This window comes from Methanobrevibacter sp. V14, assembly GCF_963082475.1.
Taxonomy (GTDB): domain Archaea; phylum Methanobacteriota; class Methanobacteria; order Methanobacteriales; family Methanobacteriaceae; genus Methanocatella.
Genome location: NZ_CAUJAM010000009.1, coordinates 115,344 through 230,686 on the forward strand (window position 1 = coordinate 115,344; position 115,343 = coordinate 230,686).

Consider the following 115,343-nt stretch of genomic DNA (forward strand, 5'->3'; position numbering starts at 1 on the left):
ATTTGCATAATATGTTTAGATAAAATAAAAAATGTAATGTGTGCAATTTGAATAAAAAATATTTCAAAAAAGCGTTTTAAAACTGAAAGCGTGCTAAAAACACGACTGCAGGACTGTCAAATAAGGAACAAGTGAAATTAAAAAATATGATAACCTTCTCTCAGCCATAGCAACAGCTTTAGCTTGAGCATCATATTCTTGTCGGCAAAAATCAGGACCATAATCCTGATTCACTTCTACCTTCTCAGATACAACTTCCGCATATCCTAATTCAATTGCTATCAAACTAGGGGAACAAAATATAGGCCAAGATTTTTTTAAAAAAAAAATATGGGAAAATTATCAAAATCCGGCCAAAAAACAAAAACTTTAAATGTAATGATTAAAATATATATAGTTGTTAGATGCCGGGGTGGCTCAGCCGGTTAGAGCGCACGGCTCATAGGGTAATAAAGCAGTGCTCTAGCTTATTCCTGGGATACCGTGAGATCGCGGGTTCGAATCCCGCCCCCGGCATCCTAAATCCCAGGAATATATCCATCTTAACTTCTTTTTATAACGATTTTCCCAAAAACATAACAATTTTATATTTATTTTAACAGAATAGCATTTAAGGGATTGAAATGTTATACAACACACTTGGAAAAACAAACCTTGAAGTATCCAGACTCGGTTTTGGAACGATGAGACTTCCGACTAAAGCGAATAATGGAGACATTTATAAAGAAGAATCGGCGAAAATGCTTTCATACGCTATTGAAAATGGCGTTAATTTAATTGATACAGCTTATTCTTATCACAGCAAAAACTTAGGAGATAATGGGGAAAGTGAAAACTTTGTTGGTGAATTTTTAAGTGAAAATTCCCTAAGAGAAGAAGTGTTGCTTCAGACAAAATCCCCCTCCTGGTTAATGGAAGATTTCAGGGATTTCGACAGATATCTGGATGAACAGCTTGAAAAGCTCCAAACTGACTATATCGATATTTACCTGCTTCACTCCCTAACAGTTCCAGAATGGTATAAAGTTAAAGATTTAAATGTTTTAGACTTCCTAGATGATTGTTTAAGTTCAGGCAAAGTCAAACATGTTGGATTTTCCTCACATATTGAAGTGGATTACCTGATTGAAATTCTTGATGAATATCCCAAATGGGAAGTATGCCTAACCCAAATGAACTATTTAGATGAATATTACCAGTCAGGAGCAATGGGGCTTAACTATTTAAGGCAAATCAATGTTGGAAGTGAGATTATGGAGCCTTTAAGAGGAGGCAGACTGGTTCAAAATATTCCAAGCGAGGTAAATGCTTTGTGGAATCAGGCCGAAATTGAAAGAACCCCTATCCAATGGGCTTTCCAATACCTCTGGAACCGCAATGATGTTGATTGTGTTTTAAGCGGCATGACAAGTTTTGAACAAGTTAAAGAAAATATCGAAATAGCTTCAAAACTAGATGAAATATCAGACAACGACCTGGAATTGATACGTGAAGTTGCAAGAACTTACAGGACTTTTATTGGGAATGACTGCAGTCGTTGCGGCTATTGCATGCCTTGTCCACATGGTGTGGACATTATAAACTGTTTTGCCGAATATAACATCGCACACATGATGGGAAATCCTAAAGCAAGTGCAATGCAGTATTTTTATTTAATTGATGATGATTCAAGAGCAGACAGTTGTATTGGTTGTGAAGAATGCCTGCCATTCTGTACACAGATGCTGGATATTCCAGAAGAACTTAGAAAAGTACATGATTACTTTGGCGAAGAATTTAATCATTATTAGGTAGATAATATGTCACAATATTGGGAAATGTTAACCCGTCAGATGACCCTTATAGATAAAAGAGATCAAGAAAAATTTAAAAACTCGACAATTGCCGTTATTGGATGCGGAGGCATTGGTGGAATGACCATTGAAATGCTTGCAAGATTGGGTGTCGGCAAACTCATTTTAGTTGATGAGGATGTTTTTGATGTATCTAACCTGAATAGGCAAGTCCTGTCCACACAAGAAACATTAAATGAAAAAAAAAGCAAAGCCGCAGCCAAAAGAGTTAAATCCATTAACCCCGAAATCGATGTTGAATATTATACAGAGCATGTAAACCATGCAAACATCGATGAACTCATTGAAAACTCAAGTATTGTTATGGATGCACTTGATAATGTCCTAACAAGAGTTATTGTATCTAGAAAAGCCCGTGAACATAAGATTCCATTTGTTCATGGTGCTGTTGAAGCTACACAAGGCCAAGTTACAACATTTCTTCCAAATACTAAAAGTTATGAGAAAATGTTCAATCTTCCATCATGTGGCAAGGACTTAACAGAGGAGGTTATGGAAAGTTTGAAAAATGTGACATCACATACTCCTCCAGTATTTGGCCCAACTCCAAATTTAGTTTCATGCATGCAAGCCATGGAAGCTTATAAAATTATAACCGGCCTTGGAAAAGTTACTGTCAGTCCGAAGCTACTAACCTTTGACCTTTTAGATTTGAATTCATTTAATTTAATAGAAATTTAACATTAAGTTAAATTTTTATATATTTTATGAATGAATTTGAACAGAAAAATATTATTTTTTAAAATTTGATGAATTATTTTGAAAAAAATAAAACTTATACATTAATATACTAAAAATCCCAATATACAAATATATATAAAAGTTTATATACTACAAAAGGAAAATATACTTCTAATAGGAAGATGTTTTCCGACTATTGAACATTGGAGCTATAATAATGAGTGACATTTCAGAAGAAAAAATTAAAAAGATAGCCGAAAAAATGAGAGAGGATAACATTAAGTTTATCCGTTTACAATTTGTTGACATTAATGGAAGAGTAAAGACTATAGTTATTCCATTTAATGGCGAAGACATGAATGGATTATTCAACGAAGGAATGCTATTTGACGGATCTTCTATCGAAGGATTTGTTGGAATTAATGATAGTGACCTAATTTTAAAACCAGACATCAACACTTATTCAAGACTTTCCTGGAGGCCGGAAGAATCTGCAACCTGCAGATTTATTTGTGATGTATGGACAGCTGATGGAGATCCGTTTATAGGAGATCCAAGAGGATTGCTTAAAAAATCCCTTAAACATATTGCCGATATGGGTCTGCAATACAATATCGGTCCTGAACCAGAGTTTTTTATTGTAGATATTGATGAAAATGGATACCCGACTCCATACGATGAGGCAAGTTACTTTGATGTTGAACCTCTAGATAAGGGAACTGATTTCAGAAGAGAGCTAACTTTAAACCTAGAGGACTTAGACTTTGAAGTTGAAGCGTCCCACCACGAAGTAGCACCGGGGCAAAACGAAATTGCATTTAAATTTAAAGATGCGCTTAAAACTGCTGATGCAGTAATCACCTTTAAACAAGCTATTAAAGCTATTGTAGACAATATGGCTACTTTTGACCAGATGGATTATAGAGTAACCTTCATGCCCAAACCATTCTTCGGCGTAAGCGGTAGTGGAATGCATTGCCACCAATCCGTATTTAAAGGAGATAAAAACTTATTCTTTAATCCTGACTCGGAAAACGGTCTTTCAAAAGATGCGCTCCACTTCATAGGAGGATTATTCAAACATGCTCCAGCAATTACCGCAATTACAAACCCTATTGTTAACTCATATAAACGTTTAGTGCCAGGTTATGAAGCTCCAGTATACATGGCTTATGGTTTAAGAAATCGTTCTGCTTTGATTAGAGTTCCTGCAGCACGTGGAAAAGCAACACGTATTGAATACAGGTCACCAGACCCTGCATGTAATCCCTACCTTGCATTTACAGTGATGCTTGAAGCAGGAATTGACGGCATTGTAAACAAAATCGACCCTGGAAGTCCTGTAGAAGAGGACATTTACAGCATGAGCGAAGAGGAAATTGCAGAAAGGGGAATCAAAATATTGCCAACCAGCTTATGGGAAGCTTACCATGCCCTTGAAGAAGACCCGCTTATATTAAATGCACTTGGACCACACATAAGTGAAAAGTTCTTAGAGTTGAAATATAAAGAATGGGACGAATACCGTGTTCAGGTATTTGGATATGAACAGAAAAAATATTTAGACATCTAATCCACATATTAATTTTTTTGTGAGGCTTTTCATGTCAGAATCAGAACATCGAATGATAGAAATCTTAAGAATTCTTGCAAAACAAGAAAAACCTACAGGATCTAAGTTAATTGCTGATGAGTTAAAAGAGAAAGGTTTTGATTTAGGTGAACGTGCTGTCAGATATCACATGCAAATTTTGGATGAAAAAGGATATACTGAAAAGAAAGGTTATTCTGGAAGAATAATAACTGATTTAGGTCGTGCCAAGCTTGAAAAAGGATTAATTTATGATCAAGTTGACTTCATTTACTCAAGATTTGAGGAAATGATATATTTGACTGACTTCTCCTATAACACACAAAAGGGAAATGTGGTTGTCAATACCTCGACTCTTTATAATGAAGAATCGTTTAATATAATGAAAGAAATTTTCAGAAGTGGTCTTTCTGTTAGTCCTTACGTTCATTTAAATGAAGACAAAAAAACTGGGAAAATTGATGTCACTACAATTTGCGGAACAACGATTGACGGAGTGCTTCTAAACCATGGCATTGTATCACAACCACAATATGGAGGGCTTCTAAAAATTGAAGACAATCGCCCTATAAATTTCACAGAAATCATATCTTACAAAAAAACATCTATAAGTCCTCTGGATGCATTTTCAAATGCTAATTTGACCTCTGTAACTGATTTAGTCCATGAAGGTAGCGGAATAATACCTGCAAACTTCAGATTAATTCCAGGAATTGCAAAAGAAAAAACAATAGACGTGATTAAACAATTGGATAGAATTGGAATAGGAGGCGTAATTGGAATATCTGATGAAGGAAAAGATTTGTTAGGCCTGCCCGTTCCCGAAGGAATGGTTGGAATAACAATAACTGGAGGCATAACTCCATTTTGTGCAATCAAAGAATCAGGTGAAGACATCCATATAAATATAGCTGAAGATATCGCGCCATTCAATTCACTAAAACCAATAACCCCAGATATCAAAAAACAGTTAGCAACACCTTCTGTTGAAAAACATCCTAAAATATCATTTTTACTTTCAAAGTCATGGAATTTAATCCAGCAAGTTAATTTTGACATGGAAAAACAAAAGGGAAAGATTATAGCTAATGTATCATTTGTTAATAAGGATGACATTGATGAAGCATTAAGGATTATGGAGGATACATACAATAACAATCCAAAATACATAAATCCTTATTTTAGACTTGTAAATCATCCGAATGATGTTAATAAAGTGGGCATAGCTACAATCTGTAGTTTAAGTATTGATGGAATTTTAATAAACAACGGAATAATGAGCAATCCAAAATATAGCGGATTGCTTGAGTTAACCGAACCGCCATTATTCATTGAGTTAATATCATATAACGGAACGACCTTAGATCCCCATAAGATATTTTTATCAAAAAATATGACAGACATCTCAGGAAGCACAGGTCCGAATAAAATATTAGCTAGTGTAAAAGAAATTCCATATATTACAAGAGAATACACCGTGGAATTATTAAATATTTTAAATAATATCGGATTTTCAGTTTATAAAATCGGAAAGCCAAGAGAGTTAGTTTATAATTCAAAAGTTGATAATTATAATTTTGGAGTTATAACTGGTGGGGGACTTAACTCTATTGGTGCTGTAAAAGAAAAAGGTATTGATATTGAAGTTAAAGCTATGGAAAAATTACTTCCATTTGAAAAAATGGAAAGACTGTAATTAAATTACAGTTACATCCACCTCTTCACCATTTTTAGGATAGTGAACAAATTCAATTATATCCTCTTCAACCTCATACACATCTATTTCGACAGTGGCTCCAAGATCGCTTTCTTCAAGAAGCACCAATATCCTGAAACCTGGTTCTCCAAAATATTCGGAAAAATCAACATTTAAAATTTCTCCTTCTGCAAAAATTCTATTGTATGAAATTTCTATTTTATCATGAATCTTTACATTTTCCTTTAAGTATTTAACTGCCTCTTCTGTTGTAAGTTCTAATTCTTTCATGATAATCAACTCCGATATATTAAGATATGTTTTTCAGCATATAAATGTTTGTATTTATACGAACAAAAAAATTTTAAATAAAAAAAGAACAATCTAAAGAACCTCAATAATGAGTTCTTTATCGTCATGGATATGTCTCATTTCAATTAGATCTTCACCGATCTCATTAAAATCAACTTCAATAGATTGATTTAAGATTTCACCAGTTAACTGTAGGCCTACCCTAAGACCTTCTCCAGTCATTTCATCCTCTTCCGTGATCCCTAAAACTTCACCTGGAGCAAAAATACGACTATAAGAAATCTCCAAAATATCTCTCACCTTAACATTATTCCTAACATATTCAATTGATTCTTCTAAAGTCATTTGAATTTCTTCTACCATAAATACCACTATCTTAAAAAAAAAAAGAAAAGAAAAGGAATTATAAATTCCTGTATTCTCTGATTGAAGTATATTCGTCGTCTAATTCACCGTAGCTAGCTAATTTTTCTTTGTTAGCTTCGGCATCTAAGTAAAGGTTGCCTTTACCATTAAGACCAATATCTCCAGTATATTTAATATATTTGCCCGGGAATGCGATTCCTTCTATTTCAGGATCAACTACAACACCGTCAAGAACAAAACCTTCAAGTAATCTTCCAAGGAATCCGTGAATAATGATGTTACCGTTTTTCATTTGTCCACCAGGCCAACGGTTTACATCACCGTCAATTTCGATAATACCTTTGGTCATGTGGATACCGGCTAAGATATCACAGTTACCTTTAACGTGAATCCTTCCACCAGTTAAACATTCACCACATTGTTTTCCAGCATTACCTCCAACAACGATTTGTCCACCAGTCATACCTCTCCATTCACCAATGTAAGAAGCGCCAGTAAATTCTTTGGTATTTCCTTCGATTTCAAGATAACCGCCGGACATTTCTCTTCCAGCGTGAGCTGCTGCATTACCTTTAACAAGAATAGATCCACCGGACATTTCTGCACCAACGTGTAAATCCACACTACTGTTACATACGATATTACCACCGCTCATTTTACAACCGATGTATTTTACTCTGTTTAAATCTCCATTTAAAATCATTTCTACATCATCAGCACCCATTGCATCCCCTTCAACGGTTATTTTGAAGAAGTCAGTAATTGGGAATCTGGAGTTTCCGATAGGTACTTGATATTTTGCGAAATCGGCTTCAGTCCATGAATAAATTTCATCAGGAATTAATTCATCAAATTCTAAAGCGATTGAAGAAGTTTTAATTTGATCAAATGTAATTGTTTTCACAATAAACACCCCTATTTACCTTCAACGTCTATTCTAATTGGGTTGGATACGTAGTGATCGTGTACAGGATAGTTTTCCCATTTAACTGAGTAGTATTGAGTAAAGAACGGCATAATACTGTCAATGACTTTTTGTTCTTTTTGTTCCCATCCTTTTACGTTAACCCAAATGTTTTGACTTTCTTTAACTTTAACAATTTCTTTGTCTTTTACTAAGATTTGACCATCTTTAATAGTGTATTGAGCAACATCGAAACCTTTTTCGATATCAGCAGCTTGTCTAGATGGATCAATTTCATTAGGATTTATGTCATATACTGCAATGTCTGCTCTGTATCCTGGAGTAAGTGCTCCTCTGTCAGTGAATCCATAGATTTGAGCTGGAGCCGCTCTTGTAATAGTTGCAATATCATAGAAATCGTATTCTCTGTCGAGAGTTGCAAGGGTAGTTCTTTTTTCTGCCCATTTGTGAACTTCTCTGTTTTCAATCATTTCCATCCTTCTTTGATTACTCATTAACCAAGAGATAATTCTAGGATATCTAGTAAATGGTCCCGCATTAGGGTGGTCAGTAGTTAAACATACTTTCCATGGGTCATCAATATGTAAGAATAATTCTAAACCAATAGCCCATTGTAAAGTGTTAACTGGGTTTTTACCTGAGTAAATACATGGAATGATACCAGCTGCAGTTTCACATTCAATATCCTTGTTAGTCCATTTAAGACCAGATAATTTGAATAAGTCATATTCCATAGGAGCATCTGCAGTCATAGTAGTAGTTTCATCTAAAGTTACTTGACCTACGTCACAAGTAACATGATCATTTTTGTTAACATATTTAGCTATTTCTTCAGCACCAGATGCTGCATCTTTCCAACTGTTACCTGTGTAAGAGTGGAATTGTAAGTGACATACATGCATAGTTTGGTTTCTGATTTCAGCTGCTCCTGATCCTTTTTTAATGTTTTTTACAGCATCCATAGTTTCAAGAGTAGTTGGTACGTTACCAGGGTGTCCTAAGTCGTTAGGGTGAATGTGTATAGAGTGAGGTAAGTTTAACATTTCGTTTGCTTTTGCAAGTGCAATAACAACTTCTTTAGAAGTTACATCAAAGTATGGTGCTTTATCGTTGAAACCATGTACGTTCATACCCCAACCCCATGCTTCACTTCCACATGGATTTACGATTTTAATTCCGTAACCTTTGGATATTTTTAACCATGCTGAAATAAATGCAGATAAGTCTTCAATATTATTGTCTTTAGCATATTCCAGTACAAACCAGTTGTTACCGAATAACGGCATGGCTGGGATGTCCAATTGTGGAATAGTTGCAATTTCTTCGTGAGTGTGTTTTGCTTCAAGAGGAGGCATAGCTGCTTCTACAACAGTACCGTAACCTAATCTTGAATATCTATAACCAGTTGCAGGACAACTTGGGATGGAGAAACCAGATTCTGATCTTAATACTTTAGTTTTTTGAGTAACACCTCTTCTAGAATCTTCAGGTCTGTATAATCTTCCTACTACTAATTTAGGACCTGCAACATGTGAGTGAGGGTCAATACCTGCCGGCATGACAATTTTATCAGTAACATCTAAGACTTTAGCATCAGCGGAAATGTCATCTACAATAATTCCATCTTTAAACATGACATCTTTTTTTTCTCCGTTGATTTGATTAACAGGGTCGTAGACAATACCGTTTTTAAGAATATATTCCATTATATCACCTTTAGAGTGCGTTTGGATTTGGCACATATTTTGGAGCTACATTTGGCTCTTCTCTGAGTTTCATTACTCTTTCTTTTAATTCACGGACAATCCATTCGTCGTCACGACAGGTTTCTGGTTTGTCGATTGCTTTTTTCATGTAGATAGGAACTCCATCCATACGATAACTGGTACCGGCACATTCTACAGCGATGAATGAACCTGGCAATACTACATCAGCTAATTCAGTTGATGGTCCCCAGTGAATATCAATTTGAATAACTGGAATGTTAGCTAAGTGTTGGTTTGCACCATTAGGGAAATGAGCACCTGGGTCAGCTGCAATAACCATGAAACAATCTGGTTCTTCCCTTACTAATAAATCGATAGTGTTAGTTTCTCCTAACATGTATCTTGGGTAACCTCTACAGTAGTCAACACCGAAAGCAAAACCACATTCGAATGCCATGAAAATGTTGAATCCGTTTACGTTAAAGTGACCTCTCATTGGAGTAAGACCCCATTTACTGTATTTGTTTAAGTCCTGAACCATTTTAATAGCAATATCGATGTTTCTTTGTTTTGATAAAGTGTGGGTTAAACCTAAACCGAAGAAGAGAACACCGAATTCCGCATTTTTCATTTCTTCTGCTAATTCGTAAATATCTTCTTTAGGAATTCCAGAAATTACATCTTGGTATAATTCTTTTCCTCTGAGAACTGCTCTAATAGCATTGTAGAAACCGTAATCTCCGTTTTGTTCAAATCCTATCCATTTGTCAGAACATTTTGCAGTATCTGAGAATTTAGGATCCATGGTAACAACGGTTCTGTCGAATCTTCCTCTTTGTCTGAAATATCCTCTGCAGAACACAGCATATCTTGCCATGTGCCTTGGGTGAGAGTTCATAGCGTTACTTCCAGAGTAAGCAACAACATCTGCTCTGTTTTGAACTTCCCCTAAGGTTTGAATAGGGTAACCTGCATTTTGTACAGCTTGGAGAGAAGGTCCGTGACAAATAGTAGCTTGGTTATCTAATACTGCACCAATATATTCGCCTAATGCTACTCCTTCTTTCATACATTCAGTAGATGTTTCAGACCAACCGTAAAATACAGGCCTGATGGAATTAGCAATATATTCAGCAGCTTTATCTAAAGCAGTATCCCAGTCAACTTCTTTAAGTTCTCCATTTTCATCCCTAATCATTGGAACAAGCAATCTTTGGTCCATATCTTCCATAATTTTACTTGCTCCTAATCTGCATGCGTGTCTTACAGCAACTACGTGATTATCTTTAATCAAATAATCTAAATCATCACAGTTACAACCACAGAATGCACAAGTACAATTTTCAACAATGTAATCATAATCAGTTATAGGCGGTTCATAAGTCATGGTCACTCAACTCCTTCCATTTACGTCCATGATAAACAGGTAATTCACCTAAAGATTCCATGTTTTCAACAACATCGTCATCTTCTTCGTCAACATATTTTTTGTATACCCATCTCATTAAATCAGCCATGAGTAATACTTTTCTGTCTGTTTTTTCAACAGTACATTTGATTCCTTTATAAGTAGGGTCAGAACAACAGTAAGTATCGTGACTTACAATAGTGTTAGCCCATGGTCCTTTACAAATGAATACAGTTCCTTCGTGAGGTGCATCTCTTGATACTGCACAGTTTACTACTACTTCCCCAAAATCAGTTTTTACAAGTACAGTATCCCAGTTGTTTACACCTAATTTTGCCATATCTCTAGGATCCATATAACAAGTACCAGAAGCATTTTTGTATTCCTCTTTTAAAGTAGAACCTCTTTTTTTACAAGCGCCTTGGTAAATGTCAGAACCGGTGTTTAACATACATTTTAAAACATCGGTAGTTCCTTCACCAGTAATTTTTACATCAGGCACTACAGGTTTTTCTAAATAAGTATTAGCATAATACATAAATTAATCCCCCTATTCTAACCATATGGCATTTACTGGGCAAAACATTTGACATGTTCCACACAATTCACATTTATCTTTACTGAAAAGTTTAATAAATCCGTTTTCTACCATCATAATAACTTCTTCAGTCTTAGCACCATTACCACCAGCATTTTCCGGACTGATAGCAGCGTTAACAGGACATGAAATTACACAAATTCCACATCCTAAACAATTATCTTGATTAACTTTAAGTTCCATCGAATCACCTAGTCCTTAATTGCATCTAAAGCTTCTTTCCAAGTAGTTGAGCCAATAGGTGTGTGGTCAATTTCAGTTCTTTTTACAGTAATCGCTCCGTTAGGACATGCATTTGCACATGCTTTACATCTTACACAATATTCATCATATGCAATGATATGATCTAATCTAGAACCAGGACCAGAAGATGTAGGGAATGCTAATGCATTACAAGAACAAATATCGACACAAGCTCCACAAGCTTGACATTTTTCTTGATCAACTTCAATAGAACCTTGGAATGGTTTTTTATGTTTTGCTGCATCGGTAGGACATACTCCTTCACACCAACCACAGAATACACAAAGTTCTGAGTCAATGACAGAGTTTCCTTTAACAACAGCTTTAGAAGGATCTAAATCATATTCTCCATAACTACAGGATCTGCAAACAGCTTTAATAGCGTTAGTAGGACAAGATTTTTTACATACTAAACAGTATACACATTTATCTTTGTCTATAACAATGGACTCTTTACCAGTTTCTTTATCAACGACAATTGCTTCTGCAGGACATAATTCTTCACATACCCCACAATAAATACATTCATCATCATCAACTTCGATTTCACCTGTCACTAAATCTGCACGGCTTGGTAAAACTCTATCAATGACAATAGCATCACGAGGACATGCAATTTCACATCTTTTACAGTAAATACATTCGTCATCATCAATTTTTGAGAAAGCGTTGTAATGAGGATATGCATCAATTTCTTTAATTGGTACGCCATCAATAGTTAATACTAAAGCGTCAACAGGACATAAACCACTACACATACCACATAATACACATTTACTTTCGTCAATGCTTATTCTTTGAACATCGAAATCCTCACGGAAGTTTTGAGCAATCTTGTCGTGACCACTGAAATAGATGTCGTTGGAAATTCTGTTACGTGCGTCGATAGCAATTGGATTTAATGTAATTGCTTCAACAGGACAAGTAAATTCACAAATTCCACATCCTAAACAAACATGATCATTGAAAGATAAGTTTCTAACTTCTTCTGCTGATCTTGTGATGTCAAAGTTGTTGTCTTTAACCTCTTTTAAATTTCTAATCATACTCAATCTCCAAAATTTTTATAGAATCAGTTGGGCATTCGTCGCTACATAGCGTACAACCACAACATTGTATGGAGTCTGCATGTGCTTTCAATGATTCTAATTGAATAGCTTTCATTGAACATGCATTTACACATAAACCGCAACCAATACAAGAATCATCTATAATTACTTCGAAATTTCTTTCTCTGCAAATATTCACAATTTTTCGACTCTGTTCTGGTTCGTCAAATATTGCCTCGGTCATATTCAAGAAATCACGTGGACATAATTCGGTTATTGTTCTTGCAACATCAATAGAGTTCCAAGATAAGTTCCTACCATTCAAGTAATGTGATATGGTAGATCTATCAACACCTAACTCATCAGCAATCGCTTGATGACTTTCACCAGCATCCTTCAACTTGACCGCAGCCAAATATTTAAGACCAGATGCAATATGTTTGGGCATTTGAAAACCACCAATGTGTAATGATAACACATATGTTTTCTTATATAAATATAGTTGCCTACTAGATTTAAGCCGAAATAATTAAATATTACTGTGGGAAAACTACACATTTAAAATTTTTAAAATTAATTTAATTAAATTATTTCATAAAATAAAAGTTAATTATACGTAAATCCTACTAAATAAGATAATTTAAAGTTTATAGCTATCTTAAACAAATTATAATCTTTAAATTTTTAAAAAACTAGTGAAATTACACAAAATAATTAATACAAAATTAACGAAAAAGTATTACAAATTCAAGGAAAATCGCCACTAATTTTTAGTTTTACCTAAATGTGTAGTAACTACACATAAATGACATTAGAAATTTTTAATTAATACAAACAACATAATAATGGATTAAGGGGAGTTGAATATGAAAATAGTATCTATAGTTGGTAAAAAAAATACCGGTAAAACTTCATTAACTGTAAAAGTTATAGAAGAAATGACAAAAAGAGGATACAATGTATGCTCTATCAAACATTCACACCATTCAATAGAAATGGATAAAGAAAATACCGATACATGGAAACATAAACAAGCCGGAGCCAATTTAGTAGTCGGTGTTGGATCAACAACTTTTTTTAACTCAAAAAAAGAGCATGACTTAAATAGAATATTATACCTGCTAAAACATTTTGATGACTTTGACTTTGTAATCATTGAAGGATTTAAAGATTACAACTATCCAAAAATAATAACCTCCCCAGATGTCAGAGACGAATATACCATAAAAGAAATAGATTCATTTACAATTGATGCAGATGGCGTGAGTGAATTATGCAATATTATTGAAGAAAGAAGTCATGATATAATTGATACATTATTTCTAAATAACTGTGGATTTAATAATGGAAAAGCAATTGCAAATGAAATTCGTCAAGGAAATTTAAGTGTTGATGATTTAGATAAAATCCACAGCTACTTATCAATAGATGGTCATGTAATTGGCCTTAATAGATTTGTAAGTGATTATCTAAAACAAGAAGTTATCGGAGTCATAAATACATTAAATCTCAAGGACTTTGGAGTAAGGGATGTTGGAAAAATAGAAATACTTATTCCAAATGACAATACTCCGCAAAATCCAATTGAAGCTAAATGCGCCATTTACATAAATGATGAAATACTTGAAATCAATGGATTTAGTGAAAATATTGTTGCAAATTCCATAAAAGGAATGATAAAATCAATTAAAACCAAAGAGGAAGCTAAACTTATCGATATTGAAATATCCAACATTACAGAAGATTTGATTGATGCCAATATAATTCTTAAAACCAATAACCATGATGTTAAAATAAATGATTTTACTCAAGGCATTCTAAAGGAAACCATTTATGCAATTGTTAATAGTCTAAAAATAGATTCAAAAATCAATAAAATAAAAATCAAAGTGGAAGAGATTTAAAATGCTTGAAAATGTAGTTTTAGACAAATATGAAAGACCCATTATTTCACTAAGAATCACAATAACAAACAGGTGCAATGTGAATTGTTTATATTGCCATCATGATGGAATGGTTCGCTCAAGAGATGAAATGACTGCTGATGAGTTATACACAATTTGCAAAGTCGCTAAAAAAATCGGTGTTCGCAAAATCAGACTTTCAGGCGGTGAACCATTACTTAAAAAAGATATTGTGAGAATCGTTGAAAAAATAGCTAGCCTTGACTTTGAAGACATATCAATGACAACAAACGGCATACTTTTAGAGAGATATGCTGAAGATTTAAAAGAGGCAGGTCTTGATCGTGTTAATGTCAGCCTTGATACACTAGACAAAGATACATACGAGTTTATTACTAAAAAAGATTACCTTGAAGATGCTAAAAAAGGAATTTTAAAAGCCGTTGAAGTTGGATTGTATCCTGTTAAAATCAATATGGTTATTATGAAAGACATTAACCAAAATGAAATCAAAGAAATGTTTAAATTCTGTAAAAAAAACAATATTGTTCTTCAACTTATTGAATTGATTGAAAGTGAAAACTGTGATGAAGACAAATTCAGCAAAGAATATCACTATAATTTGGACAGCATTGAAAATGAGATAGCGGATATAGCTGATGATATGTATGAACGTAAATTTATGCAAGGACGTAAAAAGTATTACATTAACGGGGGCGAAATTGAGGTAGTTAAACCTGTTGATAATGCCAAATTCTGTTCAAAATGCTCTAGATTAAGAATAACTCCAGACGGTAAAATCAAACCATGCTTGCTTAGAAATGATAATCTTGTTGAGCTTATTTCACATGTTAGAAATGGTGAAAGTGAAGAACAAATAGAAGAAATTTTCATTAAAGGAATTAATCAACGTGAACCGTCTATTACTATATAATTAAAAAGTTTCATCAGGAAAACCTTAGGTTTCTATGAATGGTACCTTTCGTGGAACAAAATTTCATCTAATTGGTAATGTTCCCATTCGCGTTTGTTTAACACAATTTCTAATTCTTGCGGGGTTATTAATGGTTTTTTATACATTTGCGAATCATCAATAGCTATTCTTGGACATGCGCTAACAACAAAAGCATCCAAATCAAGATACGGCAGTAGTGCATCAGGTGAGACATTATCGAGAAGTATGATGTATGCTTCCATTTCAGCATCTTCAATTGTTTTTTTAATTTCTCTAGCAAGCATCATTCTATATTGTCCTTCTTTAGAAGACACTATTACGCCCCATTTTTTTGCACTTCGTGCTTTCGTAATTCTTGCAAAACGTATTCTTAAGATTCTATCTGCAAACTCATCCATGCTTCTAATTTCTGAGTTATATGGGTCAAGTGCTATTACTGGAACATTTGAGAATAACTTAATCCCGAGAGGGTGGAAATTTCCGCTGCCAATAAATAAAATAGCATCAACTTCAAGGTATTTAATCGATGAGAAGTTACAACCAAGCACCTGTCCTTTTCTTGTTGAGGGAGATGAGCCTAAAATCACTTCTTTGCCATTGTCTTCTAAAAAATCCTTAGTTTCATTTAAGAGATGCAGGTGTTGGGTCGTTGTCACCAAACCTATTCTTGATACATTTTTCAGGTTTTCTAAACATTTTTTAAGATCTTTTTTAATATCGATTTTAGAATATGCTTCAATAAATAATGTCGGGACTTCATATTTCAATGGCAAAGGAGTATGGCCGTAGTGTACAATTAAATCTACCGAACCCTTCATTTTCCAGTCGCTAACATCACAAGCTCCAAAGCAGGGGTCTCCTGAGATAATGACAATAGTATCCGTTTCATTTTCAATCGCTTTAGCTATTTTTGTTGATTGTACTTTCAAACCTTCTGGAAATTGAAGTCCTACAGTTTTGGCATCAAGGGATTTGATTTTACGGATTGCCCGGTCTAAATCCATATCGTACATTGACATATTAATCATCAATCGTTTTTTCAATAACTACTTTCCCATCAGTAATGTCTAGTTTTATAATTGATAATACATCGACCCCTGTTGCGGCTTCAACAATTTCCTTACCCTTTCCTTTTTCAATAACCGCCACGGTTGATTTAATGTCCAAACCTAAGTCTTTTAGGGTTTTAATTAACGCAATTAAAGTTCCGCCAGTACTTACCACATCGTCAATAAGCAAAATTTTTTCTCCAGCATGCAAATCGTTTATGTAAAGGTTTGATGAACCATAACCTGTTTTCTGATATACCTGTGTTTCTCCTTCAAGACCATATTGTCTTTTACGGATTACAACAAATGGAACATCAGTTGCAAGGGACAAGGCAGCTGCAAGATGTATTCCCATCGCTTCAACAGCAACAATTTTATCAACATCCAAATCTGCATATTTGTGCACTGCTAATGATAACTCTCTTAACATTTTAGGGTTCATTGCAGGAACTCCGTCACTTATAGGATTTACAAAGTAATTATATTCGCCTTTTTTCACAATTGGCGAATTCTCTAAAGATTTTTTTACTTCTTCTAACATAATACTCACACGAAAATTATTAAAACTTATAATAAATATAAATATATCTTAATATAATAATTAAGTTTTCTTATAAGAAGTGATTAATATGCTTGGAAATTTAAGTGAAAATCTTACTAATACTATGAAAAAATTAGTAGGAATGTCTGTCATTGATAAAAAGACAATTAAAGAAATTGTAAAGGACATACAACGTGCTTTAATTCAATCTGACGTTAATATTAAATTAGTTTTAGATTTATCAAAAAAAATAGAATCAAGAGCTCTTGAAGAAGAACCTCCAAAAGGCATAACTCCAAGGGAATATGTCATAACAATTATTTATGAAGAGATGGTGAACCTTTTAGGCAGCGAAGCGGCAGACCTTGACATCAACGATAGGCCGTATAAAATACTATTTTTAGGTTTGCAAGGTTCAGGTAAAACCACTACAATAGGTAAGCTATGTAGGTATTTGCAAAAGAAGGGTTTCAACCCTGCGGTTGTATGTACCGACACATGGAGACCAGCCGCTTATGTTCAGTTAAAGCAATTAACTGAAGAGATGGATGTGCCATTGTACGGAGACCCTGACAATAAAGATGCCCTTGATTTGGCTCAAAAGGGTTTAAAAGAATTTAAGAATAGAAAAGTAATTATTTTTGATACTGCAGGAAGGCATAAGGAAGAATCAGATTTGATTGCTGAAATGGATAAATTGGACAAAATTATCAGTCCTAACGAAGCTATTCTTGTCATTGATGGAACAATCGGCCAACAAGCCGGCGAACAAGCAAGAGCATTCTCACAAGCAACTGATATCGGATCAATCATTATTACAAAATTAGACGGTTCTGCAAAAGGGGGAGGAGCAATGTCTGCTGTAGCTGAAACCGGCGCTCCAATTAAATTCATTGGAACTGGGGAGAGAATCGATGACTTTGAGCAATTTGATCCTGAAAGATTTATTTCTAGACTGCTCGGTATGGGAGATATTCGCTCTCTTATAGAAAAGGCAGAAGAAAATATAAATGAGGATGTTGCGGAAAAAACCATGAATAACATATTGACAGGCAAATTCACATTGATGGATATGAAAAACCAGTTTGACATGATGAACAGCATGGGTCCAATGCAGCAGGTATTAAACATGATTCCAGGTATGGGTAATAAAATATCTAAGGAAACTTCTAAAATGACTGAAGATAAAATTGAAGGTTATAAGGTCATGATGTCATCAATGACTGAAGAAGAAATGCTAAATCCAAAATTAATTAAGCAGTCACGTATTCAAAGAATCGCACGTGGCGCGGGTGTCGATGAAGATGAAGTTAAAGAACTGCTTAAATATTTTAACAATACCAAAAAGACAATGAAAGGACTCGGAAAACGTGGCGGCCGTATTAGAGGCGGAAATATGAACCGTATGTTGGGACATTTCATGAATAGATAATATGAAATTGGCTGAAGATATTTTAAAGGAAACTGATGGAAAAATCTGCAAACATTGTCTTGGGCGTAAATTATCTAAAACGATTGAAGGCACTAACAATATCGAAAGGGCAGATAAGGCATGCAGTGAATTAGGTATTAATTTGGATAATGTTGATTGTGTTGTCTGCGATAACTTATTTGATAAACTGGATGATGATTTATACAAAAAGATCGATGATAAAGTCAATCAGCTAAAAATTGAATTCGATACATTTCTTGTGGGATGTCAAATCGATAAGGACATTCAAAAACGTGATGAAGAATTGTCTGAAAAGTTCAACTTAGGTGTTGAAACTGTTAAAAAAGAAGTTAACAGATTAATAGGTCTTGGGATTTGGCAGAGATATGACAGGGAAGCAGAATTCGAAAGACAGGATATTGTTTTCAATGTTGATTTAAAAAACGAACCTAAGGTAAGAATTCAGATCAATCCATTATATATTGAAGGAAAATACAATAAATATAAACGCGGAATACCTCAAACTAAATGGCCATGCACCAAATGCAAAGGCAGAGGTTGTGAGGAGTGTTATGGCACTGGCAAACAATATTCCGAATCAGTTGAAGAGTTAATTTCCGAGCACTTTTTAAAATTAACCAAAGGAAGGGAAGCCAAGTTCCACGGAGCTGGAAGGGAAGACATTGATGTATTGATGTTAGGTTCTGGAAGACCTTTTGTACTTGAAATAAAGGAACCGAAAATTAGAAATCTTGATTTAAGTAAACTGGAAACTGAAATCAACAGGATTAATGAGAATAAAACCGCCTATCATAATTTAAAATTATGTGAAAGGCCAAGAAAAGCTGAAATAAAACAATCTTCTCCGGATACTTATAAAGTTTATCAGGCCATTGTTGAATGTGACGAGGCATTTGATGCGGATAAATTAGATGATTTGACAAAACTGAATGAAATTCACCAACAAACACCAATAAGGGTACTTAGAAGACGCACGGATATGGTGAGAGTAAAACACGTGCTTGGCCTGTCATATGAAATAATCAATGACAAGACATTTAACATGAGGATAAAAACTGAAGGTGGACTATACATTAAAGAATTAATTTCTGGAGATGGGGGAAGAAGCAACCCCAATGTCTCTGAAATTTTAGGCGTTAATGCAGCATGTGCACAATTGGATGTAATTGAAGTAAGCGAGAAATGATATTATGGGAGATGAATTTACACATTTAACGGAAAACGGAATACACATGGTTGAAGTTGGAGCTAAACCAGATCAAAAAAGACGAGCAGTAGCTAGTGGAAGCATATTATTAAATAAAAATACTGTTGATTTGATTCAAAATGAGGAAATTAAAAAAGGAAACGTTTTGACCACTGCTCAAGTTGCCGGAATTCAGGCCGTTAAGAATACCTCTTCAATGATACCTCTCTGCCATCCTTTGGCATTGACCGGAATTGAACTTGATTTTGAAGTTAAGGAAGATGAAATCGTTGCAATATGTGCTGTTAATACTTTAGGCAAAACCGGTGTTGAAATGGAAGCAATCACCGGCGTTAGTGTTGCACTTTTAACTGTATGGGACATGGTTAAAGCTGTTGAAAAAGATGAGTTCGGCCAATATCCCGATACAAGAATTAGCGATATTAGAGTTATCAAAAAAGAGAAAATTTAAACTTTATATATGATGAAGAAAATAAGTATACTACAGTTATTTTTATAAATTAATTTGATGGGAGATTACTATGGGTAAAAAAGATAATAAAATTTCTATGCCTCAAACCGGTGCAGGTTTAGTTAGATATTTTGATGAAGAAAGTTTGGGTCCAAAACTTTCACCTGAACACATTGTTGTCGCTACTATTATCGTAGCAATATTATGTTTTGTTTTAAGGTATTCTGCTTAAGAATATTTTACAAACAACCTTTTACTACTTTTTTTTGCATGTTGATACTATGTTGACCAAAAGAATCATTCCTTGTTTAGACTGTGATTTGCAGGTTCCGGAAGGTCGTGTTGTTAAGGGAGTTGAGTTTAAAGAAATTAAATATGCCGGAAATCCCGTTGACCTTGCAACTCGTTATTATGAAGAAGGAGCAGATGAAGTTGTGGTTTTAGATATTACAGCATCTCACGAACGCCGAGCAACAATGGCTGATGTTATTGATAGACTAACAGAAAATGTATTCATGCCGATTTGTGTAGGTGGAGGAATAAGAAAAGTCGACGATTACATTAACATGCTTAAAGCAGGGGCAGACAAATGCTCAACAAACACTGCAGCCATTAAAAATCCTGAATTATTGACCGAAGCTTCTAAAGTTGTTGGCTCACAAGCTGTTGTCATTGGAATTGATGCGAAAAGAAGATATGTGAATCATCCTGATGAGGCTAAGGATAAAACAGTTATTGAAACTGACAAAGGATATTGTTGGTTTGATACAAGTATCTATGGTGGACGTGAGTTTACAGGCATTGATGCAATCCAATGGGCAATTGAATGTCAGGAACATGGAGCTGGAGAAATATTGTTAACCAGTATGGATGGAGACGGAACTCAAAACGGTTATGATATTGAGTTGAATAAAAGCATTAATGATGCAGTTGACATTCCGGTAATAGCTAGTGGCGGTGTTGGAGAACCAAAACATATTTTGGAAGTTTTTGAAAAAACTGATGTTTCAGCAGCTCTTGCAGCAAGCATTTTCCATTTTAACCAATATTCAATTGGGGAAGTTAAAGATTACCTGCAAAAAAATAATGTTCCGGTCCGTTTATGATAATTAAAGCTCCAATTGACTTGGATTTAACAATCAATTCAGGCCAAACCTCACAACCTCCTTGGATGAAAGTCGATGGCGAATATGGAAATGTGGTTTTAATTGATGGTGAACCGGCCATTTTCAAAGTTAAACAATCTGGAGATTATCTGGATTTTAATTTAGAGGATAAAAAAGCCGTTTCTAAATTGAATTATATTTTTGACTTAGATTTTAATTTAAATAAATTCTACAAGTATCTAAACAGTCATGAAGAACTTAAAGGAATGTCTGAGTTCTGCCGAGGTTTAAGACTATTTTTAGCACCTGATCCTTTCGAATGCATTATATCCTCAATTTGTTCAGCTAATAATTCTATTAAAAGATGGACCAAATCGGTTTCTCAAATAAAAGAAAATTGGGGAAATAAGCACGGCAATTACTATACATTTCCTCAAAGCAATGTCCTTTCAAATGCATATTTGGATGAAGGTGAAGAATTTAATCTGTCATGTATTTCAGATATTTCAAAGTGCTGCACCAATCTTAAGAATTGTGGCGTGGGATATAGAGCAGCATACATGAGAAAGGCAAGCGAGTTATTTGCACTTGAAATGGACCTTTCGCAAATATTTACAATGAGTTATGATGAAGCATTTCAGACAATGCTTGAAGTTCCGGGAGTCGGTCCAAAAGTGGCGGATTGCATATTGCTTTATGGGTTTAATTTTAAAGAAGCTTTTCCAAGTGATGTATGGATAAAACGTATTGTGTCTTACTTGTATTTCGATGGTAAAGACATAAGTGTTTCAAAAGTTCGCGAATTTGGAATGGAAGAGTTTGGTAAAAATGCAGGTTATGTCCAATTGTACATGTTTCACTATGCAAGAAGGTCGGGTTTAATTGGCAAATTAAAATAAAGTGTTTATATTGCATTATGGCATTAAGCTATATTTGACGGAAAATAAAAATTTACTTCTTATTGGTATCAGCTTTTGAAGCCTGGAGAGGGGAAAGTCATTAGGAATTTACATTGCCGTGATATATTGTATCTCGGGCAACAGATTCAGAGGGATGATTAAATCAAGGTTTGTTTTAATCGATTCTGCACCTGTCCTGTAATCAAATTTATGATATTAAAATAAGTGGTTAATGGGTAGTAGTTTCGTTTAAAAAGAAGTGGGGGAAAGATAATAATTATCTTTCTTCGATGGTTACTTTGTTCATTACATCTCCTTGGCGGATTGCATTAACAACATCTTGACCTTTAATAACTTGACCGAATACGGTGTGAACGCCGTCTAAATGTGGCTGTGGGCTGTGAGTAATGAAAAATTGGCTTCCACCTGTGTCTTTACCTGCATGCGCCATAGACAATGCACCAGTTCCGTGTCTGTGTGGGTTTCCTTCAGTTTCACATTTGATGGTGTATCCAGGTCCGCCAGTACCGTTGCCGTTAGGACAACCTCCTTGAATTACAAAGTCGGGAATAACTCTGTGGAAGGTTAAACCATCGTAAAATCCTTTATTGATTAATTTTTCAAAGTTGTCTACAGTTCCAGGCGCTTCATTTGGGAACAATTCGAGAACGATGTCTCCTTTATCAGTTTTAATAGTTGCGACTTTCATTTTATCACCTACTTTTTATATGGTAGACTCTATTAATTAAAGTTAATGGGTAATCTGCCCAGATGATGTAATATTATTTTTACATATTAATCGGGATTATACTGATTATATATTTGATGTATTAGATTTGGTCGTTAGTCTTCGTTCTTATTTAAAATTCTCATTTCAATTTTTTATTTTGATTTTAATTATTTCTTTAATTTTTAATGATTAAATATTACTAATTTTTTTATTCGTTGTTTTTTAAAAGAATTGTGAAGTTCAATATATATTTAAGCTATTTTCAGTTTTATTTTAGTAATAATTAAGTATATTTAAATCATTGTAATATCTATCTGTTTTATCTAAAATAACTTAATAATTGTTATTTTTTAATATAAATTATCCTAAAACAATATATTTATATATAATTAATTTTAAAAAGTTTAATTGGTCTAAGATATAATATCGGTTAATTGTTATAATTATTTGTTTTCTTTTTCAAATATTTTTAGCACATATCCTAGATCGAAATAAAACTAAAGAGGTAATTTAAAATGTTCAAATTTGATAAAGAACAGACAGTTTTTGACTTTGCAGGTGTAAAGATGGGCGGTCAACCAGGAGAATATCCTACTGTTCTATGTGGCACAATCTTTTATGGCGGACACAACATAATCAATAATGAATTAACTGGAGATTTCGATCATGAAAGAGCTGAAAAGTTAATAAATGACATGGTTAACATGTCAGATGTAACTGGAAATCCATGTATTGCACAAGTTTTTGGTCAGACTGAAGAAGCTATTGTAAAATACTTGGAATTTATTGGAGAAATAGGCGATATGCCTTTTTTAATAGACTCAACATCTGGGGATGCTAGAGTAGCAGGAGCCCAATATGCTGACGAAGTGGGCCTGACTGATAGGGCAATATACAATTCTATTAACATGTCCGCTGATAAATCTGAAATGGAAGCACTTAAAAATACAGATATAGACGCTTCAATTATTTTAGGATTCAATCCAATGAATTCCACCGTACAAGGTAAAATTGCCATGTGGGAAGATGGTGATGACGGAGCTTATGAAAAAGGTTTGCTTGAAGTTGCTGAAGAGTGTGGAATTACAAAATTCATGATGGATACTGCGGTTACTCCATTAGGTCAAGGAGCAGGTGTTGCAGGAAGGGCTTCATTTGCGGAAAAAGCTAAATGGGGATATCCGGTGGGTTCAGGTATTCATAATATTCCATCAGCATGGGATTGGTTAAGGGATTATAAAAATGAATCAGGCAACAAAACAGCATTTACTGTATGTGATATTGGAGCAAATATTTTGCAAGTCATGTGCTGTGGCGACTTTGTATTGTTTGGACCGATAGATAATTCAACAATCTGCTTCCCGGCTATTGCCCAAACAGACATGTTCATCGCTGAAGCTGCTAAAGATTTAGGAACCGAATCAATCGAAACACATGCTATAAATAACTTATTGTAAACTTTGATTCAATAATTAACTTTTCGAGTTGAATTTAATTCCTCTTTTGAAAATTAAAATTTAAACATTGAAAACCTAAATAAAGCACTAAATTTTTATTTAGTGCTTTTAATGTTATTTTTGAAATTATTTCATGATAAATCTAATATATTATGGAAAATATAATAGATTGTAGGAGGATATAATGAACACTCAAGATTTAATAAAAATTGAAGACGATTATTTTATTAACACTTTCACAAGACAACCAATCGTATTGGATCACGGGGAAGGTGTTAAAGTAACGGATATTGATGGAAAAGAGTATTTGGACATGTTTGCAGGTATTGCAGTTAACACTTTAGGCCACAATCATCCGGCATTAGTGGAAGCAATACAAGCTCAGGCAGAAAAACTCATACATATATCAAGTATCTATTATAATGAACCTGCACTAATTTACGCTAAAAAACTGATTGACAGAACAAACTTCGACAGAATATTTTACGCAAACAGCGGTGCTGAAGCAAATGAAGGAGCTATTAAATTAGCCGTAAAATACACAGGCAAAAGCGAAATAATCTCAACTGTTGACTCTTTCCATGGAAGAACAATAATGACCCTTGCAGCAACCGGGCATGAAGAGTATCATGAGCCATTTAAGGCAGTAATGCCACAGGGTTTCATCAACGTGGAATACAATAATCTCGATGCCATTGAAGAAGCAATAACTGAAAATACTGCAGCTATCATTGTTGAACCTGTACAGGGTGAGGGTGGAGTAAATGTTCCGGATATAGGATATTTAAAAGGAATTGAGAAAATCTGTAAAGAAAATGATATTGTATTCATTGTCGATGAAGTACAAACCGGATTTGGAAGATGCGGAACATTATTTGCCCATGAATTATTTGGGGTCAGACCGGATATAATGACAATGGCTAAAGGAATAGGTGGAGGAGTTCCGATGGGCGGAATCCTTGCAACCGAAAAAGTAGCTGGAGGATTTGCACCGGGCGATCACGGAACTACTTTTGGAGGCGGTCCACTTGTATGTGCGGCGGCAAATGCTATTCTGGATACTTTTGATGAGGAAAATATTCTTGATAATGTTAATGAAGTTGGGGAATACTTCTTATCTGAACTGAAAAAATTGGATAAGGAAATCATTGCCGATGTGCGTGGTTTGGGATTGATGGCAGGTGTAGAATTAACCAAACCTGGAGCTGAATATGTCGATAAACTCCGTGAAGCAGGATTTTTAATTAACTGCACTGCTGGAAATGTTTTAAGATTTTTACCGCCATTGATAATTACAAAAGAAGAAATAGATGCATTTGTTAAGGCTTTAGATGAAATACTCTAAAGTTCACTTTTTAAATTATTTTCCAGTATTAAATTTCACTATATTCAAAGCGTTCTGTTTTTAATCCAATAAACTTATGATTTAATTTAGAGAACATATTGTCTTGTACTAGATCAATTAGACTTATCATTAATTAAAAATGAATATGGTATGCTATTTTTACCGCTGACCACATTTTCATTGATGATTGATTTATATCATCCAATTCATTTTTTCCAATACTTCTCTAAAACAGTCTGACAATTCCAAAGTCTTAATCTCATCAATTGAAGCGTATTTTGCATCAGTATGCTCTTCACTTATTTTTAGCTCACCTTCAACATCATCCAAATACATTATCATCTGCACGGTTCTTTTGTATGGATAGTCATGCTGTATGGCTATTGCAAGATCACCTACCTTGCAATCTAGGTTTGTTTCTTCTTTAATCTCACGAATAAGTGCATCATCAAAAAATTCGCCATTTTCCACTTTACCTCCAGGCAATTCCCAAGTATCCGGAGCGGTTTTACTATTCGGATGTCTTTTTACAACTAAAATTTCACCATCACCATTTTTTATTATTCCCCGCATTGTTAGGCCATAATCTCTTTTCATATTAATTAATTTAAATGTGTTTTTTATACATTTTTTCATTTCATTGGCAAATCCTGGGACTGTCAATTTGTTAGGACTTTTGATAACATCTTGTGTTTATTTTTTCAAAGTCTTTTTTCCAGCCTTCTTTTAATTTTTTACTTCTTAATTTTTCGTTAAATTTATATATTGGTTATGGTTTAGTTTTTTTTTAGTTTTTATATTTTTTTTATTTTTCATGAAATTATTTCGTTATATTATCGTTTAATTTTGATATATATTAACAATAATTTTTAAAATTAATTATTTATGATTATAAACTTTTTATAGTTTATTTTAAGTGTAATTAACTATTTATAGTATGGAAAACAAATAATTATATATGTACAGCAAAATTAAATGCCTTCCATATCTTAAATTGGTTGGCGAAGCTTGTATATTTATCGGTGCATTTAAGGATCCAGTTCGAAATGGATTTTTGGTTGAAAAAGATTTTGATGAAAAAATTTATCCTCAATTAATTTTGCCTATTGGTGCTATTCTCGACGATGATTACTTTGTTAATAGTCAGGGTATTGTTGAAGAACGTGAACCTTATTGTAAACATTTTGGTGCTAAAAAATTTTCTAGAAAAGGATATAATTGGAGATTACTTTATTTGGATGATGGAACTCCTGTTAGAATTAAAGTTAAGCGATATAAATGTAAAAAATGTAAAAAGAAGTTCCAAGTTGAATTCACTGAATACTGGGGAAAATTCTGCAATTATTCCAATAAAATGAAAAACAAAGCAAAAAAACTCCTACAACACGGATGGAAATCACTAAGAAACATTGGAAATGATTTTAAAACGTTATTGAACTTTAGTATTTCACATGAGTCAGTTAAAAAAGCTTTAAAAACTGATGACGGACTGTACTGGTTAAACGAAGAACTAAAACTCTCAGGATATTATGGATATGATGCCCAATGGGTCAGAAATGAAGGAAAATGAATATACAGACTAGATATATTTGATATAATCAATAATATACCCTAGCATACCTAATATCCAAAAAAGAAACATCAAAAATAATTCACGATTTCATTGACATATCAATCCCTTTAAAACACCGCAAAGCAATAATAACTGACTTAAAAGAAGACTATGAACAAATAATGATAAAATTAGGCTTTGCACACCAACAATGCACATTCCACCTAATAAAAAAACATGACAACCAACTTAAAACCAAAAATAAACGAAGAACTCGATAAATACGAAACAGAATTACGAAAAAAACAACACAAAAATCTCAGAAAACAAAATCAAAAAAATGAGAAAAAAGAAAAAAGAAGAAATATCTGATAAAATAAAAATATATGTTGGATTATTTTACGAATTATTCCACCAACAATCACTCGAAAAAGCAATAAGTTACATAAAACTATTAAAATATGAATTAAAGAATTTTCCAAAGATGATGCAAGACTACTTAAATAAAAATTTCTTCCCAGTTTACAGAAAATATCTAATAATCCTTGAAAAAGACCATATTGGAAAATTAGATAGTACAAACAACAAAATAGAAAATTACTTCGGAAATACATTAGATAAACACACAAAAAGAATCTATAGAACTCCTGAAGGAATATTTGACTATATCATGACAAGAAAAGATGGGTGGATAGAAAATCAAAAAAAAGTCCTAACCAATTGACAGTCCCCAAATCCTATTCCTTCACTACTTTTAAATAGATTAAGGCAAATAAGTAATGTCATAATGTAACTTTTTTAAGGAGTTTAGATCATGAATTTAAATATTAAAACAAACGATAAAAACCACTTGGATATTGGTGGTGCAGATGCAGTAGATATTGCAGAAGAATTCGGAACTCCAACTTTTGTAATTGATGAGAGCAGAATAAGGGACAATTATAATAGGTTTTATTCTGCTTTTTCAAAATATTATCCTGATTTTAAAGTATTTTATGCATGTAAAGCTAATACCAACCTTGCAGTAATGAAAATATTGGAAAGTGAAGGCTGCTGTATCGATGCTGTTTCACCTGGAGAAGTTCACATCTCAAAAATGCTCGGATTTTCAGGGGAAAGAATCTTGTTTACAGGCAACAACATTACCAATGATGAATTAAAATTCGTACATGATGAAGGTGCAGTTTTAAACATCGACTCAGTATCCGCACTTAAGAGATTGGCTGGTGTGGTGGATCCTGAAGGATTAAAGATATCCTTTAGGGTAAATCCTATGGTTGGTGCAGGACATCATGACCACTGCATTACAGGAGGGGTAATGAGTAAATTCGGCATCATGGATTCAGAAGCTGTTGAAGTATATGAAATGGCAAAGGAATTAGGTTTCAACCCAATAGGTATGCACTCCCACATCGGGTCAGGTATTTTAGATCCGGAGCCATTTAAATTAGCTATCGAATCTACAATGGATATTGCAGGAAAAGTGCACCAGGAAGCCGGAATTGACTTTGAATTTGTTGATTTTGGTGGGGGTGTAGGGGTTCCATACAGTCCCGAAGAGAATGTCGTAGATTTAGGCAGGTTTGCGGAAGTTAACATTGCCCTGTTTAAGGAAAAGTTAGAACAATATGATATGGGTTCTCCTACAATGTACCTTGAGCCTGGAAGATTCCTGGTAGCTGATGCTGGTGTATTGCTTGTAACTGTTAACAGTATAAAACAAAGCTATCGTAAATTTATCGGAGTGGATGCAGGTTTCCATACCCTTTTAAGGCCGGCAATGTATGAGTCATATCATCATATTGTTGATGCAAGCCGTATGGATGCAGAAAACACTCAGGAAGTAGATATTGCAGGTAACGTATGTGAATCCGGAGACTTATTCGCACGTGACAGACCAATGCCTGATGTATGTGAAGGAGACGTTTTAGGTATCTTAAACGCTGGAGCATATGGATTTACAATGTCATCCAATTATAATTCACGCCCACTTGCTTCTGAAATTTTAGTGACAGATGGAAAATGCAGGGTTGTACGTGAAAGACAAGAATTTGAAGATTTATATGCTAAACAAAGTATTCCGCCACACTTAAAATAGGCTGATAATATGGTAGAATTAAAAGGATTAAAATTTTCAAAGATGCATGGAATAGGCAATGACTTTCCAATCATAAATGAATTTGATGGGGAAGTTATTCCTGAAGCTGATAAGCCAGAAGCATGCAGAATCTTATGCCACAGAAACTTTGGAGTAGGTGGGGATGGAGTATTGTTTGTAGAACCGTCTGAAGTTGCTGATATTGGATATAGAATGTTCAATCCTGACGGAAGCGAAGCTGAAATGTGTGGAAACGGTATAAGATGCTTTGGGGATTTTGTATATCGGAAAGGTATTTTAAAACAAGAAAAAATGACTGTTGAGACAAGAGCGGGAATTAAAACTATTGAAATAACCTTAGAAAATGATGAGCCGGTATTATTTAAAGTGGATATGGGGTTATCCACATTTAAAACTTCAGAAATTCCGATGAATGCTGATGAGGATGAGTTTTTAAATGGGGAATTGGGGGTATTGGATACGAAATTCAACTTAACTGCCGTTAGTGTTGGAAATCCTCATGCAATCATCTTTGTTGATGATGTGGATGAAATTGACATTAAAAAGTATGGTCCTGCCATTGAAGCACATGAAGCATTTCCTGAAAAGATCAATGTGCACTTTGTGGAAGTTATCTCTGGAAACGAAGCTAAGATGAGTACTTGGGAACGTGGTGCTGGTGTTACGCTTGCCTGCGGTACTGGTGCAACTTCAACTGCAATTTCTGGTTTTAAACTGGGATTATTCGGCGATGAAATATTGCTCCATTTACCTGGAGGGGACTTAAAATTTAATATTTATGAAAAAGAAGGTGCTCTTGGAGCTTTCATGGAAGGTCCGGCAGAGCTTGTTTTCGAGGGAGAATTATAAAATTCCCTCATGATTTTTTAAAATTATTTTTCAGGATAAAAAGTATAAGAATTGCTTTATTTAAACTTTATAGGCATTAATCAATGTGATGTCTTCAAAAAAGAAATGTTCAGAGGCTTTTATTTCTGCCATGAATCCTAATTCATCTAGTTTGGCTAATGTTTCTTCATTGTCTGAAAGTGAAGACTGTATCATCTGGACAATTCCACCATCATTTAAATGACTTTTCAATTCATTTAAGAATAAATCAATAACTTTCCTACCATTTAATCCACCATCGAATGCATAATTTAATGTGTCATCTATAACTTCCCCTTCTTCAGTTGGAAGATATGGAGTATTAAATAAAATTACATCAAACTTTCTATTTTCAAGAGGTTCAAACAGATTTCCAAATAAAATTTCTATATTTTCAATATTATTTGCCTGGAAGTTTTTCCTTGCAAGTTCACAAGCATCAAAATTAATATCGGTAACTGTAATGTTGTCAGTCAATCTTGAAGCATACATTGCAACAATACCAGAACCTGTTCCAATTTCCAAAACGCTCATTCCATGTTCAATTTCTAAATTATCAGCTAATAAATAACTGTCTTCAGCTGGAACATATACATTATCATCGGTATTGATAATAAACTCTGGCATAATATCTACTCATTAAAAACTGGGTTTAATTTCTTTGAAACATACAAAATCTCTTCGGGAGTTAACACAATAACCCTTTTTGAGAGATATTCATTTATTTCATCATCTTCAATTGCATTTAATCTTTTTTTGAGAACTTTTTTATCAATATTACCAATAATGTGCCTTGAATCAATTAAAGCATTTCTAATTTTTTTATTTCTGTGCTGGAATAAAGCTTTTGTAAATTTAGAATAAATCTCAAAGTCTTCTTTAGATATCCTATTTTCTTTAGGCTTTAGCCTAACAACCATTGAGTCAATTTTCGGTTTTGGAATAAAACTCTCTGAACTTACATCTGTCAGTTTTTCAACATCACATTTAAAATAAAGCATAGCTGAAAGCCTTGAATAATTTTTAGTTCCAACATCACCTGCCATTCGCTGCCCAAATTCTTTTTGATACATTAAAATAGCTAAATCAAAATCGTAATCCAGAAATTTAAAAGTAATCGGTGATGAAATTTGATAAGGTAGGTTAGAGACGATTTTATTAAAATAGTGAAAATCTATATTTAATGCATCATCGTTAATTAATTCTACATTATCTATTTTTTCTTTTTTAAGCCTTTGAGTTAGTATTCCACAAATTCTAGGGTCTTGTTCAATGGCCATTACTTTTCCAGCTTTTTTGGCAAGGTCAATGGTTAGTGTTCCAATTCCTGACCCTATTTCTAATATAACATCATCTTTTGTTATATTTCCAAAGTTAACAATTTGATCTCTTTTATTCTTGTCGATTAAATAATTTTGACCAAGACTTTTATTTAACTTTATCCCATTCTGATTTAAGATATCTTTAGTTGTTTTAGATAATGATTGGGAATTTTCACTAATCAATTTATCACTTATTTTGTTCTTGAAAATCTAGGACATTGTGTAAATATGCAATATTTGTTTTTTCCTCTTTTTGGTATTGTTGTATCTAATTCTTGTTTAACTCTATTGACAATCATTCCTGCAGGATCGGCCAATGTCGGAAGTCTTTCAGCGATGTCTTTAAAACTTTCAAAAGGTTTTTCTTCTCTGGCTTTAATAATGTCCCACATGTATTTTTCACCAATTCCCGGAATTAATTCAAGTGAATGAAGTCTTGTACTTACGGAATCTGCCGTGTTAAAGAACTCAACATATTTCTCTTCATTAGCTTCAACAATGTCACGAATAGCATAATCCAATTCGATTCTGCTTGTTGCAGTTAAATTTTCGAAATCTAATTTTCCAAGAACCTTGTATATTTTCTCTCTTTTATCTCTTCCAATATACACGGTTTCTTGCATTTCTAAATCAACACCATTTTTAGGAGATAATTCAAGTAAAGTGAATCTTTCTGTACCAATAGCTTGAGCAATAGGCTTTCCACCAAATTTGGACATATCGGATTTAATATATCCTCGACTTAGGTAATCAAGCACAACAGCATTTTCTTCTTTTTTAACTGTTGGAGTCTTTCCATTTTTATTTTTATTATTCATATTATCACTCACTATTGTTTTTATTATATAACTAAATTAGCTATAACATTAACTTATTCTATAAGTTTAATCTTTAACTATAATAAAGATATCTAAAAAAAGTTGCTTTTTAAGTTAAAATTTAAAAATAAATAAAAAGAGGGAATAGTAAAAATACTATTCGACATATTCATATTGTTCAAGCATCTCAAGGATTTTTTCCATGTCCTCTTTGCTTGTTTTGGTTGCTTCTTTAGCAAAGATTAATCTCATATCTGCTAAATCTTCTGGAACCATATCAACAATATGAGCAGCGACTTTATCTCTTAATCCAAATTCCTCTTGGAGTTTTTTTAAGATTTCATCTGCATCATCAGCAGAATATCTTTTAAACCTTGAAAGATGGTTTAATGTAAGATTTTGTTCGTAATTTAATTCATTATCTTCAGCAAAATCTTCAAGTACTTTTTTAACTTTGGAACTTGGTATGGGTTCGCTTTTGATAATTTCTTTTCCAATCATAGAAATCAGTTTTGTAATTTTAAGTGGTCAGGTCGTACTATTAACTCTTTTGCTTTATTTCCATCTTTTAAAGCGACGAGGTATGCTTTTCCTTTTTGACCCACGATTGCACCGGTTTTACCATGGAATCTAGGAGCAGGCTGTCCTTTTTGGATGGATGGGTTAATAGTAATGTGAACTATATCTCCTTCTTTAAATCTTTGGAGTCTGTTAGTAATTGGGTTAGTTCTACCAGGTCTTTGTACTTTGGTCATTTTTTTTCTTGATCTACTTTTTAATCCTCTTGATCTTTGCATTATATTACCTCGAATCTGTTAAGTCTGGGTATGAATCTATGTTATCAGCGATCTAGTATTAAATTAGCCCATAAATACTAGTAACATAGAATGTGAAAATAACTATTACCATCAGTGATATGATAATATTATAATTTTAGTTTAATGTTATTAATATACTTTTAGTTTTGATGGTTGTGGGCTCTTTCAAAAACTTAGGTGATTGCACTTTAAAGAAATTCTTACATTATAGTTGGAAGTATTTTTAAAAACAGATTAATATGGTGTTGTTAAGATGGTGTGAAAAGAAGATAACTTCAGTTATCTTCAAATCTTCTTCTATCCATTAGTTCCTGCTGTTTACCTGGGTTCCATCCTCCGGATGCAGATTTTGCACGTCCGACTTGTTGCACGTAACCGGTAATTCTGTCATACCATTCTACATCTTCTTTTTCACCACAGGTAGGACAAGCATTGTTAAGTCCTTTCATTAAAGTTTTACAATTTAAACAGAAGCTCAATGCTGAACTGTAAGCCCAGAATCCGATATCTGATTTTCTTGCGATTTTATTAGTTAAACTCATTAATGAATCTGGATCGGAGTAAGATTCTCCCATGAATGCATGGAATATGTGTCCACCAGGAGTTAATCTGTGGTATTGTTCTTCAATTTTGATTTTTTCAACTAATGACAATCCAGTATCTACAGGTACATGTGAGGAGTTTGTGTAGTAGTTAGCGTTTCCATCACCTTGCACGATAGCCTGATCGGCATATTGTTTTTTATCAAGTGTTGCAAATCTGTAAGCGGTAGATTCGGCAGGGGTTTGTAAAACAGACCATCTGAGTCCGGTTTCTTCCTGTAATTTTTTAGCTCTGTCATTAACATATTCGAGACATTTTACACCGAATTTATTAGAGTCAGGGTTTTCAATTCCTTCACCGAACAAGCTCAATAACATTTCGTTAAGTCCAACAAAACCGAAGGATAAGGTTGAGTTTTGGATTCTGTAGTATGAATCTTCACCTACTTGTTGTTTTAAAAACGGTAAAATGTGGAAATCATTTAAACATTTTAATCCTTGTTCTCTTCTAAGCATTAAAGTTTCAACTGCTAAATCCATGTATTCGTCTAAATATTCAAATACCTGAGATTCATCTTTGGATTGGTATCCGATTCTTGGGAAGTTTAAGGTTACGTATGCGAGGTTACCGGTTCTTAAACAATCTTGATCCCAGTCACCAGTCCAGGTATCTTGTAAACATGTTCTGCATCCCATGTAGTTTGCCATTTTTCCTCTGTATTCGGGGAACATGTTTACAAAGTAAGATGAACCGAATTTTGCAGATAATTCATGCACTAGTCTTAAATCATCTTCGTATTCACCGGTCATTGTTTCAGGCCTTAAGGTATAAATAGTATTTGGGAATAAATGAGGTTTACCTTCGTTATCTCCTTCAAGTAATGTTTCAGTGAATGCTCTCTGGATTAATCTAGTTTCATCTTCAAAGTCAGCGTAAGTTCCAACAACCTGGCCTTTTGGCCCGTATGCGGTTTCTTCTTTTAAGAAATCAGGAACACCAAATTCCAATGCCATACTGGTAAATGGAACTTGTGATCCACGAGCTGCGTATGCCATGTTTAAGTTGTAGATAAGCATTTGCACAGACTGTTTGATTTCTTCATAGCTTCTGCCTCTTGCAAATGGTGCAACAAACACGTTCCATAAGGACATTCCTTGTCCACCAGACATGTTTTGCTGTGCTGCAAGCATAATTTCACCAGTGTGGTTCATTAAAGTTTCCATATGGTTTGGTGCACCTGCAATGGAGGTGTGGTCACCTGTACCATCTACTTTAAGCCCGTATTTGATGAAAGTTCTGATATCATGTTGCATACAGTTCATAGGTCTTCCTGCGAAGAATTCCAAATCGTGTATGTGGATGTCACCGGACATGTGTGCATCTGCTAAGTGTGCCGGCAGCATTTTTAAGAGTGCATATTGTTTCAGTGCTTCGTCCGCTACATGCTTGTGGATACTTTCTGGGTTGTGAATCATGTTTGCATTATCTCTGTTACCATTTTCGATTAAAGAGGTAATGTTGTATACGGGAATACCTAAACGAGTGTAACGGCTTCTTAAATCTTCTAATCCGTATTCTACTAATTTGGTGTTAACTATTTCCCTAATCATAGGTGCAGTTAAGTATTCCACATTTAATTTTTTGAGTTCCTTCCATGTTTCAGTGGCAATTTCGAAAGCGGTTTCTTGGCTAGCTCCGGTTTCTTCAATTAATGTGTTAGCAATTTTTGATAAATCAAATGCTTCGATAGTATCTCTGGAAGTGCGTACTTTTAATTGAGTACTTGCTAAATATTTATTTGCAATTTCAGGATCAATGTCTTCTAAGCATTCGTGCACGATTTTTTTGATTTCTTTGGTTTTAATTCCATCATATAGTTGAGACACTACGGTTGCAATTATTTTGTCTGACTCAAAAAATGGAGTTTCGACCATAATTAATGATTTCATTAATTTTTCGTAACTAAATCTTTCTTTAATTCCGTTGTTTTTTTCTACATTGATTTTAATGGATTCTTGTAAATTATTTCCTAATTCTGATATTTTTTCCATTTTCACACCATTTTTCCATTAATAAAAATTTATATGTCAAATTCTGAGAGGGGTGCCTCTCACTTACTATAGTATTAATACTCCCTTGTATAATTATTGTTCGCAATTACACGAACTTCTATTTAATACATTGGATTTAATCATATATAAAATGTTCGTCTTGAGCCGAACAAAGTTTATATGCTCTGAACTATCTTATATTGCTGATATAAAAAATCAATAATCCAAGAGAGCATTTGGGAAGTATCTAGAAGAATACATCCAGCGAGCTCTGTTTGGATTTATCACTTTCAAACAACGAGTTAATACCGTATTCTTGGATTTCAAGACGTTGCTCGAGATAATGTGATACGGGATATCTGTTAACCAGATCTCTTGAAATTTCAAGATACTTGGTAACCGATCCTTTTGATACAGATAAAATTAAATTACCTCCACATCTGCATTTTCCGTTAAGGGGCATTCTGCGATATTTGGCTCCACACTTTGTACATCTGACTTTTTGTTTGGAAAATGCACGGGAATTGCCCATAATATCTGGCAGGAAATGTGAAGATAAAACCTTTTCAACAACACCCCGTTGATCAACAGCTCTAATAGTCTCAGCAAGGGAAATTTGTGCTTCTACTTTTTCTTTCATGGAAGGTAGCCTCTTATAAAGGCAAACTGTAGGTCCTGCATGGATGCTTGAAGTATGATGAGAAAACATTAATCCTTCATACTGCTGGGGAGTTCCTAAATGCATTTCAACATTGTCAATATATTCAAGTACATCAGCAGGTTTATGTGGAGTATATGTTTCTTCATAAAACTCAACAGGGAATCTTTCAAAAATATCCAAGTTGTGGGACTCGTCATCTATCTCTTCAGGGTCAATTCTTGAGGACAAAACCAAAGGAGCATCCATACTGCCTCCTCTAGTGTTTGGCAAGTAAGTCTTTGAAAAGTTAATTAAAGCATCTAAAAGTAACATTACAGCATCTTCGTCACTGTCACAGTTTCTACGTTTAGCAGAGTGGAAGTAAGGATGAGCATAACAACCTAATGCTTTTGTAAATCCAACAATTCTTCCCAATACTCCGGCGGATGTATGGGGTGCAAGACCTGCCACTAAATGTCCAATCAAATCACTTCTTTCTTTAACATTATAAAACGGATCCATATCATAATACCTTGTAAGCTCATCATCAATAAATTGAGCAGTTCTAAGCAGATATTCCCCACAATTTTCAGATATTACAATATCCTGCACTCTTAACTCAATAATTTGGTCAATATTTTCAATCGGATTTCCATAGCAGTCCTTTTCATAACCCATTTCATGTAATTTTTCAACACTAACTCCAATTTCTCTTGGAATGAAATGAGTCAGCGGCAGATCAGTTGAATCGTGACGTATTGTTCCATCTTTAAAAGTAAATACTTCATGTTTAGCTCTCAGTATTCCTTTTTCAATAGGTTCAGGCAGTTTTGATTCTGAAATCATACCGACAACACCTTTAACCTCATCAACACGTCTTACTTTAACATTATCAGATGCTTTTTTAAGCATGCTTCCAAGAGGAATATTCTTCTTAGAAGGATTGCCCATTTCAGTTGGATGGCCACATTTGGGACAAAGTGCACCAAATGAGCTAATTCCACATTCGGGGTTAGTACATTTCCTTCTTGAAATGTCTATTTTAATATTGCCTTTTTTAGCAGCTGTTGCAACTAATCTTCTAGCTCCACCATTATTGCCAATAGGGATTAATCCATGAGGTGCAGGTTTCATCAACCTTTCTTTTGATTTTTCAGGTCTGCCTACACGGGTGCCAATGTAGGCCGGAGCTTTGTTTTTAATTTCAACAGGCGAAACACTATTGACAGCTTCAATAGTAGTTTTCATTTCAGGCAATTTCCTGGATAGTGTTACTAAAAGGGCATAAGAGTGATCTTTATCAATAATTATTTTTCCATCTCTTACAATATGGGGAACGCCTATAATTTCCAAAACTCTTTTTGGATAGGATAACTCCAGTTCAATTCCTTTTCCCTGACTGTAAGTTGATTTGGATTTTTCAAGCAAATCAATTAAAGCATTCAAATCCTCAATGCTCACGTCATTGTAGCAATAAGTGTATTTTGGATGGAGAGGTATACCATAATCCTTAGATAATTGAAAAGCTTCAACAGAGGAGATATAATCATATTCAAGCCTGTGCAAATCCAGGTCATCATTGAAGTTTTCACTTCTCATTAATAGTCGAATCCACCATTCTTCAACCCATCCTGATGGGCATAACGGTTGGTTGTTTCTTAAAAACTCACCAAATGCAACAAGCATATCTCCTAGGAACAATATTTCGACAACATCTTTTTTAAGTTCACGTGCCTGTTTAACACTATCAATAATTATTACATCGCCGTTTTTAAGTTTAACAGTTGGCCCTTCAATAGAATCCACCGGAACGACACAATTTCCTTTTCCAGGATATTCAATTTTAAGCTGTGTTCCTACTGCTAAAAATTCAAGCAATGCCATAGTAGCTGGATGAACTCCCATAGTGGCAAGGCCTGTGTTTCTAGATCTTCCATATCTTAATCTAAATGCGCCCTTTTCGGAAGGATATCCAAGAATGGGCCTTCCTCCAATAATGTCCTGAATATATTTTGGTTCGCTGGCAACGTCTGAATTTCCACTATCGTCTGAAGAGTCATTTGTTTTAGGTTTTGAATACTCTTCAAGCCAATCCCAGTCAAGACCTAATTTATTAGCGATTTTTTTAATCTTTTTAGATTTCTGGATAACTCCTTCAACCATAGCTAAAAGCGCTCCGCCACGAATATTATTAGTTTCCACACGTTCTAAATCTCTATGGGACACTTCTACTTTATCAGTTTGCTCTCCTGAAACTTCTACGGGTATATGGTTGGCGGCAAATCTCACTTCTTCTGGCGTTGGCGAGTATTGTAAATTTGTAACTTCGGACTCGTAAAGCTCAACTTCTTCTACATATCTTTCGATTTCATCATCGATTGGTTTAAATTCATCAATATTAATTGCTCTTCTGATTTTATCTCCTAAAAGCACAGCCAATGCAGCCGCTGTACCTCCAGCACTTCTAATTGGTCCTGCAAAGTAAACTCCAATATACTTTGTCCCATCAAAGTTTTCTTTAATTTTCACTTGAGAAATTCCTTCCAAAGGAGCTGCTACCACCCCTTCTGTTAAAATAGCAAGAGCAGTTCTTAAGCCTTGGTCACATCTTTGCTCTTCATTCCATTTTGCTTTTTCACCACTTAATTCGAACTTTCCAGATGCAATTTCGGCGGCAATTTCAAAAGCAACAGACTCCCTGTCCAAATCTGTTTCCAATTCTTTAATTCTTTGCGCTACACCTTCAGGACCTACAAGCCCTTCTACTCTTTCAGCCAAATCCTTTGCAAGTGGTACTTCAGTTTTTGTTTCAACGTCTAAACCTCGTGACCTTGCCATATTAGCAATTTCGTATAGGTGATTGGTTTCTTGTTCTAATCTATCAAAATAATCCATTGTATCGCCACAAGTTACAAAATTAATTTAGTATGTTACTATTAGTTTTCATGATTATTAAATTTTTTAATAATACTTAAATATCTCAAGATATTAATCTATTAGTGTATATCGTAGTTGAATTTATATTAAGTAGTATTGTTATTATGGTGATTTTAATGTCTGATGATAAACCATTAAATGCTATGTATGGGCAAAAAGTAAAATTAGATTTAGATAAATTAAAAAACAAACGTGTAGTTAAAACAGATGAAAAAGTTTTTAAGGAACCAGTTGCTGAAAATAAAGTTCCTAATCCTGTAGTTGAAGAAACTATTGATGAAAAACCAGCGGCTATTGGAGAAGAAAAGCCATTAGTTGAAGAATCTGTTGAAGAGGAAGTTCCTGAACCGGTAGTTGATGGGGAAGTGGCTGATGAGGATATTGGTGAAGAGCCTGTTGTGGAAGTTGATGAGGAAGTTCCTGAACCGGTAGTTGAAGAAACAGTTGAAGAATCTGGTGAAGAGGATGTTGAAGAACCTAAAAAACAACCAAAACCAAAACCTTCTAAATTAGATGAATTTAAAGATAAGTTAAATGAAAAAGATAAAAAATTATCTAATCAATCAGATGAACTTAACTACTTAACTAACAAACTAATTCCCGATCTTAAAAAGGAAAATGCCGAGCTTAAAAATCTTAAAAATGAATTAACTCGAGCGCTTGAAAAATCCACTAGAAAATATTTTGACCAATTAGATATTAATGCGGATTTAAGTAATAATATTGTTAAATTAGGTGCTGAAAGAGCAGTCTATAAAGTAAAATCTGATAAATTCGAATCCAAACTCGCTAACCTTAAAAAAGATTTGGAATCCAAAATATCTGATCTTAAAGCTAAACTTGATGAAACCGATATTGAAAAACTTTTAAAGGATAATTCTAAGTTATCTAACGAAGTTAACGAGTTAAAAAGAAAATTGTCTAGTGCAAGAAAAGAAAACATTTCTTTTTCAGAAGAAATTGACAAACTAAGATCTGAAATCCTTAACCTTGGAAATTATAAAGATGAACTTGATGCAAAAAATGAAAAGGAAATTTCTGTTTACAAAGAAGAAATATCTGCTCTTAAAACTCAATTAAAAATTAAAGAGAGCACTTATGATAAATTATCTAATGAAAACGGTAAAACAATTTCAAATTTAAGAAAACGGGTCAAAAAACTTGAAGATGCATTAGAAAAAGAATCCAATAGAAAAGGATTATTCACTAGATTCAAATAAATGAATTAAATTCCATTTATAACATTATTTTTTTCATGAAATCTGATAATTATTTTATGGGCGAGGCTATTAAGGAAGCTGAAAAATCTTTAGCTGAAGGAGGTCTTCCTATTGGATCTGTACTTGTTAGAGATGGAGAGATAATATCCAGAGGACATAATCGTCTTATTCAAAACAATTCTGTAATTTTGCATGCTGAAATGGATGCAATAGAAAATGCGGGTCGCTTATGTTATGATGATTACAGAAGATGCTGTTTATATACTACATTGTCACCTTGTCCGATGTGTTCAGGTGCTGTAATATTATATAATATTCCGCGTGTTGTAATTGGGGACAATACTACATTGATGGGTGCTGAGAACTTATTAAAATGTAATGATGTTGAAGTAGTTGTATTAAACGATATTAAATGTCGTGACTTATTTTTAGAATTCTCATGTAATAATTGTGAAATTTGGGATGATGAACTTAATAAAGTCGGAAACACTACAGAATCAAGATAAAATGGAAATAATAGTAACAGATGAGAACGATGAAAGATTTATTGAATTCTGCAAATCTTTTGGATGCAGTGTTGAAGGCCCTCAGATAGCTTTACTCTTAAATAATTATAAAAAGACAGTAGGTTGCGCTAGTTTTAAGGCATATGACTCAAAATCTGCTGAAATCACCACCTTATTTTTAAACTCTTATGATAATCGTGAAAAAATATCTTATAAATTAATTAGGCAACTTGAGAAAATAGCTATGGATTATGAATTTAAAAGTGTTGTAGTTAATTTCGATAGTCGCGAAGACATTTTGGTTGAGATATTTGAAAAATTAGATTATCAATTTGTTGATGAACTTTTAATGAAAAAGGAATTTAAAAGTTTAATTTAATGTTAATAGGATTTAATAGTTTCTTTTCAACGTTTTAACATGATATATTGTTTTGCAATAATACATAGGAATATGTAAGTGTTGCTGAAACTATAATTGAAAGTAATGTTGGTCCTAAGACAACCGAATCGAATAATCCTGCCAATTGATAAACCATAAATCCTACAAACCATGCAAACATATTCCATTTCCAATGAATAACATTGTCTTCATCATTTTTATTAAAGTAAAACGAAATCAGTAGCACTGCAGCCATTGGAGCAAACACTGATGAAATTAGATAAAGAAAACCTATGTAATGATTCATAATTCCTGAAATGGCAATTCCTACACTTAAGACGCTGACTATAACTCCTGCAATTTTGGGATTTAGTCTGCTGTAAATGGATTTTGCAGATTCCCCCGCCGAATTTGTTGCTAACAAGTTTGTAGTCACGGTTGAAAACACCATGATTATGACTCCAGGAGTTCCAAGGCCCATTATGAGTATGGCATCTGCAATGTTTTTTGATCCAATGCTGACAACCCCAATTCCTATGAAATACATCCATAGGCTTGCAAGTGTGTATGCTATTGCTGATGCTGCTGTAGCCTTAACAGGATTTTCAACATCCTTGGTGTAGTCAGATATTACAGGCAACCATGAAATAGGCATTGCAATCGAAATTTCAAAGATATTCCAAAAACTAAGCGCTTGTGAGCTGCTAAAAATCGAATTCACTCCAGCAGGGGTGCTGAACACGAACAATTTAACAGACAATATTACAAGTAAGGCTATCAATACTGACATGACGCTTGTTGTTATTTTTGTTGAACGTTGAAGTCCAATATAAACCCATAGGCCAACAAGTGCTGCAAGAATAGCCGAAGTCATCTCAAAAGATATTGGCAAATTCAGGCTAACAAGGGCAACCGCTCCTTGTGCATTCAATACCGCTACCCATGCAATTAATTGCAATACATTCAATGTTGCAAAAAACTTGGATCCATATTTGCCAAAAGCCGATTTTGTTGTTTCCATTGCATTTATTCGAAGTTTTGCACCAATAAACCCAATGAAAAATAGCAATATTCCGCCAAGTACATGTCCAAGGACTAATGGGAGCCATAATGAGTTTAGTGAAGACGCTGAAGCTATTTGAATACCTGCTTCGATTTCAGAAACTGATATTGCAACACCAAACCATATTAAAGTGTTTGTAAAAATTCCTGTGGGATTTTCCATATTCTACTTCCTAGTGGGAAAATTATTAAAATCACGAACGCTGTTCTGAAGAAATAAAAAGTTAAAAGATTAAGCTTCTTTTCTTAATCTTTTTACAACAAAGTCTTTGTCTAAACTCAACAAGAATGACGCCGCTCTTGGGCCTTGTTTTTGTCCAAGAATCATTTTATAAATAGCTTGGAAACCTTTTTGCGGTTTTAATTCTTGAGCTTCTAAGATTTCATACATTGCATCGTGCAGGTCAGCTGCATCACTGAACTCAGTAGTTTCCATCAAACCGGCTAGGTCAGTTAAGAATTTGTCTTGTTCAGTGGTTAAAGGTAATTTCGGTATACTTTTCTCTTGCACTTGGAATTTAACAAATTTAGGTGCATAAGTATCCAACCAGTAAATTACATTATCAACTCTTTGTCTGTATTGGGCTAATTCCGTTTCAGTTAAATCGCAGAATTCTTTATCTTCAAAGCTTTTAGTTAACTGTGAATTCCTTTTAAGAATGCCGAATATTTTTTCAAGGTCATCACCAGCTATTTGATAAGCATTAACTAAGAATCTAAATGAAGGTCTGAAAGGCAGAGGGCTGCCTTCATTAATCTGAACTATTTCATAGATTTCCTTGAATTTTTTACCTTCTTTTTCAGATGGAGCTTCTATTTCATCGTAGAATACTTTTTCAACTGTATCAAACTGGTCAATGAAGTCTAAGAAAGGCATTTTTGGTGAGAAATCTTTCGCTTTCATAGGTTTTGATCTAAATAAATAGTAATTAAGGCTTTCTGCAGGTCCAACTTTTAACCATTCTTCAGGAGCAAAGAAAACACCGTGGGATTTACTCATGGCTTCCCCATCAAGAGTAATCCATTCGTATGGCACTGGGTATGGTGCAGGATAGTCGAATATTTTTTCTGAAATCACGCTACTTACATCATATGATCCGCCACTTGCTGCATGGTCTTTTCCAAATGGTTCGCAAGTAGTTTTAAAGATTTTCCATCTTGCCGCCCATTCAACTCTCCAGGTAAGTTTACCATTTCCAGATTTAATGTCCATTTCACCGTCATGGCCACATTCGCATCTGTATTTGATGGTATCTCCATTGTAGTCATATGCGTAAGTGGTATTTACTCTATGGCATTCATCACAAATCGGATTGTACGGTAACCAATCGTCTGCTAATTTTTCTCTTCTGTATTCGTTAAAGATTTCTTTGATTTCATCAACTTTTTCAAGTGAAGTTCTAATGTAGTCAAGGTAATCTCCGTTTTTATACATTTCAAAACCGGATTTGGTTTCCATTTCAATTCCATAATCTTCCATCACTGAAAGCAAAGGTTTTTCAAAGTGTTCTACAAAGTTATCACAACAACCGTCAGGGCATGGAATCATTGAATATGGCATCCCCAGGTATTTGTCATAATCTTCAGGTAAAGGATATGGGACTTTTCTTAAAGGATCGTGGTCATCAGCAATCCAGATTGTTTTTGCCTCTTTTCCCATTTCTCTTAATTTTTTACCGATTGCGTTAGCTATAAAAATATCGCATGAGTTTCCAATATGAATGGAACCTGATATGGATGTTCCACTTGCAATAATATGTTCTTCTGTATCTTTTTTAGCCAGTTCAGTAGCTACATTTTCAATCCAATGTGTCATCTATATTCTCCATTATAATAATAAAAATAAGTTTTATATTAATCTTGTTTTTATATTTAATAATATAAAAATATTATATCGATTTGTCTTTTTAAAAAACTCGTGCGGCATTTTTTTGATATTCAGAGATATTCAAGTGATGATAGTAGTTTGTTTAGAATATTAATTAATTTTATTTAAGTATTGGGTAATTATCTATTATTTTTTAAACACAATATTCTAAACTAATTGGGATGCATATCCCCTATAAAACTCTAAGGAAAAGAAAACAGTACGGCCTATAGGTAAATAATTTAAATAGATGATTGTAATCAGAATATGGAAATAGAACATATCTCTGCTTTTATACGATACATGTCGAAGAAAAATACATGCCAGAATAATAAAGGGAATAAATTTTATCTCACATATCAAATAATAAAAAAGAGAATTAAATAGATGGGATATCTATTTAATTAATTCAGAATCAGATTGGTCTAACCATTCGTTCACGATTTTTACTGCACAGTAGTTGCCACACATGGTACAGGTGTCTTCTTCTTCAGGTGGTCTTTGGTCTCTTTTTGCACGTGCAGCTTCAGGAAACATTGCACATTCATATTGTGCTTCCCAATCAAGTTTTTTACGAGCTTCTGCCATCGCGAGGTCTTGTGTGCCGTCGATTCTACCAGTTGCCAAATCTCCTGCATATGCTCCTATTTTAGTTGCAATAACTCCTTCTTTTACATCATCAGGGTCTGGGAGAGCTAAATGTTCTGCTGGAGTTACATAGCAGATAAAGTCAGCACCCGCTTTTGCAGAGGATGCCGCTCCAATAGCCGATACGATATGGTCATAACCTGGTGCTACGTCACATACGATAGGTCCAAGCATGTAGAAAGGTGCATTTGAACACATTTTCTTTTGAATCATTACATTTGTCGGAATTTCATTAATTGGAATGTGTCCTGGGCCTTCAATCATACATTGTACTCCTGCTTCACGGGATCTGTCAATTAATTCGCCTAATATAATCAATTCCTGTATTTGTGCCCTGTCGGTCGAATCAGCAATAGATCCTGCTCTCATACCGTTTGCAAGAGATAATACTACATCGTGTTCTTTTGCGATTTCTAATACGTAATCGAAGTTTTCGTATAGTGGGTTTTCTTTTTCGTTTTCCACAATCCAACCGGACATGAATGATCCTCCACGGGATACAAGTCCAGTTACGCGGCCTTGTCTTTTGAGCCTGGTTAATGTTTCAATGTTAATGCTGCTGTGAATTGCCATAAAGTCAATACCATCTTTTGCTTGTTTTTCAATGGTGTTGAATAATTTATCTTCTTCCATGTAGACTACGGAACCTTCTTCCCTTATAGTTTCAATCGCTGCTTGGTAGACTGGCACTGAACCTACAGGTAGTGGGGACATGTCTAAAACTCTTCTTCTTATTACATCCAAGTCTCCACCAATACTTAACTCCATTAAGCAGTCTGCGCCATGGTCAATTGCAATTTGTGCCTTTTCCACTTCTTCATCGAAATTAACAATGTCGGTTGATGTTCCCACTGTCGCATTCACTTTTGTTCTAAGTCCTGCTCCAATACCTGCAGCTTCAATGTCTCTGTGAACATTTCCAGGTATTACAATAGTGCCTTCTGCCACGGATTTTAAAATAAAATCTTCACTTACACCTTCAATTTTGGCAACATGCTTCATTTCCTCTGTTAAAATGCCTTTTTTAGCATCACTGATTTGTGTCATTATTATCTCTCCACATAGATTTAAAATAGTCAAATTTACTTTATACTCTTATCATATAAAGTTGATAATTTCTTATTTTAATTTAATAGTATTTAAATTAGTAGGATATTTTTTAATTCCAACTTTATTGATTTAAATCAAGTTTTTTTTAAAAAATAGTAAATTTTATGTAGATATAACAAAAATAAAGGTGTTTTGAGAAAAATAAAGTATAATTGAAAAAATAAAAGAATTAATAAAATTCATTCATTCTTTCAAATGCTTCATCAAAAGTAGGCATATTGGTTTGACAACCTTGATGTTCAACGATAAATGATGAAACTGATGATGCAAATTTAGCAGATTCTTCAAGTGATTCTCCATTTAAGAATCTTGATAAAAATCCGGCTCTGTAGGAATCTCCAGCACCTGTTGGGTCAACTGCATCTCTTTTAACAGCATCGATAATAATTTTTTCCTCGTTTGAATAAATTTCACTACCGATATCGCCGCAAGTTTTAACGATTATTTTAGGTCCAAGAGCTCTAAGGCCGTCTAAATCAACTTCAAGTGCATCAAGGATTCTTTCAATTTCATGATGATTTCCAAATAGTATTGTCGTATTTTTAATAACGTCACATAGTTTTTTAGTATCATACATTCCAAGATCCTGACCGGGATCAAATGAAACAAGCAAATCTTCATCCTTGGCTTCTTGTGAACATTTCCAATTAAAATTAGGATCACCGGTAGCTAAATGAACTGCTTCAGCATTTTTAATAGCTGCTGCCGGTACTTTGCTTTCTGCAAATTCACGTGCTGCACCCCAGTAGAAATAACTGATCTGGTCATCATTATCGTCAGTTAAGACAAATGCTGTAGGTGTTGCTTCGCCAGGAACTATAATTAATGAATCAGTATCGACACCTAAATTTTGCATATGTTCATAATATTCGTTTTTTTTGAAATCCCCACCGACAGCTGAAACAAGGGAGGTTTTCAATCCTAACTTCGCTCCAACACAAGCCACATTTGCAGCCGCCCCACCATTAAAAGTTTCCATATTGGTTATGGGAGCTGAAAAATTAGCTTTTGGAAATTTAGGCACTCTTATAATATAATCATGAGCAGAGTGGCCAACCGCTACTAAATCTCTGTTTTTAACCATAATATCGCCTTTTTATTTTTTCAATATAATATTGTGTTTCATCATTATTTAATGCTTTTGAAAGTGCATATGGTCGTTTATATGCAATTTCATAAACTGTAAAAATGAGTGATGTTACTTAATATGTATAATTATCTAATATTCATTTTTTCCAAGGGCATTTGAAAAGTATTAGTGCGACAAGTTAGGGTCTATTTCCCATTTAAATCAGTGAAATTTTATTTCAATCACAGTTATGACGGGATTTTCCCTATTGAAACTTATAATTGAGTGATTGATTATGAGGTTGCATGATATTATGCCTAAATAAATATAAAGCATTCATCATGTTTATGGCTAGGGAAAGAATGAAAAAGGTTAACGACAGTGAACAATTGCAAGCTTCGTAAACCAAACCAATAGGCAGAATGCAATGTTAAATTTAATTTAACTACTATTGAATGTAAATTCATAGAAATAATCAGTTAGTACATGATTATTTAGTCATAATCTTATAGTAATTGTCGGAGTAAAGATTGAACCTTAATTCATTCGCTTCTGAAGTAGATCAACTTGGTAAGCCTCACAAGGTCTCACAACTATTTGTGAGTAAGTGGATTGTGAATGAAACCTAATTCCTTAGGAGGTAGAGGATATCAGAGAAAGCAAAAGCCATTAACAGTCGAAAGACAATAGGAAATTGTGGGAATAATAACTATAATGGATACCGCGCCTTCGTGTGTGGCATGGATAATATGTCAGACTTCTGATTGGCGGAAAACGTGAATATAAAACGAAATGAAGTAATTTATTCAAAGGATTAGTGATAAGATGAGATATGCTCAAAACGATAATGTTTATGGGTCCACAGCACAATACGCTACGGATTGGTCTAGTAATTGGTACAAGGTCGGGAAGTATGTAGATAAGTTACAGAAACGGATACATCATGCCGAAAGCATATGAGATTCAAGAAAAGTTCGAGAGTTACAAAGAATATTGGTGAGAAATTCACCATATGGCAGAAGTAAATAGGACTATTTTATGAATCGATGAATTATTATAATTGAACTTTTGGATTAAGTTCTGCTTGAGCCGTGTGTTCGGCTAACGGACACGCACGGTTCTTAAGAGAGTGCGGATGAGCAATCATCCAATCCTAACTCCCATAGGTGTGAAACCTTGTTTGGCAATATCTTTTTGGGCATCATTAATTAAAAATCTAACAAAATCATCAACATCAGTTTTATCTTCGCTGACCTTAACAACGCTGATTACATGTTGGGTATCATACTTTAAAAGTTCATTTCCTTTAAAATAACTTGCATTTAAAAATGTATATAAATTTTTGGAATTTCTTACCATTTTAAAGGCATCAAATTGAGAGCTGACACTTTCTTTTATGTTATATTTAATATCATAATGTTTTAAACTGTTCCAGGCAAGTCTTTGAGCAGATCCGTTAACATTGACAAAATCCAATCCCTCCAAATCAGATATGCTTTCGATATTTTTTGATTGGGGATTTGCAACCAAAACAAGATAGTCATAAGCTATTGGCATAAAGTTGATGTCTCGCTCATAGGCGATTAATGGATCATCCAACGTTAGGATATCAACGGCACCTCTTTTTGCAAGTTCAAAAGCATCTTCATCAGAGCTACTGTAAATATTGATGTCAAAAGGTGTTTCGATACTTTCTAGAAGTCCGGTACTAATGTGCCCTCCTGCAATGTTAATGTTAGATGGCTTTTCAATTTGAATGAGATATTTTTTAAATTCTTCAAGTAAACTCAACCCTTCCGATGTTAATATGGTGCCGTTTCCAACCTTTCTGGTAATTTCAACACCTAACTTATCTTCAGCTTTGAGTAATCTCCTATTAAATACTGTATGGGATATATTTAATTCTTTAGCAGATTTTCTTTGGGATTTAGTTCGAGAAAGTGAGTCTAGGCTTTGGTATAATTTATAATCGTAAACATTGCCATTTATCTCTAAACTAATTAAGCCTTTACTTTCGAATTTCATTAATTATATATAAAATTGTAACTATAATTAATATTATTGATTTATGAGTTGGATAAAATGGAAATAATGAAAACCTCTATTGAAGCTATATTGAATAATATAAAAACTGCGGAAGAATTTTTAGATGACAAGTCTATTGAAAAATTTGAAGAAATCATCGTAAACTCAAAAAATATATTTGTCACTGGAGCTGGAAGGTCAGGTCTTGCTGCAAAAGCATTTGCAATGAGATTGATGCACCTTGGGTTAAGTGCATATGTAGTTGGTGAAACTATCTCTCCTGCCATTTATGAAGATGATTGTATTGTTGCTATTTCAGGTTCTGGTGAAACTAATACTATAGTTTCCGCTGTTAAAATTGCTAAAAATAGAGGTTCTAAAGTTTTAGCTTTAACGTCTTATCCTGATTCCACTTTAGGTCAATTAGCAGATACATTTATTCTTGTTAAGGGAAGAACAAAAAAAGAAGTTGATGATGAGAATTATATTAAACGTCAAATTCATGGTAATTATACTTCTTTAACCCCTTTAGGAACTGCATTCGAGCTAACCACTTTAGTATTCTTGGATGCTATCGTCTCCGAGTTGATGGAAAAGATGCATCAAACTGAAAGTGACCTAAAAGCAAGACACACTGTATTAGAATAAAATCCTATTTTGGTTATTGTATATATTACAACGTTGGTCTCTTAAAAAGCCGACTAAAGTAATATTTCCTTTTTTTGCAATATTATATCCTGAATTGGCTGGAGCTGCATTCGATGCAAGTATTGGAATTCCAGCTCTTGTCATTTTAATGACCATGTCTGCAGGCATTCTTCCACTGTAAATTACATATGAATTTTTCAAATCAAAGTCATTTAATATTCCATGACCTATTACTTTGTCAACTGCAACATGGCGGCTCACATCTTCTTTTACTATAAATTGATCTTTATAGACAATTCCCGCTACATGTGTTCCCCCTGTGGCCTGCCAAATTTCCGCGTTATCTTTTAGCTCTTCAATTCTTGATATTAATTCATGAACATCAACCTGAAAATCAGATTCAACTGCTTTTACTTCATCAATTTTGCTTCTCCATCCTCCTGCCGAGTCTGAACAAAGGACAGTTTCGTTTGTTTTAAGCAATGTGTCATCTATTTCAACATTAATTTGCGGTCCGTCTATTTCAATTTTTTTAATATCTTCCAGATCCCTAACCATGTTTTCATTAAATAAATATCCAACTGCAAATTCTTTCAGAGAATCTTCTATTGCAGAGAGGCTGCGTGAAATATTTCTGTTGATTGTTAGTGTGATTGTTTCATCCTTTACAACTTTTTCTTTTGTGTTTTTTACAACACCTTTTTTGAAATTTATTGCATCAACTTCTTCAATTTTCATTGTATCACCATTAAATTATAATTATTGATTATCGTATATGTATTATTTTGTCAATGCCTTAATTTGCTATATGCAATTGTTTTTTGTTAAACGCCTCATAATTTTTTGGCATACCTAAATTTTATTCATTACTTTTTGCTTTTTAAAATTTTCATTAATTTCATGTATTTTTCAGCAATTTTAAGCAAAATCAGTCGAATTAAAGCTTATTTCATATGGTTACTTTTATTGAGTGATTAAGCAATAAGCAATTTTATGTAGTTTTTTTATAAAATAAGTATTATTAATCTGTTGTAAAGTATATTATCATTAATTATGGAGTAGCATATTAAAAAAATAGAATTTTCATGTGTGCATATAATCCATCATGATTTATCATTATATTAAATTTTAGATGGATATAGTATTTAAATATTTCTTTTACATTCGAATAATAAATCCTTTTTATATAAAAAATCTAAATATACTACTATAATACTGATTGAACTAAATTGTGGGTTTCATTAAGTATTATAAAATTTAATATAAAGGGAATAAAAAGAGGTTGATATAATGAGTTCATCTTTTAAAAGTCCAGTAGATGTTGCGAAAGCAATTTCCGCAACCGCTGGTTCTAAAAACTCTGCAAATGTGGTTAATGTAATATTGCTCTCATTTTTAGCAGGAGCTTATATTGCATTTGGTGGTTTATTAGCTGTAGTGGCAAGCGCAGGCATGTTAAAAGCAGGCGCACCGATTGGTTTGGAAAAATTCGTATTTGGTGCAGTGTTCCCTGTAGGATTAATTATCGTAGTTCTTGCAGGATCTGAATTATTCACTGGGAACATACTGTTCATGTCTATTGGTGTTTTGGATGGTACTGCATCTATTGGAGGTCTTGCTAAAAACTGGGTACTTAGTTGGGTTTTCAACTTTATTGGTGCATTATTTGTAGCATATGTTTTAACTGTAATGGGAGGAATCACTCCTACTGATACTGCTGCACCAGCATATGCGATTTCTGCAAAAGCGATTGCTGTAGCAGAAGCTAAAGTTACCATGCCATTTTCAGTAGCGGTTATTAAAGGTATTGGTTGTAACTGGCTTGTATGTTTGGCTGTATGGTTAGCTAATGCATCTGACGATATCATTGGTAAAATTGTAGGTATTTGGTTCCCAATCATGGCATTTGTATGTATTGGATTTGAGCACAGTGTTGCAAACATGTTTTTCATACCATTAGGTATGTTTTTAGGTGCTGAAGGTGTAAACTGGGGAACTATCCTTATTAATAACTTAATTCCAGTAACTATCGGTAACATTATCGGTGGTGCAGTATTTGTAGCATGTATTTACTGGTACACTTTCTTAAAAGAATAAGCTAGTAAACTTAATTTAAGGAGCTTTTTAAAAGCTTCTTATTAAATTATTTCATAAAAAATATTTTGGAGATTATAAAATGGTTGAGATTAAATATGTACCAACTATCTGTCCATACTGCGGTACAGGTTGTGGACTTAACTTCGTTGTAAAGGATGGTAAGATTGTTGGTGTAGAACCTTTAAAAAGACACCCTGTAAATGAGGGTAAAGTATGTCCAAAAGGAAACTTTGGATACCAATTTATTAATAGGGAAGACAGATTAACTACTCCATTAATAAAAGAAAATGGTGAATTTAGAGAAGCTTCTTGGGATGAAGCATTGGATTTAGTTGCTAAAAAGCTCAAAGAAGTGTCTGATGAAGATCCTAATAAAGTAGGATTCTATGCATGTGCTCGTTCACCAAACGAGAATATTTATATTACTCAAAAATTAGCAAGAGTAGCTTGTGGTACTCAAAATGTAGATCATTGTGCACGTATTTGTCACGGACCTACTGTTGCAGGTTTAGCTAACACTTTTGGATCAGGGGCTATGACTAATGGATTCGACAGTATTAAAGAGGCTGACTACATTTTCTGTATTGGTTCAAACAACATGGAAGCACACCCATTATTTGGACGTAAATTGATTCAAGCTAAACAAAATGGTGCTAAGTTAGTTGTATTGGATCCAAGATTCACTCCTACTGCAAAAATAGCAGATGAATATGTTCAATTCGAAACAGGTACTGATGTTGCATTAATGAATGCCATGATTAAAGTCATAATTGACAATGACTTGCAAGATGATGAGTTTATCGCTAACAGGACAAAAGGTTTCGAAGAAATGAAAGAAACAGTGCAAAAATACACTTTAGACATGGCTTCTGAAATCACTGGAATCAAACCTGAAGTAATTGAGCACTTGGCTATTGAATATGCATCTGCTGACAAAGCAGCTATTGTATACTCATTAGGTATCACTGAACACTCTCATGGTGCAGATAATGTTATGTCTACTGCAAACCTTGCAATGTTGACTGGTAACATTGGTAAGCAAGGTACTGGTGTAAATCCATTAAGAGGACAAAACAATGTACAAGGTGCTTGTGATATGGGGGCATTACCTTCTGATTATGTAGGCTACAGAAAAGTTAAAGATCCAGAAACTACAGCATGGTTCAATGAATACTACAGCGGGGAAGGTTATGAAGTAAACTTGCCATCCACTCCTGGTTTAACATTGGTAGAAATGATGAACGCTGCTCATGCTGGTGATTTAAAAGTGTTATACATCCATGGAGAAGACCCAGTTCTTTCTGATGCAGATATTGCTCATACTAAAGAAGCTCTTGCAAACTTGGAAATGTTAATTGTACAGGAATGTTTCTTAACTGATACTGCACAATGTGCTGATGTTGTACTTCCTGCAGCTGGATGGGGTGAACAGGAAGGAACCTTTACTAGTGGTGAGAGAAGAGTACAATGTTTACACAAAGCTCAGGAACCTCCTGAAGGCGCATGGTTAGATTGGAAAATCATGGAAGAAGTTGCAGTTAGAATGGGTGTACCAAGATCCTTATTCCACTACGAAACTTCTGAAGATATCTTCAACGAAATCAGAGAATGTGCTCCTATCATGGCAGGTATGAACCGTGAAAGATTAGACACTCCTGAAGCACTCCACTGGCCTTGTCCTTCTGAAGATGACCCATGTCAACCATTAATGCACAAAGAAAAATTCGCACACCCTGACGGTTTAGGAATTTTCCAAGCATTAGAACACGTAGGTCCTGTTGAAACCGTAGATGAAGAATATCCATTATTATTGACTACTACAAGAGTATTGTTCCACTACCACGCAGCAATGACCAGAAGATGTGAAACCTTATCTAATGAGGTTAAAACTGGATTCATCGAAATCAACACTAAAGATGCTGAAGCAAGAGGAATTTTAAACAACGAAGTGGTAAGAGCATTCTCCAGAAGAGGGGAAATTGCTATTCCTGCACGTGTAACTGATGATATCAGAGAAGGAATTGTAAATATTCCTATGCACTTTGCAGAATGCGCTGCTAATGTATTAACCAATTCCGATTCTTTCGACCCTAAATCTAAAATGGTTGAATTAAAGGCTTGTGCTATTCAAGTTGAAAAATTCGATGAAAAATTCGAAATTAAAAACGAGCTTTACAAAGAAGGTACAGATACCACTACTAAAGCTGAAAATATATCAACTACCACTGTGCAAGTAGGTAAATAATTGGGGAGTAGATTTAAATGAGCGCAAAAATGAATGATATGTACTACGCATACTCTGCTATTGAAGATATCAAACAAAAAGGGGAGTACGGTGGAGTTGTAACCACTATCATGAAATATTTATTGGAAGAAGGCATTGTTGATGGTATTGTAGCGGTTACTGAAGGGCACGATCTCTATGATGGTGTACCTACCCTTATTACTGATCCTGCTGAAGTTATTAAAACTGCGGGTTCAATTCACTGCGGTACTTTAAACATTGCTAAATTCGTATCTAAATATTTGGATGGTGCAAGGGACATGAAACTTGCAGTTGCATGTAAACCTTGTGATGCAATGACCATTCGCGAATTAATGAAAAAAGGCAAAATCATCGAAGACAACATAATCATGATTGGTGTTAACTGTGGTGGAACTATGTCACCTGTTCCAACAATGAACATGATTAGGGATGTTTATGAACTCGATCCAAAAGATGTTATCAAAGAAGAAATTTCCAAAGGTAAACTTATTATGGAAACCGCTGATGGTGAAAAAGGAATTGCAATCGGTGATTTAGAAGAACAAGGTATGGGAAGAAGAGAAAACTGTCAAAGATGTAATCTTAAAATTCCATCCAACGCTGACTTAGCTTTAGGTAACTGGGGAGTTATTGGACCGTTAGTTGGAAAAGCTACTTTTGTAGAAGTCTTTTCCGATAAAGGTGTAGATGTATTAGGTAAAGTTATTGATGCTGGTTTAATTACCACTGAAGAACCACTTGAAAAAGGTATCAAAATCAGAGAAAACATCAACAATTTCATGCTTAAAGAATCCTTAGAGAAAAAAGAAGTTGATTACGCAGGTACTACTGGAGATATTATTGATGTATTTTATCAATATGAAGATGAGTTCTCTAAATGTATGAAATGTTATGGTTGTCGTGAAGCATGTCCATTATGTTACTGTGACGACTGTTGTCTTGAAACTGAAGGTCCTGAATGGGTGCCTGGTGGATATACTCCTGCTGCTCCATTTTTCCACTTAACACGTTTGGTACACATGGTTGATGCATGTACTAACTGCGGTCAATGTTCTGAAGTTTGCCCATGTGAAATTCCAGTTGCTAAAGTATGGAGTACTGTAAACAACAAAGTTAAAGACATCTACGGATATGTCTCAGGTATGGGTAGTGATGACCCACTTCCATTTACCGATCATGTATCCAAAGCTAAATGGTTATAAGGATTTTCCCTTATTACCTTTATTTTTTTTTTTTTTTTTTTTTTTGAGTGTCCGCCAAAAATGATTTTTGAGTGTGGATTCTAGTAAATGGTCACATCAAGCTTTAATTGGTGTGTAGTGGATATACTTTCACAAAAATCAACAATATCTTCTTTATTATTTTGTTCTCCTTGAATAAGATTATATAATCTTTTTATATTGTATGCTAGTGCATCTAGGTTGAGTCTTTCTCCGGTTTTTACCATTCCGATTACTATTTCTTGTTCTACATGGTATTGTTCTTTGAATATTCCGAATGGTCCTTCTACACTTGGTCTTTTTTTGAATTCTTCTTTATATTCTTCTTTTTCCATTTTGAAGAACATTGCTCTTTCTAATCTGCCACCGTTTTCTGTGATGGTTTTATGTGTTTGTTTGTCTGTTAAGCAGGATTTTCTGTGAATGCAGTATTTACATGCAGTATAATTGTTGTAGAGTCTTTTTATTTTGTCGGGTTTGTCTGGTTCTTCGTTTGGTTGTGTGTATTCTTTGTAGAAGTACATTGGTTGTCCTGATGGGCACATAAATAAGTCTAGGTCGGATATGTAGTAAAAGTGGTCTTTATGGAATTGGTTTGGATTTAATTTGCCTATTTTTTCTTTGGATTGTTTTCTTGTTGGTATTAATCCATCTATTCCTTTGTTTACAAAGTATGATAGGCTTATTTGATTTAAATATATTGTATCTGCACTCATGTGTTTTGGTACTTTTCCTATGTTGTTTATTGCTTTGTCAGCTACTTCTGGTAGTTGGTAATGGTCTGTAGGGTTTTGTGTGACGTTTAATGCGCAGATTAGTTTGGTGTCGTAATCGACTGCAGATTGGATATTATAAGCAACCAGGAAGTTTCCTTTTTTGCCTTTCATCATGCGTGCTTCAATATCATTCATTGGTATTTTATCCTGTCCTGTGAATTTGAATTGAGTTCTGATGTCATATAATATTTCTAATTTTTCATCATTGGACATTTCCTTGTCATTTAGTATTTTTTGAGCTGGTTTATTGAGTTTTTCAAGCTTTTTAAGGTCAACTTCCAGTCCTTTGTAGAACTGGACCAGCAAATTGGTTTCTTTTTTGCTGATCATATTTTGGTTAGAATTGAATGCTTTTTTGATGGTCCCATCGACTACAACATGATTAAATTCAGTGAATCCTTTTTTTACGGCCATTTTTAATGTCATTTGAAGCAATACTTCATAATAACGTCCAAATTCATCACGATACCTTTGAATTGAACGTTCAGAGGGTTTAATTCTATCACAAACGAATTTATATATGTCATGGTACTTTGTCATTTCTGCAATGACTCTAGCACTTTCAATATGGTCTATTTTTGCATAAACAAGTAATTTTAACATGGAACATGGAGGATATGAAGGCCTACCGCCTTTTTTCTTATTCTCTTTAATTCCCAAAATCGGATAAAATTCTTCAATAAAATCAACCACAAAACGAGAAATATGATTCTCTGGAACATTAAAATCATAAGTCCTAATGCCTAATTCAGCCTGATTCTTAATAACTTTCTTACTAACCATAAATAACCAACACATAATAACTCATATCTAATATAAAATATGTACATCATAGTATATAAATATTACTATTCTAAAAATGACTAAAATCAAATATAAATAAATCATTATAATCCATATTAAAAATTATGAATAATAAATAATTAAAATTAAATTCTAATTAATTTAATGAAAAAAATTAACAAAACAAGAAAATTATAACGCAGTTATAAAAAATTCAAAATAAAAAAAATTAGTTTTGGCGGACACCCCCTAATAAATAGTATAATCGGCTTGTATTATCTTTATTTTGCACTGCTGTTTGATCTGCGAATACTAATATTGTCTTTTTTCAAATCTATTTTCTTTTGTGTTTTTTTTAGTTGTTCTGAAGCATCTTCTGGTGCTTCAGCAGGAATAATATAGGGTTTTCCATTATCCGAAGCCTAAATTTTTCATTATCCGCCTAATTTGTCTATCACTATAAGTAACGCCAAATTCTTCGATTATTTCGTGTTTTACTTCTCTAACGCTTGTTAATTGTTTTTTTATAATGTTCTCTTTTAGTTCTTCAAATTGTTTTTCTGATAATTTTGTTTTTCGTCCAGATCCTTCTTTTCTAAGTAATCCATCAAATCCTTCTTCATTCCAAGCTTTTAACCATGCATGGCCTGTTGGAATTGTTTTCCCACGTTTTTCTATTGCATATTTTACTGTTTCACCAGCATAAATGTCTTCAATGAATGTAATTTTTTCATAAAATTCTATATAACGTTTTAAATCAGCTTTAACTTCATGAATTTTAGAAAGTGGGATTTTTTTGTTAATATAAGCATTCCTACTCATATTAATATTTTAGTCACATTTAATATAAATATTTTTTGTCTAAAACTATATTTTAAAAATGAATGCTCAAAAACAAGATGATGAAACAGCAATATCAATAACATTAGAATTACCTAGCACACAAATTTCAGATTTTAAATCAGAAATTGAAGAATTTGAATTGGAAATAAATCAAATATAGTTATTTTAATTCAGCATAAGTTAAAATAACCTCTGCATCTCCAACTACTTTATTAAAGTATGCAGACATGAAAATATCCCAATATGACCATAAACTTACTCTTGACATATTCAAAGGAACACTGATTATATTTTTAAGGAGATTATAATGACTCGTATTTCAATTTTAGACAAAGATAGGTGTCAGCCAAAAAAATGTGATTATCTTTGTATTCATTACTGCCCAGGTGTTAGAATGGAAGAAGACACCATAGTAATTGATGAAGATACTAAAAAACCGTTGATATCTGAAGAATTATGTGAAGGGTGCGGCATCTGTACTAATCGATGCCCATTTGATGCCATTACAATTATTAACTTGCCTGAAGCAGCAGGCGAACCAATCCATAGATTCGGTCAAAACCAATTTGAATTATTTGGCCTTCCACAGCTGGAAGAAGGAACAGTTTTAGGTCTTCTGGGCCCGAACGGTATTGGTAAATCCACAATCATGAATATCCTATCTGGAAGTTTAATTCCAAACTTCGGAAACTATGAAAACAAGCCTGAAAACTGGGATGACGTAATTGAGTATTATAAAGGTTCATCCCTGCAACAATACCTTAAAGACTTATCCGAAGGCAGTATCAAAACAATATTAAAACCTCAAATGGTTGATAAACTTCCAAAAGTTGTTAAAGGTAAAGTTAGAGACTTACTTGATAATGTTAATGAAAGAGACAAATTAGATTATGTTACAAAAGAACTGCAATTAGAAAACGTGCTTGATAGAAAAATGGAAAACCTAAGTGGTGGAGAACTTCAAAGAGTTGCAATAGCTGCAACAGTTTTAAGAGAAGGAGACTTCTACTACTTCGACGAACCAACATCATGGTTAGATGTTTCCCAAAGATTGAATGCAGTTAAAGTGATTCGTTCACTAGCAGATGAAGGAAAAAGCGTTCTCGTAATAGAACACGATCTTGCTACTTTAGATGCGCTTTCAGACAATATTCACATATTATACGGTTCTCCTGGAGGATATGGTGTAGTGTCTGGAAGAAAAGGAGTGCGTTTAGGAATTAATGCTTATATTAATGGATTTTTAGCAGAAGAAAATGTTAGGATTAGAAGGAATCCTATTGAATTTACAATCAGACCCCCAACTCCTGAAGACGAAGGAGAACCGCTTGCAAGTTATTCCGACTTAAGTAAAGACTATGATGGATTTGAATTAACTGCTGATGCAGGAGAAATATTTTATGATGAAATCGTAACCGCATTTGGATCTAACGGTATCGGTAAAACCACATTTGCCAAAATGCTTGCAGGAGTGGAAGATCCGAGTTCCGGTGAAGTTGATGAAGAAGTTTCAATAGCTTACAAGCCCCAATACATTGTTTCTAACTTTGAAGGAAGCGTAAGTGACTTTTTATACATGAATGCACCTAGCTTTGGCAGCAATATCTTTGAAAGTGAAATCATGAAACCATTAACATTAAATGAAATGCTGGACAAACCTGTTAAAGGCTTGAGTGGTGGGGAACTTCAAAGATTAGCCATTGCTGCAACACTTTCCAAAGATGCTGAAATTTATCTTTTCGACGAACCGACAGCATTTTTAGATGTTGAACAAAGACTAATAGCTGCAAGAGTAATACGCAAAATGGTTGAAAGTAGAAATGCAGCTTCACTTATTGTTGACCACGATATTGTATTTATTGATTATATCTCTGATAGGGCAATGGTATTTAACGGAACACCCGGTTTGAATGGTCATGCTTCAAAACCAACTGACTTAAGAAATGCGATGAATGAGTTTTTAGGAAACTTGAACATTACATTTAGAAGGGATAAAGAAACAAAAAGACCTAGAGTTAACAAACTTGACAGTTACAAAGACCGTGAGCAAAAAGAAAAAGGGGAGTATTACTACTTATCCGATTGAATAGGCAGAATACTTTTTCAATATTTTTTCTTTTAAATATTTTCAAGCTCTTTTAAAATATATTTTTTCAATACTGATACTGCCTTTTCGCCATCATCATCCAAGCGAACAGGATCTAAAGGATTTAAATCATAAATTTTGACAACAGAATCCGCCGAGATATTTTTAATTGGATCAACATCCTTTTCTTTTAATATCACAGATGCACAATCGTCTCCACAACCTGTTATTGTAACTATTTTTGCATCATCTAAAATTGGTGAGCAGTTATTAGGTTGTGCTGAATACTCTGTTATGCATGCTGCCACAATATTATCATTTTCAAGTGCCAATTCCACACTAGCTACCCTTACAACTAAACCTAAAGGGCTTAATCCACTGCATGAAACTAAAGCTATTTTATCATTCATCTTTTCATCCTCAAATATCTTTTTTTGACTTTTTCATAACCCCATTTATAAAAGGGACAGAATAATATACACTGACTGCAACCTTCCTTATGTGCAGTGCAAACTTTCCTTAGAACTTTCCTATCACTGCCAAAAGCATTTTCCGGACATCTGTCAATGCAAACGCCACATGTTGAGCAGTAATCCTCAACCCATATCATATCATTTTCACTTTTAAATGGAAGATTTTCAATTGATGTTTGAATCATGAAAAGTCCTAAATTTAGGCCTTCTTTAAACATGCACATATTATTTCTTGTTATTATTGCATCATTTGATTGCATTGCAATTGCTCTTAGGCTTACTCTGTCATCAATCGGATTTAATAAGTCTGCCTTAAATCCATTTTTTCTTAAAATATCAGCAAGTGCAAATGTTTTATATGCAAAATCATGGAATTCGTTATCTTCTAAGCGACATTTTTCTTTTGAGGGTTCCATTTTTAAAATTTCACCAGACATTAAATATTTTAGAATAATAATGTTGTCCCAGCAAATATCCCATTCTTCTTTAAACTCGTCGCTTAATTTAGAATAGCTCAAACCGGCAAAATTCGAATCTAATGCAATATTTATAAATTCATCCAAACAATCATCAGAAATAGTGGTACTGGGATGGTGAGGGTTTTCGCAACCGTATGAATTTGGAACAGGCTGATGATATTTAAATCTCATAGGCAACCTATTTTGTCCTTAAATCTTCAACAGCTTTAGGGAACACATCACAAAAGATTTTAACTTCTTCTGTTGGGATTGAAAAACTTACACGTAAGTATCTGTCCCCAAATTCTTCAGAAGTATATTCCCCTTCTCTTGTGAATAATTTTTTCTCGATTAAATAATTAGACATGTCTTTTGGATCGATTCCGGCACCGGATAAATCAATTGCCATCATATTTGCATCTGATGGGTAAACCGGAAGGAATACACCTTCAATTGGTTCAATCATTTTACTGATTAATCTTTGGTTTTCAAAGCAAGTTTCTCTCATTTTGTCAAACCATTGATCCTTTGATTTAAGACCTGCAATAGCTCCATATTGAGAAATGATGTTTACTCCCAAATCATTAACAACAGCGTTTTTAATTGATTTGATAATAGGTTTTGAAGAAACAACCCCTCCAACTCTCAAACCTGCCATTCCAAATATTTTTGAAAAACTGTAAATTGTTAATGTTTGACCTGGAGCGTAATTTTCAACAAGGAAATGATTGCGTGCAAAGTCTTTATAAGTTATATCATGCAATAAATATAAATCGTTTTCTTTTGCGATTTCAGCAAATTCTTTAAGTTCGTCTTCAGTGTATGATGAACCTAATGGATTTAACGGATCGATTAAAATTACCATACGAGTGTTTTCATCCATATTTTCCCTTAAAAGATTAGGAGTCAATTTATAATTGTTTTCTTCAAAGTAAATTGGCACATACCTTACTTCACCTGCGAAACGATTTGCAAAATCACCTATAATGAAGTATCCTGGATCTGACAAGATTACATTATCTTCAGGTTCAAGCAATGCCTGCATACATAGATACAATGATTCTGTTGCGCCGGATGTTAACAATACTTCCAAATCTTTTAATCCCAAATCATCTAAAATTAATTGTTTAAGTTCGCTGAAACCTTCAGGGGCAGGATATCTACAAAAAGTATTTTCTTTAATAGCTTCAATCATCGCATTAGCTATTGTATCATCATGTAAATGGTTGGTGTTTTGACCCATCCAGATCATGTCTTTGTCCATGTACATATCTTCAAAAAATTCGTTGGAAGAGTTATATCCGTCTGGAGGAACTCTCTCCGTTTTTTTAAATTTCAATTTTGGTTCTTTAATATCGAAATCCTTATCCCTCATATTATCACTCAAACAATGCCAAAATAAATATCTATTTTTAATTATTAATAAAATTATCTTAAATAATTCCATTTGAAGTTATTGAAAAAATAACTTGTCTTCCCTCAGGAAGGCTCCTATGACGTTTTAATGTGGCTATTCTTTGATTGGTTTCTGTGCCACGTTCCAGCTTAATTATTACTTTACTGATGTACTCGAGTATATCTCCACCAACTGCTCTAATTTCATTATTTCCATCATCATCAAAAGCAGAATAAATTTGATTAGTTATAATTACTGCAATGCCGTACTTACGTGCAAGATTCGACAAGAGTTGAATTTGTTTTCTTAACTCCTTGCTTAATTTATATGATTTCATATCATCTACACGATAAAGTGCAACAGCTGAATCAAGTATTATCAAATCTACCTCTTCATGGTGTTTTCTAAGCCAGACGTCAATTGATCTTAAGTTTTCTGTTTGTTGTAAAAAATCAGTAGGTTCTAAAACCATTATGTTATTAGCTATACTTGAAAAATAAGATCCTGAAATTTGTTTAATTCTATCAATTGAAATTCCTCCTTCAGTATCTATATAAATTACTTTTCTATTGTTTTTAGCAACATTAACTGCTAATGTTAAGGCCACATTACTTTTACCTGAACTAGGAGATCCATATATCTGAGTTACACAACCTTTTTCAAAACCGCCTTCAAGTAAATCATCAATGGAGGAATTTGATTGAAGTTTAGTATTGTCTTCAAAATTAGCTAATACTTTCATGATAATGTTATTGATTTTTATAGGATATAAAAATTTTTAATCAAAAAATAATGTTGAAACAATATTAATTCTTTTAATCCCGTATTATTTTTGGTTTTAGGCCTGTTAAATCAATTATTGAAGAAGCCTTACTTGAATTTAGATTTCCAACATCGATAACCAAATCCACTTCACAGTCCAATTGCTCTAAAATTTCACATGGATTGGACAATACTTCATCATCTGATAAATTAGCACTGGTAGTTGTTATTGGAAAAATACTGGCAAGTCTGCAAGCCAGCTCACAATCAGGCACCCTTACACCAACATAGCTTGAACCGCTTGTAACATATCTTGGAACTATTTTTCTTTTATTTAAAATAAATGTGTAAGCTCCAGGCAGGCAGTCATTAATGCATTTCCTTTGAGATGAAGACAATTTAGCCACTGCATCAACAATTTTAACATCACGCACAAGTATTGAGAGAGGTTTTAGAAAGCTTCTCTTTTTAATTTCAAAAACTCTCCTAACTGCCCTGTTATTGAAAATATTAGCCCCTAAACCGTAAACCGTATCTGTTGGGTATAATACAATTCCTCCATTTGCCAATACATTGATTGCTTCAAAAATAATATCCTCATTGATTTTATCAGGATTTGCTTTTATTATCTTCATTCACCTTTATATTAGATGAAATCTTTATATATAAATTATGCTTCAAAATTTAAGACCCCTTTTAACAAGAATATTGAACCCGATTGCTAGAAATTTAAATATAAATCCCAATGTAGTGACTGTCATCTCACCATTTGTCGCTGTTCTTGCAGCATATGGTTTTGCAAATCACTACCTAATTTTAGGATGTGTTGCAATATTGATATCTGGATTTTTAGATGTTGTTGACGGCGCTGTTGCAAGATATCACAATAAGTCATCTAAATTTGGTGCATTTCTCGATTCCACTATGGACAGGTTTGCAGACGCCATAATTTATATTGGATTAATATTTGGAGGATATTGCAATTGGTTTGTTGGCATTTTAGCAATTCATTCTGCAATAACAGTTAGTTATGTTCGTGCAAGGGCAGAATCACAGGGTGCAGAATGCAATATTGGAATAGCTGAAAGGGCAGTTCGCATGATTATTTTAATGATTGGAGCATTGATTGGATATTTCACAGGAGATATCTACTTTACATATGTTATTTACATTTTAGTAATCTTATCTTACTTTACGGTTGTGCAAAGGATTGTGCATGTTTGGAGGCAATTAAATGAGTGATTTGGAAAGTCCGGAAAAGATAGCTAAGGATATTGCAAAACTAGAGAGAAATTTAAATCAGGTTTCTCATATCGACTTTGTTGGAAAAGAAAAAGAAGTGTATGATAGAGCTGTTGATTATTGGAACGATTCTAAATATTACCTTAAAAAAGAAGACATGAGAACAGCATTTGGATGTATTGAATATTCTCATGGTCTACTTGATGCTTTAAGAATGCTTCATGGCATTATTTAGGTAATCGCCAAAATTAATTAAATATTAATTTTACTATTAAACAAGGAATCATCACCTGCCGAAACTATTTCACCATCTAAAACTTCGATGACCCTGTCTGCAAGTTTGGCTACCTCCATATCATGAGTTACAATTATTAATGTTGCATTATTATTTTCATGCAAATCAATTAATTGACGAAGTATTTTGCTACTTGTTTTAGAATCTAGTGATCCTGTCGGCTCATCTGCCAATATTATTGACGGATCATTTGCAAGTGCTCTGGCAATTGCTACTCTTTGACGTTCCCCACCAGACAATTTATTCGGCAAAATTCCAGCTTTGTCTTTGAGGCCGACATCATCTAAAAGTTTAAATGCCTTTAGTCGCATGTCCTTTGAAGACAAACCTTGAGTATACATTGGAATTTCAATATTATCCACAACAGAAATATTAGGTATTAAATTATGCAATTGGAAAATAAACCCGATTTTTTTAGCTCTGAATTCGTTTAATTTTTTAGAATCATCCAAATCCTGACCTGCCACATTAATGCTGCCCGAATCTTGAACATCCAATGCGCCAATCATGTTTAGCAATGTAGATTTGCCTGAACCTGACGGTCCTATAATTGATACGAATTCCCCATCGGCAATTGTGAGGTTTATACCGTTTAAAGCCTTGATTTTGCCATTTTCATAGCTTTTATATAAATCCTTAATCTCTACCACATTCATCTTTACACCTCATTCATACCTCAATGCTTCTGTTGGAGGTAATTTAACCGCCTTAATAGCCGGATACAGTCCCCCAAGGATTCCAACTACAATAGCTATTGAAAATGCTTGGACAAATATTTTTGGAGTGAACAACGGTTCAATACCCATTTGCGGACCCAATAATGTGCAGCCTAAAAATCCTATTAAAGATCCGATTATTGCAGACACCACCGTAATTACCAATGATTCCCCAACAATCATTAAAAGTATTCTTTTATCGGACCATCCAACAGCTTTTAGAACTCCAATCTCTCGGGTACGTTCAAACACGGACATCAGCATTGTATTAATAATGCCCAATCCTCCAACCACAATAGCCAGAAGGGAAATTGCCCATGTTGATGCTTGAAGCATGTTTAACATATCAGCCATTTGCTTCATTTCCATGACTGAGGTAATTGTTGTAATATTATCCCCATATTTCGCATCAATCCTATCGGCCACTTCCTGAGCGTCTACCCCTTTAGCCACTTTAACGTAAATGTTTGAGATTGAATCTTCATCATCCATAATCTCTCCAACTTTAGAAATTGAAGTAAAAACCCCTCCAGCCATATTGGAATCCCCAGTTTCATAAATTCCAACGATTTCAAAGTCTTTACCATCGATTTTAATATTGTCCCCCAATTCATACTCATTATCCTCAGCATATATTTCACCCAATATTACTTCATTAGCACCATCTTCAAAAATCCTGCCTTCTTTAAGTGAAATATCCGCCAGTCCAGTTCCATTGGGATCAATACCAATCAAACTGTTCATATAATCATTGCCGACCGAAGTTAAAACAACATAAATCGGATATGCCTTGTCAACACCACTTACATTGGCAATTTTATCTGTCCATGATGCATCGATTGTATTTGTCCCATATGCAGAATCTCCAGTTTCTTTACCTGAAATCTGAAAATCAGCACCCCCTGCATGGATAGTATCTTCAAAAGTGTTTACTAACCCCTCTGTAATGCCGCCAAGAGAAACAATGACAACAATACCAATGGCTATTCCCACAATAGCTAGAACTGCACTGTTTTTTCTCCTGAACGGATTTTTCAAAATAAACTTTAAAAATGACATATTAATTAAAATAGAATTATAACATATAAATAATTAATTACAACAAGAACTGAAATGTCTAAATTAAGGAGTAAAATGCACAAAGAAAGAATTATAAAAAATATTGATAAAATCCATATTAGTGAAATGGGCGCTGGAAGAATACAAAAAATCTAGGAATTAACAAGGAAGATGTTGGCTATTGCATTTCTAAATTAAAAAAATAAGAAGTAAACGTTAGTAAAAATGGTAAAAACTATTATGTTGAAGTTGATGATTGCATAATAACTATTAATTCTAGCAGTTTTACTATAATAACTGCACATAAGAATTGATTGCTCATTTATGCCAATTTATTCAAAAGATGATTTAATTTGATTGCAGTATTGTACTTCATTACCATTTCTAAATCATGTTCGTTGATATCATCAATTAGCTTGTTATTTACCGCAGCTTCAATTCCTTGCAAAAAATTAGATAAACAATTAAAATATTATATAAAGAACAAATTAGCGGGTTTGAAAAACCAATCATAGGACAGCCATTTACTTAAACGAGAAAAAAAGAAATTGACAAATATCCAAATATAATAAAAAAAATAAGAGATTAAAAATCTCTTTAAATTTAATCCATATCTTCAAATCTGGATTCTAATTTTTCCATTACCCCAGGAAGAGAAGTATACTCCATTTCTTCAGCAGGCAATCTGTGAGGTTCAAATGGACCGTGTCTTCTGATATAATTTGCGATTTTAGCAGCTTGCTCACGGGTAGGATCAAATGCAGGATCATCAAATAAGTCTACAGGACCTATTAATTCACCGTTAGAAACTTGAAAACCTAAACCTACCACTCTAGGAGGTCCGTCAAATCTAATAGGATTTGCTTCTGCTTCAGATACAGGCATCATAGGACCATTGTGAGATCCTCTCATCCAACCGCTTACCATGTGCGGGAATGCAAATGGATCCACACATTCACCATTAGCTGGAAAACCAGACTGTGCCCTTACAATACAAACTGGGTCGTCTTTACCAACATATTCCCCAGCCATTAAGTTTAATCTTTCAGTACTTACTGCAGCTGCGATTTCACCGTTTTTCTTCCATACTCTTTTGATAACATACCTTCCAGTGGAACCGATTAATGCAAGCAAGTCATACATTTCTTCAGGACAGTTTAAAACAACTTTTCTATGTTCAATTACATCAAATACTTCGAATTTGAATCCATCATGTAAAGATGGGTCAATTACAAGACCTGCAGTGTTGAATGGGTCTGCAAACATTCTAAATACTGGTAAGTTAAATGCACCAGGTTCTGTTTTATCACAGCAGAATACCAAAACAGGGTCAGAAGGCCTTTCTTCAAATTCAAACTCCGCTACACCCGGACCCATACCTTTGATGTTTCCAGAGAATGTATCAGACAATAAGTCTTGACCTGCACCGTATAGTTTTAATTCACGTGCTCTTTCAGTAGCTTTCATGAATGCATCATATGCGGTTTTGTGTACTTCTTCGTTTTCTTCTCCTTTGTCGTGGGTCATAATTAAGTCAATGTCATCTCCACAACGGGATATATAGTAATCTTTTAGGATACCTGCTTCTAAAGCATCATTTAAAACTTCATCACAAATATCCATTAACTCAGGGTGTGCAACACAATGTCCTGACACACTTCCGATATCAGCTTTAATTACACTAACAGTAGTTTTCATTTTAAATACCTCAATTAGTAAATTCTTATTTACTAAACATATATTATTTTTGCGTTGTATACTATTTAATTATTATGATTAAAAAATGAAATTTCGGCAAACACATTTCTAAAAAAAAAGATCAATAGAAGTTGAAAACTCCTAATTAAAGTTTCTTGATATTTTTAAATGCCTTTTCAATTTCAGCATCCTGACACATATCCTCACAAGCTTGTTTTACACGTTCTAAATCGGCATGTGTTTCAGGATATTTTGGAACTGCACTGCATCCACCATCATCAATTTCAGATATTTTGAAAGTTCCAATTTCTTTAGAAATAGCTATAATTTCTTCTTTATCTAAACCAATTAATGGAGATAATATTGGCACTTCAACACCATAACGAGTAGCTAAAATATTTGATAACGTTTGTGAAGCAACTTGGCCTACGCTGCTTCCATCAACAATAGCATTTGCATGTAATTTACGGGCTAATTTTTCAGCTATGCGATACATTCCAGATTTGCATAAAACACAAGTCATTTTATCAGGAGCTTTATCTTTGGCGGTTTGTAAGTATTCGCCATAGTCGACAACATGTTTTTTAATTGGAACTCCTTTTGCATAGATATTTAGTTGATCAACCAATAAATTAAAGTTTTCCAGTGCTTTTGGAGTAGTGAATGGGGCATTATTGCAATTTAATGCAATCACTTCACAACCTCTTTTCATCATCATATATGCTGCAACAGGTGAGTCTATACCGCTTGATAAAAGCACGACAACTTTTCCCTGTGTTCCTAAAGGCAATCCCCCCGGACCTTTTATTTTTTCATGATAAATAAAAGTAGCATTTTCCCTAATTTCAACAAAAATAGTTAAGTCATGGTTTGTCAAATCAACAGGCGCCTGAACTTTATTTCTAACAACCCCGCCACAATGAGCTGCCATTTCCTGTGAGGAAAAATCATGTTTACCAACTCGGCGGCATTTAATGGCGAATTTAGTATCCTCATCAATTAAATTTTGTTTAATCAACTCTTCCACGTAATCCTCCAAAGTTTCATCGATTTCTTCATAGGTAGTGTGTGTAGAACAGGCAGGTGAATATGAAACCACTCCAAATACTCTGTTTAATTTTTCAATTCCATCATCAAAATCTTTTGGATGAATATAAATTCTTCCTTGGTTTCTATCGACTTCACATTCAAAAGTAGCTTTAATATTTTTAACTAGCTTTCTTTCAAAACGTGCCCTAATTTTGGGACTTTTAAGCCCTATTTCACCATATCGAGCAATAATTACATCATAATTCATCTAAACAACTCTCAATTTTTTACTACACTCTGAAAAAAATAGCAATACATACAATATATTTTTAAATATAACTTTTAAAGTTAATAATTAATAAAATTAATCTTTCAATAAATTATGACTCTTTCAAAAACTTGTGTGATAACTAATTTTTTCGATTAATCTATTCATTTAAATTTTTCAAAATAACTGATTAATTAGCTTTAAATTATAAAAATAACTCCAAATATTAAGAAAAAGTTTTTAATAAAAAACTTGCAAATATTTAAATCAAACAAGTTTTTGAAAGTGCCTAAATTATATTTTACTTAGCGATTGAATTTGTAAATAAAAAAAGTTTAAGGACAATAATTATCCTTAAATTAAATCAACAGCAGTTTGAATAGCCTCATCCATTTTATCTGTTTTTTTACCTGCACCCTGTGCAAGAGTTAAACGGCCTCCACCGCCTCCTCCCAAAATGCCAACTGCAGTTTTAATAATTTCATTGATTTTGATTCCATTATCAATAGCTTTTTGAGAAGCTGCACCGACGATTTTACCGTTATTGTTTCCCATAATAACCACATCTGCCTTATCATTATCTGTAAAGTCAGTGGCCATTTTTTGAAGTTCCTTAAAGTCAGCGTCGATCAAATGATGAACGACCTTTAAACCCTTAATCTCATCATATTCATCAGCAAGGGAATTCATTTTAAGTGACGCGATTTCAGATTTCAAATTGTCGATTTCGTTTTTCTGTGCTTTCCATTCGCTGAAAAATCTTTCACAAATTTTTGGAAGTTGGTCATTGTCAACCTTGAAAGTTGCTGAACTTTGTCTTAAAAGTTCACCATCATGTTGCATTGAGTCAATGGCTGCAAGGCCTGCTGAGAAATCAATTCTTTCAACTCCATCCTGCACTTTTTCGGTTTTGTTGATTTTAATTGGTCCAACTACACCAGTTCTAGGCACATGTGTACCTGCACAAGCTTGAACATCGACACCTGGAACTTTAACAACACGAATCATTTTACCTGGAACTACACCTCCTTGGTAAAGCATGAATCCATATAATTCTTGTGCTTCATCTCTTGAATGGAATTTGATGTCTAAATCAATGTTTTCCATTACATATTCATTGGCTAATTTTTCAATTTCATTAAGTTCGTCTTGTGTGATGCGTTTGTAATGTGACAAGTCAATACGTGCTCTTGTAAGACTGTTTTGAGATCCAGCTTGCCAGATATGTTGACCTAAGACTTTACGAGCCGCCGCAATTACTAAGTGAGTTCCAGTGTGGTGACGTGCAAGAGTCATTCTTCTTGTCCAATAAAGTTTGCCTGTGACTTTTTTACCAACAATGCCCTCTGTTAAGTCGCCATCTATATGATGCAATACGACGTTATTAACTTTTTCAGCATGAATCATTTTAAATGAATTTCCATCAATTGAAACCTCTCCAACATCAGAAGGTTGGCCTCCTCCTTCAGGATAGAACACTGTTTTGTCAAAGATTAAACATTTGTCACCATCTTTTTCAACCAATCCTAAAACTTCTGCTTCAAATTCTTTTTGGTAGAAATTTTTATAGAATAATAAATCAGTTTCAGGATAGTCCACTTCAAATGAATCTTTTTTATTAGTAGTGTCTTTTTCATGAGCCCCCGCTACTTGAGTGAAGAAATTATCTGGCACATTTACAGTAAAATCATCTCCAGCCATTTCAACTACAGTTTCAGGCGGAATTCCATGAGCATCATATAAATCTATTAACATTTCAAGAGGCATTTCCTTTTTATTCTCTTTTTTAAGCCTTTTAATAGCTCTTTTAACAATACTTTTTCCTTTTTTAACAGTAGCAGCATATCTTTCTTCTTCTAAAGAAATAATGTTCATAATATGTTCTTCAGATTCGCGAATTTCAGGATAAAATTTAGATAAGAAGTCTAATTGAATAGCCATTACATCAGACAATGATTCACTCATGTTTAAATCCTTCATGAATCGTATAGTTCTTCTTAAAACCAAACGCGCCAAATAGCCTTCTTTTACATTTGAAGGGATGATACCGTCAGATATCATAAATGCCAAACATCTAGTGTGATCAGCAATAATGTAAATTGCTTCCATTGGCTCAGCTGCTTTTAAATATTCTTCTAGAGATAAATCCAAACTATCGGCCACCTGTTGTCTAAGTTCCTTTAAATCTCCAATATCTTCAATATCCATCATTCCAGCAATTTGAGCATTTCTTCCTTGAATATCTTCATTAATTTCAACACCAGTTAATTCTTTCAATTTATCTACGACTGGTGCAAAACAAGCATCATAAGCTGTAGGAGTGCCTTGTGAAATCCAAGCGATACGTTCCAATCCATAACCAGTATCTACAACTTTAATTGGGATTTCCTTTTTGCTTCCGTCCTCTAAGGTTTCATATTGAATGAAAACCAATGTTGCAAGCTCCACACCCCTGCAACATACCTCATAGCAAGGCCCTTCATTACCTCCACCACGCCACCAGGATTTGATGAAAGTAATCTCTTCAGTATTAATTCCAATTGATTTGAAAAATTCATGAGAAAGTCTGATGGTTTCATCTTCCCAGTAAATGAAATCATCTTCTTTGTTAATTACAGTATGTGTTCCCATGGTAAAACAAGTCATGTGCCTACCAGTTCTTCCAACATTGTCAACATCGTTAAGTCTGATTGAAGGCTGAGCCATTTCTATAGGATTAGCAGGAGGTTTAACAAGACCGGAAGTAACCCACGGTTGGAAACAAAAGATTGATGCCCCAACTAAAAATACATCATCTCTCCATCGTTTAGCAAGAACCGGATATCTAGGGACATGTGTGTGCCCTTCACCTTCTAAAAATTCTCTAAAAACCTGTTGGATTTCATATAAGTTATATGCTTTATCAGTAGCAGGGTTTGCAATAAACTCATACTCATCACATGGAGCATCACCACAAGTGTGTCTTTCCACTTGGGAGTAAAACTCCTGACCACAAGTTTCACAAGTTTGTTTTTTATAACCAAGTTTGTCAAAAATCTCTACCATATAAATCAGTTTAAATTATTTATTAGGATAAAATATGTTTTTTGTTTAATAAATAATTAATGAAAAATTAATGGTTTAATTAAAAATAGTGTAAATTGATGTTTAAAAAAATAAAATAAAAAAAAGAAAGTGATAGATTTGAAAAATCTATCCGAAGAGAGCACCTAATCCAGCTGCTGCTTCTTCTTCAGAAGCTTCTTCCTCTTCCTCTTCTTCTTCCTCTTCTTCTACAGCTGCTTCAGTTGCTGCAGGTGCAGCTGCAGGTGCCGCTGCCATTGCAGTAGTTTCCATAGCTTCGTCGATGTCGACATCTTCTAAAGCTGCAATTAAAGCTTTGATTCTAGCATCATCAGCTTCAATTCCTGCTGCTTCAATAATACTTTTAACATTTTCTTCGTTAATATCTTTTTCTGCACTGTGCAAAATCATTGCCGCATATATATATTCCATGTTATCACCATTAGTTTAATTTAAAGTGTTAGTTTTTTATAATAATTATAAAAATTAAATTTTAACCGAAGAGCGCTCCTAACCCAGCTGCTACTTCTTCTTCACTACTTTCTTCTTCTTCCTCTTCTTCCTCTTCTTCTTCAACAATTTCTTCGACTGCTGGAGCAGCTGCTACAGCAACATTGGAAAGTTTCTCGACTAATTTGTCATCGATAGCACCAGGAACATCAGCGATTTCAGATGCTAAAGCTAACATTTTAGCCTGTGCTAATCCAATAATTGGTTCTGAAGTTTCAGAAGTCATAATAGCTGCTTCTACACCGATATTAATTGCTCTAGTGTATGCAAGAGTAATGATAGTGGAAATAGTTTCATCAGTAGGGATTGCTGCGTTTACAGATAAGTTAAATGCATTTCTAAATGCATTTTGTACGTCAGCTAATGTTTGTTCTTCATCGATTGCAAGTACATCAGAAGTATATACTGATCCTTCTTCATATACTGCTTTTAAATCAATTCCTACTTCCATTGGATTAATATCCATTCTTGATAAAGTTGCTGCAACTTGTTTAGAGACTTCATCACCAGCTTCTACAACAACAGTTTCTTTTTGAACGCAAATTTTACCTTTATCAATTTTTGCAGGAATTCCGACTTGTTGTAATTCACCTAAAAATGGACCTGGTTCAAATCCAGTGTCCCCTTCAGGAACAATAATATCATTTTCAGCAATGGCACCTGGTTTTGCAGGAGCAGAAGTTTTGCTGTCTTCTAATATTTTGTATAATTTGAAAGGATTCATTTCAGTTGCGATAATTGCAACTTGACCATCCATATGCTCAGATAAATCTACAATGTTGGTTTTATCAGCATTACAATCTTCAAAAGCTAAATCTATAAGGTTTTTCTTAGACATTCTGATAACAGCTTTACCGTGGAGAGATTTTCTCATTTCCTGGAGCTGTTTTGCAGGAATGTTCATTAAATCGACAATACCAATTACATCGTATTGGTCAATGATGCCTTTTAGCTCAATAACTTCTTCCTTTTTCCATTCCGCAACATGAGCCATTAGATCACCCTCACTACTGGTCCCATAGTTGTTTTTATAAACATGGACTTAATTTGACTTCTTCCTTTTTCTAAATTGCGGTCTAAGACTGTAAGAACAGTTTCCACATTTTCAGCTATATCTTCGTCAGCCATATCTTGGCTTCCGACAAGAATTTGGATGCTTGCTTGTTGTTTTACACCAACTTTGACTGTACTACGTAATCTTTCTAAAAGAGGATCTAATTTGATACTTGCAGGCACTGGTTTTGGCATTTTTCCACGAGGACCAAGAACTGGACCTAAAAATCTACCAACCAATGGCATCATATCAACTTGAGCTACAAAGAAATCTACAGAGTTTGCTAATTTTTTAGCTTCTTTTCTGTCTTTTCCTAACTCTTCTAAATCTACTTTGTTAATTACGACGTCAAGACCAGCATCTTTAGCTTGAACAATGAGTTCCCCATCAGCTATGACTCCAATGTTTACATCTTTGCCACGGCCATTAGGAAGAGTAACTTCCTCATTAAACCTATTTTCTGGTTTGTTGACATCCAAGTCACGGATATTAATAATAATATCTACGGACTCAGTGAAGTTTCTCGGCTTTGATTGTTCTTTTGCCTCCTTCACCGCGTTAACTATATCTTGTGTCATATTTATCCCCCATGAACATAAGTTCATTGGATTTTTTGGTTTCATGAGTATCGATTACAAGAAAAAAATTCTTAAACGATTGCATGAATTAAAAACAGTATATCAATTATAAGATTAATTATAATATCATATACACTGTATTTATTAACTTAATTTTAAATTTCAATAAGACAATATTTATTCAGTTAAAATATCATCGTATACTCCAGCATCTACGTCTTTTTGAGCTTCTCTTGGGTCTTTACCATCAACAGATAATCCCATACTTACACAGGTCCCCATAACTTCTTTAACACCAGCTTTGTAATCATTAGCAAGTAATGAATCAAATTTCATTCTAGCAATTTTTAAAGCGGTTTCGATAGGAACATCATTAACAATGTCTAAACCTGGTTCATGAGAAGCTTTTTCGATGCCTAATTCTTCCATGATAAGTGCAGTAGTTGGAGGAGTACCAATTTCAATTTCAAATTCTTTAGTATCTCTATCAACACTAATAATCACAGGCACTTTCATTCCTGCAAAGTCAGCGCTTTTTTTGTTGATTTCTTCTACAACTTGCATCATGTTAATACCGAGAGGTCCTAAAGCAGGCCCTAATGGTGGTCCTGGAGTAGCGGTTCCACCTTCGATAAGAACTTCGACTGTATCTTTAGCCATCAGTCAGCCTCCTTTTGAATTATTCTAATTTGATCAGCTTTAACAGTAACAGGTATTGGTACTGCAGCTTCTATTAACTCAAGAACGACTTCTTCACGTGATTCATCAATACGAACCACCTTTGCCCTTTCACCTTTGAATGGACCAGAAATAAGCTCAACAATACTTCCTTTTGAAATTGAGGAAATGATAGGTTCTGGTTTTAAGAATCTTTTCACCTCATCAAAGGTAATGTCAACACTACCTTCTACAACACCTCTTAAATGTTGCACTTTTAAATCAGGATTTCTAAGATCGATTTTTGTTGAAGATTCAACTAAAATATATCCTTTTAAAGATTCTGGAACAAGAATTGATGAAATGCCAATACCGTCAATAGTTCTAGCTTTACGAGCTAGGAGTCTTGCAACATTTCTTTCTTGACCAGCAGAGGTCTTAAGAGCATATATGGAACTGTTAGTATCTTCCATGAAAAATTCACCTATTTTTTAAATTTTTACTAAATTATTAAATTCATAAATTAAGTTAAAAATATTATAAAAGCCATTAATTTCCAGATGAAAAATTTCTGAAAAATAAGATTTCTATAATATTAATAATTATGGTAAATTATAGTATTTAAAACTTTGTAAAAAATAATAATATTTATTATAAAAAATGCAATGAAAAAATAAAAGATCGGTTCTATAAATTAATTAAAGAACCTAAACAAACGATGATATAACCAATACCTCCAATAACAACTACACCAATAGCTGAAATTTTAGCTAAATCTTTATATTCGCTTGCATCAGGCTTTCTAGATACCTTTAATACTCTTTTTGCATCTTTAATAAACTTATCAAAATCTTCTTTAATAGACATTTCAATACCCAAATAAAAAATTTATAAATTATATAAAATATAGTAATAAGATAATTTTTAATTTAAACATTAATAAATGTTTGCATGATAACAAAAAATAGAGGGAATTAGAAAATTCCATCAATAAAATCGTCTAATTCATCACCATTAGATTGACTATCATCAACACTTTCAGAATCATTGAAATTGGATGAATCATCAGTTCCATAATTTGACTTAATGCCTGAAACAACCACTGTGGTTCTAACAACATTTTGGAGGCTTTCATCAATTTGAGTACCCCAAATAATATTTGCTTCAGGATCTAATTTATCAGCAACAACCTGAACGATTTTTTCAGCTTCATGTAATGTTAAATCAGAACTACCAGTAATGTTAACTAATGCACCGGTAGCATTTGAAATATCAATGTCTAATAATGGGCTGCTTAATGCTTCATGTACGGATTCTAAAGCTCTGTCTCCAGATTCTGATTCACCCATACCAATCATTGCCATTCCAGAACCGCCCATGATACTTTTAATATCGGCAAAGTCTAAACTTACAAGACCTTTTTTAGTAATTAATTCAGTAATTCCTTTAACAGCTCTTCCCAATATTTCATCAGACACCATAAATGCTTTATTCAATGGCAAGTTTGGAGCCACTTCTAATAATTTATCGTTTGGAATAATAATTACAGTATCGGCTGATTCTTGGAGTTTTTCCAAACCTTGTTCAGCATTGTCTCTTCTTTTGATTCCTTCAGCAGAAAATGGCATAGTAGCCACAGCTACAGTTAATGCTCCTAATTTTTTAGCTAGTTTAGAGATGATTGGTGCTGAACCTGTACCTGTTCCACCACCAAGACCACAGGTAACAAATACCATGTCTGCGCCTTCTAATTCTTCTCTAATTTCATCTTCGCTTTCTTCAGCACATTCTTCACCAACTGACGGTTCCCCACCAGCACCTAGTCCTTTAGAAGTTTGTCTACCTAAAAGAATTTTTTTACTAGACTGACTGTAAAATAAGTCTTGAGCATCGGTATTTACTGCAATTGTTGTTGCTCCTTCAATACCCATCTCGTTTAATCTTGAAATAGTATTATTTCCAGCTCCACCAGCACCGATAACAAATATATTTGTTTTTGCTTCTTTAATTAACTCTATAAGATCATCATCGATGTTTGAAGAGAGTTTATCTGGTGTTTTCTCTTCCATTCTTTCTTCGGATTCTTTGATTGCATCATCTATAAATTTCACAAATTAACCCCACATACTCTGCTATTTAAAATAATTGTTAAATATTTCTATTGTAACTAATATTTAAATGCAACTAAAAATTCATTCTTTTGGCATTGTAATTATTTCATGGAATTTTAAATCGAATAGGTTTTTTGAATTAACTGGAGTCAATATAACTGCACTATCAATGCCGTGACCTCTACCACCAATTGCAATAATTTTCTCGCCAACAGGAATTAATCCAGCATCTGCAGCCATCAAAGAGATTTCAGCGGCTACTTTAATACCGTGCGAAAACATTCTTAAAGTATCCGCCACAATATCCAATGGAGAATATCCTCCATATTTATTGGTTATGCCTCTTGCAGCTCCACTAAATGCATGTATTCCCAAGTAAGTTTTTATTCCATGCTTTTCAAGTTTTCCAATCATCTCCAGTGAAATATCTGATTCATTTTCACCGCTAAAACCCATATGATGAGTAACATTGATTATTTCGACATCATTATCAATAGCCTCATGCAATTTTAATGCGGATTTGCCACTAGCAGACGCAATTAAAATCCTTTTAATATCATTAGAAGATTCTAATTTGTCATTAATCCCATTAATTACTTCATCTGTATAATCATTTCCTTGTTTCTCAAAATATGTGATAAATTTTCTTTCCATATTCTAACCATCCCATAGATAATTATTTAATAATCTATTAATTTATATTTATTATAATAATTTTTAATAAAGATTTTTATGAATATTCCAGAACTTGAAGATGTAAAAGCGTGATTAATGGAGATTATATATTAATACCTATTGAAACAGGATATATTAAACCTAATGATACGCTAGATTGTATAATTAAACCTGCAAAAGAATTAATGCAGGATGGAGATTATTTGGTTATTGCTGAAACTCCTATTTCAGTTTCACAAAATCGTTTAGTTGACGAGTCAAAATACACTCCATCGATTACTGCAAGATTCTTGGCTACGGTTTGGAGCAGGTATTTATGGGGCTATGTTTTCGGCCCTCTTTTAAAGATTAAAAAAAGAACCATAAAAAACTTAAGAAAACTTCCAAAAGAAACTGAAGCTCACAAAGAAGTAGTTCTTCAATTATATGGTCTTAAACATGCACTGAAACCCGCTTCAGAGGCTGGAATTGATTTAAGTAATGCACCTGGAACTTTTGTTTCACTACTACCTGAAAATCCCGAAAAAGTTGCAGTAGAACTCAAAAATGAAATAGATAAAGAGGTTTGTGTGATGATTATCGATACAGATGCAACTTATATGAAAAACGAAAAATATTTCACAGGCCTTCCAATAGCTATTGATGGCATTGATGCAGATAATGGATTTTTCGGATATGTAAAAGGACAATTATCAAAGAACATGGGGCCAACTCCTTTAGGGTGCAGTGAAAAAATAGATGTTGAAACCGCATTGAAAATCGCAAATATTGCTGAAGATTACCAGAAATCTCTCTCAACAGAAATGAAAACAATACATAGTGTTAAATCTGTTTTAGGTTCTGAAATTAATGCAATAACTATTGAAGACCTTGATTCGATTATTCACACACCAGCAGTAATTATTAGAAAGATTTAATTTATATAAATTAATTAATACTAATTTAAAATTAAAATATTAATTTTTAACATTTAAAACGCCCAAATAAATCTTTTAAGCTATAAAGTGTTGAGAGAAAGAAAGTTTTATATTTAACATAAAACAAAAAAAGTAATAAGTTATAAGTTAGAATTTATAACAATTTTTTTAAAAATAACATAACGGATTTGAAGTTTATGAATGTAGATGCTATTGCCAAGTATAGAAATTATTTATTGCCTATTATGGATAGTATTTCAATTATTTTTGGATATTATTTCATGTCAGTGCTGATTACTGATTCATTTCTTATGCACCCTACAAGTGCAGTAACAAGAAATGAAATATTAATAAGTATTGTATTAGCCATAATGGTTTATCAAGTCGTATTTAGATTATCAAAAAGATACACCAACATCATCCGTTATGAAAACAATCAAGATTACATTTTATATATCGTACTTTCATTAGTATCATCAATTATAGTATCCTTAATTGAAGAATTAGGGTTGCACATGATTAATCCTTCAATAAAATTGAATTTAATTATTGGATTGCTCATTGGAATTATCATGCTATCTTATCGTATGATTATCAGATATTTACTACTTTATGATGTTGCAAATAAAGGAATTAATTATACTGTTGAAAATCCTAAAAAACTGCTAATTGTTGGAGGAGGATATTCGGCTAATGACATTATTAAAACCTTAAATTCAACCCTTAAAGGTGAATATCATATCATAGGCATTGTTGATGACAATAAAAAACGTATAGGTTATTCTGTGGCAGGAGTTAGAATCATTGGAAATAGAAACGATATTGTAAAGATTTGTGAAGCTGAAAATGTTGATGAAATCTTTTTTTCAATAGTAAACATAGATAATAAAAATAAAAAGGAAATTCTTGAGATATGCAGTAAAACAAATGCTAAAGTAAAGGTCTTGCCAAGTTTAATTGAATTAATCACTGAAGAAAACCTATATCAAAGCCTAAGAGATGTAAGTATTGAAGATTTACTTGGAAGAGAACCTATTGAACTTGACAATCACAATATTAAAAATTTGATCAATGACAAAATTGTTTTAGTAACTGGAGCTGGAGGATCTATCGGTTCTGAACTTACAAGACAAATAATGCTTTACAATCCAAAACAGCTCATTTTATTAGATAATTATGAAAATAGCCTATATGACATTGAGCTTGAATTAAAAACATTGCATCCAAATAATGATATACGTGCAGTTGTTGCAAACATTCGCGAACAAAAGAGATTAGATGCAATATTTGATAAATATATGCCTGAAATTGTTTTCCATGCAGCGGCACATAAACATGTCCCTCTAATGGAGAACAATCCAACTGAAGCAATTAAAAATAATGTATTTGGAACTTATAATCTTGTAAATTGCTCGGACAAATATAAAGTTAAACGCTTCATATTAATTTCAACCGACAAGGCAGTAAACCCGACAAATATTATGGGAGCTACTAAAAGATTATGTGAAATGATAATTCAAGCCAAAAATAGAGAAAGTGACACTGAATTTGTTGCGGTTCGCTTTGGTAATGTCTTAGGCAGCAACGGATCTGTTGTCCCATTATTCAAAAAACAACTAGCTCATGGAGGTCCATTAACAGTAACCCACAAAGAAATTACAAGATTTTTCATGACAATACCTGAAGCGGTTGCCCTAGTATTGCAGGCAATTACCTACGCCCAAGGAGGAGAAATATTTGTTCTGGACATGGGAGAACCTGTTAAAATTTATGATTTGGCAAAAAGCCTTATTGAATTATCAGGATACAGGCTCGGCGAAGATATGGAAATTGAAATTACTGGAATGAGACCTGGAGAAAAGCTTTATGAAGAATTACTAATGAATGAAGAAAATTTACATGAAACAAATCACAAAAAAATATTTATCACAGAATCCATGGACTTTACAATGGAGGATGTTGAAAAGAAATTAGATATGTTTAGAGAAATCATAGACAACGAACATGCCACTAAAGACCACATTAAAGAAGTAATTAAAAATTGTGTTCCAACATATAAAGAACCTGAAGAGGTTAATGGAGAGTAAATATAATGAATATCCCATTTTCACCACCTGATATAAGCGAAACCGAAATTGAAGAAGTAATCTCAGCATTGAAATCCGGTTGGATTACAACAGGACCAAAAACAAAGGAATTTGAGAAAAAGATCACAAAATATTGTGGAAGCGATAAAACCGTTTGTTTAAGTGCGGCAACTACTGCCTTGGAGATGACTTTGCGAGTATTGGGTATTGGTAAAGGTGATGAAGTTATTGTGCCCGCTTATACTTATACTGCTTCCTGCAGCGTCATTTGCCATGTTGGAGCAACACCTGTAATGGTTGACAGCCAAATTAACAGCGAAGAAATGGATTATGCAAAAATGGCTGAAGCTATAAGTGAAAAAACTAAAGCAATTATCCCAGTTGATATTGCAGGCATCTTATGCGATTATGGTAAAATCTTTGAAGCAATAGAAAACAAAAAAGAGTTATTTGAACCTTCAAATGATATTCAAGAAGCATTCAATAGAGTTGTTGTCGTGGCGGATTGTGCCCATGGTTTTGGAGCTATCCAAAATAATAAAAAAGCAGGGACTCTTGCGGATTTTACTTGTTTTTCATTTCATGCGGTTAAAAACTTAACAACCGCTGAAGGCGGAGCGGTGAGTTGGAAAAACCATGAAGGAATTGACAGCGAAAAACTCTATAAAGAATTCCAGATTTATTCACTCCACGGACAGACTAAAGATGCTCTTGAAAAAACACAAAAAGGATCATGGGAATACGATATTTTAATTCCAGCATATAAATGCAATATGACTGATGTTCAGGCGGGAATTGGCCTTGGACAATTAAAAAGATATGAATCGATGTTGAATAGAAGACACGAAATCATTAAAAAATACAATGAAACTTTTAAAAACTCAAGAGTCATCACCCAAAACCATACAGGTGCAAATCACACCTCCTCCGGCCATTTATACTTAACAAGGATTAAAGATATAACTTTAGAAGAGAGAAATGAAATTATTGTTAAAATGGAAGAACATGGAATAAGTACTAACGTTCATTACAAACCGCTCCCATTATTAACTGCTTATAAGAATTTGGGATTTGATATTGCCGATTACCCTAATGCATATCATTTATTTGAAAATGAAATAAGTTTGCCGATTTACTCTACACTAAGTGATGAGAAAGTTGACTATATTGCCAAAACATTATTAGAAATATTAGATGAATATTGAATTCGTAATATTTTTATAATATAAAAGATATATATTAATAGCAATTTTAATTTTTATACATGTATTTAAGAGGAAATTAAATGATAGATGATCCATTAGTAAAGACTTTATTAACCAATGTTGTTGAAGATGAAAGCAATTTACCTATTGTTCAAGCATTAATTGACGGTGTTGAAACTGATGAAGAAATTGCTAATAAAACTAAAATCAAATTAAATATTGTTCGGAGAATATTATACAGGCTTTACGATATGGGATTAGCTAGTTATAAAAGAAGTAAAGACCCTGAAACTCAATGGTTTACATATTCTTGGAAGTTTGAAAAAGACGAGGTTATGAACCGCATCATTAAGGATTCCGAGAATTATTTAAAAATACTTAACGATGAGTTAGAACGTGAGGAAAATAATATGTTCTTTTTATGTCCACAAGGCCATGTGAGACTTGATTTTGATGATTCTTCAGAATATGAATTTATATGCCCAATGTGTGGTGAAGAACTAGAATTCCATGAAAACAAAGATACCATAAAACAACTTAAAGAAGATATTAAAATGGTCGAAAGTAATTTTAAATCATTTAGTGAAAAAAACAGATAAAATGGAACTTGAGTTACTTGAAAAAGAACACACCTCTAAAAATGTAATAGAACATTGCAAAGCTGTTTATAAAAAAGCTATGAAAATAGCTGCTAATTTTGATAATGTAGATGAAGACCTTATACGTAAAGGAGCTTTATTGCACGATATTGGAAGATCTAAAACTCATAGTATAGAACATGCAATAAAAGGAGTTGAAATTGCCAGAAGTCATGGCTACTCCGAAGACGTATTGCATATTATTGAAAGACATATTGGAGCCGGAATAACTCCCGAAGAAGCCGTTAAACTTGGACTTCCAAAAAAATCATATGTTCCCCAAACACTTGAAGAAAAAATCGTGGCACATGCTGACAATTTAGTAAGTGGAAGTGAGGAAGTAGATGTTGATTTTGTGATTGCTAAATGGCAGAGAACTATCGAAGATAGTGATGATAATATTAAAAGATTAATTAAACTCGATAACGAGTTAATAAAAGCTTTTGAGGAATAATATGAAAGTAATATGTTCAAGTGAAGAATCACTCTATCGTCCAGAAGCGGTGCGATGGAGACAAAGAATGGAAATAATGGAACCTTTAGGAGATACTGTTGTTTTATTACCTTGCAGTATGAAAAAGCCCTATTCCAATTCTAAATCTCATCAAAAGTTTAGAAAACTAACCAGATCATTTCAAGAACTCATTGTAACTTCCCCTTTTGGAATTTGTCCAAGAGAGCTTGAAAACACTTTTCCAATACAATCTTATGATGTAAGCACCACAGGTTCCTGGTCAGCTGATGAAATTGAAGAAACCGGTAAGTTAATAGCTAAATACTGTGAAGGTAAAAAAATTGTAGCCAATCTTGCTGGAGGATACTTAGAGTCTTGTGAAGCATATATAGATGACTTCACTAATGTCTGTGTTGATGAACATCCAACTTCTCCAGATTCACTTTATAATTTAAGAATGGAACTTAAAAATCATGAAAGAATCAATAGACGTGAAAAAACATTGCATGAACTTAAATCAATTGCTAAGTATCAATTTGGTGAAAATGGAGATAAATTCATTCCAGATAATGTTAAAACAAAGGGAATGTATCATAAAAGAATTTTATCAAATGGTGTTCAATTAGCATTATTAAATAAAGATTATGGATTGTTTAGATTAAATTTACCTGGCGGTGAAATCTTAAAAGAGTTAGGAATTCATATTGTCAATATTGATTTTAATCTTGAGACCAATACTGTCTTTGCACCGGGAATTGAAAAAGCAGACCATAAAATCATTCCAAATGATGAGGTCATTGTTGTACGTGATGATGCTGTTGTTGGTGTTGGTAAAGCAATAATGACAGGTCGTGAGATGGAAGAATGTGACAATGGCATCGGCGTTAAAATAAAACATCGTTTGAAAAAATAAAGGCTCTTTCAAAAACTTTGAAGCAATGCTTATCTTATTCTAAATATTCGATAAAGGATGGAAATACTAACTTTTCTCGATACTATTTTTATTTTTCAAAGCCTTCTGGAAAGAGCGACTTAGACTGTTGATTGTATAACTCCCAATGATGGGAAAAATAGGAGAAAAATAATGTTAGAAGATGAAATAGATGGAGTAACATATGTTTATATGCCAAAGAACCTGTGGGATAGGATGTGGGAAATTTTAGATAGAATTGAAAAACTAGGGAATATATATGGCAAACATAGCTGAATTACCAACAAAGGATACAATAACACTTATCATCAACAAAAAGAATGGTGGATAAGGTTACCTATGTATTCAAAAACAAGTACGGCAATAAGATTGGAGAATATGAAAACAGATCTCCTGCAACATTATCTTCCAGAAGTAATGTCGCAAGACAGTTCAGACAAATCATAAATCCAAAAGGTGATATGAAACCAAACAGGTTCAACAATCAGTTCACAGAACTCAAACAGCTCCTGCAGCTTCATTATGAAAATGAATTATTAATCATTGAACAGGAAATAGCTGACAAAAAGCAAGCTGAGCAGGAAAAGGATACTGTTAAATTAAAGGAAGCTATCACCAAACTGCAATCATTGGATTATCCTTTGATTTATATTGGCAGTATTGTTGAATGGTTTACAGCAGGTGAGCGAAACAACATATTGTATGCATTTACTGTATCAGGCCAAGTTGTTTTGGGAAGTCCAGTATCCGTAATATGTCTTGGTGAAGCAAGCAGTGGAAAATCACACATTCAGGAAACTGCATTAAGATTAATTCCAAATCACTACATTGTCAATGAAAAGAAAATCACTGAAGCTGCACTGTTCAATCGTGCCAAAAAAGATGAGTATTTTTATGACGGCAAGATTGTCAACTATGGTGACATGGGCGGAATCAATGACCATGACTTTATGGAAGAGTCAAAAAATCTCATGAAGGAACTGCAATCCGATGGATTTCTAAACAAGCCGTTAAGCATTCCGGATGGTGAAGGAGGATGGGACGTAAGGGATTTGAAACTTAAGGGTAGACCCTGCCTGACATACACTACAATACCCAACCACAATTTCGAGGAGCAGGAAATGAGCAGAAGCATATTCATAACTCCAAGAATGGACAACAAGGAAATATTCAATCTCAGAAACACTGCATTGGAATTCAAGCATGGCAAAAGCTACAAAATCTTGAAACAATATGAAAGTGATGCCGAACTTGTGCCATACATGCTGCTGCACCTTAATGAAGTGTTTAAGGACATCGTAATAATAAATCCCTATGTTTACTTTGTCATTAACTTTTTGAAAAACTCAAATTTCTATAAAAGAGATTTTGATAAGTTCAATGGCATATTGAAAACAATAACTGCCTTAAATTACTATAACCATGAAATCCATGACATTGACGGTGAAAGGGTAATCCTTACCAATATTGCAGACGTGCAACAATTCATGAGCTTATTAAAGCCATACAGGGAAAGCATATCTGCAAACCTGGCGCCTAAAGCGGTTGAAGTTTTAAATGACATCAGAAACAATATCGATGACTGGATGGAGCAAGATGATTCAGAGGCATTGAACATGGGAATTACAACCAACCAATACTTCTCACTCCAAAATCTTGGATTGAGCAAGGATTCAGTGAAGAAATACATATATGAATTGGCAAACAAGGGATTTCTTCAGGTAACTGATCAATCCGGAAAATCCAATGTATATGATTTGACAAAAAGTGAAGTTTCATACATCAATGATGATTTAAAGCACATTGACGATACCGTACACCAAATCATCTGCCGTGAGGTTGGAGAATGGGTTATAGACATTATGATGGAAGATAAGTTTGTAGAGGATTTAAGCATTATGAACTTTGATGATGAAGTGAAAAAGCCACCGTGGCTATAAAAAAAACTATGAAGATCTGAAAAGACTTTTTGAAAAGTCTTTTCACAAAATGGTTTAAAATCGTTTTTAAGTTAATTGAAACATTATTTATTGGTTTTGTGGTGCTTTGTTATTTGAAAAAACCATAATTTTAAAGATATGTGATGAAGTTTAAATACTGTCTCATGTTTTTAGAAAAATAGTCTTTTCAAATTGAAAATATCATAATAACTATTATTTAGGGTATTAAAGACTTAAAAATCCTTGTTGAAAAGACTTCGTGAAAAGTCTTCATGGTCTTTACAAATTAAATATATTATGAAATCCATAAAACAACAAATAATCAAAGCTAAACAGGAAAAAATAGAAAGGGAAAATGAATTGTGGTTTGTGGATTACTGCAACAACTGCAAAACAGGACTGGCATTTAAAAATGATGTTCCCTGCCATCATCCATATTACTGCTGGCATGAAGGCGAAGCAGCTATTGTGCAGGCAGAAATTGTCAGGATAGATGAGTATCGAAGACTACATGGATACGTTACAGCGCAAATGTCTGAAGAGTATAAACAATTAAGAAAAAGACAACGGCAATTAATATGGCACGGTAGAAGAAAATTACTAAAAGGCTAAAATTATAGTTAATTACCAAATTTTTGGTATAAATGTTTCGAGCCATTTGTCATGAACTTTTGTTTCAGAAATCGATTCATTATACGTTTCTATTGTTAAATCTCGCAGAAATTCTTTTGATTCAAGATAATAATGTTTTATTTTTCTTTTTATTTGTCTCCATATTTGTTCAATTGGATTTAAGTGAGGAGAGTATGGTGGAAGGTATATTAATTCAATATAAGATGTAATGCTATTTTTTGATGAATGCAGACTTGTGGACGCTATAATTATCTAGAATTAAACATATTCTTTGTTCGGTTTGCATTTTTGTTATTAATGTCTTCTTTTTGTAACAGATTTAAAGTTATTTTTCGTCTTATTTCTCTTCTTTTTTTTCACATTGTTAAGTAATTCTCTATTGCAGTGTTTTCCAATGATTCTAGCGATTGTTGAGGTGGTATTGTCCTTATATTTTTCTAATGTTTTTAAAATTTTTGCTGCGAAAACTTCATTATCTTTGTTGTTTTTCATTAATATTTTATCTATATCTTCATCAGTTAGATTAACATCGAATATTATTTTATTTAATATTTTTACTGTATTTTTGATGTTTGTATTTGCTATTCTTAATTCTAGAAGTGCTATTGCAATTTCTGGTGCGGTCGATGAATTTGTGATTGTGATGGTCGAATTTCCATTTATTGTTAGTGATCCAATGGCGTTGATTTTGAATTTGTATGGATTTACAGTTTGTGTGTGTTTGATTCCTTGTTTATATAGTGATTTTTGAGTGTAAGGTTCATTTTGGAATGATGCTTCATCAAATAAGACTATAATATCGTTTGTTGTTACGTTATGTTCTTCTAAGTTTTTTTTAACTGTTCTTCAGCATCCAGGGGATTTTGAAAATTTAGGATTATGCTTTGCTGTAATTGTATCCTAATTTCTTTACAATTTTTCCTATTTGTTTTAAACTGTAATATACATTAAATTTTTCATTAACAAGAAGATGTACATCTTTCATTGACATATTTGGTGTTTTTTCAATGATTTTGTCTAATTCAATTAGTTGATCATAAGTTAATTTTGATGGCCTTCCACCACCAAAAGAAGGTTTTAAACCTTCCAATCCTTCAGATTCACATGTTTTAATCCATCTGTGAACTGTTTGATATGATTTTCCTAGAATATTCGCAGCATCAGTTATTGTATTGCCTTCACTAACAATTTTAACAGCAATCAATCTTTGATAATACCTATGATAAGCCACATAATTGCTGATTTCCTCATCTAATGCGGTTTTAGTCATTTTATTAAAAACATCAATTTTAGATTTTCCAGACATATTTTATAATTTATCCGACATCTATAATAAAAGTTTGGTTAGTAACTATAATTCTAAATATTTCTTTTGACAATGCCAAATTTTAGATGATTACTTTACACATCATAAAACATTTATCGCAAACATCCAATTGGAACAACTTTCACTCCATCGGCTCTAGTGTAGGCCATTTCACCACCAGTAATCACTGCTAGAAAACTAGGCTCTTCCAAATCAATTTTTCTGTTTTCCACACTTTTTTTAATCAACTTTTTTAGCTTAAGTAAATTTTCTGCTCCCTTATCTATTTCACGGTTGCCCAATTTAAATTCTATTAATGCATATCTTCCATCATTTAGATATATTACACAATCCGCTTCAAGACCACTGTCGTCATTGTAATATAACACTTCACCATTGACTGAGCTTGAATAAACAAGCAAGTCACGTATGCACATGTTTTCAAATATGAATCCAAATGTTTCAAAGTCTTTCAGCAATTTTTCAGGTGTTAGGTTAAGGCTTGCTACAGCTATTGATGGATCAATGAATTCCTTTTTGTAAGATTTTCTGATGGTATTTGCTGAGCGAATATTTGGTGACCATGCAGGAATGTTTTGGATGACATATAACCTTTCAAGAGCATCAATATACGAATTGAATGTAGGCAATGAAATATCTTCATATTCTGTTTTTATATCTTTCATGAGTGTTTTTTTAGTTGCCAGTGTAGATATGTTTCTAGCGTAGGATTTTAGAATAGCTTTTACTCTTTGAGGACTGCGTTTAACTCCATCCACCTCTGAAACATCACTATTGCATATTATATCTATGTAATTTGATACTATTGCCAATTGCTGTTTTTTTGTTTTTTTGTTTAGTGATTCTGGCCAGCCCCCTCTGCAGGCAGCAAATATTAAATCAGGTATTGTTAAGTTTGATGTTACTCCATCAATGTTTAAATCCTCATTGTCAAATAGATCCATTAATGAGATTTTTCCTGTAGATTCTCCGCTTTCATATAGGCTCATCGGACGCATTATGATTCTTTTTATTCTGCCGGCTCCCGAGTGCACGATTTTACTTTCATCAACTATTGTTGACCCGGTTAAAATATACAGTCTATCTTCATCTGATTCATCTACCAAATATCTAACAGTACCCCATAGCTCTGGTGCCATCTGCCACTCGTCAATCAGCATTGGTTTTTCACCTTTTAGGAGTTCTATGGGATTGGTGTCTGCAAGTTTTAAGTATGATTTTCCATGAACAGGATGTTGTAATTCCTTTAGGCTTTTACATTGCTGTTTTGCTGTGGTAGTCTTACCGCACCACTTCGGACCAGTTATTAGTACAGCACCCACGTATTCTAGAGATTCTTTTAGTTCCTGGTCTGTATATCTTGATAAATATTTTTTCATCTTAATCACTTTTTTATATTTTTCACCAGTTTTATTTTATATTTTTCACTAAATTTATTTTATGTTTTTCATCTTATAAATTTTATGTTTTTCATCAAGTTTGTTTTATATTTTTCATCATAGATAATCTATTGTAAAATTATGGATTTATAAAATTTTTTTTGATAGCATTCAACAAAACATGCCAAATGTATCACTTTTCCACATCAATGACATTGCCCTTCACTAACCATGTTTATGATGTCTAAAAGTTCTTTCTTCAAACCTTTCATCTCCTCAAGTTCATTTCTCATGCTACCTACTTCTAATCTTAATGATTCATTTTCTTTTTCCATTGAGTGAACTGAGGTGATTTGATGGATAGCTTTTCAACATCAGTGTTGATTGTTACTGCTGGCAGATGCTCGATATATTCAAATTTCAAATCATCAGGGTTTGTCATAAAATATGCTGCATCTGTTTTGTTTTTGGTCTTTCCCTGCAAATCATTAACCTTGTCCAAACTCATACCACCATTATACAATGAGGTTCTGTTTGGCAGATATTCAGATAATGCCCCAATGTAATCTCCAATAGTCAAACTCAATGTTTCTGTTCTTGCACATCCGCTGGAACAGGAAAACAAAATTATAGCTTTCATTAAAGGAGAAGCAATTTGAAAAGCTTCTCTAATTACTGCCTTATCCGGCAAGCCCTTGAAATATATCGTAGCGGGCTTTTGAATACTTTTTTCATTAATCTTAGGTAGTGACAATATCTCTATTCATAGAATTTGTAGAAATATTTAATGCAGTTCATTTCTTTTCTGACAGTTCCTGGAGCATAATGCTGATACATGTAATGCTTATATTCGACCAATTTTGATTTTAACCGGCTATGTTTCCATTTTACTCCATTGTTTTCGTCTTCTCGGCTTCATAAATAAGATCTTAAGGCTCATACCAAAATACTCACAGTACTTTCTCAGTGAAAGTTCATAGCTGAAGAATGTACCCTGAGCATGGTTACAGCTTATTGAAAAATTTTTTAATAGCACGTCATCCATAATACTTAACACCTCTATTTCCCATAGCTATAATATCTTGAAAGAGAGCTGTTGAATACTAATAAGTATCAGAACTTTTGAAACTGTTCGTATAAAACAAAATTATATATAATAGAAATAGTATAAATTATATCAAATTCATAGTTTGAATTTAAATAAATCGGAGATTGTTAAAAATGAAAGCTAATGCAGAAAAAATAGGAGATGGTGTATACTGGATTGGAGTACTTGACTGGGATTTAAGATCCTATCACGGATACACATTGGACGGAACCACCTACAATGCTTACCTTGTATTTGGTGAAGATGAAGTAGCATTAATTGATAATGCCTACCCTGGAAAAACAAAAGAAATGATGGCACGTATCGATGATGCATTTGCTCAAGAAGGAAAAGAGGTTAAAGTTGACTACATCATCCAAAATCACGTTGAAAAAGACCACTCTGGAGTTTTAGTGGATTTACACAAAAGATTCCCAGAAGCACTTATATACTGTACTAAAATTGCAGTAAAAGGATTGATAAAACACTACCCTGGCCTTGAAGGGGCCAACTTTGTCACTGTTGGAACTGGTGATAGCTTAGATGTTGGTGGAAGAACTTTGGCATTCCTTGAAGCATTCCTATTGCACTGGCCCGACAGTATGTTTACCTTACTCACTGATGAAACAGGCATCTTATTCCCTAACGATGCATTTGGCCAACACTTATGTTTCACCAAAAGATTCTCAGACGAAATCCCTGAGCATGTACTAATGGATGCTGCACAAAAATTCTATGCAAACTTAATTACCCCACTTTCAAAATTAGTTCTTAAAAAGTTAAATGAAGTAGTAGAATTAGGATTGCTTGACCAAATCAAAATGATTGCACCGTCCCACGGACAAATATGGACTGATCCAATGCAAGTAATCGGAGCTTACCAAAACTGGGCTACTGGAGTATGTGAAGATAAAATCACAATCGTATACGACACTATGCATTACTCTACCCAACAAATGGCTCATGAAATTGCTGAAGGTGCGATGTCTGAAGGTTATGATGTAGAAATCTTCTACTTACATGAAGATGAAAGATCTGAAATCGTCAAAAGTATTTTGACCAGTAAAGGAGTAGCTATTGGTGATCCCACCATTAATGACGTTCCATATCCAAGTATTGGAGACATCATGTACTATTTAAAAGGATTGTTGTTCAACAGAACCGGCATTGAAAGAAAAGCAGTTACATTTGGTTCAATGGGAGAAAAAGGAGGAACTCCTGAAGTGCTTGCTGAAGAATTAAACAACTGTGGATTTGATGTTGTGGACACTCAAGAAATCTACTTTGTACCAACTGCTGAAGAGGAATATACAAGCTATGAATTAGGTAAAAAATTAGCAAAAGCATGTAAAGAATTATAAATATAAGGAGAGAATATTATGGTTAAATACGAACACCAAGTTGGCATTACAAAAGACACACCTGTAGAAAAAGAAGTTCAAAACAACTTTATGGGTGAAACTCAAGAGGTAGGAATCTATTTAGCAATGTCTAGACAAGCTTCCCGTGAAGGATATGGAGAATTAGCTGAAGTATTTAAAAGATTGGCATGGGAAGAAGCTGAACATGCAGCTAGATTCTGTGAAATGAATGGAATAATCAAACCTACCCTCAAAGAAAACATCGAATGGATGATGGATGGGGAAAAAATGGCTAACCAAGAAAAAAGAGATGCATCAGAAATTGCAGCAGAAGCAGGTATTGAAACTGCAGTTGACTTTTTTAGAGACAGCTCCAGAGACGAAGGTCGCCATTACAAAATCTTAGAAGGAATCCTGGAAAGGTACTTCTAGATTTATGAAAGAATTTAACTATTCTTTCAATTTTTATTTTTTTTTAATCAGATAAAACCTGCCCCCAAACTAAATACAATGACCATTGCTAAAACTACCGATAGGGCATTTACTGTTGGTTTATACTGTTCTTCAGATAATTTGTAGCTAAGCAATATTTCAAGCATGTACCCTCCATCTAAAGGTTTCATCGGAAGTAGGTTGAATAGGCCAATTCCCAAGTTCAGCATAGCCACCCATTTGAATAGCTCAACAAGCTCGAATAAAATCCATGGAAGTGGTCCTAAACTATCATCCACCAGTTCGAAATGCTTAACTGCCTGAATTCCGAAATAGCCTAAAGATTCATTATTTGGATTGGTGCCAAGAGTTACCTGATAATTTCCCTGATCCGTTTGAATCGTTACGTTATCCCCCGGAGCAAATGAACTTACAACCCCAACATAATCTTCTGAATTGCTGATTGTTTTATTATCAATAGCCTGTAGAACCATACCTTCTTTCAGTATTCCTTCACATGGAGAATCTGAAACAACCCTGTCAACTGCAATACCGTCCTCATCAAAATAATGTGGGATTCCCACTGATGCCAAAGACAGCAAAATTAAAGCAACGATTGCCAACGTCACATTAGCTATTGAACCTGCAGCATAAACTCTAAGTCTTGATGATTTTTTAGCTTCATTTAATTTATCCTCATCAGGTTCAACAAAGGCTCCGGGAATAATTGCAAATAATAATAACCCAATTGATTTAATTGGAATTTTTTCTCCAACAGCTTGAATGCCATGTGAAAATTCATGTATTACTAAAACTGTTGCAAGAGCTATTAATCCATAAACAAATGGAACATAAATCTGGGAACCCGGAATATCCACACCTGGAATTACGATTGAAACACTGGGAGTTTCAAAAACATTCGGCAACGTTGAAATTATCATCCATGTAATGAGTATCATAGATCCAAAAGCTACAATAATTCCTATGTTCATATACCAACGCCAAAATTTTGGTGAAAGTTTTGAGATTTTAGATATTAGCCCTCTTAACTTTTTAGTTCTCCACATTATGACAGGAAAGTTAAGTTCCAATCCATGAGCAGATAATTTTTCATGGAATATCAAGACCAACACCCAGATAACAACAAAAGCTATAAAATAATAATAAATTCCATTCATTAAACGACCTCTTTTACTACCAAAGTAGTGAATCGAATAAGATTACATCAACTATATCATCCTTTTGATATCCCTCATCATTTTCGTCAATGATGATATAGCTGTTAGCCTCAACCATTGAGCGAATAATGCCGGAACCCCTATTCAACACATGTTTCGCATGGTCATCATCACTAACCGCACGTACAAAATCTGTCCTGCCCAACTGTGAAGGTATTTTGAGCTGAGATGTTCTTTTAACGTTGTGGAAATCAAAATGTCTTCCTTGCATTTCAAATAAATATTTACGGGCAAACATGTCAAACTGAGACATTGCAGCAACAGGTTGACCGGAAAATGTGAAAATCATTTTACCATTAATAATCCCAGCACCTGCAGGTTTTCCCGGCCTAATTGCAACACCATGGAATAAAACCTCACCTATATCCTCAACTACGTCAAGGACAACATCGCCTTTGCTAATAGCTGTGCCTCCGGTAGTCATGATAACATCATAATCCTCACAATCATCTAAAATAGCTTCTCTGACTTCATCAAAAGTATCTCCGGCATGCCAAATATCACAAATAGCTCCGGAATCTTCAACCATCGCCTTAATTGTAAATTGATTAGAATTGATTATTTTGGCATCATCAATCTCTTCCTTAGTAGGTTCGACTAACTCATTACCTGTAATAATGAGTTTGACTTTTGGTTTTTTAAATACACGTACAGTATCATAACCTGCTGAAGCGATTAAACCTAACTCCTGATATCTAATAAACGTGTTTTTATCTAAGATTTTTTGACCTTTTTCAATGTCTTCGGATTTTGGAGAGACATTTTCACCAGGAGTTACCTGAGAATAAATTGTTAAGTCATCCCCTTCACCTGTGGTATACTCCTTCATTAAAACAGCATTAGCCCCATCAGGAACAGGAGCACCGGTAGCTATAATGACGGCTTCACCCTTTCCAACTGTCTTATCTGAGAAATCTCCAGCACCTATTGCATCGATTATTTTAAATTCTTTAGGTGCTGAATTAGAAGCGCCGAAAGTATCTTCTGCAATTAATGCAAATCCATCCATTGCCGATTTATCAAATGGAGGGGAATTGTGAAATGCAATAATATCTTCAGCCAGAACCCTTTTGTGGGCATCGTGAATAGAAATTTCTTCAACGCCGCATATCTGTTGATTATCATAGATCAGCATTCTGGCATTGCCTAATGAGTCTAATTTTGACAAAAACATTAAAACTCCCCCAATTTAATATTATGCCATAAATTTCTCAATGACACCATGATATGCACTGTCTAATTCTTCAAAACTAAATTCATGACCGTTAAGAATTAATGATGTGCCTTTAACTTCACCGATGAGCTCACAGGAAACATCGATTTTTGCTAAAACATCCTCAATTGCATCGGCTTTAACAGTCAATAAGTATCTTCCATGACTTTCTGAGTATAATAACTGGATTTTATCTAAATCGTCGTCAGTCATGATTACTTCGCAACCTAAACCGGATTTAATAACCATTTCAGACAATGCCACTGCAATACCACCTGCTGAGACATCGTGAACTGCAGTAATATTCTTATCTTTATCATTAGAAATTAAATCAAGCACACATTTGCCATTAGCTACCTCTTCATCAATTCTGATTCTTGGAGCAGTCCCTTTTTCAATGCCATGAACCGTCCTGTGATATTCTGAACCTGTTAACTCGTCATATGTTTTGCCTATTAAAATGATTTTATCCCCTTCGTTTTTGAAGTCCATGGTTCTTATATTTTCAATGTCTTCAACACCAATCACGCCAACTGCTGGAGTTGGATTGATTTTAATCCCTTCAGTTTCATTGTAAAAACTTACATTGCCACTGATAACTGGTGCATTGAAGTTTTCAGCAACAAGAGACATTCCTTCAATGGCTGTTTTGAATTGCCATAATATTTCAGGAGTTTCTGGATTGCCGAAGTTGAGACAATCCACAACTGCATATGGTGTTGCTCCCATTGAGATTACATTTCTGATAGCTTCTGCAACACATCCTGCAGCTCCATCAAATGGAGATAATTTAGTGTGAATGGTATTGGAGTCGGTTGTAAGTGCGATAGCAATATTTTCATCAATCCTAAGTACTGCAGCATCATCTCCAGGTTTTACTATAGTTCTTACTTGAACTTCATGGTCATATTGTTTGTAAACCCATTCTTTTGAAGCGATATTTGCAGAAGATAATAATTTAGGTAAAGACTTATGAAGGCCCGGATCTTTAAGCTCGATTTTTTCAACGTCTTCCGGAATTTCAGCTATCGGCCTTTCAATTGAAGGCGGATCTGCTAATAAAACAGTTGGTAAATCAGCAATTTCATCCCCTTCATCTGAAATAATCATATTATTTCCTTCAATTACCTCACCAATTACAGAGGATACGATTTCATACTTATCGCAAATTTTTTGAGCAAGTCCAACATCATCGGGATTAATAACAAACACCATTCTTTCTTGAGATTCCGAAAGCATTATCTCATATGGAGTCATTCCAGTTTCCCTTAAAGGAATTGAACGTAAATCCACACGTGCTCCATTTTGAGATGCATCTGCAAGTTCTGAAATGCAGCAGGTAAGACCCCCACCACCTAGATCCTTAACACCGCTTACATCGATTTTCTCAAGAATTTCAAGTGACGCTTCAAGCACTCTTTTTTTGGTAAACGGGTCAGCCACCTGTACAGCAGGCCGGTCTTCAGTTTCAGAGTCTGAAGTCAACTCTTCTGAAGCAAATGTCACACCATGAATGCCGTCACGACCTGTTGTTCCGCCCATCAATAGGAATACATCCCCGCAATTAGGTGCTTGGGCTCTTACGATATTTTCTTTTTCAACAAGCCCGACACACATTACATTTACAAGAGGGTTTGTTCTAAAGGATTCGTCAAATTCTATTTCACCTGCAACGGTAGGGACCCCTACACGGTTTCCATAATCGGAAATTCCTTTAACAACATGTTCAAACAAATATCTTGATTTTTGATCATCTTCCAATGGTCCGAAACGCAGGGAATCGAGAAGTGCTATTGGCATTGCACCCATTGATATAATATCTCTTAAAATTCCACCAATACCGGTTCCTGCCCCACCATAAGGTTCGATGGCTGATGGATGGTTGTGTGATTCCATTCCAACCGCCAATGCATATTTATCAGTTACGCTTACAAGTCCAGCATCATCACCAGGACCCAAAATAATGTTTTCTCCTTCAGTTGGGAAAGCCTTTAAAAATCTTCTGCTGCTTTTGTATGAACAATGCTCTGAAAACATTACATCAAGCATGCCCTCTTCTAATTCGTTCATTTCCCTTTTAAGGATTCCTTCAATATATTCTATTTCAGAATCGGCTAAAGTCATATTAAACACCTAATTTTTAATTGAAATAATTACTTTTACTCCTTCAATATCCCATTCTTTGGTATAATATTTAGAATCTCTACTGCACTCTTCTGTGTCAGTTATAATTAAGCTTTTAGCTCTTACTTCATGAGAAATAACTTCTGACTGCGGCACAATTAAATCTTTAAATTCAGATGATGTTTCAACATCTACGTGGATATTTGATTCGACATCCAAATCCAAGTCTTTTCTCATATCCTGAACTCTTCTTATAAGTTCACGAGCCATAGCCTCCTGTCTGATTTCCAAGGTAACGTTGGTATTTACAAATACATTTCCTCCTTCAAATTCAGAGGATACAAAATCATCTGGAAGTTCAGAGTCGAACAATACTTCTTTGGAAGACAATTCAATTCCTTCAATAACTACGCTTCCATTTGTTTCAAGTTCAGCTTTGATTTGATTGCCGTCAGCTGTTTTTAAGCCTTTTACAACTTTGCCCATGTCCCCCTTGAGTTTTGGACCTAAGATTTTAAGGTTAGGTTTTGCAATGAATGATAATTTTTCAAATTCGCTGGCCCTTAAAACTTCTTTAGCATTTGATTGATCTTTAATAATATCTTCTAACTCTTCAACGGCATTTAAGACATTTTCATCTTGTGACACTACAGTAATGTCAGATACTGGCCATCTAAGTTTGTATTGCGCCATGTCTCTTGCTTTAATTGATGCTTCAATTACTTCACGGGCAACATCCATTTTAGCTTCCAGTTCCTTATCTATCGCATCCCCATCATATTCCCAGTCAAGCATGTGAATACTTTCTGGAGCTTCAGGATTTAGGGAAGTGACAAGATTTTCATAGATTTCTTCTGACACATGAGGAGCTATTGGACATAATACCTCAATTAACTTAACAAGAGCAGTGTATAAGCTGTAATATGCCCCCAATTTATCTGGATTATCACTTTCAACCCAGGTCCTACCACGAATAAGCCTTACATACCAGCGGCTTAAATCTTCCAGAATGAAATTGTTGATTTTTCTTGTTGCTTTGTGGAAGAATAGGTCTTCCAAATCTTCGCCAACTTCTTTAATTAAACTGTTGGCCTTTGAGATAATCCATTTATCTTCAGCCCTTAAAATCATATCGTCCTCTCCCAAACCAATTGGATTAAAGTTATCAAGAGACATGTAAGTGGTTGAAAAGACATAAACGTTCCATAAGATGTTGAACATTTTGTTAATGTTTAAAAGTTCCTCCCATACGAATTTCAAATCATCCCATGGTTTTGAGGTCCACAATAAGTAGAATCTTAAAACATCCGCCCCATACTTTTCAATGACTTCTTCTGGAGACACCACATTGCCTAATGATTTAGACATTTTATTTCCATGTTCATCCAACACAAATCCATGCATCAATACTTTTTTATATGGACTTTGACCCATTGAAATTACTCCTGTACCAAGTTGCGAGTAGAACCATCCTCTAGTTTGGTCGTGACCTTCAGTAATGAAGTCATATGGGAACCAAACCTTAAATTTGTCATTTTCCTTTGGATAGTATAATGAAGCCCAACCAGCTACTCCAGAATCAATCCATACATCCAATACATCAGGAATCCTTTTAATTGGATGGTTGCAGCAATCACATTTTACTTCAACTTCATCTACATATGGCCTGTGGATAAGTTCAGCATCTGAAACATTAATTTCAGTTAATGATTCCTTCTTCAATTCATCTAGAGAACCAATTACCTTTAACTCACCACACTCAGGACATTCCCAAATTGGTATTGGAATACCCCAGTATCTTTGTCTTGAAATTGTCCAGTCACGAGCGTTATCTACCCAATCATGGAATCTGCCCTCTCCAGCCCATTTAGGCACCCATTCCACCTTTTCAATTTCATCCAACATTTTTTGCTTAATGTCAGTTACCTTTAAGAACCACTGTTTTGTTGCACGGTAAATAATAGGAGACTTACATCTCCAACATACTCCGTATCTATGTTCAATGCTTTCACAGCGATACATCAAGTTTTTATCTTCCAAATCCTTAATTATTTGATTATTTTCATCTTTAGTAAATTTACAAGCGTATTTTCCAGCTTCACTGTTAAAGCATCCATCCTCTCCAACAGGACAGAAAATTGGCAATCCGTTAGCCTTACCTATTTCAAAATCGTCCGGACCGTGTCCCGGTGCTGTGTGTACCAATCCTGTACCTTCACCAAGTTCTACATGGTCTCCCGGCAAAATTGTGTGAACCTTTTCAATTTCTGAGTCAAATTCCATTTGTTTTGGAACTTCGTCAGCTAAAATATAATCATAACCCATTCCAAGTAAATCTTCGCCCTTAACTGTTTTGACGATTTCATACATTACCTCTTTTTCCTCAATGATTTGGTCTTCATCATCATTTTCAGCAGGGATTTTGGTTCTGTGGATTTTAACTTGTTTACCTAATATGTCTTCCATTAAGTTTTCAGCCAAAATATAAGTTTCACCGTCTTTTAAGACATAAACATAATCAAATTCCGGATTTGCACAAATTGCAAGGTTTGCAGGCAATGTCCATGGAGTGGTTGTCCAAACCAAGAAATAAGTATTTTCTTCACCTGATACATGGAATTTAATATAAATAGATGGGTCAACCTTTTCTTCATATTCAATTTCGGCAGCTGCAAGCGCGGTTCCGCAATGAGGACACCAGCTGATAACTCTCTGGTTGTTTACAAGCAAATCCTGTTCATTGGCTCTTTTAAGCATCCACCATGAAGATTCCATGTATTTTGGATCTAATGTCATGTAGGGGTTGTTCCAGTCCATCCAAACTCCCAACTGGTCAAATTCCTTTTCCATGGCTATCTTATTTTCAATGGCGAATTCTCTGCATTTATCAACGAACTTGTCAATTCCAATTTCTTCAATTTCCTGCTTGGACTGGATGTTCATCAAATGTTCCACTTTATTTTCAATCGGAAGTCCGTGCATATCCCATCCGGCTTGTCTTCTTAAGTTAAATCCATTCATAGATTTGTATCTTAAGTATGAATCTTTAATGATTTTATTCCAGGCTGTTCCTAAGTGAATTTTACCACTACAGTATGGAGGACCGTCTAAAAATGAATATCTTGGACCTTTTTCCCTAAGTTCGTTTACTTTTGTAAAAGTTTCTTCTTCTTTCCAGAATTTTTGAACCTTTTTTTCTATCTTATCATGATCATATGATTTATCTGCCTCTTTTATTGGCATTATAAACTCCTCTTATAAATTTACATCAGTATAGGTTATAAATAAAAATAAAACCAATTTTTAAATAAAAATTAATTTATAATATGTATCTTTTTGTTTTAGATAATAAATAAAGGTTATGGCAATTTTGAAAAAATTCTAAAAAATATAATGCTTTATAGTTCAATTAAAATGGAAAAATGCGAACTTGTTTTAGCAGTTTCAAGATAATGCTATTGGATAATTATACAAAAGCACTGAATGGATTTGCATTAAATTAATATAATAAAAAAATAAACTAGTACATATGGGATTTTCTAGAAGATATAACGGAATTATCAGATCAATCGACAATATAAGAAAAATTTACAAATTATCCAAAAAGAAAGATAAATCCAAAAAAGAGGATAAAAATGAAAATAGCATATTGGAGTGACTTTAACTGCCCCAACTCCTATATCGGATTGAACCGTGTGAAACAAGCAGCTGAAGAGTTAAATTTAGACTTTGAATGGGAAATGAAGGCATTCGAACTTGAACCGATGCTTGAAAATACCCCCACAATTCCAACAGTTACCAAACATGCGATTAAGTATGGCCTCACACCAGAAGATGCTGAAGCTGAAATAAGTGAAATTGAAGAAATTGCATGTGAAGAGGGACTGAATATCAATTATAAAGATGCAAAACTTAGTAATTCAAGGTCTGCTCACAGATTAGTTAAATTTGCACAAAAGAAAAACCCTGAAGTTACACAGGATCTTGTTTTCAAAATCTATGAAGCTAATTTCACAAATAATAGGATTATTGCAGATATAGACGTGCTGAGTGAAATTGCTTGTGAAGTTGGTTTTAGCGAAGATGAAGTGAAAACTATGCTTTTGAATAATTCATATGATGTTGAAGTAAACATTGATGAAGAAGATGCTAGATTTAATGGCCTTTACTCAATTCCGTTTTATTTGATTATGATTAACGAAGAACAACTAAGTATTCCAGGGGCTTTTGGAAAGGAAGATTTCAAAATAGCGATGGAAGACCTGCTTAATGGTGAAATCAGATATAAAAGTTTTATTTAATCTTAATATTGCTTTTAAACTGTTAAAAGCTTAAATATCAGGGGAATTATAATTATTTTATGAAAATTATAATTGCAAATACTTTTTTAAAACGTTTTAAAGGATTGATGGGTAAAAAAGACTTTGATGATTGCTTAGTGTTCACCGATTTAGTTGGCTCCACAATCCATACCTTTTTTATGAAATTTGAAATTGATGTTTATTTTATTGATGAAAATAAAATTATTTTTGATAAAGTGACATTAGCCCCCTGGAAGATTTACAAACCGAAAAAACGGGCAAAATATATTCTAGAAACTAAAAAAAATAAGTTAAAATTAAAAATAGGAGATTGCCTAAATTTTATCTAACTACATCAATTATGGTTTTAAAGGCAAGAATATTATATTATCCTCTTAACTCTATTTGTAGTGTTAGAAATAACAGAACATAATCTAATTATAATATCTAATTGCATCTGAAATTTGTCTTTTATTTCACCAGGCAATGCTAACCTCAACAGGAATAATATCCCACATAACCGTGTTAATTAAAAAATCGACATTTTTGTCTTTGCAAGAATATACTAAAATCACTTAGTTTTTTCTTTCATGACAAGATTGTTTTGTTGAAGTTGTAAAAGATGAAACTAAATCCATATCTTTTTCAATTACTATTTTTCATATCAAGTGTTGTTTGAATAATCACCCCAGTTTTTTATTTAATGTTTGATTATTTTTAATTATATTATTAACTAATTTTGGAGTTAATTTTAAAACATTTATTAAATAATCTAACTTTTTTTCATCTTCCATAAACCTTCCAGACTAATTTTGAATATATTTTTATCCAAAAGTTAAAAAAACATCAAAATCAGGACGTATTATAAAATTATAAAGATGAACAGTCATTTAGTGTTTTAAAGAAAAAATACAAAGCAGATACAAAATTAAACAAAAAAGATGGAAAAATTAAATTTTTTCCAAGATTTCATTTGATTTTTAAAGACTTGAATATTATCAATACCTGTTAATTTACGAGTATTTTCAATATCAATTTCCCTCATATAGATTGTAATGATTTTACCTTCTGAAATTGCATCATAGGGGCAAGAATTCCTGCACAAACCACAACCAATACATTTTGTTAAATCAATTTCAGATCGAGGAATAATGGCACCCTGTTCACAGACTAATGCTGCAACACATTCATCGCAATTTTGACATTTAGATAATTCCATTTTTGAAGGAAGAACAGTATCAATTGGACCTGAATGAATATCTACCGGCACCATATATACTGGAACGGCACCTTTACCCGCCTGAGCTACTGCATTTGTAACTAGCGTATCTGCTATTCCATAAACGATTTTTGAAACAGTGTTCGCTGTAGCTGGCGTTACTATTAACAAATCATATTTGCCTAAAGATAGGCGACCGGTTATTGGATATGAGGATTTTTGATTAGAATCAGTGGCCAATTCACGATATTTGCCACCAGTTATACTGACAACACTTTCATAAAGTCCATACATTTTAAGAACTTCTTCTGCTGCTCCCGATAGAAACACTGATACTTCATGCTCTTCAGATAACTTTACAGCAGTTTGCACTGATTCTCTAAGTAAATGACCAGCTCCAGTAAATGCAAAGGCAATTCTCATTTTAATCTAGTTTATGATATTGGTAAGCATCACGGTTAGAGAATGCATAATCCAAAACAGTATATTGGTTCATAAATTCAGCTACTTCAGAAGCAATATCCTCCTTATCAACCGCCACACGTTTAATAAATTGAGCAACCTCTTCCATTTCTTTTTCTTTAAGCCCCCTTCTAGTAATTTCCTGAGTACCTATTCTAATACCAGAGGGATTATCTGAATTGTCCCTGTCATCACCAGGCAAGAGGTTTTTATTTAATACAACATTATTGTCAGCTAATTCTTTTGCAATATCAGATGCCGGCCTAATTGAGCTTAAATCTACTGCAATTTGGTGGGATTGGGTGAATCCTAAATCTTCACATAATACATCAAATCCCAACTCATACATTGCCTGACCAAGAGCTTGTGCATTTTTAATAGTTTGTTTAGCGTAAGCTTCTCCAAATTCCAACATTTCAGCAGTTGCAATACCCAAACCAAGTAAATGATGTAAGTGGTGATTGCTTACAACCCCTGGAAATACTGCATTATCAATGATTTCTTCATTTTCCTTATGAGAGAGAATGATTCCACCTTGCGGACCAGGGAATGTCTTGTGGGTACTTCCCATCATCAAATCGGCCCCTTCTTTTAAAGGTTGTTGGAATTGTCCTCCAGCAATAAGACCTAAAACATGAGCTCCATCATACATGATTTTAGCTCCCACTTCATCAGCAGCTTCACGAGCTTCTTTGATTGGGTGCGGGAATAAGAATAAACTTCCTCCGAATAAAACAATTTTTGGTTTTTCCTTAATGATTTTTTTATTCATTGCATCAATATCGATGTTCATTACATTTTGATCCAGCGGATGGAATACTGTTTTTAATCCACGAATTCCTGCTGCACTTACATCTGCATGAGAAATATGCCCTCCAGATGGCACTTCAAGAGCCATTACTTTTTCACCGGGTTTTGCAAATCCAAAGAATGCTGCAAGATTTGCAGTTACTCCTGAAACAGGTTGCACATTAGCATAATCACAGTCATATACTTTGCATGAAAGTTTTTTGGTTTTGTCTTCAATAATGTCAATGTATTGACATCCTTCGTAGAATCTTTCAAATGCTTGTCCTTCAGCATATCTGTGAGCAAAATCTGTTGCTAAAGCTTCAGTTACTTCTACACTTGTAACGTTTTCAGAAGCAATAAGATTAATACTATTTCTCATATATTCAGTATGTTCTTTTGCAATTTTTTCAAAATTTAAAATTTCATCATGATAATTAGGAATATTATTTTTATTATCTAAAATATATAAAAAATATAATAAATAGGATAATACAAATTATAATATATGACAGAAGATAATATTAGCTGGACAAGTTTTTGTCAGGCAATGAACTCAATAGCATTCTGGTTAATCCAGAACAAAAAGAAGTATAAGAAGCGTGACTATTACCAGATATTGACATTGAAAGGCAGCTGCAGTGATGTTGAAAAGAAAACCAAGAAATTAGGTTCAGACAAGCTGGTTGCAATGTATACAATGGCTGTGATAAAGGATAACAGCTCTTTGGATTTTCTTCCAAACTATGTAATGTTAAAGAACGGGGCCAAAATCGACAAGGCAGAATATGTGGACATGGCCATAAGAACTGAAGCATTCATCAGGGCAAACGGAAGGCTTCCTGCAATCGTTTACAGAATGTCAAAGCTTCCGGATTATAGTGACTCAACAATGAAACTATTTATCAAGACATTCAACTACAAAGGAAACACTATTGATGAAGCTTTAGCTATTATAGCAAAGAAGAAATTGTACAGCAAATACTTTGATTCTCAAAAAACAGACAAGAAGACAATCAATGATGCTAAAATGGGAAAAGGTTCCAATTGTGTAGACTGGGGACAAGTGTATTACAGAATAGCTAAATCTTTAGGTTATGATGTTCAGTTTGTCCATGTTAAATGCAGAGTATCCGGAACAGGCCATATTCGTCTGAGATTGAGACATAAAAAACATACTGGAGGAAACTGGATTAACAGAGATCCTGCAGCAGTAGCAGATACAACTTCAGGAAATGTCAGAGCAATCTGGTGTGAAGACGGTTACCTCATAGCTTATGACCCCTCATGGATATTCACAGATTTGTATAGCAGTTAACGTTAATATTAACTCTTTTTTCTTTTTTAATATTATTCATTGATAAATCGAAAATCTATCAATCATTATTAAAGTTATTAAATTTTACTATCAGGCCAATATTTATAAAATTTCTTTAATTCTTGTTCAACATCATTTATTTCATTTTCTATTAATTTCATATGTTTTATATGGTCTAATGAATTTAAATCAAACAATTTGTCTTTGATTTTATTATAAAAATCTAGCCTAAGTTTTATATCTCCTTCTTCTGAAAAAAGATTTCTCATATAAAAATCAGGATGTATTATACTTTTAAATATTTCAAAATCTTTATTCAATCTTAAAAATATTTCTAAAAACTCTAAATATTCTTCATGAGAATAATATTTCTTAATATTAGTAAAAGCACTTCTATAGATTTTTTATTTTGATGATTTTTCTCAATGAATTCCTTTATAAATTCTTTTTCTTTTAGAGTTTTTCCAGTGAACAATAATGAAACTCCTTGACAATCAAAATCTTTAGAATTTTCAATTATATATTCTATTAATGAAGATAATTCTTCAAAGTTATAATTTAAATTCCAAATAAAATTCATTTGTGAATCATCTTTGTAAAATTCATCGTTGTGTTCAAATCTCCATTCAAAATACTCTTTTAAAACATTTTTATCTAATTCACATAAAACTTTCAATTCTTCAAAATTATGATCCAAATCCATTTCCAATGATATTTTAGTAAAGTAAGCATTTTTTAATAGTTCAAAATTATCTTCAAAATAATGTTGATACTTCTTACAAAAAGAATGTGAAAAAACAAATGGAGAATTATAATCTTTATTAACTATTATTTCTGTTAAAAATTGGACAATATTGCTGGTTTCAGTAGTTAGTTTATTTTTTAATCTGATAAAAGTGGATTCATAGTTAATATACTTTTCAGGGAGGAAAATAAAATTGTTTGAGGTTTTAATATGGATTATTAATTTATAAAATATAAATTCATCAATTTGATTTTTAGGAATAACTTTAAAAATACATCATTACAGTTTTCTAAATCATCATAACTATTTTTATTTAACAATTCATAAATTTCTATGGCATTTAAATTTGAATATTCAAATAATTCATTTATAAATCCCTTTGATTTAAATAAAGTATAATTATTCCAACAATAATATTCAAAAGCTTCAATAAATAAATTTTCATCAAATCTGATTAATGCAGCAAATAGATAATCTACATTAAAATACCAATCACCAGATTCTTTAACTTCTTTTAATAAATCAAAAAACTCAATATAGTTCTGATTTTCCATTAAATAATTTTCAATTTTTTTATTTTTTCATCTGGATTAAAATCATCATAATCATTAAAAATTTTGGATAGTGTATTAATTTTATCAATAGATTCAACATTGACATAATCATAAAAATTAGGGAAATAAGGAGTATACATTTTAAATTTATCATAATATATTCCTGTTAATTTATTATAATAAGTATAGGATAATTTATTAGGATAGTATCTTTTAAAGTCCATTTTATTAAAAAACTTTTTAAGATATGTTCTTCATTAAAAATTAAATTTGAATATTCGACACTCATTAGTCTTATGTAACTATTTAAATTTTTTTCAACGCTCATTTTATAATCATCATAAATTTTTAAAAGATAATTTAAAAGTCTTAATCTAAATTCAGATAATTCTGTTGTATTAGGTAATTTAATCCTATAAATATTTACTTTATGATTTGATGTTTGTTGAAGTTCACTATGGTGCCAATCAAACATTCTATTTTCATTTAATAAAAAAACGAATATTGTTTTTTTAATAAGTTCTTTATCTGGATTTTCCAATTCTATTTCAATAAAATCCATTAATTTATTTTGATAGAGGTATTTATTTTGCAATGAATTGATACTGTAGGAATAAGTTTCTTTTAAATGGTAGAACACTTCTTTAGTTAAAGATGGTTTTTATAGATTATTTCAACAAAAAGTTTTAATGCAAGGGCATCATATTGAGAATACAATAAATGAGCTAATAATTTAATTATTCTGTTATAGCTATGGTAGTTATGCATATCAGGGATTTCAAATTTATTCACATCAAAATATTCATCTGATTCACTATCAATCCATTCATTAACAAAATTTAATATTTGTATTTCAAAATAAATGTGAAAAATATTATAAAATGAGATCAATCTTTCATTTTTAAGTTGCGATTCAATTTTAAGAAGTGTCTGAAACTTTTTATTTTTAAAATCTTCAAATCCAAAAGCAATTATAACTTCGTAAACTTTATTATTGATTACAGTACTGTAGTTATCGATGAAATTTAATATAAGGTCTTCAAAACTTAAAATATTTTGTGAAATAAAGGTATGATAAAATATGTATGTTGATAGAATTGAATCTGAAAATTCAAGGATATTTCCTTTCTTACTTAGTAATTCATTTTTTGTTAACTTCAGAATAATATCTTCATTTTCATTAAAATCAATTTTGAAAATATCATAAATTGTCGAAACTAAATTTTCATTGTTTAAATCAATTTTATCAAAAAATGACACACAACCTAAAACTTTCAAAGAAGCTTCATTTGATAAAACTGCTTCAAAAGATTTATAATTTTTGAAATAATTTTCATAAGCTTTTTCAGGATTTATAAGATAAGAATAGTCATCATGCTCAAATAATGGAAGTAAAATCATTAATGCAAATCCAATATTATTTTTAGATAAATCAATAATTTTATCAATGTAACTCTTTTTAATATTAAATCCATATTCTTTTAAAAGTTCATTTATGAAGGTTTCCATAAATTCACGTGAAACTTCACTGAGTTGTATTTTCTTTGTATTAAAATCAGATAGTTGTTTTTCTAAATCAATTAAATAAGGTTGTCTTAATGTAAAAATAAATTTAAATTCTGATTTATTGAATATTTGTGGAATTCTTTTAATCAAATAATCAATACTGTCATATTGGATATAATTATCAAAAATTATTAAATATTTATTATTTTTTTGAAGGATTTTATAAAGATTATCTTTTAAATTATTATCATAATAATTTACAACTAAAGTGGTGTAATTTTGATTATTAAATTCTTTAGCAAGTTCTATAGCTAATCGTGTTTTACCAATTCCTTGATTTCCATAAATTAAAAGAATACTTTCTTTTTCAAGAGTTGATAAAATAGTATCGAATGTATCAGATTGTTTTAAATAATTATTTTTTAAATCAGGACGTATGCCTCTTTTACTATTTTCAATGAATCCTTCTAATGTTGAAATTCCATCTAAAAAAGATATATTCGGGAAAAATTCATCAATGTCTGGAAAACTAATCAACTCTTCTGCTAAATTTTGAATTGAATATATTCTCAAATTGTCGTTTTTGTATTTTTGGGCAATATACTTTCTTAGTTCCCCATATTCTTTTGCATCTACTTTACTATTGCAAGCTAAAATAACTTCATCAACTTTAGAATTTTCAATGTTTGTTTTTTCATAATCAAAACAATGATCAATATCTTCTTTAAGTTTCTTCATGAATTTATTTTTATTATCCTTTTTATTTTGTGTAGTTATTTCACATAAAACATATTTGTTTCTATTTAATCCATGAAATAATGCATCAGGCGTACCTTTTGTTGTTTTATTTTTAGAATCCATTGCTCCAGGAGCGGAAACAAATTCATATCCTCTGAACATTAAGAAACGTATAATCAAATTTTGAAAATCAGAATCATTAATTGATCTTAATGAAGATTCAATGTAAGTTTTTGTTGGCATAATTTTTTCCTCAGATAATTAATTTATAATATGTTATTATAATATTATTAAAATTTGTGAATATGTAATTATTAACCCTATGTCTGATTATTATTCATTAAAAATTATTTTCAAATAGTTTCAATATCTGAATAGGACTATATTTGATGTTTCAAAAGTCCTTTCGTTTATGTGAACTTTTCAATGAATAAATCTAAAAAGTAACTATTATTTATATTAATTTATCTTGCACAAACTTGATGTTTAAATCCAGAAAAAATCAAACTTGATATGATAATTTTATATAATTGAAATAATAAAATATTATATTAATTATTATATACAGGTTGTAATAAGTATGGCCAATATAAATAATACCTCATCCTACATGGATGAAGACAAAAAGCAAATTATCAAAGAGTCCAATTATACCTATAGGGATGCTCTTGAAGTTTCAGCTTATCTCATTGAAGTGGGAAAGTTCGAAAGATTCTACAAGGAAATGCAAATCCACGACCTCCAAAAGGAACTTGACGAAATGGATGACGGAGAATAACTTCAAAAAATATATCTCATGTATATAACTCTTCAAAAGAAACTATTTTTCATAAGTGAAAGTAATATTTATTATTACTTTTATATTTTTTTTATAATAAAATTTTATATATAATACATAATATAATTATTTATTATGTTACCGGAAAAAACCAACATCAGTGCAAGAGTTGAAATTACACTCAAAAAAATAGTAGAAGAATCTAGTTTTACACACAAGGATGCATACGAACTTGGAGCTATGCTAATAGCTATCGGAGATGCACAGGAAACCATAACACTAATACACAACAATCCCAATTATGAAAGGATTATGAAACAAAGGGAATACAAGTTAATTGAAGAGAGAAAACAGGAACTTGAAAGAGAATTAAGGGATTTATAGGGGAACCATCACTATGAGTCGAGTAAATTCAGATATCCATTATTTTTTAGAACAACACGAACAGGAAATCATCAACTGCTGCAAGAAGGCAATGAGCAACAAGGAAATCATAGAACTCATAAAAACAAAATACGGTCGTGAAGTTTCACTCACAACATTTAAGGAATTCAAAGCAGGACTGAAACTGACAAAAGGAGATTTCCTTGAAACACTTCTGGATGAAATACAGGTAATGAAAACTTCAGGAGCAACAGACGAAAGCGTCAGAAGATGGCTGGATGAGGAACACAAACTTGAAGTAAGCAGAGCAACATTCTCAAGATTCAAAAAGAAATATCATCTAACAGACAATGACAAAGACCCAAGAGCCAGACAAAAGGATGCATTAACAAACAGGGCAATTACACAAAAACAGATAACCGACAATAACGTTCACGAGGACAATATAGATTTAGCTATTGATTCCATTCTCCAGCAGCAGGTCACCGACATTAAAACAGGTTTGGAAAACTTAGATAAGATAACAAAAAATGCGGTTGGCCTTGAAATTGACTTTGAAAAGCTGGACCAGGAAGTGAGATACAATGCCAATGAAAAAAGTCTTGCCAGATATTTAATCGACATTACAGAACTGAAAATCAGATATCTGGAATTATCCGTTAAAGCATTTGAAGCTAAAAACAGATTATTCAAAGATGAAATGGACAGACTGTTCAAAAACAGAGTTCTTGAACTGGAAGATAAGAAAATCGAAATCTCACAAAAGGACATCATGAATGAAATAGAAATCCTCGCAAAGCAAATAGATGATAACAATGTATGATGAAAAAGGTGAATTCTATCTGGATGCTATAGATAAAGCTATTCTTCAAAAATGCGTATATGAGAATCCATATATTCCATTCAATCCATTTCCAAAGCAGGCCGAAATGATACTGGCTAGAGAAAAGGAAGTCCTTATCGGCGGTGCTGCAGGCGGTTCCAAATCAACAAGTCTGTTGATGAGAGCATTGTTTTATGTTCAGGATGATGTTAATGAATATCATGCCCTCATCCTGAGACGTACTTTATCTGACTTGAAGCGTAAAGGAGCTTTAATTCATAAAGCAAGCCAGTGGTTAAATCGAAAGGAAGTTCAAAATAATGCAAGCATCAAACCAAAGTGGGATGGAACAGAACATTCATGGACATTTCCCAATGGAAATTCACTAACCTTTGGATATTTGAGAAACATCAATGACCTCGATACATATCAGGGTTCCGAATACCAGTTCATAGGAATTGATGAGCTGACACAACTTGAAAAATTCAAATACATTTACATGAGATCCAGAGTTAGGAAAACAAAAGATAACAAACTTCCTACACAACTAATGTGCTCCAGTAATCCCGGTAAACGTGGAAACAAATGGGTTCGTGAAAGATTCATAGAAAAAATAGATACAGATATTCAGGACAAATCACAAATCAGATTCATTAGCTCAAGCTATTTGGATAATGTTTACTTGGACAGGAAAGATTATGAAGAATACCTGATGGGATTGGATAGAGTAACACGTGAGCAGTTAATGAACGGTAACTGGTATGCATCAGTTAAAGGTCAGCTATTCGATGAATCAGACTTCCATTTGATTTCTCATGATGAATACATGAAAATACCAATCGTTAAAGTTATCAGATATTGGGATCTTGCAGCTACTGAAGTATTGAATGATGATAAGTTGAAAGGAAGTGATCCGGATTTTACAGCCGGCGTTATGCTTGCTAAAGATCTGTCCGGAAATATTTATATTCTGGATTCATATGAATTTCAATTGGAATCCAGAAACCTGATCAATGAAATATTAAATACTGCAGCACGTGACAAGTCAGATGTACAATACATTGAACTTGACGGAAGCACCGGTAAAAACTTCGGATTATTAATTATAGATGAACTGAACCGAAGAGGATTCACTACGGGAACAGGTAACTCAAGAGAAAACAAAGTTGACCGTGCAAGAAGAGTTTCAGCCGATATTCAAAAGAAGGGAATTTTCCTTGTTGGAAAGGATTCGACCGGGTTCACCAAAAAATGGGCGATGGAATTTCTGGAAAAAATAACTGCATATCCTAATGAAGCTATTCATGATGACTGTGTAGTTGCATTCACAGGAGGATATGAAAAAATAGTTTCTGAAGTTCAAACTCAAAGAGTTAATGTGGATAAGTGGTATTCTACTTAAAAAACGAATTATTACTAGATGTGGATTAGAGGAATTTATTATGAAGAGTTAATTGTAATAGTTCTTTAGAATGTATTATTCAAGTCAGAATATTTAATTTTAAATAAAACATTTTATATGATTTGTAGTCTATAATTTGTATTGATAGTTAATATTTGAATATATCTTTGCTCAAACAAAACACGGAGATTTACTATAATTATAATTAATAATAAAATAGAATTTTAAAATGTTATATTAAGATTAAAGGACACCAATATGATTATACAAGAATTTTATTATGATGATAAAATATTTTTAACTATTGTCCATGAAAATATGGATGAATGCATTAAAATTAGAAACATTGATGATACAATTAATATAAATGAACATATTATTTCATTCAATGAATATTATGTAGATGAATTTAATTTAGATGATAATGATTATGATTTGTTTATTGAAGGATTTCTTGATTGTAATAATGAAAAAAACCCATATAAAGATTATAGTACATTTTACAAAGAATTTGTCAATTTAAATCATGTGAATCCTTTTGAAGATAATTCACCAATATTGCCTTTAAAAGAATATAATATATTATCTAATTTAATTAAGGAATATGCTAATTATAATTTTACAAAATATTCCTTTGGAAATGTATTATTTTTCTCACCAATTAAAATTAAAACTGAATACTATTTAGATAATCCCCCATATGTTAAAATCACTGGCAACGATGTTAAAGGCAATGTTTATGTTAAATTTAAAGTTAATGAGGTTATATTGGAGTCTCACATTATTGAAGATATAGCTGATGGTCAAAAAATATTTTCTAAATATGATTGGAACAATTGCGAAATAGAAATCTATGACGGGGATGAATTACTTTATAAAATTCATCATAATTTAACTAGAAATATTGATTTGAAAATTAATATGAATACTGAAAATTATAAAGTTAATTTAAATAAATCAAAAAAACAATTTTCTTTAAGTCCTTCAAATTACGAATCTTTTACCAATAATGAAATAAAACCATTAGAATTTATTTCTTCATTTTTAACAGATGAAAAAAATTTCTATTCAAATTTTATTAATGTTGAAGAGGATAAATGTACATTTTTAAGAAAAAATGAACGTGAAAAAGCTTATGAGTTGTTTGATGATATATTAAAAAATTCTGGTGAAATTTGGATTTTTGATCCTTATTTTTTGATAAAAAACATGATGATTTTAGTGTAATAAAAGATTTTTTAATGTTTTTAATTAATAATGATTATGAAAAACATATTGTATTTTCAAAATATGTTAGTTCATTTGAAATTTTTAAAAACCAGTTAAATAGCTCTGAATTAGCTTTTTTAAAGACTTTGGATTTTCAAAAGTTAATTTCATAGAATCACAAGAACATTTTCATGACAGGTTCATATTTTTTGTTTCTAAAAATAAAATAGAAGGATTTCAACTTGGAACTTCAATAAACTCATTTGGGGAAAATTATTCAAATATTGTCAAATTAAGTCCTTATTGCTGCCATTATATTTTTAAGATTCTAATGGAAGACATTGTTTCAGAAAATATTTTCAAGATATGTGATTAATATGGATAAAAATGATTTAAATATCATTGCTAATAAAATTGCCTCTGAAGGTATTGAAATCAAAAATAAAGACTCTTTAAAAGACATATATAATTTAAATGATTTAAAAAGTTCATTCGATGAATTTGATATTTTAATTAATGAAGTTAAATTTAAAAAGCAAGAAGTAACTTTGATATTTTATTTAGGTTTGTTTAATTTAATTGATTTCACTGAAATTAAATCATGGAATATTAAAAAATTGGATTCATATCCTTTATTAAAAGGAGGGTTGATAAAATATTTTTAGGACACATAACAATCACATATAAATCACCTGAAATATCATTTAATAGAAATTACTTCACATTTATTGATCAATGGTATTCATATAAACTTCATCCAATGAAACCACTTTTTTCACTATTAAACTGGATTTATCGTGATGATAAAGAGTTCTTTTTTGATTTATTTTTTAAAGATAAGACAAACTATTTATTTATAACATTAATCCACGGTGGAATAATTGAAGATTTTAAGTTTGATGAAAAATATATTCAATTTGGTTGTGAAGATGAAATAAAACTTTACGCTATTTTTTATTATTTTATTAATCCATACCATTATTTACAAAATTATGATGATGAAAATTTTAAATCAAATTTAGATATTATCATGAAGATTCCTTTAAATTTTTTAATGAAAATTGTTTTAGATTATATTCGATCAGAACATGTGAAAATTGTACCAATTGAATTTGTAAATATGATTAACGAGAATGACACATTATTTTATGAAACATTTAATTGCATGAAGTTAAATAATATCCGAGAATTACAATCGTTTTTGTTTTTATTGGATTATGATTCTGTCCATTTTCAAGATATTATGTTTAAATTTATTTTAAAAAAATTCGAATCTTTATTATCAAGACAATTTATATTTGTGGAAATAGATGATTTGAAATTAATCTATGAAAGCTTGAGTAAAGAACAAATTTCGGAAGTTATTTTGTTATTAATTAAAATTAAAGAAAATTTAGTTTTTGTGCCTGAATTTGATTTACAAATACGATATAAGAAATATCTTATTGATATTCGTAAATATAATCAATTAAATGATTTAATTGAATTTTCTCTTTCATTTAAATAAATTAAAAGAAGTTAATATTCCTAATTTGAAATGAAAGATAGTACTCACAATGAAGATATTCATGAAGATTATGTAGGCATTAACAAAAGATTGTGAAAAACTAAAACTCAAACTCAAAGAGTTAATGTGAACTGGTGCATTCAAGCCTATGTGCATTTTTTATAAATTGTAAATTAAATTCTTTTTAAAAATTTTAATCAACATTTTTCATGGACAAATAATTACTTTTACTTCAATTTCGCTTGGAATATCCTCTAAATCATTTTTTAAACCTTCAAAATTTCGAATATATCCTTTAGGATCATATATGAAACAATATAATGTGTCACAAGAAGGGTGTTTTGAGTATCTTTGAATGTCTAATATCAATTCACTTCCAACTTTTCCATCATCTAATGTTTCTCTCATCATTTTAGTTTCAATAACTGTATTACAATCTTTTATTAAGAAATCAACTTTTGTGGATTTCCCCGCATTGTTTGGAGTAGGGTCTTCTTCTCGAATATCTTTAAAGTGAATAAATAATAATGAATGCAATAAGTATTGTACATCATATTCGTCATTAATTATTAGTGGGTCTCGATTTCTATTTCTCTTTGAAAGTGTTTTAACAACTTCATGAAAATTATTTAGTATGGATTCAATGCAATAATATGGTTCTAAATCGTAGTTATCTTCATAAGAATTTTCTCTAAAATCATTACTTTCGATATCTTCGACTAATGATTCTAATATCCCAACACCAATTTTTGCATCAGTATAATAATTTGTTTTAACTTCCTCTTTAAATTTTATTAATCT

General features: G+C 33.1%; 115 protein-coding genes, 1 tRNA gene and 1 pseudogene (1 of these 117 only partly in view). 52 read left to right on the forward strand and 65 right to left on the reverse strand.

The genetic code is table 11. The features are described 5' to 3' along the window. Nucleotides 1-93 precede the first annotated feature (93 nt). Nucleotides 94-285 carry a hypothetical protein gene (locus Q9968_RS08195; RefSeq protein ID WP_305515288.1) on the reverse strand — a complete coding sequence of 64 codons (192 nt, stop codon included), beginning with the start codon at nucleotides 283-285 and terminating at the stop codon, nucleotides 94-96. A gap of 121 nt (nucleotides 286-406) precedes the next feature. On the opposite strand from Q9968_RS08195, the gene Q9968_RS08200 reads away from it, so the two are divergent. The 5 genes from Q9968_RS08200 to Q9968_RS08220 all read left to right on the forward strand — a co-directional run bounded on the left by Q9968_RS08200 (nucleotide 407) and on the right by Q9968_RS08220 (nucleotide 5,821). Further along, nucleotides 407-516, forward strand: a tRNA-Met gene (locus Q9968_RS08200). Between the two features lie 107 nt (nucleotides 517-623). Beyond that, complete coding sequence (locus tag Q9968_RS08205; protein WP_305515290.1) at nucleotides 624-1,790, forward strand: aldo/keto reductase; 1,167 nt, start codon at nucleotides 624-626, stop codon at nucleotides 1,788-1,790. A gap of 9 nt (nucleotides 1,791-1,799) precedes the next feature. Continuing rightward, complete coding sequence (locus Q9968_RS08210; RefSeq protein ID WP_305515292.1) at nucleotides 1,800-2,534, forward strand: HesA/MoeB/ThiF family protein; 735 nt, start codon at nucleotides 1,800-1,802, stop codon at nucleotides 2,532-2,534. 217 nt (nucleotides 2,535-2,751) lie between these two features. Continuing rightward, on the forward strand, nucleotides 2,752-4,107 hold the full coding sequence (glnA, locus tag Q9968_RS08215; RefSeq protein ID WP_305515293.1) for a type I glutamate--ammonia ligase: 1,356 nt from the start codon (nucleotides 2,752-2,754) through the stop codon (nucleotides 4,105-4,107). 31 nt (nucleotides 4,108-4,138) lie between these two features. Then, nucleotides 4,139-5,821 carry a DUF128 domain-containing protein gene (locus tag Q9968_RS08220; protein WP_305515295.1) on the forward strand — a complete coding sequence of 561 codons (1,683 nt, stop codon included), beginning with the start codon at nucleotides 4,139-4,141 and terminating at the stop codon, nucleotides 5,819-5,821. Here the strand turns inward: Q9968_RS08220 and Q9968_RS08225 are convergent, their stop codons facing one another. The 9 genes from Q9968_RS08225 to Q9968_RS08265 all read right to left on the reverse strand — a co-directional run bounded on the left by Q9968_RS08225 (nucleotide 5,822) and on the right by Q9968_RS08265 (nucleotide 12,876). Next, a complete protein-coding gene (locus Q9968_RS08225) occupies nucleotides 5,822-6,112 on the reverse strand; it encodes a DUF2097 domain-containing protein (RefSeq protein WP_305515297.1) in 291 nt (96 codons plus the stop codon). It lies immediately after the preceding gene. A gap of 93 nt (nucleotides 6,113-6,205) precedes the next feature. Continuing rightward, on the reverse strand, nucleotides 6,206-6,496 hold the full coding sequence (locus Q9968_RS08230; RefSeq protein ID WP_305515299.1) for a DUF2097 domain-containing protein: 291 nt from the start codon (nucleotides 6,494-6,496) through the stop codon (nucleotides 6,206-6,208). Nucleotides 6,497-6,536: 40 nt separating this feature from the next. Further along, entirely contained in the window at nucleotides 6,537-7,412 is an 876-nt protein-coding gene (locus Q9968_RS08235; protein ID WP_305515300.1) for a formylmethanofuran dehydrogenase subunit C, read from the reverse strand. Between the two features lie 2 nt (nucleotides 7,413-7,414). Then, nucleotides 7,415-9,133 carry a formylmethanofuran dehydrogenase subunit A gene (locus tag Q9968_RS08240; RefSeq protein WP_305515701.1) on the reverse strand — a complete coding sequence of 573 codons (1,719 nt, stop codon included), beginning with the start codon at nucleotides 9,131-9,133 and terminating at the stop codon, nucleotides 7,415-7,417. Between the two features lie 7 nt (nucleotides 9,134-9,140). Next, the gene (locus Q9968_RS08245) at nucleotides 9,141-10,517 is read right to left on the reverse strand and encodes a formylmethanofuran dehydrogenase subunit B (RefSeq protein WP_305515302.1); all 1,377 of its coding nucleotides are present in this window, start codon (nucleotides 10,515-10,517) and stop codon (nucleotides 9,141-9,143) included. After that, nucleotides 10,507-11,076, reverse strand: a complete 570-nt coding sequence (locus tag Q9968_RS08250) for a molybdopterin dinucleotide binding domain-containing protein (protein WP_305515304.1) — start codon at nucleotides 11,074-11,076, stop codon at nucleotides 10,507-10,509. Before Q9968_RS08250 ends, Q9968_RS08245 begins: the two co-directional genes overlap by 11 nt. A 12-nt stretch (nucleotides 11,077-11,088) precedes the next feature. Continuing rightward, complete coding sequence (locus Q9968_RS08255) at nucleotides 11,089-11,319, reverse strand: 4Fe-4S binding protein (protein WP_305515306.1); 231 nt, start codon at nucleotides 11,317-11,319, stop codon at nucleotides 11,089-11,091. A gap of 8 nt (nucleotides 11,320-11,327) precedes the next feature. Next, nucleotides 11,328-12,425, reverse strand: a complete 1,098-nt coding sequence (gene fwdF, locus Q9968_RS08260) for a tungsten-dependent formylmethanofuran dehydrogenase subunit FwdF (RefSeq protein WP_305515308.1) — start codon at nucleotides 12,423-12,425, stop codon at nucleotides 11,328-11,330. Then, nucleotides 12,418-12,876 carry a 4Fe-4S binding protein gene (locus tag Q9968_RS08265; RefSeq protein ID WP_305515310.1) on the reverse strand — a complete coding sequence of 153 codons (459 nt, stop codon included), beginning with the start codon at nucleotides 12,874-12,876 and terminating at the stop codon, nucleotides 12,418-12,420. Before Q9968_RS08265 ends, fwdF begins: the two co-directional genes overlap by 8 nt. A gap of 418 nt (nucleotides 12,877-13,294) precedes the next feature. Between Q9968_RS08265 and mobB the strand changes: the two genes are divergently transcribed. Together mobB and moaA are read left to right on the forward strand one after the other, a co-directional pair. Beyond that, on the forward strand, nucleotides 13,295-14,332 hold the full coding sequence (gene mobB, locus Q9968_RS08270) for a molybdopterin-guanine dinucleotide biosynthesis protein B (protein WP_305515312.1): 1,038 nt from the start codon (nucleotides 13,295-13,297) through the stop codon (nucleotides 14,330-14,332). 1 nt (nucleotide 14,333) lies between these two features. After that, a complete protein-coding gene (gene moaA, locus Q9968_RS08275; RefSeq protein ID WP_305515314.1) occupies nucleotides 14,334-15,266 on the forward strand; it encodes a GTP 3',8-cyclase MoaA in 933 nt (310 codons plus the stop codon). A 32-nt stretch (nucleotides 15,267-15,298) separates the two neighbouring features. On the opposite strand, the gene dph2 is transcribed toward moaA, so the two are convergent. After that, entirely contained in the window at nucleotides 15,299-16,306 is a 1,008-nt protein-coding gene (dph2, locus tag Q9968_RS08280) for a diphthamide biosynthesis enzyme Dph2 (RefSeq protein ID WP_305515315.1), read from the reverse strand. 1 nt (nucleotide 16,307) lies between these two features. Further along, nucleotides 16,308-16,877 (reverse strand): hypoxanthine/guanine phosphoribosyltransferase, encoded by a 570-nt coding sequence (hpt, locus tag Q9968_RS08285; RefSeq protein WP_305515317.1) that lies wholly within the window; start codon nucleotides 16,875-16,877, stop codon nucleotides 16,308-16,310. 82 nt (nucleotides 16,878-16,959) lie between these two features. Between hpt and Q9968_RS08290 the strand changes: the two genes are divergently transcribed. From Q9968_RS08290 to Q9968_RS08315, 6 genes are all read left to right on the forward strand, one after another. Then, nucleotides 16,960-18,309, forward strand: a complete 1,350-nt coding sequence (locus Q9968_RS08290) for a signal recognition particle protein Srp54 (protein WP_305515703.1) — start codon at nucleotides 16,960-16,962, stop codon at nucleotides 18,307-18,309. Between the two features lies 1 nt (nucleotide 18,310). Further along, nucleotides 18,311-19,516: a tRNA pseudouridine(54/55) synthase Pus10 gene (locus tag Q9968_RS08295; RefSeq protein WP_305515319.1), complete on the forward strand. Its 1,206-nt coding sequence runs from the start codon at nucleotides 18,311-18,313 to the stop codon at nucleotides 19,514-19,516. Nucleotides 19,517-19,520: 4 nt separating this feature from the next. After that, nucleotides 19,521-19,988, forward strand: coding sequence for a cyclic pyranopterin monophosphate synthase MoaC (moaC, locus tag Q9968_RS08300; RefSeq protein WP_305515321.1), 468 nt, complete (start codon nucleotides 19,521-19,523; stop codon nucleotides 19,986-19,988). A gap of 70 nt (nucleotides 19,989-20,058) precedes the next feature. Beyond that, nucleotides 20,059-20,220, forward strand: a complete 162-nt coding sequence (locus Q9968_RS08305) for a preprotein translocase subunit Sec61beta (RefSeq protein WP_305515323.1) — start codon at nucleotides 20,059-20,061, stop codon at nucleotides 20,218-20,220. Between the two features lie 49 nt (nucleotides 20,221-20,269). Continuing rightward, nucleotides 20,270-21,094, forward strand: coding sequence for an imidazole glycerol phosphate synthase subunit HisF (gene hisF, locus Q9968_RS08310; protein WP_305515325.1), 825 nt, complete (start codon nucleotides 20,270-20,272; stop codon nucleotides 21,092-21,094). Beyond that, nucleotides 21,091-21,993, forward strand: a complete 903-nt coding sequence (locus tag Q9968_RS08315; protein ID WP_305515326.1) for a DNA glycosylase — start codon at nucleotides 21,091-21,093, stop codon at nucleotides 21,991-21,993. Before hisF ends, Q9968_RS08315 begins: the two co-directional genes overlap by 4 nt. 277 nt (nucleotides 21,994-22,270) lie before the next feature. Here the strand turns inward: Q9968_RS08315 and Q9968_RS08320 are convergent, their stop codons facing one another. After that, the gene (locus Q9968_RS08320) at nucleotides 22,271-22,702 is read right to left on the reverse strand and encodes a peptidylprolyl isomerase (RefSeq protein WP_305515328.1); all 432 of its coding nucleotides are present in this window, start codon (nucleotides 22,700-22,702) and stop codon (nucleotides 22,271-22,273) included. 536 nt (nucleotides 22,703-23,238) lie between these two features. Here Q9968_RS08320 and mtrH point away from each other — a divergent pair. Beyond that, nucleotides 23,239-24,180, forward strand: coding sequence for a tetrahydromethanopterin S-methyltransferase subunit H (gene mtrH / locus Q9968_RS08325; RefSeq protein WP_305515330.1), 942 nt, complete (start codon nucleotides 23,239-23,241; stop codon nucleotides 24,178-24,180). 184 nt (nucleotides 24,181-24,364) lie between these two features. Further along, nucleotides 24,365-25,525, forward strand: coding sequence for an aspartate aminotransferase family protein (locus tag Q9968_RS08330; RefSeq protein ID WP_305515332.1), 1,161 nt, complete (start codon nucleotides 24,365-24,367; stop codon nucleotides 25,523-25,525). A gap of 192 nt (nucleotides 25,526-25,717) precedes the next feature. Here Q9968_RS08330 and Q9968_RS08335 read toward each other — a convergent pair whose 3' ends face one another. Beyond that, nucleotides 25,718-26,122: an NUDIX domain-containing protein gene (locus tag Q9968_RS08335; protein ID WP_305515334.1), complete on the reverse strand. Its 405-nt coding sequence runs from the start codon at nucleotides 26,120-26,122 to the stop codon at nucleotides 25,718-25,720. Nucleotides 26,123-26,483: 361 nt separating this feature from the next. On the opposite strand from Q9968_RS08335, the gene Q9968_RS08340 reads away from it, so the two are divergent. From Q9968_RS08340 to dapF, 4 genes are all read left to right on the forward strand, one after another. Next, nucleotides 26,484-27,095, forward strand: a complete 612-nt coding sequence (locus tag Q9968_RS08340) for a hypothetical protein (RefSeq protein WP_305515336.1) — start codon at nucleotides 26,484-26,486, stop codon at nucleotides 27,093-27,095. A 322-nt stretch (nucleotides 27,096-27,417) separates the two neighbouring features. Continuing rightward, nucleotides 27,418-27,801, forward strand: a complete 384-nt coding sequence (locus tag Q9968_RS08345; RefSeq protein WP_305515338.1) for a hypothetical protein — start codon at nucleotides 27,418-27,420, stop codon at nucleotides 27,799-27,801. Nucleotides 27,802-27,891: 90 nt separating this feature from the next. Next, a complete protein-coding gene (gene lysA / locus Q9968_RS08350; protein WP_305515340.1) occupies nucleotides 27,892-29,175 on the forward strand; it encodes a diaminopimelate decarboxylase in 1,284 nt (427 codons plus the stop codon). 9 nt (nucleotides 29,176-29,184) lie between these two features. Next, complete coding sequence (dapF, locus tag Q9968_RS08355; protein WP_305515342.1) at nucleotides 29,185-30,045, forward strand: diaminopimelate epimerase; 861 nt, start codon at nucleotides 29,185-29,187, stop codon at nucleotides 30,043-30,045. 60 nt (nucleotides 30,046-30,105) lie between these two features. On the opposite strand, the gene Q9968_RS08360 is transcribed toward dapF, so the two are convergent. The 7 genes from Q9968_RS08360 to polC form a co-directional block, all read right to left on the reverse strand. Next, the gene (locus Q9968_RS08360; RefSeq protein ID WP_305515344.1) at nucleotides 30,106-30,690 is read right to left on the reverse strand and encodes a HemK2/MTQ2 family protein methyltransferase; all 585 of its coding nucleotides are present in this window, start codon (nucleotides 30,688-30,690) and stop codon (nucleotides 30,106-30,108) included. A 5-nt stretch (nucleotides 30,691-30,695) separates the two neighbouring features. Next, complete coding sequence (gene rsmA / locus Q9968_RS08365; protein WP_305515346.1) at nucleotides 30,696-31,568, reverse strand: 16S rRNA (adenine(1518)-N(6)/adenine(1519)-N(6))-dimethyltransferase RsmA; 873 nt, start codon at nucleotides 31,566-31,568, stop codon at nucleotides 30,696-30,698. Between the two features lie 8 nt (nucleotides 31,569-31,576). Then, nucleotides 31,577-32,203 carry a DUF655 domain-containing protein gene (locus tag Q9968_RS08370; protein WP_305515348.1) on the reverse strand — a complete coding sequence of 209 codons (627 nt, stop codon included), beginning with the start codon at nucleotides 32,201-32,203 and terminating at the stop codon, nucleotides 31,577-31,579. A gap of 156 nt (nucleotides 32,204-32,359) precedes the next feature. Further along, the gene (locus Q9968_RS08375; protein WP_305515349.1) at nucleotides 32,360-32,704 is read right to left on the reverse strand and encodes an RNA polymerase Rpb4 family protein; all 345 of its coding nucleotides are present in this window, start codon (nucleotides 32,702-32,704) and stop codon (nucleotides 32,360-32,362) included. A gap of 5 nt (nucleotides 32,705-32,709) precedes the next feature. Continuing rightward, nucleotides 32,710-33,000, reverse strand: a complete 291-nt coding sequence (locus tag Q9968_RS08380) for a 50S ribosomal protein L21e (RefSeq protein ID WP_305515351.1) — start codon at nucleotides 32,998-33,000, stop codon at nucleotides 32,710-32,712. A 296-nt stretch (nucleotides 33,001-33,296) separates the two neighbouring features. Beyond that, the gene (gene nrdD / locus Q9968_RS08385) at nucleotides 33,297-35,615 is read right to left on the reverse strand and encodes an anaerobic ribonucleoside-triphosphate reductase (protein WP_305515353.1); all 2,319 of its coding nucleotides are present in this window, start codon (nucleotides 35,613-35,615) and stop codon (nucleotides 33,297-33,299) included. Between the two features lie 247 nt (nucleotides 35,616-35,862). Further along, on the reverse strand, nucleotides 35,863-39,150 hold the full coding sequence (gene polC, locus Q9968_RS08390) for a DNA polymerase II large subunit (RefSeq protein ID WP_305515355.1): 3,288 nt from the start codon (nucleotides 39,148-39,150) through the stop codon (nucleotides 35,863-35,865). A 158-nt stretch (nucleotides 39,151-39,308) separates the two neighbouring features. On the opposite strand from polC, the gene Q9968_RS08395 reads away from it, so the two are divergent. The 3 genes from Q9968_RS08395 to Q9968_RS08405 are packed head-to-tail and all read left to right on the forward strand — an operon-like array spanning nucleotide 39,309 to nucleotide 41,297. Then, the gene (locus tag Q9968_RS08395) at nucleotides 39,309-40,412 is read left to right on the forward strand and encodes a hypothetical protein (RefSeq protein ID WP_305515357.1); all 1,104 of its coding nucleotides are present in this window, start codon (nucleotides 39,309-39,311) and stop codon (nucleotides 40,410-40,412) included. 35 nt (nucleotides 40,413-40,447) lie between these two features. Further along, on the forward strand, nucleotides 40,448-40,918 hold the full coding sequence (locus Q9968_RS08400) for a nucleoside deaminase (RefSeq protein ID WP_305515359.1): 471 nt from the start codon (nucleotides 40,448-40,450) through the stop codon (nucleotides 40,916-40,918). Nucleotide 40,919: 1 nt separating this feature from the next. Further along, a complete protein-coding gene (locus Q9968_RS08405) occupies nucleotides 40,920-41,297 on the forward strand; it encodes a hypothetical protein (protein ID WP_305515361.1) in 378 nt (125 codons plus the stop codon). Between the two features lie 34 nt (nucleotides 41,298-41,331). Here the strand turns inward: Q9968_RS08405 and Q9968_RS08410 are convergent, their stop codons facing one another. The 5 genes from Q9968_RS08410 to Q9968_RS08430 form a co-directional block, all read right to left on the reverse strand. After that, nucleotides 41,332-42,522, reverse strand: coding sequence for a cytosine permease (locus Q9968_RS08410; RefSeq protein WP_305515363.1), 1,191 nt, complete (start codon nucleotides 42,520-42,522; stop codon nucleotides 41,332-41,334). A 69-nt stretch (nucleotides 42,523-42,591) separates the two neighbouring features. After that, nucleotides 42,592-44,175 (reverse strand): lysine--tRNA ligase, encoded by a 1,584-nt coding sequence (gene lysS, locus Q9968_RS08415; RefSeq protein ID WP_305515365.1) that lies wholly within the window; start codon nucleotides 44,173-44,175, stop codon nucleotides 42,592-42,594. A gap of 447 nt (nucleotides 44,176-44,622) precedes the next feature. Continuing rightward, nucleotides 44,623-45,921 carry a phosphomethylpyrimidine synthase gene (gene thiC, locus Q9968_RS08420; RefSeq protein WP_305515367.1) on the reverse strand — a complete coding sequence of 433 codons (1,299 nt, stop codon included), beginning with the start codon at nucleotides 45,919-45,921 and terminating at the stop codon, nucleotides 44,623-44,625. A gap of 232 nt (nucleotides 45,922-46,153) precedes the next feature. Then, nucleotides 46,154-47,068 (reverse strand): carbohydrate kinase family protein, encoded by a 915-nt coding sequence (locus Q9968_RS08425; protein WP_305515369.1) that lies wholly within the window; start codon nucleotides 47,066-47,068, stop codon nucleotides 46,154-46,156. A gap of 1,128 nt (nucleotides 47,069-48,196) precedes the next feature. Then, entirely contained in the window at nucleotides 48,197-49,078 is an 882-nt protein-coding gene (locus tag Q9968_RS08430; protein WP_305515371.1) for a LysR family transcriptional regulator, read from the reverse strand. A gap of 57 nt (nucleotides 49,079-49,135) precedes the next feature. Between Q9968_RS08430 and hxlB the strand changes: the two genes are divergently transcribed. Further along, entirely contained in the window at nucleotides 49,136-49,726 is a 591-nt protein-coding gene (gene hxlB / locus Q9968_RS08435; protein ID WP_305515705.1) for a 6-phospho-3-hexuloisomerase, read from the forward strand. On the opposite strand, the gene fdhD is transcribed toward hxlB, so the two are convergent. Continuing rightward, on the reverse strand, nucleotides 49,718-50,464 hold the full coding sequence (gene fdhD, locus Q9968_RS08440; protein WP_305515373.1) for a formate dehydrogenase accessory sulfurtransferase FdhD: 747 nt from the start codon (nucleotides 50,462-50,464) through the stop codon (nucleotides 49,718-49,720). The two genes, hxlB and fdhD, sit on opposite strands and share 9 nt — an antisense overlap. Nucleotides 50,465-51,016: 552 nt before the next feature. Between fdhD and Q9968_RS08445 the strand changes: the two genes are divergently transcribed. The 3 genes from Q9968_RS08445 to Q9968_RS08455 all read left to right on the forward strand — a co-directional run bounded on the left by Q9968_RS08445 (nucleotide 51,017) and on the right by Q9968_RS08455 (nucleotide 55,291). Next, nucleotides 51,017-51,823 carry a formate/nitrite transporter family protein gene (locus Q9968_RS08445; protein WP_305515375.1) on the forward strand — a complete coding sequence of 269 codons (807 nt, stop codon included), beginning with the start codon at nucleotides 51,017-51,019 and terminating at the stop codon, nucleotides 51,821-51,823. A gap of 79 nt (nucleotides 51,824-51,902) precedes the next feature. Continuing rightward, a complete protein-coding gene (gene fdhF / locus Q9968_RS08450) occupies nucleotides 51,903-54,068 on the forward strand; it encodes a formate dehydrogenase subunit alpha (protein WP_305515377.1) in 2,166 nt (721 codons plus the stop codon). 17 nt (nucleotides 54,069-54,085) lie between these two features. Next, complete coding sequence (locus Q9968_RS08455; protein WP_305515379.1) at nucleotides 54,086-55,291, forward strand: Coenzyme F420 hydrogenase/dehydrogenase, beta subunit C-terminal domain; 1,206 nt, start codon at nucleotides 54,086-54,088, stop codon at nucleotides 55,289-55,291. A gap of 80 nt (nucleotides 55,292-55,371) precedes the next feature. Here the strand turns inward: Q9968_RS08455 and Q9968_RS08460 are convergent, their stop codons facing one another. Together Q9968_RS08460 and Q9968_RS08465 are read right to left on the reverse strand one after the other, a co-directional pair. Next, nucleotides 55,372-56,868, reverse strand: a complete 1,497-nt coding sequence (locus Q9968_RS08460) for a transposase (protein ID WP_305515381.1) — start codon at nucleotides 56,866-56,868, stop codon at nucleotides 55,372-55,374. A gap of 411 nt (nucleotides 56,869-57,279) precedes the next feature. Further along, nucleotides 57,280-57,690 carry a helix-turn-helix domain-containing protein gene (locus Q9968_RS08465; protein ID WP_305515383.1) on the reverse strand — a complete coding sequence of 137 codons (411 nt, stop codon included), beginning with the start codon at nucleotides 57,688-57,690 and terminating at the stop codon, nucleotides 57,280-57,282. Nucleotides 57,691-58,018: 328 nt separating this feature from the next. Here Q9968_RS08465 and Q9968_RS08470 point away from each other — a divergent pair, with 328 nt between their 5' ends. Continuing rightward, complete coding sequence (locus tag Q9968_RS08470) at nucleotides 58,019-59,797, forward strand: ribosome biogenesis/translation initiation ATPase RLI (RefSeq protein WP_305515384.1); 1,779 nt, start codon at nucleotides 58,019-58,021, stop codon at nucleotides 59,795-59,797. A gap of 32 nt (nucleotides 59,798-59,829) precedes the next feature. On the opposite strand, the gene Q9968_RS08475 is transcribed toward Q9968_RS08470, so the two are convergent. The 5 genes from Q9968_RS08475 to Q9968_RS08495 all read right to left on the reverse strand — a co-directional run bounded on the left by Q9968_RS08475 (nucleotide 59,830) and on the right by Q9968_RS08495 (nucleotide 63,521). After that, nucleotides 59,830-60,207 (reverse strand): putative zinc-binding protein, encoded by a 378-nt coding sequence (locus Q9968_RS08475; RefSeq protein ID WP_305515386.1) that lies wholly within the window; start codon nucleotides 60,205-60,207, stop codon nucleotides 59,830-59,832. Continuing rightward, the gene (locus tag Q9968_RS08480) at nucleotides 60,204-60,920 is read right to left on the reverse strand and encodes a 4Fe-4S binding protein (protein ID WP_305515388.1); all 717 of its coding nucleotides are present in this window, start codon (nucleotides 60,918-60,920) and stop codon (nucleotides 60,204-60,206) included. The genes Q9968_RS08475 and Q9968_RS08480 overlap by 4 nt, the downstream gene beginning before the upstream one ends. Nucleotides 60,921-60,927: 7 nt before the next feature. After that, nucleotides 60,928-62,103: a pyridoxal phosphate-dependent aminotransferase gene (locus tag Q9968_RS08485; RefSeq protein WP_305515390.1), complete on the reverse strand. Its 1,176-nt coding sequence runs from the start codon at nucleotides 62,101-62,103 to the stop codon at nucleotides 60,928-60,930. 58 nt (nucleotides 62,104-62,161) lie between these two features. Beyond that, the gene (gene radB, locus Q9968_RS08490; RefSeq protein ID WP_305515392.1) at nucleotides 62,162-62,866 is read right to left on the reverse strand and encodes a DNA repair and recombination protein RadB; all 705 of its coding nucleotides are present in this window, start codon (nucleotides 62,864-62,866) and stop codon (nucleotides 62,162-62,164) included. 73 nt (nucleotides 62,867-62,939) lie between these two features. After that, nucleotides 62,940-63,521, reverse strand: a complete 582-nt coding sequence (locus tag Q9968_RS08495; RefSeq protein WP_305515394.1) for an L-threonylcarbamoyladenylate synthase — start codon at nucleotides 63,519-63,521, stop codon at nucleotides 62,940-62,942. 37 nt (nucleotides 63,522-63,558) lie between these two features. Between Q9968_RS08495 and pgsA the strand changes: the two genes are divergently transcribed. Further along, nucleotides 63,559-64,128, forward strand: a complete 570-nt coding sequence (pgsA, locus tag Q9968_RS08500) for an archaetidylinositol phosphate synthase (RefSeq protein ID WP_305515399.1) — start codon at nucleotides 63,559-63,561, stop codon at nucleotides 64,126-64,128. Further along, nucleotides 64,121-64,363 carry a DUF357 domain-containing protein gene (locus Q9968_RS08505; protein WP_305515401.1) on the forward strand — a complete coding sequence of 81 codons (243 nt, stop codon included), beginning with the start codon at nucleotides 64,121-64,123 and terminating at the stop codon, nucleotides 64,361-64,363. The genes pgsA and Q9968_RS08505 overlap by 8 nt, the downstream gene beginning before the upstream one ends. 17 nt (nucleotides 64,364-64,380) lie before the next feature. On the opposite strand, the gene Q9968_RS08510 is transcribed toward Q9968_RS08505, so the two are convergent. Further along, the gene (locus Q9968_RS08510) at nucleotides 64,381-65,079 is read right to left on the reverse strand and encodes an ABC transporter ATP-binding protein (protein WP_305515403.1); all 699 of its coding nucleotides are present in this window, start codon (nucleotides 65,077-65,079) and stop codon (nucleotides 64,381-64,383) included. A 9-nt stretch (nucleotides 65,080-65,088) separates the two neighbouring features. Continuing rightward, nucleotides 65,089-66,198, reverse strand: a complete 1,110-nt coding sequence (locus Q9968_RS08515; protein ID WP_305515405.1) for an ABC transporter permease — start codon at nucleotides 66,196-66,198, stop codon at nucleotides 65,089-65,091. Between the two features lie 256 nt (nucleotides 66,199-66,454). Between Q9968_RS08515 and Q9968_RS08520 the strand changes: the two are divergent. Then, nucleotides 66,455-66,512, forward strand: a pseudogene (locus tag Q9968_RS08520) (conjugal transfer protein); the annotation flags it as partial. 8 nt (nucleotides 66,513-66,520) lie between these two features. Here Q9968_RS08520 and Q9968_RS08525 read toward each other — a convergent pair. The 12 genes from Q9968_RS08525 to Q9968_RS08580 form a co-directional block, all read right to left on the reverse strand. Further along, the gene (locus Q9968_RS08525) at nucleotides 66,521-66,646 is read right to left on the reverse strand and encodes a hypothetical protein (RefSeq protein WP_305515407.1); all 126 of its coding nucleotides are present in this window, start codon (nucleotides 66,644-66,646) and stop codon (nucleotides 66,521-66,523) included. Nucleotides 66,647-66,801: 155 nt separating this feature from the next. After that, a complete protein-coding gene (gene fbp, locus Q9968_RS08530) occupies nucleotides 66,802-67,896 on the reverse strand; it encodes a fructose-1,6-bisphosphate aldolase/phosphatase (RefSeq protein ID WP_305515409.1) in 1,095 nt (364 codons plus the stop codon). Between the two features lie 145 nt (nucleotides 67,897-68,041). Beyond that, complete coding sequence (gene thiI, locus Q9968_RS08535; protein ID WP_305515411.1) at nucleotides 68,042-69,193, reverse strand: tRNA uracil 4-sulfurtransferase ThiI; 1,152 nt, start codon at nucleotides 69,191-69,193, stop codon at nucleotides 68,042-68,044. 354 nt (nucleotides 69,194-69,547) lie between these two features. Beyond that, nucleotides 69,548-72,238, reverse strand: a complete 2,691-nt coding sequence (gene alaS, locus Q9968_RS08540) for an alanine--tRNA ligase (RefSeq protein ID WP_305515412.1) — start codon at nucleotides 72,236-72,238, stop codon at nucleotides 69,548-69,550. Nucleotides 72,239-72,385: 147 nt separating this feature from the next. Continuing rightward, nucleotides 72,386-72,688, reverse strand: coding sequence for a 50S ribosomal protein P1 (gene rpl12p, locus Q9968_RS08545; protein ID WP_305515414.1), 303 nt, complete (start codon nucleotides 72,686-72,688; stop codon nucleotides 72,386-72,388). Nucleotides 72,689-72,749: 61 nt separating this feature from the next. Beyond that, nucleotides 72,750-73,760 carry a 50S ribosomal protein L10 gene (locus Q9968_RS08550; RefSeq protein WP_305515416.1) on the reverse strand — a complete coding sequence of 337 codons (1,011 nt, stop codon included), beginning with the start codon at nucleotides 73,758-73,760 and terminating at the stop codon, nucleotides 72,750-72,752. After that, entirely contained in the window at nucleotides 73,760-74,398 is a 639-nt protein-coding gene (locus tag Q9968_RS08555) for a 50S ribosomal protein L1 (protein WP_305515419.1), read from the reverse strand. The genes Q9968_RS08550 and Q9968_RS08555 overlap by 1 nt, the downstream gene beginning before the upstream one ends. Before the next feature lie 177 nt (nucleotides 74,399-74,575). Further along, complete coding sequence (locus Q9968_RS08560; RefSeq protein WP_292600720.1) at nucleotides 74,576-75,058, reverse strand: 50S ribosomal protein L11; 483 nt, start codon at nucleotides 75,056-75,058, stop codon at nucleotides 74,576-74,578. Then, nucleotides 75,058-75,528 (reverse strand): transcription elongation factor Spt5, encoded by a 471-nt coding sequence (locus Q9968_RS08565; RefSeq protein WP_305515423.1) that lies wholly within the window; start codon nucleotides 75,526-75,528, stop codon nucleotides 75,058-75,060. The genes Q9968_RS08560 and Q9968_RS08565 overlap by 1 nt, the downstream gene beginning before the upstream one ends. 214 nt (nucleotides 75,529-75,742) lie before the next feature. Continuing rightward, nucleotides 75,743-75,922, reverse strand: a complete 180-nt coding sequence (locus Q9968_RS08570; protein WP_305515425.1) for a protein translocase SEC61 complex subunit gamma — start codon at nucleotides 75,920-75,922, stop codon at nucleotides 75,743-75,745. Nucleotides 75,923-76,029: 107 nt separating this feature from the next. After that, nucleotides 76,030-77,166 (reverse strand): cell division protein FtsZ, encoded by a 1,137-nt coding sequence (gene ftsZ / locus Q9968_RS08575; protein ID WP_305515426.1) that lies wholly within the window; start codon nucleotides 77,164-77,166, stop codon nucleotides 76,030-76,032. Nucleotides 77,167-77,247: 81 nt separating this feature from the next. After that, nucleotides 77,248-77,820, reverse strand: a complete 573-nt coding sequence (locus Q9968_RS08580) for a pyruvate kinase alpha/beta domain-containing protein (RefSeq protein ID WP_305515428.1) — start codon at nucleotides 77,818-77,820, stop codon at nucleotides 77,248-77,250. 110 nt (nucleotides 77,821-77,930) lie between these two features. Between Q9968_RS08580 and Q9968_RS08585 the strand changes: the two genes are divergently transcribed. The 9 genes from Q9968_RS08585 to Q9968_RS08625 all read left to right on the forward strand — a co-directional run bounded on the left by Q9968_RS08585 (nucleotide 77,931) and on the right by Q9968_RS08625 (nucleotide 86,625). Next, nucleotides 77,931-78,758: a coenzyme F420-0:L-glutamate ligase gene (locus tag Q9968_RS08585; protein ID WP_305515430.1), complete on the forward strand. Its 828-nt coding sequence runs from the start codon at nucleotides 77,931-77,933 to the stop codon at nucleotides 78,756-78,758. 197 nt (nucleotides 78,759-78,955) lie between these two features. After that, complete coding sequence (locus tag Q9968_RS08590; RefSeq protein WP_305515432.1) at nucleotides 78,956-80,845, forward strand: nucleoside-diphosphate sugar epimerase/dehydratase; 1,890 nt, start codon at nucleotides 78,956-78,958, stop codon at nucleotides 80,843-80,845. A 5-nt stretch (nucleotides 80,846-80,850) separates the two neighbouring features. Next, nucleotides 80,851-82,050, forward strand: coding sequence for a DegT/DnrJ/EryC1/StrS aminotransferase family protein (locus Q9968_RS08595; RefSeq protein ID WP_305515434.1), 1,200 nt, complete (start codon nucleotides 80,851-80,853; stop codon nucleotides 82,048-82,050). An 80-nt stretch (nucleotides 82,051-82,130) separates the two neighbouring features. Continuing rightward, entirely contained in the window at nucleotides 82,131-82,649 is a 519-nt protein-coding gene (tfe, locus tag Q9968_RS08600; protein ID WP_305515436.1) for a transcription factor E, read from the forward strand. A 1-nt stretch (nucleotide 82,650) separates the two neighbouring features. Further along, complete coding sequence (locus Q9968_RS08605) at nucleotides 82,651-83,142, forward strand: TIGR00295 family protein (protein WP_305515707.1); 492 nt, start codon at nucleotides 82,651-82,653, stop codon at nucleotides 83,140-83,142. Nucleotide 83,143: 1 nt separating this feature from the next. Beyond that, entirely contained in the window at nucleotides 83,144-84,055 is a 912-nt protein-coding gene (locus Q9968_RS08610) for a DUF5591 domain-containing protein (RefSeq protein ID WP_305515438.1), read from the forward strand. A gap of 171 nt (nucleotides 84,056-84,226) precedes the next feature. Continuing rightward, nucleotides 84,227-84,349: a hypothetical protein gene (locus tag Q9968_RS08615; RefSeq protein WP_305515440.1), complete on the forward strand. Its 123-nt coding sequence runs from the start codon at nucleotides 84,227-84,229 to the stop codon at nucleotides 84,347-84,349. Nucleotides 84,350-84,393: 44 nt separating this feature from the next. Further along, a complete protein-coding gene (locus Q9968_RS08620) occupies nucleotides 84,394-86,013 on the forward strand; it encodes a hypothetical protein (RefSeq protein ID WP_305515441.1) in 1,620 nt (539 codons plus the stop codon). Between the two features lie 297 nt (nucleotides 86,014-86,310). After that, complete coding sequence (locus tag Q9968_RS08625) at nucleotides 86,311-86,625, forward strand: hypothetical protein (protein WP_305515442.1); 315 nt, start codon at nucleotides 86,311-86,313, stop codon at nucleotides 86,623-86,625. Nucleotides 86,626-86,637: 12 nt separating this feature from the next. Here Q9968_RS08625 and Q9968_RS08630 read toward each other — a convergent pair whose 3' ends face one another. Together Q9968_RS08630 and Q9968_RS08635 are read right to left on the reverse strand one after the other, a co-directional pair. Next, a complete protein-coding gene (locus Q9968_RS08630; RefSeq protein ID WP_342765957.1) occupies nucleotides 86,638-86,898 on the reverse strand; it encodes a transposase in 261 nt (86 codons plus the stop codon). A 42-nt stretch (nucleotides 86,899-86,940) separates the two neighbouring features. Beyond that, complete coding sequence (locus tag Q9968_RS08635) at nucleotides 86,941-87,138, reverse strand: hypothetical protein (protein WP_305515444.1); 198 nt, start codon at nucleotides 87,136-87,138, stop codon at nucleotides 86,941-86,943. Between the two features lie 76 nt (nucleotides 87,139-87,214). Here Q9968_RS08635 and Q9968_RS08640 point away from each other — a divergent pair, with 76 nt between their 5' ends. Beyond that, the gene (locus tag Q9968_RS08640) at nucleotides 87,215-87,397 is read left to right on the forward strand and encodes a hypothetical protein (protein ID WP_305515446.1); all 183 of its coding nucleotides are present in this window, start codon (nucleotides 87,215-87,217) and stop codon (nucleotides 87,395-87,397) included. A 126-nt stretch (nucleotides 87,398-87,523) separates the two neighbouring features. Here the strand turns inward: Q9968_RS08640 and Q9968_RS08645 are convergent, their stop codons facing one another. The 3 genes from Q9968_RS08645 to Q9968_RS08655 all read right to left on the reverse strand — a co-directional run bounded on the left by Q9968_RS08645 (nucleotide 87,524) and on the right by Q9968_RS08655 (nucleotide 90,106). Beyond that, on the reverse strand, nucleotides 87,524-87,952 hold the full coding sequence (locus tag Q9968_RS08645) for a helix-turn-helix domain-containing protein (protein WP_305515449.1): 429 nt from the start codon (nucleotides 87,950-87,952) through the stop codon (nucleotides 87,524-87,526). 113 nt (nucleotides 87,953-88,065) lie between these two features. After that, nucleotides 88,066-89,352 carry an ATP-binding protein gene (locus Q9968_RS08650; RefSeq protein WP_305515450.1) on the reverse strand — a complete coding sequence of 429 codons (1,287 nt, stop codon included), beginning with the start codon at nucleotides 89,350-89,352 and terminating at the stop codon, nucleotides 88,066-88,068. Between the two features lie 310 nt (nucleotides 89,353-89,662). After that, nucleotides 89,663-90,106: a hypothetical protein gene (locus tag Q9968_RS08655; RefSeq protein ID WP_305515451.1), complete on the reverse strand. Its 444-nt coding sequence runs from the start codon at nucleotides 90,104-90,106 to the stop codon at nucleotides 89,663-89,665. A 467-nt stretch (nucleotides 90,107-90,573) separates the two neighbouring features. On the opposite strand from Q9968_RS08655, the gene Q9968_RS08660 reads away from it, so the two are divergent. Together Q9968_RS08660 and Q9968_RS08665 are read left to right on the forward strand one after the other, a co-directional pair. After that, entirely contained in the window at nucleotides 90,574-91,800 is a 1,227-nt protein-coding gene (locus tag Q9968_RS08660; RefSeq protein ID WP_305515452.1) for an FprA family A-type flavoprotein, read from the forward strand. An 18-nt stretch (nucleotides 91,801-91,818) separates the two neighbouring features. Then, nucleotides 91,819-92,232 (forward strand): ferritin family protein, encoded by a 414-nt coding sequence (locus tag Q9968_RS08665; RefSeq protein WP_305515454.1) that lies wholly within the window; start codon nucleotides 91,819-91,821, stop codon nucleotides 92,230-92,232. A gap of 47 nt (nucleotides 92,233-92,279) precedes the next feature. Here Q9968_RS08665 and Q9968_RS08670 read toward each other — a convergent pair whose 3' ends face one another. Genes Q9968_RS08670 through ileS form a run of 4 tightly spaced genes read right to left on the reverse strand, consistent with a single transcriptional unit; the run spans nucleotide 92,280 to nucleotide 100,050 of the window. Next, nucleotides 92,280-93,410, reverse strand: coding sequence for a site-2 protease family protein (locus tag Q9968_RS08670; protein ID WP_305515456.1), 1,131 nt, complete (start codon nucleotides 93,408-93,410; stop codon nucleotides 92,280-92,282). Between the two features lie 16 nt (nucleotides 93,411-93,426). Next, nucleotides 93,427-94,644 carry a gephyrin-like molybdotransferase Glp gene (gene glp / locus Q9968_RS08675; RefSeq protein ID WP_305515457.1) on the reverse strand — a complete coding sequence of 406 codons (1,218 nt, stop codon included), beginning with the start codon at nucleotides 94,642-94,644 and terminating at the stop codon, nucleotides 93,427-93,429. Between the two features lie 21 nt (nucleotides 94,645-94,665). Beyond that, entirely contained in the window at nucleotides 94,666-96,807 is a 2,142-nt protein-coding gene (purL, locus tag Q9968_RS08680) for a phosphoribosylformylglycinamidine synthase subunit PurL (RefSeq protein WP_305515459.1), read from the reverse strand. A gap of 9 nt (nucleotides 96,808-96,816) precedes the next feature. Then, nucleotides 96,817-100,050 carry an isoleucine--tRNA ligase gene (ileS, locus tag Q9968_RS08685; protein WP_305515461.1) on the reverse strand — a complete coding sequence of 1,078 codons (3,234 nt, stop codon included), beginning with the start codon at nucleotides 100,048-100,050 and terminating at the stop codon, nucleotides 96,817-96,819. Nucleotides 100,051-100,442: 392 nt separating this feature from the next. On the opposite strand from ileS, the gene Q9968_RS08690 reads away from it, so the two are divergent. Next, the gene (locus Q9968_RS08690; RefSeq protein WP_305515464.1) at nucleotides 100,443-101,108 is read left to right on the forward strand and encodes a DsbA family protein; all 666 of its coding nucleotides are present in this window, start codon (nucleotides 100,443-100,445) and stop codon (nucleotides 101,106-101,108) included. A gap of 59 nt (nucleotides 101,109-101,167) precedes the next feature. Continuing rightward, nucleotides 101,168-101,458, forward strand: coding sequence for a DUF192 domain-containing protein (locus tag Q9968_RS08695; protein ID WP_305515466.1), 291 nt, complete (start codon nucleotides 101,168-101,170; stop codon nucleotides 101,456-101,458). 578 nt (nucleotides 101,459-102,036) lie between these two features. On the opposite strand, the gene Q9968_RS08700 is transcribed toward Q9968_RS08695, so the two are convergent. Both Q9968_RS08700 and Q9968_RS08705 read right to left on the reverse strand, forming a co-directional pair. Continuing rightward, nucleotides 102,037-102,750, reverse strand: coding sequence for a dihydromethanopterin reductase (acceptor) (locus Q9968_RS08700; RefSeq protein WP_305515468.1), 714 nt, complete (start codon nucleotides 102,748-102,750; stop codon nucleotides 102,037-102,039). 1 nt (nucleotide 102,751) lies between these two features. Further along, complete coding sequence (locus Q9968_RS08705; protein WP_305515711.1) at nucleotides 102,752-104,023, reverse strand: serine hydroxymethyltransferase; 1,272 nt, start codon at nucleotides 104,021-104,023, stop codon at nucleotides 102,752-102,754. A 306-nt stretch (nucleotides 104,024-104,329) separates the two neighbouring features. Between Q9968_RS08705 and Q9968_RS08710 the strand changes: the two genes are divergently transcribed. After that, a complete protein-coding gene (locus Q9968_RS08710; RefSeq protein WP_305515470.1) occupies nucleotides 104,330-104,896 on the forward strand; it encodes a pseudomurein-binding repeat-containing protein in 567 nt (188 codons plus the stop codon). Between the two features lie 77 nt (nucleotides 104,897-104,973). Here Q9968_RS08710 and Q9968_RS08715 read toward each other — a convergent pair whose 3' ends face one another. From Q9968_RS08715 to Q9968_RS08735, 5 genes are all read right to left on the reverse strand, one after another. Continuing rightward, nucleotides 104,974-105,216 carry a hypothetical protein gene (locus tag Q9968_RS08715; RefSeq protein WP_305515472.1) on the reverse strand — a complete coding sequence of 81 codons (243 nt, stop codon included), beginning with the start codon at nucleotides 105,214-105,216 and terminating at the stop codon, nucleotides 104,974-104,976. A gap of 23 nt (nucleotides 105,217-105,239) precedes the next feature. After that, on the reverse strand, nucleotides 105,240-105,599 hold the full coding sequence (locus tag Q9968_RS08720; RefSeq protein WP_305515474.1) for a hypothetical protein: 360 nt from the start codon (nucleotides 105,597-105,599) through the stop codon (nucleotides 105,240-105,242). Nucleotides 105,600-105,859: 260 nt separating this feature from the next. Then, a complete protein-coding gene (locus tag Q9968_RS08725; RefSeq protein ID WP_305515476.1) occupies nucleotides 105,860-106,195 on the reverse strand; it encodes a hypothetical protein in 336 nt (111 codons plus the stop codon). Between the two features lie 166 nt (nucleotides 106,196-106,361). Continuing rightward, nucleotides 106,362-106,757 carry a hypothetical protein gene (locus tag Q9968_RS08730; protein ID WP_305515478.1) on the reverse strand — a complete coding sequence of 132 codons (396 nt, stop codon included), beginning with the start codon at nucleotides 106,755-106,757 and terminating at the stop codon, nucleotides 106,362-106,364. Between the two features lie 86 nt (nucleotides 106,758-106,843). Continuing rightward, nucleotides 106,844-108,682, reverse strand: a complete 1,839-nt coding sequence (locus Q9968_RS08735; protein ID WP_305515480.1) for a hypothetical protein — start codon at nucleotides 108,680-108,682, stop codon at nucleotides 106,844-106,846. 337 nt (nucleotides 108,683-109,019) lie between these two features. Here Q9968_RS08735 and Q9968_RS08740 point away from each other — a divergent pair, with 337 nt between their 5' ends. From Q9968_RS08740 to Q9968_RS08770, 7 genes are all read left to right on the forward strand, one after another. Then, nucleotides 109,020-109,217, forward strand: coding sequence for a hypothetical protein (locus Q9968_RS08740; protein ID WP_100815195.1), 198 nt, complete (start codon nucleotides 109,020-109,022; stop codon nucleotides 109,215-109,217). A 135-nt stretch (nucleotides 109,218-109,352) separates the two neighbouring features. Beyond that, on the forward strand, nucleotides 109,353-109,601 hold the full coding sequence (locus Q9968_RS08745) for a hypothetical protein (protein WP_296812631.1): 249 nt from the start codon (nucleotides 109,353-109,355) through the stop codon (nucleotides 109,599-109,601). A 13-nt stretch (nucleotides 109,602-109,614) separates the two neighbouring features. Continuing rightward, nucleotides 109,615-110,424: a hypothetical protein gene (locus tag Q9968_RS08750; RefSeq protein ID WP_305515487.1), complete on the forward strand. Its 810-nt coding sequence runs from the start codon at nucleotides 109,615-109,617 to the stop codon at nucleotides 110,422-110,424. Beyond that, nucleotides 110,417-111,826, forward strand: a complete 1,410-nt coding sequence (locus Q9968_RS08755; protein WP_305515489.1) for a phage terminase large subunit — start codon at nucleotides 110,417-110,419, stop codon at nucleotides 111,824-111,826. Before Q9968_RS08750 ends, Q9968_RS08755 begins: the two co-directional genes overlap by 8 nt. A gap of 258 nt (nucleotides 111,827-112,084) precedes the next feature. After that, nucleotides 112,085-113,053, forward strand: a complete 969-nt coding sequence (locus Q9968_RS08760; protein WP_305515491.1) for a hypothetical protein — start codon at nucleotides 112,085-112,087, stop codon at nucleotides 113,051-113,053. Between the two features lie 359 nt (nucleotides 113,054-113,412). Then, the gene (locus Q9968_RS08765; protein ID WP_305515493.1) at nucleotides 113,413-113,700 is read left to right on the forward strand and encodes a hypothetical protein; all 288 of its coding nucleotides are present in this window, start codon (nucleotides 113,413-113,415) and stop codon (nucleotides 113,698-113,700) included. A 95-nt stretch (nucleotides 113,701-113,795) separates the two neighbouring features. After that, nucleotides 113,796-114,542 carry a hypothetical protein gene (locus tag Q9968_RS08770; protein ID WP_305515497.1) on the forward strand — a complete coding sequence of 249 codons (747 nt, stop codon included), beginning with the start codon at nucleotides 113,796-113,798 and terminating at the stop codon, nucleotides 114,540-114,542. A 207-nt stretch (nucleotides 114,543-114,749) separates the two neighbouring features. On the opposite strand, the gene Q9968_RS08775 is transcribed toward Q9968_RS08770, so the two are convergent. Beyond that, nucleotides 114,750-115,343 carry the 3' portion of a hypothetical protein gene (locus Q9968_RS08775; RefSeq protein WP_305515501.1) on the reverse strand. The gene runs 195 nt beyond the window's last position, so only the last 594 of its 789 coding nucleotides appear in the window; the start codon falls outside the window, past its right edge — the gene reads right to left on this strand; it ends in the stop codon at nucleotides 114,750-114,752.

What these genes read in the sequence shown, in the direction of transcription:
- Q9968_RS08205 (WP_305515290.1), top strand. Translation starts at nt 624, where the DNA reads ATGTTATACAACACACTTGGAAAAACAAACCTTGAAGTATCCAGACTC.
- Q9968_RS08210 (WP_305515292.1), top strand. Translation starts at nt 1,800, where the DNA reads ATGTCACAATATTGGGAAATGTTAACCCGTCAGATGACCCTTATAGAT.
- glnA (WP_305515293.1), top strand. Translation starts at nt 2,752, where the DNA reads ATGAGTGACATTTCAGAAGAAAAAATTAAAAAGATAGCCGAAAAAATG.
- Q9968_RS08220 (WP_305515295.1), top strand. Translation starts at nt 4,139, where the DNA reads ATGTCAGAATCAGAACATCGAATGATAGAAATCTTAAGAATTCTTGCA.
- Q9968_RS08225 (WP_305515297.1), bottom strand. Translation starts at nt 6,112, where the DNA reads ATGAAAGAATTAGAACTTACAACAGAAGAGGCAGTTAAATACTTAAAG.
- Q9968_RS08230 (WP_305515299.1), bottom strand. Translation starts at nt 6,496, where the DNA reads ATGGTAGAAGAAATTCAAATGACTTTAGAAGAATCAATTGAATATGTT.
- Q9968_RS08245 (WP_305515302.1), bottom strand. Translation starts at nt 10,517, where the DNA reads ATGACTTATGAACCGCCTATAACTGATTATGATTACATTGTTGAAAAT.
- Q9968_RS08250 (WP_305515304.1), bottom strand. Translation starts at nt 11,076, where the DNA reads ATGTATTATGCTAATACTTATTTAGAAAAACCTGTAGTGCCTGATGTA.
- Q9968_RS08255 (WP_305515306.1), bottom strand. Translation starts at nt 11,319, where the DNA reads ATGGAACTTAAAGTTAATCAAGATAATTGTTTAGGATGTGGAATTTGT.
- fwdF (WP_305515308.1), bottom strand. Translation starts at nt 12,425, where the DNA reads ATGATTAGAAATTTAAAAGAGGTTAAAGACAACAACTTTGACATCACA.
- Q9968_RS08265 (WP_305515310.1), bottom strand. Translation starts at nt 12,876, where the DNA reads ATGCCCAAACATATTGCATCTGGTCTTAAATATTTGGCTGCGGTCAAG.
- mobB (WP_305515312.1), top strand. Translation starts at nt 13,295, where the DNA reads ATGAAAATAGTATCTATAGTTGGTAAAAAAAATACCGGTAAAACTTCA.
- moaA (WP_305515314.1), top strand. Translation starts at nt 14,334, where the DNA reads ATGCTTGAAAATGTAGTTTTAGACAAATATGAAAGACCCATTATTTCA.
- dph2 (WP_305515315.1), bottom strand. Translation starts at nt 16,306, where the DNA reads ATGTCAATGTACGATATGGATTTAGACCGGGCAATCCGTAAAATCAAA.
- hpt (WP_305515317.1), bottom strand. Translation starts at nt 16,877, where the DNA reads ATGTTAGAAGAAGTAAAAAAATCTTTAGAGAATTCGCCAATTGTGAAA.
- Q9968_RS08295 (WP_305515319.1), top strand. Translation starts at nt 18,311, where the DNA reads ATGAAATTGGCTGAAGATATTTTAAAGGAAACTGATGGAAAAATCTGC.
- moaC (WP_305515321.1), top strand. Translation starts at nt 19,521, where the DNA reads ATGGGAGATGAATTTACACATTTAACGGAAAACGGAATACACATGGTT.
- Q9968_RS08305 (WP_305515323.1), top strand. Translation starts at nt 20,059, where the DNA reads ATGGGTAAAAAAGATAATAAAATTTCTATGCCTCAAACCGGTGCAGGT.
- hisF (WP_305515325.1), top strand. Translation starts at nt 20,270, where the DNA reads ATGTTGACCAAAAGAATCATTCCTTGTTTAGACTGTGATTTGCAGGTT.
- Q9968_RS08315 (WP_305515326.1), top strand. Translation starts at nt 21,091, where the DNA reads ATGATAATTAAAGCTCCAATTGACTTGGATTTAACAATCAATTCAGGC.
- Q9968_RS08320 (WP_305515328.1), bottom strand. Translation starts at nt 22,702, where the DNA reads ATGAAAGTCGCAACTATTAAAACTGATAAAGGAGACATCGTTCTCGAA.
- mtrH (WP_305515330.1), top strand. Translation starts at nt 23,239, where the DNA reads ATGTTCAAATTTGATAAAGAACAGACAGTTTTTGACTTTGCAGGTGTA.
- Q9968_RS08330 (WP_305515332.1), top strand. Translation starts at nt 24,365, where the DNA reads ATGAACACTCAAGATTTAATAAAAATTGAAGACGATTATTTTATTAAC.
- Q9968_RS08335 (WP_305515334.1), bottom strand. Translation starts at nt 26,122, where the DNA reads ATGAAAAGAGATTATGGCCTAACAATGCGGGGAATAATAAAAAATGGT.
- Q9968_RS08340 (WP_305515336.1), top strand. Translation starts at nt 26,484, where the DNA reads ATGTACAGCAAAATTAAATGCCTTCCATATCTTAAATTGGTTGGCGAA.
- Q9968_RS08345 (WP_305515338.1), top strand. Translation starts at nt 27,418, where the DNA reads ATGAGAAAAAAGAAAAAAGAAGAAATATCTGATAAAATAAAAATATAT.
- lysA (WP_305515340.1), top strand. Translation starts at nt 27,892, where the DNA reads ATGAATTTAAATATTAAAACAAACGATAAAAACCACTTGGATATTGGT.
- dapF (WP_305515342.1), top strand. Translation starts at nt 29,185, where the DNA reads ATGGTAGAATTAAAAGGATTAAAATTTTCAAAGATGCATGGAATAGGC.
- Q9968_RS08360 (WP_305515344.1), bottom strand. Translation starts at nt 30,690, where the DNA reads ATGCCAGAGTTTATTATCAATACCGATGATAATGTATATGTTCCAGCT.
- Q9968_RS08370 (WP_305515348.1), bottom strand. Translation starts at nt 32,203, where the DNA reads ATGAATAATAAAAATAAAAATGGAAAGACTCCAACAGTTAAAAAAGAA.
- Q9968_RS08375 (WP_305515349.1), bottom strand. Translation starts at nt 32,704, where the DNA reads ATGATTGGAAAAGAAATTATCAAAAGCGAACCCATACCAAGTTCCAAA.
- Q9968_RS08380 (WP_305515351.1), bottom strand. Translation starts at nt 33,000, where the DNA reads ATGCAAAGATCAAGAGGATTAAAAAGTAGATCAAGAAAAAAAATGACC.
- nrdD (WP_305515353.1), bottom strand. Translation starts at nt 35,615, where the DNA reads ATGGAAAAAATATCAGAATTAGGAAATAATTTACAAGAATCCATTAAA.
- polC (WP_305515355.1), bottom strand. Translation starts at nt 39,150, where the DNA reads ATGGATTATTTTGATAGATTAGAACAAGAAACCAATCACCTATACGAA.
- Q9968_RS08395 (WP_305515357.1), top strand. Translation starts at nt 39,309, where the DNA reads ATGTCTGATGATAAACCATTAAATGCTATGTATGGGCAAAAAGTAAAA.
- Q9968_RS08400 (WP_305515359.1), top strand. Translation starts at nt 40,448, where the DNA reads ATGAAATCTGATAATTATTTTATGGGCGAGGCTATTAAGGAAGCTGAA.
- Q9968_RS08405 (WP_305515361.1), top strand. Translation starts at nt 40,920, where the DNA reads ATGGAAATAATAGTAACAGATGAGAACGATGAAAGATTTATTGAATTC.
- Q9968_RS08410 (WP_305515363.1), bottom strand. Translation starts at nt 42,522, where the DNA reads ATGGAAAATCCCACAGGAATTTTTACAAACACTTTAATATGGTTTGGT.
- lysS (WP_305515365.1), bottom strand. Translation starts at nt 44,175, where the DNA reads ATGACACATTGGATTGAAAATGTAGCTACTGAACTGGCTAAAAAAGAT.
- thiC (WP_305515367.1), bottom strand. Translation starts at nt 45,921, where the DNA reads ATGACACAAATCAGTGATGCTAAAAAAGGCATTTTAACAGAGGAAATG.
- Q9968_RS08425 (WP_305515369.1), bottom strand. Translation starts at nt 47,068, where the DNA reads ATGGTTAAAAACAGAGATTTAGTAGCGGTTGGCCACTCTGCTCATGAT.
- Q9968_RS08430 (WP_305515371.1), bottom strand. Translation starts at nt 49,078, where the DNA reads ATGAAATTCGAAAGTAAAGGCTTAATTAGTTTAGAGATAAATGGCAAT.
- hxlB (WP_305515705.1), top strand. Translation starts at nt 49,136, where the DNA reads ATGGAAATAATGAAAACCTCTATTGAAGCTATATTGAATAATATAAAA.
- fdhD (WP_305515373.1), bottom strand. Translation starts at nt 50,464, where the DNA reads ATGAAAATTGAAGAAGTTGATGCAATAAATTTCAAAAAAGGTGTTGTA.
- Q9968_RS08445 (WP_305515375.1), top strand. Translation starts at nt 51,017, where the DNA reads ATGAGTTCATCTTTTAAAAGTCCAGTAGATGTTGCGAAAGCAATTTCC.
- fdhF (WP_305515377.1), top strand. Translation starts at nt 51,903, where the DNA reads ATGGTTGAGATTAAATATGTACCAACTATCTGTCCATACTGCGGTACA.
- Q9968_RS08455 (WP_305515379.1), top strand. Translation starts at nt 54,086, where the DNA reads ATGAGCGCAAAAATGAATGATATGTACTACGCATACTCTGCTATTGAA.
- Q9968_RS08460 (WP_305515381.1), bottom strand. Translation starts at nt 56,868, where the DNA reads ATGGTTAGTAAGAAAGTTATTAAGAATCAGGCTGAATTAGGCATTAGG.
- Q9968_RS08465 (WP_305515383.1), bottom strand. Translation starts at nt 57,690, where the DNA reads ATGAGTAGGAATGCTTATATTAACAAAAAAATCCCACTTTCTAAAATT.
- Q9968_RS08470 (WP_305515384.1), top strand. Translation starts at nt 58,019, where the DNA reads ATGACTCGTATTTCAATTTTAGACAAAGATAGGTGTCAGCCAAAAAAA.
- Q9968_RS08475 (WP_305515386.1), bottom strand. Translation starts at nt 60,207, where the DNA reads ATGAATGATAAAATAGCTTTAGTTTCATGCAGTGGATTAAGCCCTTTA.
- Q9968_RS08480 (WP_305515388.1), bottom strand. Translation starts at nt 60,920, where the DNA reads ATGAGATTTAAATATCATCAGCCTGTTCCAAATTCATACGGTTGCGAA.
- Q9968_RS08485 (WP_305515390.1), bottom strand. Translation starts at nt 62,103, where the DNA reads ATGAGGGATAAGGATTTCGATATTAAAGAACCAAAATTGAAATTTAAA.
- radB (WP_305515392.1), bottom strand. Translation starts at nt 62,866, where the DNA reads ATGAAAGTATTAGCTAATTTTGAAGACAATACTAAACTTCAATCAAAT.
- Q9968_RS08495 (WP_305515394.1), bottom strand. Translation starts at nt 63,521, where the DNA reads ATGAAGATAATAAAAGCAAATCCTGATAAAATCAATGAGGATATTATT.
- pgsA (WP_305515399.1), top strand. Translation starts at nt 63,559, where the DNA reads ATGCTTCAAAATTTAAGACCCCTTTTAACAAGAATATTGAACCCGATT.
- Q9968_RS08505 (WP_305515401.1), top strand. Translation starts at nt 64,121, where the DNA reads ATGAGTGATTTGGAAAGTCCGGAAAAGATAGCTAAGGATATTGCAAAA.
- Q9968_RS08510 (WP_305515403.1), bottom strand. Translation starts at nt 65,079, where the DNA reads ATGAATGTGGTAGAGATTAAGGATTTATATAAAAGCTATGAAAATGGC.
- Q9968_RS08515 (WP_305515405.1), bottom strand. Translation starts at nt 66,198, where the DNA reads ATGTCATTTTTAAAGTTTATTTTGAAAAATCCGTTCAGGAGAAAAAAC.
- fbp (WP_305515409.1), bottom strand. Translation starts at nt 67,896, where the DNA reads ATGAAAACTACTGTTAGTGTAATTAAAGCTGATATCGGAAGTGTGTCA.
- thiI (WP_305515411.1), bottom strand. Translation starts at nt 69,193, where the DNA reads ATGAATTATGATGTAATTATTGCTCGATATGGTGAAATAGGGCTTAAA.
- alaS (WP_305515412.1), bottom strand. Translation starts at nt 72,238, where the DNA reads ATGGTAGAGATTTTTGACAAACTTGGTTATAAAAAACAAACTTGTGAA.
- rpl12p (WP_305515414.1), bottom strand. Translation starts at nt 72,688, where the DNA reads ATGGAATATATATATGCGGCAATGATTTTGCACAGTGCAGAAAAAGAT.
- Q9968_RS08550 (WP_305515416.1), bottom strand. Translation starts at nt 73,760, where the DNA reads ATGGCTCATGTTGCGGAATGGAAAAAGGAAGAAGTTATTGAGCTAAAA.
- Q9968_RS08555 (WP_305515419.1), bottom strand. Translation starts at nt 74,398, where the DNA reads ATGACACAAGATATAGTTAACGCGGTGAAGGAGGCAAAAGAACAATCA.
- Q9968_RS08560 (WP_292600720.1), bottom strand. Translation starts at nt 75,058, where the DNA reads ATGGCTAAAGATACAGTCGAAGTTCTTATCGAAGGTGGAACCGCTACT.
- Q9968_RS08565 (WP_305515423.1), bottom strand. Translation starts at nt 75,528, where the DNA reads ATGGAAGATACTAACAGTTCCATATATGCTCTTAAGACCTCTGCTGGT.
- Q9968_RS08570 (WP_305515425.1), bottom strand. Translation starts at nt 75,922, where the DNA reads ATGTCTATTAAAGAAGATTTTGATAAGTTTATTAAAGATGCAAAAAGA.
- Q9968_RS08580 (WP_305515428.1), bottom strand. Translation starts at nt 77,820, where the DNA reads ATGGAAAGAAAATTTATCACATATTTTGAGAAACAAGGAAATGATTAT.
- Q9968_RS08590 (WP_305515432.1), top strand. Translation starts at nt 78,956, where the DNA reads ATGAATGTAGATGCTATTGCCAAGTATAGAAATTATTTATTGCCTATT.
- Q9968_RS08595 (WP_305515434.1), top strand. Translation starts at nt 80,851, where the DNA reads ATGAATATCCCATTTTCACCACCTGATATAAGCGAAACCGAAATTGAA.
- tfe (WP_305515436.1), top strand. Translation starts at nt 82,131, where the DNA reads ATGATAGATGATCCATTAGTAAAGACTTTATTAACCAATGTTGTTGAA.
- Q9968_RS08605 (WP_305515707.1), top strand. Translation starts at nt 82,651, where the DNA reads ATGGAACTTGAGTTACTTGAAAAAGAACACACCTCTAAAAATGTAATA.
- Q9968_RS08610 (WP_305515438.1), top strand. Translation starts at nt 83,144, where the DNA reads ATGAAAGTAATATGTTCAAGTGAAGAATCACTCTATCGTCCAGAAGCG.
- Q9968_RS08615 (WP_305515440.1), top strand. Translation starts at nt 84,227, where the DNA reads ATGTTAGAAGATGAAATAGATGGAGTAACATATGTTTATATGCCAAAG.
- Q9968_RS08620 (WP_305515441.1), top strand. Translation starts at nt 84,394, where the DNA reads ATGGTGGATAAGGTTACCTATGTATTCAAAAACAAGTACGGCAATAAG.
- Q9968_RS08625 (WP_305515442.1), top strand. Translation starts at nt 86,311, where the DNA reads ATGAAATCCATAAAACAACAAATAATCAAAGCTAAACAGGAAAAAATA.
- Q9968_RS08635 (WP_305515444.1), bottom strand. Translation starts at nt 87,138, where the DNA reads ATGAAAAACAACAAAGATAATGAAGTTTTCGCAGCAAAAATTTTAAAA.
- Q9968_RS08640 (WP_305515446.1), top strand. Translation starts at nt 87,215, where the DNA reads ATGTTTGTATTTGCTATTCTTAATTCTAGAAGTGCTATTGCAATTTCT.
- Q9968_RS08645 (WP_305515449.1), bottom strand. Translation starts at nt 87,952, where the DNA reads ATGTCTGGAAAATCTAAAATTGATGTTTTTAATAAAATGACTAAAACC.
- Q9968_RS08650 (WP_305515450.1), bottom strand. Translation starts at nt 89,352, where the DNA reads ATGAAAAAATATTTATCAAGATATACAGACCAGGAACTAAAAGAATCT.
- Q9968_RS08660 (WP_305515452.1), top strand. Translation starts at nt 90,574, where the DNA reads ATGAAAGCTAATGCAGAAAAAATAGGAGATGGTGTATACTGGATTGGA.
- Q9968_RS08665 (WP_305515454.1), top strand. Translation starts at nt 91,819, where the DNA reads ATGGTTAAATACGAACACCAAGTTGGCATTACAAAAGACACACCTGTA.
- Q9968_RS08670 (WP_305515456.1), bottom strand. Translation starts at nt 93,410, where the DNA reads ATGAATGGAATTTATTATTATTTTATAGCTTTTGTTGTTATCTGGGTG.
- glp (WP_305515457.1), bottom strand. Translation starts at nt 94,644, where the DNA reads ATGTTTTTGTCAAAATTAGACTCATTAGGCAATGCCAGAATGCTGATC.
- purL (WP_305515459.1), bottom strand. Translation starts at nt 96,807, where the DNA reads ATGACTTTAGCCGATTCTGAAATAGAATATATTGAAGGAATCCTTAAA.
- ileS (WP_305515461.1), bottom strand. Translation starts at nt 100,050, where the DNA reads ATGCCAATAAAAGAGGCAGATAAATCATATGATCATGATAAGATAGAA.
- Q9968_RS08690 (WP_305515464.1), top strand. Translation starts at nt 100,443, where the DNA reads ATGAAAATAGCATATTGGAGTGACTTTAACTGCCCCAACTCCTATATC.
- Q9968_RS08695 (WP_305515466.1), top strand. Translation starts at nt 101,168, where the DNA reads ATGAAAATTATAATTGCAAATACTTTTTTAAAACGTTTTAAAGGATTG.
- Q9968_RS08700 (WP_305515468.1), bottom strand. Translation starts at nt 102,750, where the DNA reads ATGAGAATTGCCTTTGCATTTACTGGAGCTGGTCATTTACTTAGAGAA.
- Q9968_RS08710 (WP_305515470.1), top strand. Translation starts at nt 104,330, where the DNA reads ATGTTAAAGAACGGGGCCAAAATCGACAAGGCAGAATATGTGGACATG.
- Q9968_RS08720 (WP_305515474.1), bottom strand. Translation starts at nt 105,599, where the DNA reads ATGGATTTGGATCATAATTTTGAAGAATTGAAAGTTTTATGTGAATTA.
- Q9968_RS08725 (WP_305515476.1), bottom strand. Translation starts at nt 106,195, where the DNA reads ATGGAAAATCAGAACTATATTGAGTTTTTTGATTTATTAAAAGAAGTT.
- Q9968_RS08730 (WP_305515478.1), bottom strand. Translation starts at nt 106,757, where the DNA reads ATGGATTTTATTGAAATAGAATTGGAAAATCCAGATAAAGAACTTATT.
- Q9968_RS08735 (WP_305515480.1), bottom strand. Translation starts at nt 108,682, where the DNA reads ATGCCAACAAAAACTTACATTGAATCTTCATTAAGATCAATTAATGAT.
- Q9968_RS08740 (WP_100815195.1), top strand. Translation starts at nt 109,020, where the DNA reads ATGGCCAATATAAATAATACCTCATCCTACATGGATGAAGACAAAAAG.
- Q9968_RS08745 (WP_296812631.1), top strand. Translation starts at nt 109,353, where the DNA reads ATGTTACCGGAAAAAACCAACATCAGTGCAAGAGTTGAAATTACACTC.
- Q9968_RS08750 (WP_305515487.1), top strand. Translation starts at nt 109,615, where the DNA reads ATGAGTCGAGTAAATTCAGATATCCATTATTTTTTAGAACAACACGAA.
- Q9968_RS08755 (WP_305515489.1), top strand. Translation starts at nt 110,417, where the DNA reads ATGTATGATGAAAAAGGTGAATTCTATCTGGATGCTATAGATAAAGCT.
- Q9968_RS08760 (WP_305515491.1), top strand. Translation starts at nt 112,085, where the DNA reads ATGATTATACAAGAATTTTATTATGATGATAAAATATTTTTAACTATT.
- Q9968_RS08765 (WP_305515493.1), top strand. Translation starts at nt 113,413, where the DNA reads ATGGATAAAAATGATTTAAATATCATTGCTAATAAAATTGCCTCTGAA.
- Q9968_RS08770 (WP_305515497.1), top strand. Translation starts at nt 113,796, where the DNA reads ATGAAACCACTTTTTTCACTATTAAACTGGATTTATCGTGATGATAAA.